The sequence below is a fragment of the Citrobacter sp. CK180 genome, from assembly GCF_030333655.1.
GTDB lineage: Bacteria > Pseudomonadota > Gammaproteobacteria > Enterobacterales > Enterobacteriaceae > Citrobacter_B > Citrobacter_B koseri.
This window is the reverse complement of the sequence record NZ_JAOWFM010000052.1, coordinates 325263-440605: the sequence shown is the minus strand read 5'-3', so window position 1 is coordinate 440605 and position 115343 is coordinate 325263. Positions and strand designations below refer to the sequence as shown.

Sequence of the window (115343 nt, the reverse complement as noted above, 5' to 3'; positions counted from 1 at the left end):
AATACATCTTCGACATCTTTTTCCATGATCCCACAATACGCCAAGGTTACAGCCTGGCTGCTGTGTCCATATAGTTTGGTTAACGTCGGGAGGCTAACCCCACGTTTCAGGGCGTGATAGCCCAGGTTCTTGCGTGGGCTGTGGGCTGCAATGTGCAAATTGAGCATATCCCCGGCTTCTTTAAATTTGGCTGAGACCGTCACACGGCTGATCGGTTTGCCCTTGGCCCGGTTGCTTTCCACCTCAAACAGGTAAACATGCCCTGGATTATCAACACGGCGCTGTCCTACAAGTTCAAGCGCTTTCGCAGTCAGCATAATAGAGCGAGTTTTCCCCGTCTTCTGTTCCTTCAGGTTTAACACGTTCCCTTCGATGTGATTAAAATCCGCATACTTAAGCTTGAGAGCGTCACCCACTCGCGCCGCTGTCTGATTCAGGAATACCCACAAATCACCGTAGATAGGGCTGCTGTTATGCTGGCGTAACAGTCTTTCCACTTCTGCGATCTGGTCTTTGTTTCTGACTGGCTCGACTCTCTTCATTGCGTCCCCCTTTGAATTTCAATATGTAAGTTAGAATGCAAATATTGATCATAATATGATCATTGTAAAGGATTTTTTATATGTGATTTAACCTGCCACTTCCCAGAGGGAAACGAAAGTTGGGGGCAATTTTCAGGTCTTAGTGTTGGGAAATATCAGCTCGCACTGACTGATCTGCTGAACCATTGGATATGCAGTTCAATAAAAATGAACCGTTATTTTAAAATATCGTAAGGTAGCTCCTTGCACACATAACAAAGGTGAATAGAACGTGCATAGATAGTGCATAATGGGGTGTTTTGACACGTAATTAGCTTTCATCCACAATACAATATATAAGAATCAAAGGCTTACTAAGTTACACTTTCACATTGTGTAAGTTAGATTGCTGGAACACAGACACCCGATGTTGAACAACAGGCCATACAACCAGCAGCACCAGGTGATATTCTCTTGGCCTAAGCGTCATTGCTCCGTACCTTTTCCACACTATTGTAAACTTCCCCACCAATAGCCCCGTAGCTCCACCATTACCCGTTGCCGGGTTAGCAACCTTGTTGCTAATCGCCATAGGCGATACCAGAAGCCCGTAACGGCGTCATCTCCACACAATTGTAAACTGACAGACCGATAGCACAGCGCCACGCTGAGAGGCTCTCACAGGCCTAGAAATGGACGGTTTTTCATTGTTTTTTTCGAAGAAAATTAATTTTTTCGGCTTGAGAGGGCGGATCGGTGATTGTGTTTAGCCACACCACGAGTGACAGATCTGCCGAGGCCGCGTCATTACTGGCTTCGTTGTATACCTTACACCATAACGGTTATCACATCCCACAAGCTAGCCAGTGACATCACGACGCATTTAAGGCGAAATGCCAGCGATTAAAGTTGAATTTTCCGGCATTTATTTACAGCTTGGCGAGGCGCACCATCCCCAAGGATGAACTGATTAAGAAGCGACCAACCCCTGCCAAAAACGTAGGGGGAGGGGTGACAAAAACGACCTACGATATAATAAAGAACTAGATAATAAAGATAAAAAACCTAAAACACGATCTTTATAAAAAAGCTAACGGCAAGGCCGCATAGCGGTGAGCGTTATCGTTCATCACTTGGTGACCGGATCGCGAGGTGTCGTCTGTCAGAGGGGATTTTAGCAAAGTTTGTACATGGCTTTTAGCAAAGTTTGTACATGAATCAAAAGTTTGTACATGAATCAAAAGTTTGTACATGAATCAATAACAAAGTAATAATCATTACAAAGTAACTTCAAAACCTAAAACCCACGTACAAAGTTAGTACATGAATCACTATAAAGAAGAAAATCAGAAGACAGATTGAACATGCGTTCAATTGTTGGTCGTGTTGATGTTATGTGAACGGCTCCGCCACTTCAGATATGTGTGTGGTAAGAAGCTCTCTTCGATGACGTAAACAGACCCGTCATCTCGTGACCTTCTAACCCTCCATAGCCCATCACAACAACCTCCGGTTGCTGTTCTGTGTGTCGGGTTACCCAATGGCTCTGCCAGCATGTGTGGAAGACAAGCGCAAGCGCGTCAGTCCAATGTGAACGACTGCGATGCAGTCAGGAGCTTTAAACGCGACGTAACTCCCCTCTGGGAGGGGCGGCGCCCCCCTCAGACTTCACAGGAGGCTCACAGAGCGCATCAGACACGCTACACGGCGTTTAAACGGTGGAGGTAACCCATAGGTACTGCCTACGGCCTAGAATCGCTTAGAACGAGTCATAGGCGATTTATGTAACCTTGAATTATTTACCATCTTAAATAAGAATGCAATACACATAATTACATTCAGCACAAATTGCTAATGACATTGTATGTTGCTTTATGGAATTATGCGGCCCAGCTCAAAAGGTTACTATCACACTTTTATTTATGATGCAACAAAAAACTTGACAAAAAGTGTGATTTATGACATAATATATTCATACCTTGAGAAAAGGAAACATTAAAACAACATAGGAGATTAGATGACAAAACCAGTCCTGTTCGACTTTTCGAACGCTACCGCCTCAGAGATTGTTTCTGCAATCGACAACAAAATCACTTCTTTAGTAAATCTTCGCAGTTTCAGAACCCGCGTTGGCGGTTCCAGGAAAGCAGACAAACTATACCCGGCAACTCGTGAAGCCATGAATATCATCAAAGGTCTGCGTCAGCAGGCTAAGAATGCAAAAATCATCCGGGATATCCTGAAGCCTTACAGCCATGAGTTGGCAAAAGGCCGTGATGTTATGGAAATCATTGAACCTGTGCTTTCTGCTTGGCGTGTCTATTACGCCTCCCACGGCATCGGTCTGATGAATGAGCAGATCCTTCTGCTTAAGATGATTGAGTCTGGCGGTGAACTCGAAGGCATTACCGGAAAACCCATTCCCGAACTGACCGCAACCGAATAACCATTCTCTTCTTTACTCCGTTGGCAGCAACGCCACCAAACGAAATCGCCGAAACACGGCTTCTTACTCCTGATCGCAAGGCCCTACGGGTGAACCTTTGGTTCATCTTGATTCTGTATTCCGGCATTTGAAGCCGGGGAATCAAGACCGGAACGCCACCGCGATAGCAGGATCGATAACTTTTATGCATTCGGAGGGAACTTGAAGCTGTCACTAGACGATGAAACATATGCAATTTTACGCGAAGAGTCGGATCGGTTGGGAATGCCAGTTCCCAGGATGATCCGGAACATGTGCCAGAACTTGGCGAAACACATTCAGAAACGCAACGAACTACCACAGACGAACCCACAGGGAGAACAACATGAGCCAGAACGAGACAGAAAACACTGAGAAATACGCTTTTTTCTATAAGCGCTTGCTGCATTCCACGCACATCGTGCGCCAGGACACAGGGGAAGAAATTGAAATCCCTGATTGCATTGAAACATTGCATGGTTACATGCGTGACCAGTACGAGAGCTATAAGGATCGCGGAAAGCCGTTTTTTGAATCGCAAGAGAGCATGGGCCGTAAGTTTAAAGGGCGTGATCGCCGCTGGATTGCTGCCAGGATTGAGGTTTTAAACAGACTCGGCTTGGTTAAATCTCAGGAGCAGGAGCGTGATTCCTACGGTCACAAACGTTTTCACCATACAGTGATCCCTTTAGAAGAAGTATCCGACAACCTCCTTTTCTACGGCCCTGAATCGATCAGTGGTGGGCCACTGGCTGAAGGAATGCTCATTCGCACATTAGAGAAGAAGAAGCCGCGCGGAACGCCTAAAAAGAAAAAAGCAGAACAGCCAAAAATCGAGGAGAGCGAAAATGGCGTACAGCAACAAAATCACGAACAACCTACTACTGTGGCTTCTGAGACTGCCGCGCCTGCTGCTGGAAAGCCAGACGGCGTACCTCCTGTGGATGCTCCTGTCGATGCTGATGTACCTGCCAATGATGATTCATCACTGAATGATCAGCCTGATAACGGCAGCAATGATAATGGCAGGCCTGCTTGGTTCCGTGCTCCGTTTAAAGGTAATGGTGACTTAGTTCCTGAGGCGAAAGCATGGGCGCGTTCACGAGGTGCAACGTCTGAAGAAGAGGAGAAGCATGAGATATGGAGAGCGCTGGAGATTATAAACCCGCTCTTTGATAGTCAATCCGAACCAGAACCACAACCATCTGCCCCTTCAACAGCCTCTGACGAAGAAGAAACAGAAGAAGAGGAAGAGTCAGAAGAATATCCGTTTTAACAATTGGAGGAACAATTGTGTGAACACGTTAGCGGTGAACTGACCGCAGATGATAAAACCAAACGTCTGATTGAATACGTTCAGGCACTTTCCCAGAAACAATCCCCAAAACTCTCGAAACGGCTAAAATCCGGTCTGGTCAAACGTGACCCTATCGTGCAATTACGCTACGCAAAATACCTGTTGGTGATTGGTTTGGGTGTTAACGAGGTTGCGCTCAGAACACGGTTACCTTTGAAAGCCGTTCAGGAGTTAGCTGTTTCGTACAATCCCCGGTTTCGGAAAATCAGCAATCGCCGCCAGTGCGATATGCAAAATATTGCTGTCGATATGTTACGTCGTGGAGACAGTCTGGAAAAAATCTGCCGATTCCTGGACCTACCGCTTTATACCGTAGTCCAATACCTGCGGAAATCTGGTGTGAAGGAGGAGGAAATAAACTCTCGAATACCGCCAGCAGATAACCCGCTATTTATCGAGTACCAGAAGACTGCTCAGCGCAAGGCGACGGCCAAATATAAACCGCTGTCGCTGCACTAATCCCGTTGCCGGGGAACCCTTGAACCTTGATTACATCTTTTACCTGCCCGTTGTCTGGCTGGCGCTTCGTCACGTCCTGATCGGCGGGCTAATCCTACTCTGGAGATACCATAAAATGACACTAAGCATCCGAGATCGGATTTTTGCCGCTATGCATGGCATGTCAGCAGAACAGTATGCATTGGAAAAGGCGCGGGACAATCTGAAGAGCGTCACCGATAACTTTCTGGATCAACATCCGGAGTTGCTCAAATCAGCCCCGGCTGAAACACCCAAGGATAAACGGGGCGAAGCCCTCTCGCCAATGCGAGACACCTTTGGTGCTGAACAACGGATTAAAAAATCGTTGGGTGCGGATAGCCGTCCGGTTGTCTCACATACCGCTGACCATATCGATCCTGAAATGCTGGCGAAAGCTAAAGCAGCGGCTGCTGCACTCGCAAAATCCGATCCTGGTCGTTACGGCAATATCATCAAGCAGCAGGGGGTGTAATGAGTAGTGGAGCAACCAACAAGATAGTGACGAGCACCGTCAATATTGTAAGCTGGGAAATTTCCCGCTCTAGTTACGAAGCAGCGAAGAAGAAAATTCTGTCACTTCAGCAGTTAACCACCAAACCCGCTAAAGCGCTGGAGCAAGCTCAGAAGCGAACCGCCCAGAGTGAAGGCAAAGCAGCACTAGCCGCAGCGAAAGCCCAGACTGCGAAACTTCGACAGGCTGAACAATTGTCAAAACAGCAACAGAAACAAGCTCAGATACAGGCCAAAATGGAGCGGGACGCAGTAGCCCACGCCAATAAAATGACATCACTTCAGGCTCGCCAGTTATCTCAGCAGGAGCAGAAACAAGCGGAGAATGCCCGTTTAGCCAATATATCCGCAAAAGTGCAGGCCGCAGCCAGATCACGAGCGATGACCTACAATCCCAACATGCTTGGAGTTCACTCCGATCCATCTCTGGTGGCACGTCAAAATGCAGCGATGAACCGTGGTCACGGCGCTGTTGCTGCTGACATCGCAGCCACCAAAAAGGCGATGGCCCTGGAGGAGAAGCGTCAGCATGAGAAAGAGGCCAGTCTGAAACGCCAGAGCACTGCATACGATACTCTGCGCCGTGCCAGTTTAACTATCAGTCATATCGAAGGCGCTAGCCTGGCTGACAAGATGAAAGCTGTGCAGGCAATCAAAGAGGCTACCAAGGGATACTCCGAGCAGCGTTATACCATCGCAGAAATGCGCCATGAACTTGCTAAAGCGACTCTGGAAACCAGGCGGCAGGCACGTATTAACCGCCAGATTGTTAAAGATAAAGCGAAAGCCAAGCGAGCAGGGCGCATCAATGCTCAACGTCTGACCAGTGAACGTAGCGAACGTGGTTATGGTGGCCTCGCTGCTACTGGTGTAATTGCAGGTGGTTCCCTGATTGGCTCAATGGGGGTTGCTCGTGTTGGTCAGACACTACAGGGCAGTGTTGAACGCAACCAACAGATGAAAACTCTACAGTCTCAAGGCATCTCACGCCTTGAATATGAAGCGGTGCGTGATGTTGTTGCAAATAAGACCGGCTTTAACATTTCCCCAGATAAAATGTTGGATTTCCAGGCTGACTATAGAGATAAAGTTGGTCAATTAACCGCCAATGGGATTTGGAAGACCGACAAGAGCGGCAAAGCGACGTTGTCCGGTGGTGGTGAACTAGGCGACCTTATCAATGCCATCGCTGGCAAATCCAATGCAGCGACGGCGAAGCGCGTTATTAAGGAGCTAGACAAGCTCGATTTTAACACCGCAATGGTTTACCTGGCTCAGTTGTCCCGTCAGTTCAAATTTTCTAGTAAGGAAACGGCTGCGTTTGCAGAAAGTATCAACGATGCGAGCAAGGTTTTACCCGCCTTTGTAGACGGTGGTGACGCTGTTCAGAAACGCATGGATGACCTCGCCCGTAATGGTTACGCCCTGTCAGACGCACAACAGGAACAGTTAAACCGTTTGGGTGCTCTCTCTGTTGAATATTCCAGGATCAATGATTCGTTGAGTGATATTTTTAGCTCAGGTTTTGCTGATGGGCTGGGAGAGGTTGGCAAGAACACTTCCAGCTTTAGCAAAGGTATGGCTGGCCTCGTTCCTATTATGGATAGTTTGGGGAAGGCTGTAGGTCAGGCGACTGCTGATATGTTGTTATTTGCCGGACGGGTGGGCCAACGTGTTAACGAGGGTGCGACACTGCCGGATGCAGTCTACAACACCGTTGTGGATGACTCTGCAAATAGCACCGCCGATTGGATTAAGCAGAAGACAGGTTTTGATCCTCGAAGCATCGGTCAAACGCTTAAGCAGATTTATCCGTGGCTGGATAGTTCAGCACCGAGCAATATTGGCTCAGGCACGGCGTATAACGATCCAGCGCTAGCGTTGAATGTTCCTGGTCTGAACTATCCAACACCTCAGCAACCAACGTTTACGGTTCCGACAATTGACAGCATGACGCTGCGACAGGTGATCCCAGTCACACTGACAGGGCAAGCGAACATTAATCAGCAGATGGATGTGTTTGTCCATGACGATAAGATCGCAGGGCTGGTTGATACCAAGATAAGGGAAAACAACCAGGCGCAGAATAACCTCATCCTTGGGATTGCAGACTAAAATCATCGTCCCGTCAAAAATGACGCAGTAAATTGGCCACACGAGAGAGGGCCGTTAAATTCGCCATGTTATTGTTTTTGTTGTTGCAAATGATAATCATTCGTGTTAAAATAATATACAAGGTGAATTACAACAGCCAAATGTTATTCCCTTCTATAAAGCAGGCTCTGTGACACCGTGGAGCCTCTTTTGTGATGTGTCGCTCCCAGCCTCTCACTGGACGTTTGCCAATGGGCGGTACATTACAAAAGATTCGCCTTAGGGCGTACAAAGTCTGGGCCTCTGGTCTGGATTTGCCATTAAATCCGGCTCTCCTCCGGTCATCAGCCTTGATGCAAACTGGCATTGAGCACGGCAGCGAAGATATGAGGTCTCCCGCTGCTGTGCTCCCTCATTCCTGCCCGCAATTAGTGGGTGAGCCAGAGGCTCATTACTTCAGGCAACTTTCCTACTGTCAGAAATCAATAACATCATCGTTATTTCTCCTACGTCCGGGCGGGTCATTCTCGCCCAGGATTTTTTCTGACAAATAACAAAGCATAAGTTTAAGCGTCTTAACTGGCGTTTTTCTTGCCTCTCGTCCGGCGGATTTGTCAGACGTTCAAAAACTATAAACGTATGGAGTTAATAATGATTGTAGCAACAGAAGATCGCTCATTCCGTGATGTTGTGATCTACCGTGATGATCCGGTGTTTTCACATAAGACCCGCATTTTCACTACGCTGACAGTTGATACTGTTCCTGGCACTTTACTAGCCAGTGATGGCACCGCTTATGAGTCAGGCAGTGGTCTGTTAATCGCACTAGATAGCCACAAGGCAGGATCAAATGTCCCTGTGATTGTGGTTGACCGTGGTTGTGTTCTGAACCGCGCCGGATTGATTGGCACCGATGCAACCGCAGTTGCGAATGCTATTACCCAAATTGAGGCCAGCGGCCTGAATCGTATCTCTGAATAAGGAGAATAAAAATGGATTTTAAATATAACGATTTTACTGGTGTTTTCACCAAACCCTTCGGAAATAATTTCCTGATTCAGGAATTAGGCATCTTCCAGGAAAAGCACAGCGATACACCAAAAATTGAAACAGACGACCTACGGGCGGGCAAGATCTCCGTTGCGGAGTCTGTGAATAGGTACGGCACGGAGCTAGTTGGCTCAGAACGTGATCTGAGCCTGAACCGCCTCCTGGAAATTCCACATTGGGTGCTATCTGGCGAGGTCGATGCGAGCATGTTCCAGGGTATTCGCCGCCCCGGTACGCAGCGCCAGCAGAATATGGACGAGCTGGTTAGTGATGAATCAATCCGCCAGTATATGAAGTTCCGCACCACAAAAGAGGATGTACTCGCCAGGGCACTGTTTACTGGTGTTGTTAACGCGCCGTACACACAGCAACAGGTTGTCGATTTCTCTGAAGAGTTTGGAGAAGATTATTCCAGTGCTGTGATCGATGTTGGTTCAACTGGTCCGCTGGAGTCGCTAGACACCGCCGCAACTGCACTACGTGTCAATCTGGGCGGCTGGGTTAAGGCTCTCAAAGGTATCGTGGTTCTGTGTGATCCGACTTTCTATAAGTCAGTGAAATACCACGCAGAAATCCGCACTTTAGTAGCCCACGGCGTTCTGCCTCAGTCCACCCTGTTTAATAGTGCTGTACGGGCAAACCTCCCGGCGTTTAGCGCTTTTGAACTGGACGGTCTGGTCTTCGTTAACGTTATCGGCTACGAAGATTATCTACCTGCTGGTAGCGCTGTAATGGTTCCGGTATTTGCTGACAACATTATTCCGTCAGACCATACCCCACTGGAAGTTGTCTCCGGTCCTGCCTCACGTAATGCGAAGATTACCGCAGCAGGTACACGCGCTGAGTTCTTCCAGTACAGCTTTGATGACCGCCTGGGTAACAAAACCGTTATGTCTGAGTTTGGCGTTCTGCCGCTCATCTACGACCTGTCGATGATTACCAAACTAACCACCTCAACGGGTGAGTAAGTAGCGATCAACAACGGATTTCGGGGAGCGATTTGCTCCCCGCCGCATTTATAGATGAAGAGGGGATACAATATGAGAATTACAATTTCAGGTGTTGGGGGAGTGCCTTTGGTTATCTCTCACGTTAAAACGCTGGATGATAACGAACTGATTAATGTCAGTGGCCTATGCAGGGCGCTAGGAGGTATTCCGCGCTCTTCATTTCTCGATAAGGTCGAGCGACTAGGGCTTGAGGGGGCTATCAAGCATTACCTCAACGAACAGAGACAACGAAAACTGAAAACATAAGAGCCGGGTCAATCCCGGCTTTTTTATAGCAATGTCTCAACCCTATGAAAAGGGGCTGATTTGAAAAGATACCCTTGCAGTCCCCAGATATCTTCACCTCGTAAAAGGTTTATGTATTGTCGGTCTTCTACACCTTCAATGACTATTTTGTTGCAATATTTCTTGATGTTACTGATTAGTATAGAAAATATGGGTTTTTGTATCTGTTCTCTGAAAAAGCAACGATCAAGCTTCACAACATCAAAACAGCCACTCACAAGGGCTGCAACATTCGCATTTCCCGCACCTAAATCATCCAGCCACAGGCTAAATCCTTCAGATTTCAGTCCACGAAGTACCGGGTTTTGTATGCCTTGTTCTAAGTTGGGGAAATGTTCAGTGATTTCCAGAGTAACAAACGGGAATGACTCCAGAGAGGATTGTAAAACCGCATCGTTAAGTAACAGCACAGCCATCGTGTGATCAATATTGACCGAACAGAATAGCCCATGCTTATCAAACCATTGCGCATGGTGATTAATCTGGCTGAACTGTTCATTCAGAAATGAACGCTTTAGTTCAGCAGACCAGCCAGCGATAACCCATTCAGGGCTGATCACGCGCGCGTTTTCATCTGTAAAGCGTGTCAGTAACTCTACACCAAGCATTTTTTCATCAAGATTGACTATTGGTTCTGCGACGAATTCGATGTTCATTTGAGCAATCCATGTGGTCATAACAGACTGATAATGCTCTTTTAAAAACAATCGATCAATAATAACGATCAATAACAAAATAATGATCGATAAAAACGATAAATGCATATATTTGATATATATGATAAATTTAATTTTGGGATTATTCTTGGGTTTGGTGAAGCCGAACAGGTTTCTTCATCACATACATAACTACGGGTTCGAAACAGCGAAAGATCACAACTAAACGAGGCTGGAGCAATCCGGCCTTTTTGTCGTTTGAATGTGGGATACAACTTGAGACACAAGCTGGGACACAGAGTATTTTTTAGGGTTGAGTCTTTGGCTTTCCGCTGGCATGATCCAGAACAGGGATTAACGGGACGTTAATCGCAAGTTTTTGATTTTGTTTTAAATGACTCGGGGTGCCCCTTTTCACGAAGGGCTGAGACATACCCGTATTACCTGATCTGGATAATGCCAGCGTAGGGAAGTCTGACACTGCTCGTGTCCCTTCTTCACGCGGGCAGGAGCTGAACCATGCAGCCTGACCTGCACAGCCGCGCGCTTGCGGCCCATACCTTACAACAATTTCGTATCCTTTCTCCGCTGACCCACTGTATGACGAACGACGTCGTGCAGAACTTTACCGCCAATACATTACTGGCATCAGGCGCCTCACCGGCGATGGTGATTGAGCCCGAAGAGGCGCGCCAGTTTGCTGCTATCGCCAGTGCGTTACTGATTAACGTCGGCACGCTGACCCGGTCGCGCGCGGAGGCCATGCGCGCTGCGACAGAGCAGGCCCATATAGCGAAAACCCCTTGGACGCTTGATCCCGTGGCGGTTGGCGCGCTCGATTATCGCCGCCGTTTCTGTCTGGAACTGCTGTCTCTTAAGCCCAGGGCAATACGCGGCAATGCCTCGGAGATCCTCGCCCTGGCTGGATTAGCGGCGGGCGGGCGTGGAGTGGATACCACCGATACGGCGGTATCGGCGTTACCGGCCGCTCAGGCGCTGGCGCGTCAGACGGGGGCCGTCGTTGCGGTAACGGGGGAGGTGGATTATGTCACCGACGGGCAGCGTACCGTCAGCGTTACCGGCGGCGATGTGCTGATGACGCGCGTTGTCGGGACGGGATGCGCCTTATCTGCGATTGTGGCGGCCAGTTGCGCGCTGCCGGGAAATACGCTGGACAATGTGGCGTCAGCCTGTAGCTGGATGAAACAGGCCGGGCAGATCGCTGCCGAACGCAGTCAGGGGCCCGGGAGCTTTATTCCGGCTTTTCTTGATGCGCTGTATCACCTTAATGCGGAGGAGCAGGTATGAAACGGATTAACGCGTTAACCATTGCAGGCACTGACCCAAGCGGCGGCGCCGGGATTCAGGCCGATTTGAAGACCTTTTCGGCGCTGGGCGCGTATGGTTGCTCCGTCATTACGGCGCTGGTGGCGCAAAATACCCGCGGCGTGCAGTCGGTGTACCGCATTGAGCCCGATTTTGTCGCAGCGCAGCTGGATTCTGTCTTCAGCGATGTGCGTATCGACACCACCAAAATCGGTATGCTGGCGGAAACGGATATTGTTGAAGCTGTTGCAGAGCGTTTGCAGCGTCACCAGGTGCAAAACGTGGTGCTGGATACGGTGATGCTGGCGAAAAGCGGCGATCCGCTGCTTTCTCCGTCGGCGGTGGAGACGTTGCGCAGCCGGTTATTGCCGCAGGTGTCGATTATCACGCCGAATCTGCCGGAGGCCGCGGCATTGCTGGATGCGCCGCACGCCCGCACGGAACAGGAAATGCTGGAACAAGGGCGTGCGCTACTGGCGCTGGGCTGTGGCGCCGTGCTGATGAAAGGTGGTCATCTGGATGATGCGCAAAGCCCGGACTGGCTCTTTACCCGTGAAGGGGAGCAGCGTTTTACCGCCCCACGGGTGATGACCAAAAATACCCACGGCACCGGGTGTACGCTGTCGGCGGCGTTGGCGGCGCTGCGCCCGCGCCATAGCAACTGGGCCGATACGGTACAGGAAGCAAAAACCTGGCTTTCGGCGGCGTTAGCCCAGGCGGATACGCTGGAGGTAGGCGAGGGGATTGGCCCGGTACATCATTTCCACGCGTGGTGGTAATGGTAGTATACTGATCCCAGACTTGTCGGCCTGGAAAAAGATAAATGGAACAAGCGCATACCCGGCTTATCGCGCAACTGAATGAACGAATTGCCGCGGTGGATAACACGCCGCTGTACAGGAAGTTTGCCGAGACGGTCAAAAATGCCGTTCGCAGCGGGATTCTTGAGCATGGCAACATTTTGCCCGGCGAGCGCGATCTCAGCCAGTTGACCGGCGTTTCGCGTATTACGGTGCGCAAGGCAATGCAGGCGCTGGAAGAAGAAGGCGTCGTAACCCGCGCCCGTGGCTACGGAACGCAGATTAACAACATCTTCGAATATTCCCTGAAAGAGGCGCGCGGCTTTTCGCAGCAGGTGGTATTGCGCGGTAAAAAGCCGGATACCCTGTGGGTCAACAAGCGGGTAGTGAAATGCCCGGATGAGGTGGCGCAGCAGCTGGCGATCGCCGCAGGCAGCGATGTGTTCTTGCTCAAACGTATCCGTTATGTGGATGAGGATGCGGTGTCCATTGAGGAGTCCTGGGTGCCTGCGCACCTGATTCATGATGCGGACGCCATCGGGATCTCGCTGTATGACTATTTCCGCAGCCAGCATATCTTCCCGCAACGTACACGTTCTCGCGTCAGCGCGCGCATGCCGGATGCGGAATTTCAGTCACATATTCAGATGGACAGCAAAGTGCCGGTGCTGGTGATCAAGCAGGTGGCGCTTGACCAGCAACAGCGGCCCATTGAATACAGCATCAGCTACTGTCGCAGCGATCTATACGTTTTTGTGTGCGAGGAGTAGCGCCTCGCGCGTTGGCGCGCAATCGCCGCCGCGATGGCCTACCACCCAGGAGGCGACCGCGTTCCCCAGCAGCACCGCGTCTGCAAGCGCCCAGCCGGATGCCAGCCCGGCCAGCATGCCTCCCGCGTGGCTGTCTCCTGCGCCAATGGTATCGACGACCGTTGTGGCAAATGCGGGCACGCAGCCGGATGATTGCTGGCTGAAATACCATGCTCCGTCTTTATCGTGGCGGACAATAACCGGTGAGGCAAACGCCGCAAGCCAGGCGGCGCCAAACGCGTTAGGTTCATGACTAAAGCCAAACCGTTCGGCAGCAATGTCTGCCTCCTGACGGTTCAGCGATACCAGCGGATGGCAGGCCATAATCCGCGTCATTAACGGGTCGGGAATGTCGCCGATTCGCGGCCCGAAGTCGATAAACGGCGTCACGCGCTCTAACCCTTCCAGCCAGCTCACCAGCAGTTCGCCGCATGGCGAGGCGAGTTGATAACCGGAAAAGTAGATCCAACTGTCGGGCGGAATTGTCAACTGCGCCAGCCAGTCGGCATTCCATTGGTTCTCAACGCCGCTGAACGACATAAACGTGCGTTCGCCATCCGGTTCTACCAGCGCCAGACACCAGCCGTTGTCTCCCTCTGCGTTGTCGATCAGGCTGTGTAACCCCTCTTTCGCCATGCGATGACGAATAATGTCTGACCATACGCCCTGACCGAGGGGCAGGGCATTACTGGCCTCAATCCCCAGACGCTTTAAGGCGACGGCGATATTGAGCGCGCAGCCGCCGACGTTGACGCCTTGCTGTTTAAGCTCAATATCGCAGCCACGCCAGGGCAGCGCGTAAGCATCGGCAATCACATCAATGACCGCAGCGCCCACGACCGTCACCGGCTGGCGGCGGGCTAAATCGGGCAGCAACGCCCGCAGGCGCGTTGTGTTCATACCGCCTCCCGCTGCTGGCGATAGCGCGCCAGCGCGGTGGCATAGCGCATGAAGTCCAGTTGGTTTACCGCGTCCAGCTCGTCTTTCAGCGCAGGCTCGATGGCCTCCACGCCGTGCAGCGCGCCACAAATCGCCGTTGCCATCGCCCCAATGGTGTCGGTGTCGCCGCCGAGATTGGCGCACAGAATGGCGCAGCGGTTAGGGTCGGTGTTGGCCAGCTCGACCATTGCGATGGCGCAGGGCACCGATTCAATGGTGCTGGTGCCCGCGCCAACCACCTGGTAAAGCTGCTCGCTGGCGGATTCAATGCCGTTCGCGTCACGGACGATCTTCAGTGCGATCTCCAGGCGAGCCGAGAGCGAGGCGCTAAAGGTCGTGATGCGTTTTTGCTGCGCATAGTGGGCGATAGCCGGTAGCGAATCGACAATATCAGACCAGCAATCACCTTCAATCGCGCGTGAGATAGCCCATGCCACAACGACCGCACCAGCAACAGCCAGGTCTGACTTATGCGTCGGGCTGGAGGCCAGGGCTACATCATCAATAAACGCATCCAGATCGCGTGGCGGAAGCAAGCACCCCAGTGGGGAAACGCGCATGGCCGCCCCGTTGGTCACGCCGTTGTTTTCCAGTTCAGCAACGGGCTTGCCGTCACGAATGGCGTTCAGCGCAATTTTCGACGTTGGGCCAAGAACGTTCTTATTAAAGGCGTCAAAGCGCAGCGCCCAGTCCAGAATGTTACGGCCAATCAGGTCCGGGTCGATCTGCCCGTCGCGCTCCAGCAGCGCATCCGCCAGACACAGCGCCATCGACGTATCGTCAGTAAATTCAGCGCGGTTAAAATAGCAGGCCGCGTTATTTTCCGCAGGGCCGGGCAGAAAGCGATCAATCCAGCCAAAATGCGCTTTTACGCGCGTTCTGGGCCATAGCTCCGACGGCATTCCCATCGCATCCCCTAACGCCTGCCCATAAAGGGCACCGAGAATACGTTCAGCTTTCATTTAACTTCCCCTTGTGTCAGCGCAATATCGCGATCGTCCACTTTAATCGCAGTGATCTCTTTGTCGGATTCGCGAAAGAAAATCATAAACAACACGGCAATCACGGCGATCATCACCGCCCCGAATGTCCACATGCCCGCCCAGTTGAAGGTGAGGCCGTTTACCGGCTCTTTATAGGCAAACATTTTTTCCATCATCACGCCGCCGAGACGGTAGCCCAGCAGGCTGCCAAACCCCTGACAGCAGAGGGTGATCAACCCCTGAGCGGCAGTACGCATATGCACAGGCGCTTTTTTATCGACATAGATATAGGCCGTAACATAGTAGAAGTCGTAACTGACGCCGTGCAGCAAAATGCCAAGAAACAGCAGGGCATAGGTGAAATATTCTTCCGCGCCGCCGTAAACAAAAAAGCCGTAGCGGATTGCCGCAGTGATAAGACCAAGCAGTAAGACCTTTTTAATGCCAAAGCGCTTCGTGAAGAAGGGTAACGCCAGCATAAAGAAGATTTCGGAGAACTGGCCCAGCGTCATCCAGCCGGTGGCGTTTTTCATGCCGACTTCCGTCAGATAGCCATTCGCGAAGATGTAGTAGAACGCCAGCGGCATCGCAAACAGGAACGAGCAGAAGAAAAAGACCAGGAAATTTTTATCGCGCAGCAGGATCAGCGCATCCAGCCCCAGCATAACTTTAATGTCCAGCTTGCCGGTGCTTTTTGGCGGCGTATCCGGCAGGAAGAACGCAAAAGCGCCCAGCAGGACGGAACTGCCTGCGGTGATCAACAGCGGAATATTGGTTGGCGAGATATCGTTATAGCCCAGCATTTGCGGTAAGAAGCCGCACGCCAGCCCGGATGCGATCCAGCCAATGGTGCCCATCACGCGAATGCGTGGGAAATCGCGCTCGACGTCCGGCACGTTGGCGAAGGCGATGCTGTTCGTCAGCGCAATAGTGGGCATATAGGTTAAGGAGTAGGCCAGCAGCAGCGGGAAGAACCCGGCGAATGTCGTTTGCTGCGCGGCGAAATACATCAGGACTGCGCCTGCGAACATCAGCACCGCCAGCACTTTTTGTGCGGAGAAAAAGCGGTCAGTCAGTGAGCCGACGAGAATCGGCGAGAGAATGGCGGCAATCGCGGTACATGCGTAAGACCAGCCGATTTCTCCGGCGCTAAAACCGCTTTTGTTCAGCCAAAGCCAGAGGGGGACGAACCAGGCGCCCCAGATAAACCACTCCACGAACATCATGAACGACAGTTTCACTGTAGTTTTCATCGTTAAATCCTTCATGACAGGTAAGGTACATGATGACAGTACCACTTAATAATACCTTTTAAATACCTTTGGGGCGTAAATTTGACTGCTGTAACACTTTTTCGTACCTGAAACGTGCCAGCAGATAGCGCTGAAAAATGCGCTATAGATGGAAAAAATGGCCGGTCGGTACCAGGCTTATTGCTGCCCGCAAAACGCGGGTCAGGACAATCCACATTCCGGTACTCAATCGGAACTTACGGGAGCATAGCTATGACTGATATTGCGCAGTTGCTTGGCAAAGACGCCGACAGCCTTTTACAGCATCGTTGTATGACCATTCCTTCTGACCAACTTTATTTACCCGGACATGACTACGTAGACCGCGTGATGGTTGATAACAATCGTCCGCCTGCCGTACTGCGTAACATGCAGACGTTGTATAATACCGGACGTCTGGCCGGAACGGGCTACCTCTCCATTCTGCCCGTCGATCAGGGCGTTGAACATTCTGCCGGGGCGTCGTTTGCCGCAAACCCGCTTTATTTTGATCCAAAGAATATCGTCGAACTGGCTATTGAAGCAGGCTGTAACTGCGTGGCCTCGACGTATGGAGTACTGGCATCGGTTTCACGCCGTTATGCGCACCGCATTCCGTTCCTCGTCAAACTGAACCACAACGAGACGTTGAGCTATCCAACGGAGTACGATCAAACGCTCTATGCCAGCGTTGAGCAAGCGTTCAATCTGGGCGCCGTGGCCGTTGGCGCGACCATTTACTTCGGTTCTGAGCAGTCGCGTCGTCAGATTGAAGAGATTTCCGCCGCTTTTGAACGTGCGCATGAGCTGGGGATGGTGACCGTCCTGTGGGCATACTTGCGTAACTCTGCATTTAAAAAAGACGGCGTGGATTACCACGTTTCCGCCGACCTGACCGGGCAGGCTAACCACCTGGCGGCGACGATTGGCGCAGATATCGTCAAACAAAAAATGGCGGAAAATAACGGCGGCTATAAGGCGGTGAATTTCGGTTACACCGACGATCGTGTTTACAGCAAGCTGACCAGCGATAACCCTATCGATCTGGTGCGTTACCAGTTAGCCAACTGCTATATGGGGCGCGCGGGGCTGATTAACTCCGGCGGCGCGGCGGGCGGTGAGACCGATCTCAGCGACGCTGTGCGTACTGCGGTTATCAACAAACGCGCGGGCGGCATGGGCCTGATTCTGGGGCGTAAAGCCTTCAAGAAAACAATGGCGGATGGCGTGAAACTGATTAACGCCGTGCAGGACGTCTACCTGGACAATAAAGTGACGATTGCCTGATGTCACGTACCCCTCCCCAGGTTTTCGGGGAGGGGTATTGGTTATCAGGACGGCGCAAAAATCACTCTCTGAGCATTTTCGCCATGTGTTGCAACTGCTTATAGGCCTCGTAACGACGATGATGCAATGGCTGATACGCTGTCTGTGGGTAATAACAGGTATCCACATGCGTAAACTGCTTCATGGCCTCGGCAACCGAGGGGGAAATATTTCCGGCGACGGCGCCAAGTATTGCGGAACCTAATAAAACGGGCTCGCTGCACTGGGTGGTTAATACCGGAAGTCCGCAGGTATCGGCTAATAGTTGCCGCACCAGAGGATGCTGACCCGCACCGCCGCTAATCACGATATTTTTATTCCGTACGCCGCAGGCATTCTGCGCATCAATAATTTGCCGCAAACCGTAACCGATACCGCACAGTCCCGCCACATACAACGCCAGTAAATTGTCCAGATCGCGTTCCATACCCAATCCGCAAATAACGGCGCGTGCGTGCGGGTCGGCAAACGGCGCGCGGTTGCCTAAAAACTCCGGTACAACATGAATACCCGCCACCAGCGTGACGGCGTCCGACGCCTGCGGCGCTTTTTCTGACACCCGATCGGCAAGATAAACCGGCAGCGGTAATCCTGCCTCCTGCGCCAGTTTCCGCGCGTCTTCGGCGGCGGGATGAAACGCCAATAGCTGATCGATAGCCGCGCCCGCGGCGCTTTGCCCTCCCTCAACAAGCCAGAGCCCTGGCACCATCGCGCTGTAATACGGCCCCCAGACGCCGGGAACGAAAACGGGATCGTTCGTTGAAGTCATGGTGCAGGATGAGGTGCCAAACACATATGCCATATTATTGAGGGCGCCGCCTTCAACGCCGACAGTCCCGATGCCGCCCGCATGGGCGTCAATCAGACCCACGGCGACCGGCGTGCCCGCAGGCAGGCCCATCTCCTGCGCCGCCTGCGCGGTTAAACCGTCGCCACAGGGCGTACCCGGTGGCACGATGCGCTGTCCGATGCGGGCAAACTCGTCATCAGCCAGTTCTGCCAGCCCGATCGTGCGGAAATAGTCCGGGTCCCAGCGGTTTTCATGAGCAAGCCAGGTCCATTTGCAGGTGACTGTACAGATGGAGCGGGCAAGGTCGCCGGTGGCGCGCCAGGTCAGGAAGTCTGCAAGGTCGAAAAATTGCCATGCGTTTTCGTACACCTCGCGGCGATTTTCCTTCAGCCATAAAATCTTAGGCGTTTCCATTTCCGGTGAGATTTTCCCGCCGACATAGTTCAGCACCGGATGTTGGCTGGCGTTAATGCGTTCAGCCTGTTCAGTCGCGCGATGGTCCATCCAGACGATGATGTTTTGCGCCGCATCGCCTTCGGCGCTCACGGGGAGCGGCGCGCCGTTTTTATCCAGAACCACCAGCGAGCAGGTGGCGTCGAAACCGATCCCCGCCACGCTTTCCGGCGCCGCGCCGGACTGCCTGAGCGCTTCCCGGATGCAGTGACAAACGGCCTGCCAGATCTCCTGGCTGGACTGCTCCACGCGGCTGCCGCTCCGGTGAGTGGTCGTGATTTTTTGCGTGACATGAGAGAGCAACGTGCCGCTCAGGTCGAAGATGCCTGCGCGGACGCTGCCTGAACCAACATCCACGCCGATAACGGTTTTCTGTAAGCTGTTCATGGCGCTTTTCCTCACAGATCAACGCTGTTGGGGAGGATAACCAGATCGCGAACAGTGACGTTTTTCGAACGAGTGACCATAAACAGCACCGATTCTGCGACTTCGATCGGCTGCATCAGGCTGCCATTTGCCAGCGCTTCTTCCATTTTCGCCTGCGGCCAGTCGTCCAGCAGCGCGGTCACTACCGGCCCCGGCAGCACCGCTCCGACGCGTACGCCATGTTCGGACACCTGACGGCGGGTTGTATGGACAAAGGCCTGAACGGCAAATTTGGAGGCCGTGTAAATAGGTTCCCAGATGACCGGTACAACGCCAGCGATAGAACTGGTGAAAATGATATCGCCGGATTTTTGCGCAATCATATGCGGCAATACGGCGCGGACGCAGCGAAATGCGGCATTGATGTTGAGGTTCAGTACGCGATCCCAGACGTCAGGATCGCCCTCGGCGACCGGCCCGCCAATGTAAGCGCCTGCGTTAGCATGGAAAATATCCAGCCCACCGGCCAGCTCGATAATGCCTGCCAGCAGGTTGTCGACCTGCCCGGTATTGAACAAGTCGATTTGCAGCGCAAACGCGTTATCGCCCAGTTCCGCGACGATTTTCTTCAGCTTCTCGCCTTCGCGGTCGATCAGGACCACTTTTGCTCCTGCGGCAAGCAGGGTTTTCGCGCACTCAAGGCCGATACCGGAGGCTGCGCCGGTAATGGCTGCAACCTTGCCGTTGAGGGAAGTATTCATGGAGGGGACAGAGTGATTCATTTTATAATCCTTTATGCATAGGTGATTTTTAAGGTGTATTTGCTTCTGCGCGAAGAACGGGGCGTTCTGACTGGCGTGTGAAGCATATTGCTCAATCGATGAAGCTGATCTAGCACTTGTTTATTTCCTCAGCAAGAGACATTCAAAATGAAGAGGCGATTTTGTGACGCGCGTTGAGAAAACGAAGAAAACAACCATCTACGACCTGGCTGAGTTAACCGGGGTTTCCGCCAGCGCGGTGAGCGCAATTTTGAATGGCAACTGGAAGAAGCGACGCATTAGCGCAAAGCTGGCGGAGAAGGTGACCCGGATTGCTGAAGAGCAGGGATATGCGGTGAACCGACAGGCCAGCCTGCTTCGCAGTAAGAAATCGAATGTCATCGGGATGATTGTCCCGAAATACGACAACCGCTACTTTGGCTCCATTGCTGAAAAGTTTGAAGAAATGGCGCGTGCCAGGGGGCTGCTGCCCATCATTACCTGTACGCGGCGTCAACCGGATCTGGAGGTTGAAGCGGCGAGGGCGATGCTCTCCTGGCAGGTGGACTGGGTTATCGCCACCGGGGCGACGCACCCGGATAAGATCGCGCAGATGTGTCATCAGGCGGGTGTGCCCACGCTGAACCTCGATCTGCCCGGAACGCTGGCGCCGTCGATTATTTCGGATAACTATGCGGGGGCTAAAGCGCTGACGGAAAGCATTCTCGCCAGCAGCCAAAAGCGGTATGGCGTTTTGGCTCCGCTGACGTTTGTGGGGGGGCGAATCACCGACAATAACACCGCCGAACGCTTGCGCGGCTTCCTCGACGCGCATAAAGCGCATGGATTGACGGTGCCGGAAACGCAGCAACTGGTTACGGGGTATTCTTCCGCAAGGGTGGAAGGGCTACTGAAATCGGTCTACCCGTCGCCTGATATTCCGCTGCCGGGGCTGTTTGTTAATTCGACAATTTCGCTCGAAGGGGTGGTGCGCTGGCTGGCGCAGAACGGGCAGACGGGAAGCCATCAGCCGCCAATGGGTTGTTTTGACTGGGACCCGTTTGTCTCTCTGCTGGGGCATGATATCGATATGGTGCGCCAGGATGTGCCAGCCATGCTGGACAAAGTGTTTGAGATTGTGGATTCCGGCGACACCACAATACGTCGTATTGAGATCCCGCCAGAATTGATCGCCAGCCAGAACATGGCGCGTTAGCGCGTCAGCAACCAGCGCGCGGTATGTTCATCGGTGACCAGGCCGTTGATCCAGCCGCCTTTCAGTGCGGCGAGGATAGCAGGGCGCTTATCTTCACCGCAGGCCGCCGCAATACGCGGACACTGGCTCTGGCGTATATCGTAGCTGGTGATGTAGCGGTTGATGAGGCTATCTACTACGTTGCCGTCTGCGTCAATAAAGCGGCCAAGTATTTCTCCTACGCCGCCGCGCGCGGTCAATTCGTCCAGTTGCGCCTCATTGATAAAACCGTCTTTGAAGATAGGACTCTGTTTCCCCAGCGCGCCGATGCCGACAAAAATGACCTCCGACGCTTCGGCGACGGCAGAGACGTTGCAAAACAGACGGCTGGTGCACCACATCTCGTATTCATCACAGGATTGCGCATAGCGTGGTGCGGGCCACTGGTAATATTTGCCCTGAATTTTACGTGCCAGCAACAGCGGGACGTCGTCGTAATAGTTACATTGTCCGTGTTCGTTCATGGCGCTGATCAACGCCACGCAGCGCGTATTGCGACTGTCGAAATCAATGCGTTTGATGGTTTTTTTCAGCGTCAACCCGGAACCAATGCCGACTACCGTCGGTTTGTCGCCCTGTAAGTAGCGGGCCATCAGTTGATAACAGCCAAAGGTTACGCTGTCGAGGGTGCTTTCGCTGCTGTAGGCGGGAACAATATTGCAGTTAATTAACTGATACTTTTCCTGCAAAAGCTGCGCGTAATCGAGGCAGTTCGCGACAGGATGGTGCAGACCAATCGAAACAATGCCTTCCTCTTTCGCCGCAGCGATAAGGCGTTGTACCACCGGTCTTGACGTCCCAAGCTGGCTGGCTATCTCACTTTGGTTTAAACCCGCAATGTAGTACATCCATGCGGCCCGGACTTTCTGATCCAGCCTGATGTCATCTTCTTTGCTCACGTTTCCCTACCTTAAGAGTGGCGTTGGGGGCGTTAATTTCCCTCAACCGATAAGGTCATTCTGGCGGGTGCTCAGGATTGAGGCAAGCTCTTTGCTCTTTTGTGGTCATTTGTAATTTTATAGAACAATTGCTCTTTTGTGATCTACGGCTCTTATTTAATACAAATGATCGACTAGAGTGCAGGCATAACCTCACTGGAGAGCAGAACAATGAACGATCAATACACATGGCTTCATATTGGCTTAGGTTCTTTTCACCGCGCCCATCAGGCGTGGTATCTGCATCGTCTGATCGCTTCCGGCGATACGCGCTGGCACATTGCCGCCGGCAATATTCGCAATGACGCCGAGCACGTTGTGCAGGCGCTGGCGGCGCAAAACGGTCGTTATATGCTGGAAACGGTCAGCCCGGAGGGCGAACGTGAGTACGAAGAGATCACGTCGATTCAGAAACTGCTGCCGTGGCAGGCGGATTTGCAGCCGCTGATTGCCGAAGGCGCCAGAGCGCAGACCAAAGTGATTGCTTTTACCGTGACGGAAGGGGGCTACTACCTGAACACCAGCCACAAGCTGGAAGTGAATAACCCCGATCTGGCGAGCGATCTCAACGGCGGCTGTAAAACGATTTACGGCGTCATTACCCGCATTCTGGAAGCGCGTATGGCCAATAACGCAGGGCCGCTGACGCTGCTCAACTGCGACAACGTGCGTCACAACGGTGAACGGTTCCACGATGGTCTGGTTGAGTTTTTACAGCTGACCGGCAAACAGGCGGTGATTGACTGGCTTAGCGCCAATGCGACCTGCCCGAATACGATGGTGGACCGCATCACGCCGCGTCCGGCAGCCGATCTTCCGGCGCGTATCAAAGCGCAGACGGGCATTGATGATGAAGCGCCGGTAATGGGCGAAACCTTTATCCAGTGGGTGGTTGAAGATCGTTTCCGCGATGTGCGCCCTGCGCTGGAAAATGTCGGTGTGGAGCTGGTGACGTCTGTTATCCCGTATGAAGAGGCAAAAATCCGCATCCTCAACTCATCACATAGCTGCATTGCGTGGGCGGGTACGTTAATCGGCCAGCAGTATATTCATGAAAGCACCCTGACGGACTTTATCTACCAGATTGCCGACCGCTACGTGACGGAAGACGTGATCCCTTGCCTGGGAGATAACGGCATCGATCTCCCGACCTATCGTGATGTGGTGCTTAAGCGTTTTACCAACCCGCATATTCAGGATACCAACCAGCGCGTTGCCGCCGACGGATTCTCGAAAATCCCGGCGATGATTGCGCCGACGCTGCGCGAGTGCTATCAGCGCGGTGCGCGGCCGAACGCTACCGCTATGCTGCCCGCACTGTTTTACGTCTTTATGGAGCAGTGGCACAAGGGCACGCTGCCTTATGAATACCAGGACGGCATTCTGGATGCGCCAGCGGTACATGCCATGTTTGAATCCGCCGATCCGATCGCGGCGTATGCCAGTGATAAAGCGCTGTTTGGCGACCTGACGGAACGTGATGATTTCGCCGCGCTGCTGCGCGAGAAAATCGCCGCTGTTCACACGCTGATTAACTGAGAGGTGGCTATGTATCTGGGTATCGATCTCGGCACATCTGAAGTGAAGGCGCTGGTCATTGATGAAAACAATGACATTGTCGCCACCCATAGCGCGCCGCTGACGATTCAGCGGCCCCATCAACACTGGTCAGAGCAATCACCGGAAGCCTGGTGGGACGCGACGGAGTATCTGATGTCCACCCTGCGGGAGAAATGTGGTCATCACTGGCAGGCGATTAAGGCGATCGGTCTTTCCGGTCAGATGCATGGCGCGGTACTGCTTGATGCCGCCGGGAATACGATCCGCCCGGCGATTTTGTGGAATGACACCCGTAGCGCCCAGGAGTGTGCGGAGCTGGAAGAAATTGCCCCAGAGCTGCATCAGGTTGCCGGTAATCTGGCGATGCCGGGGTTTACCGCGCCGAAATTGCTGTGGGTGCGTCGCCATGAACCGCAGAATTTTGCCCGCATCGAAACGGTGCTGCTGCCGAAGGATTATCTGCGTTTCAAAATGACGGGTAAAAAAGTCTCCGACATGTCCGATTCAGCAGGGACGCTGTGGCTTGACGTCGAGAAGCGCGACTGGTCGGATGCGCTGCTGGAGAAATGCGGGCTGACGCGGGCCAATATGCCGGAGCTGGTGGAAGGCTGCGATATTTCTGCCACGCTCGATCCCGTCGTCGCGCAACGCTGGGGGTTAACCCCTTCGGTGGTGGTCGCCGGGGGCGGTGGAGACAACGCGGTCAGCGCTATTGGCGTTGGCGCGGTATCGCCCGGCGATGCGTTTATTTCACTGGGGACGTCCGGCGTGCTGTTTGTGGTGACGGACGCGTACCGTCCCGCGCCGCAATCCGCAGTACATGCTTTTTGCCACGTCCTGCCGAATTTGTGGCACCAGATGAGCGTAATGCTCAGCGCCGCCAGCTGTCTGCAATGGTTCTGCCGCCTGGTAGGGACAACGGAAACGGAACTGCTGGAAGAAATCGCGCAGTTAAGCGATGCGGAAAAAGCCAGCGCGCCGATGTTCCTGCCGTACCTTTCCGGCGAACGCACGCCGCATAACGATCCTGACGCCCGGGGCATGTTCTGGGGGCTGACGCACTCCAGCCAGCGCGCGCTGATGGGTTATGCGGTGCTGGAAGGCGTCAGTTTCGGCATCGCTGACGGGCTCCGTGTTTTGCAGGAGAGCGGTACAAATATCGAACAATGTTCGCTGGTGGGCGGCGGCGCCCGAAGTCCGTTCTGGGCGCAACTGCTGGCAGATATTCTGGATATGCCCGTGGTGACGCACAAAGGCGGAGAAACCGGCGGCGCGCTGGGCGCGGCGCGACTGGCGTGCCTTGCGGCAGGTAAACCGTTGGCGTCCGTTTGCGAAAAACCGGAAGTCTACAAAACCTGGTATGGCGATCCGGTTCGCCACACGGCGCTGATGCAGCGTTATCAGCAGTTTAACGCACTGTACCGAAACGACCTGAACTATCGAAATCAATAATTTCTATAACAAAAGCCCTCCGGTGAATGTACCGGAGTGGCTCCCTGCACCCTAAAACGAGGTCAATATGTCGTTAACTAACAAACAATGGCTGGGATTACCCTTAAGTCTGGTCTGGGGGTATATCGCCATCGCCGTATTCATGACTGGTGATGGTTTCGAGCTGGCATTTTTGTCGCACTACATCAAAGCGCTGGGCTTTACCCCGGCGGAAGCCTCCTTCGCCTTTACGCTATATGGTCTGGCGGCGGCGCTGTCGGCCTGGGTATCCGGCGTAGTGGCGGAGATCATCACGCCGCAAAAAACCATGATGATCGGCTTTGTGCTGTGGTGCGTATTCCACGTATTGTTCCTCGTTTTTGGGCTGGGTCAGTCCAACTACGCCTTAATTCTGCTGTTTTACGGTATTCGCGGTCTGGCGTATCCGCTGTTCCTTTATGCGTTTATCGTCGCCATTGTGCATAACGTCCGCAGCGACAGCACCAGCGCCGCGCTGGGCTGGTTCTGGGCGGTCTACTCTATTGGGATTGGCGTTTTCGGCAGTTATATCCCGAGTTTTACCATTCCGCATATTGGCGAAATGGGCACCCTGTGGCTGGCGCTGGCGTTCTGTCTGACCGGCGGTGTTATCGCGCTGGTTTCGCTGCGTAAAATTGAAACGCCGCGCCATATGCAAAACCTCACCACCCGTGAAAAGTTCAGCGAACTGGGGCGTGCGGTCACGCTGCTTTACACCAACCGTAGCATTATGTTGTCCAGCATCGTGCGTATTATCAATACGTTATCGCTGTTCGGTTTTGCGGTGGTCATGCCGATGATGTTTGTGGATGAACTGGGCTTCACCACCTCTGAATGGCTACAGGTATGGGCGGCGTTCTTCTTCACAACCATCTTCTCCAACGTCTTTTGGGGCGTACTGGCAGAGAAAATGGGCTGGATGAAGGTTGTACGCTGGTTTGGCTGTATCGGGATGGCGCTCTCCAGCCTCGCGTTTTATTACATTCCGCAGCACTTTGGCCATAACTTCGCGATGGCGCTGGTTCCGGCAATCGCGCTGGGGATCTTCGTTGCCGCGTTTGTGCCGATGGCCGCCGTCTTTCCTGCGCTTGAGCCAAAACACAAAGGGGCCGCGATTTCGGTCTACAACCTGTCGGCTGGGCTTTCCAACTTCCTCGCCCCGGCGATCGCCGTGGTGTTGTTACCGCACTTCAGCACCATTGGCGTCGTGATTGCGTATACGTTGCTCTATATTGTGGCGTTTATTCTGTGTCCGTTTATTCGTGTTGAACAACCCGGATTCACGCGTCAGGAGGCATGTGAAGGCGAAACGGTCGGTATTTCTTAATGATGTCGGGCCCGGCTGCGCTGCCGGGTCTTTTTAAGGCGGCAAATGATGAAGAGTAAAGCGGTAATTTTCGACATGGATGGCGTCATCATTGACTCCGAAGGGCTGTGGCGTCAGGCGCAAAAAGACGCGCTGGCAGGCTGGGGAGTGACGGTTAATGACGAGGAGTGTGAAACGTTAACCAAAGGGAAGCGACTGGATGAGATTGCCCGCGTCTGGTGCGAATACTGCCCGTTGCAGACAGACCCCGGGGTGCTGGAGTCGGCCATTCGCAAACGCATTACCGGACTTATTGCAACGGAAGGCGAAGCGATGGACGGCGTCTACGCGGTATTGCATCATTTTCGCCACGGGGGGTATCGGATTGCGCTGGCTACGTCATCATCCCATCAGGTTATTGAGGCTGTTCTCTCTAAACTTAATCTCCGGGGGCATTTTGACGTCATTTGCAGCGCCGACGATGAACGCTACGGCAAACCGCACCCGGCGGTGTATCTCTCCGCGCTGAAAAAGCTGAGCCTGCCCGCCGCAGAGTGTCTGGTGATTGAAGACAGCCTGAGCGGTTTTCGCGCCGCGCAGGCCGCCGGAATTGATACCATCGTGGTGTCTGACGGCTGCCAGCACCCCTGCTTTAGCGAGGCCATCGGGCGCTACACGTCAATGCCGCAACTCCTGGAGACGCTGGCCCCGCCGGTTCGGGCCGCAGGGTAAATGACCCGTTTGTGAGCGCAGAGGTTCCGGGATGTCGCCGGTCTGATTATCCCTCTCTGCGCTTACTTTCTTTTTTTATTAGCGCAGTAACGGGCAGTCTGGCGGCAAACGGCAATGCAGCGCGTTGGGAAGTATTTCAATATGAAATTCCTGACCACTGAGCGGCTCGCCATCAAGGTTAAAAGTGATCTCATGCGGAGCCTGAATATCAAACCAGGCGGATGCACCATCGACAATGTTGGGGTTCTCTTCCGGCTGCGTCAATGTAGAAAACAGCGCCGGAAGCAGCTCCTCACCGGTGAAGATCCGCAGTTGCAGCAGCCCGTCATTAATGAGTGCGCCAGGGCAGAGCTGTTGTCCGCCACCGGCCTGACGACCATTACCAATGCCAATCACCAGCGCATCGCCCTGCCAGTGAAAATTCTCGCCGCGAATCTCACAGCGATCGGGCTTGAGGGTGTCCATGCGCATCAGCCCATGAATAAAGTAAGAGACGCCGCCCAGCGCGGCCTTGAGTTTTTCCGGCGTTTCGGTGGTGATGCGCGTCCCGAACCCCCCTGTCGCCATATTGATAAAGCAGGTTTTATCGTTGACCTGAGCGATATCGATCGCAACCGCGTTACCGGCAATCGCCAGTTTTAAGGCTTTATCCAGCGCTTCCGGGATGCCGGCGCTGGTGGCGAAGTCATTGGCCGTGCCCAGAGGCAAAATGCCAAGCGCGGGAACGTTGCCGCCCTGACACTGAATCAGCGCGGCGGAAACTTCATTGATGGTGCCGTCGCCGCCGCCCGCAATAACTGTCTCAACGCCAAGCTGTCGGGCTTCATTAACATAACGCTGGGCATCGCCTTTTTCCCAGGTGACCCGGACGTGAATCTCCACGCCCTCATCGCGAAGTAGCCCTATCGCGTCGCGCAGGGGCTGATTATCAGCGCCTTTGCCATTTAAAATCAGTAAGCTGGCGGGAAACGTAGCCATCCTTTGTTTGCCTCTGTCGTTAACCTGTTGAAAGTGTATAGCAGAAAAGGCGCGGAAAGGTCAGAACAGGCTGAAAATGAATCAGGAGCGTAAAGGAAAGGATAAAGACTCAGCCAAAAAAGCCCCGGTTTTCGGGGCTTTTTTGGCTATTCGAGGATGAGTTGCTCGGGAGCGCAGTTATACAGTTTTGCTAATCTTTCGATGTTATCTTTACGTGGGCGTTCTGACTTCTCAAACTCTGAGACAGTCGCCTGTTTGATGCCCAGGGCTTCCGCAACCTGTTTTTGCGTCATCCCTCTGTAAATGCGCCATGCCGCTTGCATGGTGCAATTTCGCTCAGAAAGAATGCTGATCACTTCGTTGGGGTAACGAACATTATCAGATGCGCCTGATTCGTCTTGTACAGTGTCATACAGTTCATCAAGATCTCTGTCGCTAACTAACTTTTCGAAGAGGTCAATTGGCACAACAGCAGAGACTCTGCGGCCTCGACTGTCTGTAATAAATTGGATAGCGGCCATAAGATTACCTTTTTTACATTTACATGCTAATAGTTGTTGTCGGTTAATTAACAAATTGTTTACAGAGGGAAACGGGCGGGTTTCCCCGCCGTCTGTCAGTAGGTTGATGAGCTACGGCGTAATATGCGCTGAATTTCAACGATCAGCGGTTCTCCGTTTACAAATACGAAGAGAACTCGATAGCTTTTCACCCTTAATCTGTACTGCCCGTCTTGATCCGTGAGTTTTTTGATATCCAGAGAGCTAATGTCTGGGTATAACTGCATGGCGTTTACTTTCTCACGTACCGCTTTTTGATCATCAGCAGGTAGCTTTCGCAGATCCTTAACGGCTCTACCCGTCCAGAGTATCTGGGTCATAAAACATCCCCTGTAAAACAAATTGTTAAAGAGCACACCCTACATGGCAGGCCTTAAATATAGGGTTTTAACCCTATATTGTCAAATTTGACCTCTATTTTTATAGGGGGACGGCGCAGAGTGAACAAGGCGTGTGTCGCCAAAAACACATGGATGTGAAACGAGAATGGAACAACTAAGATGTGGATGCTGGAGGGAATGGCTCTTTTCCAGTGTGCAACGATGAGATAAAAAATAAGCCTGCGTAAGGGAGATTACGCAGGCTAAGGAGGTGGTTCCTGGTACAGCTAGCATTTATGGGTTATGTTTTTCAGCGCCTCGGATAATACCCGTAATGAACGAGGCGGTATGTGATCGATTTCTAAGAATCTTCCCATAATGAAAAAATAACGTGGATTAACTACTTAGCGTGTGGGTTCCGTGTGGATTCGCCGGAAAAATTACGCATTAACAACGCATAATTCAGATCCATATCCTGCGGCACCGGCATCCAGACGGTGTAGCCATCGCCAGGCGCCACCGGCATTGCTTCACCTTTGGCGTTTTCCATATGTTCCAGAGTGAAGTTGACGTTCCCCTGCGGCGTCATCAGCTCCAGGCTGTCGCCGATGGAGAATTTGTTCTTCACGGCAACGGCGGCAAGGGCGCCTTTACGCTCGCCGGTGAACTCACCCACGAACTGCTGACGTTCAGAAACAGAGTAACCGTACTCGTAATTCTGGTAGTCATCATGCGTGTGGCGGCGCAGAAAGCCTTCGGTGTAACCGCGATGCGCCAGGCCTTCCAGCGTTTCCAGCAGTTGCGGATCAAACGGCTTGCCCGCAGCGGCATCGTCGATCGCTTTGCGATAAACCTGAGCGGTACGCGCACAGTAGTAGAAGGATTTGGTACGGCCTTCGATTTTCAGTGAGTGCACGCCCATTTTGGTCAGGCGTTCAACGTGAGCAATGGCGCGCAGATCTTTCGAGTTCATGATGTAGGTGCCGTGTTCATCTTCGAACGCGGTCATGTATTCGCCCGGACGCTGAGCTTCTTCGATCATAAACACTTTGTCGGTCGGTGCGCCGATACCCAGCGTCGGCTCGACGTTCTGTACCGGAATCGGTTCGTATTTATGGACGATGTTGCCCACGACGTCTTCTTTCCCTTCCTGCACGTTATATTCCCAACGGCAGGCGTTGGTGCAGGTTCCCTGGTTCGGATCGCGCTTGTTGATGTAGCCAGAGAGCAGGCAACGACCGGAGTAGGCCATGCACAGCGCGCCGTGTACGAAGATTTCGATCTCCATTTCCGGCACCTGTTGACGAATCTCTTCAATCTCTTCCAGTGACAGTTCGCGGGAAAGAATAACGCGGGTCAGCCCCATCTGGTTCCAGAATTTCACCGTTGCCCAGTTTACGGCGTTGGCCTGCACCGAAAGGTGAATCGGCATCTCCGGGAAGTTTTCACGTACCAGCATGATAAGCCCGGGATCGGACATGATCAGCGCATCCGGCCCCATTTCCACAACCGGTTTAAGATCGCGAATAAAGGTTTTCAGTTTCGCGTTATGCGGCGCAATGTTCACGACCACATAGAATTTTTTGCCAAGCGCGTGGGCTTCGTTAATGCCGAGCTGCAAATTCTCGTGGTTAAATTCGTTGTTGCGCACGCGCAGGGAGTAACGCGGTTGGCCCGCATACACGGCATCTGCGCCATAAGCGAAAGCGTAACGCATATTTTTCAGCGTTCCCGCCGGGGAAAGGAGTTCCGGTTTAAACATAATTTTCTCGTTCTGATGACAGGTCAGATCCGCTTCACTGAATGAGGCGGTTAGGGGAGTGCCCCTACGTTAAGGGCGGGCATTGTAGCGCTGTGGGGGAGGCAGGTAAAGAAAAACGCCGGATGGCGGCGTAGCGCCTTCTCTGGCCGACAACACTCTTATTTGTCGGCCGGATCAGCGGAGCGTCATCCGGCTATTGCAGGCGTGACTTATGCAATCCGGCAGGTATCCGCTTCCCAGCGATACCCGACGCCGTATACCGCACGGATGAACGACTGTTCGGCATCCAGTGATTCCAGCTTGCGGCGCAGGTTTTTGATGTGGCTGTCAATGGTGCGGTCCGTCACCACGCGATAATCATCGTAGAGATGATTAAGCAGTTGCTCGCGGGAGAAAACTTTCCCCGGCTCGTGAGACAGCGTTTTCAACAGGCGAAACTCTGCGGGGGTCAGGTCGAGCATCTTGCCGCGCCAGGATGCCTGAAAACGGCCTTCATCGACAATCAGCGGGCTTTGCGCGTCCAGCTGTTGCAGCTCACGCTGCGGCTTGCAGCGGCGCAAAATCGTTTTCACGCGGGCGACCACCTCACGGGGGCTGTAAGGTTTGCAGATGTAATCATCGGCGCCAATCTCCAGCCCAAGCAGGCGGTCGATCTCTTCAATCTTTGCCGTGACCATCACGATGGGCACGTCAGAAAAACGGCGAATTTCCCGGCACAGCGTCAGGCCGTCCGTACCTGGCAACATTAAGTCCAGCAGGATCAGGTCTGGCGGCGTTTGATGCACATACTGCAATACCTGATCGCCATGACTGATTAGCGAGGGGGCATAGCTTGCGGCGCGCAGATAGTCGATCAGCAGTTGTCCCAGCTTGGGTTCATCTTCCACGATTAAAATACGTGGCGTGTTTTCATCAATGGGTAACTCAGTCATACATCCCTCTGTAAATCGCGTTCCAGCGGTAACTCTACTGTAATGCTAAGCCCGCCAAAAGGCGAATGGGACGCCCGAATACGACCATTATGCGCTTGTACGATATTGTCGCAAATCGCCAGTCCCAGACCGGACCCGCCGCTGGCGCGGTTGCGGGAGCCTTCCGTGCGGTAGAAACGTTCAAACAGTTTTTGTAACTGCTCATCGCGAACGCCGGGCGCGGAATCGGCGAACGTTAACAGCAGCATGTTGTCGCGCTGCTCGGCGGAAATGTGCAGGCTGCCGCCGCTGTCGGTGTAGCGCAGACTATTTTCCAGCAGATTATTGAATAACTGCATCAGACGATCCGGATCGCCGAATACCATCACGCTGTCAGGAAGGGAAAAGTGTAACGTCAGCCCACGGCTGGCGAAGCGCTCGCGAAACGCGCCGCCCGCCACCTCCAGCAGGGGAATCAGGTCCACCGATGTTTTCTGGTACGCCAGCGCGCCTTCATCGGACATAGAAAGCTGATGCAGATCGTCAACCAGCTTGGTGAGCGTGCCGACTTCAGCCTGGAGCGAGGCCACTGATTCGGGCGTAAACTGGCGGACTCCGTCCTGGATAGCCTCCAGCTCACCGCGCAATACCGCCAGCGGCGTGCGCAGTTCGTGGGAGATATCCGCCATAAAATCGCGGCGCATTTGCTGATTTTTTTCCAGCGTGCTGGCGAGCTGGTTAAAATCCTGCGCCAGTTTACCCAGTTCATCCGCGCTGGTCGGCGTTACGCGCGTCGTGAAGTCGCCTGCGGCCAGTTTGTGCGTGCCTTCCACCAGCCGCTTAACGGGCGCCAGCAACCCGCGCGCCAGCGGAAACGTCGCCAGCGCCGCCAGCAGAGTCGACAACGCCACGATCAGCCAGCTGGTACGGCGCTGTTGCTTATCAAAATTAATATCGGTATTGCGCGTCAGTCGCTCAACGGGAGAGGCAATCACCGCGCCAACCTCCACACCGTTTACGTGAATAGCCCGGCGGGTGCCGTCACGCGGGACTGGCGCTCGCGGGCCGACCAGCACATTGGCGTGTTGATCGACGACCCAAAATTGGGTTCGCCAGCCATGCGGCGGCATCCCGGGGCCGGGTTTGTTATCGTCGTTGTCATGCTCAAAAGAGCGCAGGATCTGGAAAACGAAGCGATCGTTATTGCGTAAAAAACGCCAGTTGCCGTGCAGCGAGTACTGCTCGCCCAGCGCGTCGCCGAGCATCTGCAACCGCTGTTCGTTGCCATGTTTGATGTAGTCGATAAACCCACGCTCAAAGCTGATGCGTACGGCCCAGTGCATGCTGATCAGCAAGACAATGCAGGTGGCGAAAATCGCCAGAAACAATTTGCCGGTAATACCGGGCCGCCAGAACTTCATTGCGTGCTCCTTTTTCGTCGTGAAATGACGGCGTTTTTATGCGTGTCGTTCGGCACCCGGGCGAAGATGAGTACGGGCAGCGCGATAATCAGGGCCATGCACAGCCAGGTATACATAAACACCGTGTGGCTCGCGCCGCTGTCGGCCGCGATATGTTGTTGACCAAACATGCCCAGCAGCAGCCCGGCGATGGTCACGCCAATACTCATCGACAACTGCATGATCATGGACAGCAAGCTGTTGCCGCTGCTGGCGAGTTCATCGGGCAGATCTTTGAGCGTTAAGGTGTTCATGGATGAAAAACGGGTGGAGTTGACCATGCCTTGCAGGAACAGCACAAAGGGCAGGGCGTAATACCAGCCAAGCATCGCGACGCTCATAAACAGCAGGTTGACCAGCGACAGACCGAGGGTGGTGGCGACCAGTACGCGACGATAGCCAAAGCGGTTTACCACCTGTACGACGATACGCTTCATTCCCATGCTGCCGAGTACCATCGGGATCATCATCAACCCGGCATGAAACGGCGAAAACCCCAGACCAATCTGCAAAAAGACCGGCGTCATGAAGGGCAGCATGCCGCTCCCGACGCGCCCGGCGAAGCTACCAGACAGGCCCAGCGAGAAGGTGTGGGTGCGAAACAGCGCCAGACTAAATAGCGCGCGCGGATTGTTTTTGGCGTGTTTCAGGTAGAGCACAATCGCCAGGATGCCGCACAACACCAGTGCGCCCAGTGAGAGAGGCGAGAGCCCCGTGCCTTTGCTGCCGTCCAGCGCCAGCGTCAGTACCGCCATGCCGACGGCCAGCAGGAGGAACCCTGAAAGATCGAAGCGCCGGGTTTGCATGGTGTAGTTCGGCATCAGCATGAGCGTCGCAATCGCCCCGACAATGCCGACCGGAATGTTAATCAGGAAAATCCAGTGCCAGGAGGCGTACTCGACCAGAATACCGCCCAGCGCCGGGCCGAGCAGCGGCCCGACCTGACCGGGCAGAGTGACGAAGGTCATTGCCGCCATATATTGTTCGCGCGGAACGATCTTCATGACCGTCAGTCTGCCGACCGGCACCATCATGGCGCCGCCCACGCCCTGTAAAACCCGCGCCAGCACCAGTTCATTCAGCGTGCTGGACCAGGCGCAAAATAGCGATCCCAACGTAAACAGCACAATGGCGGTAAAGAAGATATTACGCACGCCGACTTTATCTGCCAGCCAGCCGCTGGCAGGCAGCATTACCGCCACGGTCAGTACATAGGAAACCACGACCATGTGCATATGCAGCGGGCTTTCCCCCAGACTGAGCGCCATAGAGGGAAGCGCGGTGTTGACGATTGTGGTATCCAGCGATTGCATAAAAAAGCCGAATGCCACAATCCAGAGTTGCCAGCGTGTGCTGTCAGGAAGTTCTGTCATGGCTCTGTTATGGGTTCCGGTTGGCTATTATTACGTGAAAAACGCAGCCGCAGACGGTCGAAAAAGAGATAGACCACCGGGGTGGTATAGAGCGTCAGCAGCTGGCTCATCACCAGTCCGCCCACGATCGTAATCCCTAATGGTTGACGTAACTCTGAACCATCGCCCCCGGAGATAACCAGCGGCAGCGCGCCAAACAGCGCCGCCAGCGTGGTCATCATGATTGGGCGAAAACGCAGCAGGCAGGCCTGGAAAATCGCCTGTTCCGGCGTCAGGTTGCCGTTTCTCTGCGCCTCAAGCGCAAAATCGACCATCATGATGGCGTTTTTCTTCACAATGCCAATTAATAGCATGATCCCGATGAGCGCGATTAGGCTGAACGGGGCATTGAACAGCTCCAGCGCCAGTAGCGCCCCCACGCCTGCGGAGGGGAGGGTAGAGAGGATGGTCAGCGGATGAACATAACTTTCATACAATATCCCCAACACAATATAGACCGTCGCGATCGCCGCCAGGATCAGAATCACCTGCGAATTCATCGTCTCCTGGAAAACCTGTGCCGTTCCGGCGAAACTGCCGCGCACCGTTGACGGTACGCCAAGCTGTGTCATCGCCCGGTTGATGGCTTCCGTCGCTTCGGACAGCGACGTGCCCGTAGTCAGGTTAAACGCGATAGTCGAGGCGGCGGACAACCCCTGGTGATTCACTGACAGCGGCGCATTGGCGGGCTGCCATTTTGCAAAATAAGAGAGCGGAATCGCCTTCCCGTCGCTGTTAATGACGAACATCTTCTCCAGCGCGCTGATGTCCTGGGTATAGCGTGAGTCAACCTCCATCACAACCTTATACTGGTTCATCGGCTGATAGATGGTGGAAATTTGCCGTTGACCGAAGGCATTATTCAGCAGACTGTTGGCGGCCTGCACGTCGATCCCCAGCCGGGACATGGTTTCGCGGTCGTAAATCAGGTTCATCTCCGCGCCGTTATCTTGCTGGTCGGAGTTAACGTCCGCCAGTTGGGGGAGCGCCGCCAGCGCTTTACGGATTTTCGGCTCCCATTCCCGCAGCGCGCTTAAATCATCAGACAGCAGGGCATACTGGTAGCTGGCGTTAGCCTGCCGCCCGCCGACGCGGATATCCTGTACCGCCATCAGAAACAGGTTTGCGCCCGGCTCTTTTGCCAGCGCAACCCGCAGCCGGTCGATAACCTGCTGCGCCGTTTCATGGCGCTCGCCGCGTGATTTCAGCGTAATAAACATCATCCCGCTGTTGACCCGTGAACCGCCGGTGAACCCGGTCACGTTGTCGACCGCCGGATCGTCGCGAATGATCTTCATAAAGTCCTGAAGTTTGCCGCGCATCGCCTGAAACGAAATACTCTGGTCAGCCTGAATGCCGCCCATCAGTACGCCCGTATCCTGTTCGGGGAAGAAGGTTTTGGGGATGGAAATATAGAGCCAGATATTCAGCGCAATGGTGCCCAACAAGACGACGCCCACCAGCCGCGTATGGTTTAGCACCCATTTCAGCGATGTGCCGTACCCCTGTTGCAGGCCAGTCAGCAGACGGCCAAAGCCGCGGCTTCGCGTCTGCTCGCGAGGCTTGCTGGACTTCAGCATCCAGCCGCACATCATGGGGGTTAGCGTGAGCGAGACGAGCAGCGAGATGCCGATCGCCACCGAAAGGGTGACGGCAAACTCGCGTAATAATCTTCCGGGCAATCCCCCCATCAGCAAGAGCGGCAGGAATACCGCCACCAGGGAGAGGCTCATGGAGAGCACCGTAAAGCCAACTTCGCGCGTTCCCTGAAGCGCCGCCTGCAAGGGCTTCATGCCGGCTTCAAGATGGCGGGAGATATTTTCCAGCACCACAATGGCGTCATCGACGACAAAACCGGTGGCGATAGTCAGCGCCATCAGCGACAGGTTGTTCAGGCTAAAACCGCACAGGTACATTGCGGCGAAGGTGCCAATCAGCGACACAGGAACCGCAACGGCAGGAATCAACGTTGCGCGCCCGGAGCGCAGGAATAAAAAGACCACCAGAATGACCAGCGCGACGGAAATAACCAGCGTCTGCTCCACTTCCTCCAGCGAGGCGCGAATCGTCGGGGAACGATCCTGAGCGATTTGCAGGTCAATTGAGGCGGGAATCAGCGTTTGTAATTCCGGGAGCTTCTCGCGAATGCTGTCTACTGTCTGGATGATATTGGCTTCCGGCAGCTTGCGAATCATCAGCAAAATCGCCGGTTTGGCGTTGGTCATCCCGGCGTTACGCACATCCTGCACCGAGTCAGTTACCGTGGCGACATCGCCCAGACGCACGGCGGCGCCGTTATTGTAGTGGATAATCAACGGCTGGTATTCCGTCGCCGTTTTCAGTTCATCATTTGTCTGAACCTGCCAGCGATGAGTCTTGTCGTCGATCGCGCCCTGCGGCTTACGCACGTTGGCATTGCTGATGGCGCTGCGCACGTCATCCAGCGATACGCCCTGATTAAACAACGCCTGCGGGTTAAGCCCCACGCGCACGGCGGGCAGCGAACTGCCGCCGACATCCACATCGCCGACGCCGTCAATTTGCGCGATTGTCTGCGCCAGCTGCGTTGAGGCGAAGTCATACAACTCTCCCTGCGACCAGGTGTCCGATGTGAGCGTCAGAATCATAATCGGCGCGTCGGACGGGTTGGCTTTACGGTAGGTCGGGCGGCTGGGCATCCCGCTGGGCAGCAGACTCTGTGCGGCATTAATTGCCGCCTGCACGTCACGCGCCGCGCCGTTGATATCACGGTCAAAGTTAAACTGAAGAATAATTCGCGTGCTGCCCAGCGAGCTGCTGGAGGTCATCTCACTGACCCCCGCGATGCGTCCGAGCGAACGCTCCAGCGGCGTGGCGACCGACGACGCCATGGTTTCCGGCGAAGCACCCGGAAGCGATGCGCTCACCATAATGACCGGAAAATCCACCTGCGGCAGCGGGGCGACCGGCAATAACCGGAAACCCAGCACGCCGCAGAGCGTAATGGCGATGGAGATTAAAATGGTCGCCACCGGGCGGTAAATGAAAAGGGCGAAAAATTTCATTTACGCCTCCTCTTCCTGGCGGGGGAAGCGGCTTTTCACATACAGCGACAGGCGGTCAAACAGCAGATAGATGACGGGCGTGGTGAACAGGGTTAAGACCTGGCTGACCAGCAGGCCGCCTACCATGCCAATCCCTAACGGGCGGCGTAATTCCGCGCCTGTGCCGGTACTTAACATCAATGGCAGCGCGCCTAACAGTGCCGCCAGCGTGGTCATCAGAATCGGGCGAAAACGCAGCAGACAGGCCTGGAAAATCGCATCACGCGGCGCCATTCCCTGCTCGCGCTCGGCGGCCAGGGCGAAGTCGATCATCATGATGGCGTTCTTCTTCACAATACCGATCAACAAAATGATCCCGATGATGGCAATCACGTCCAGTTCACTACCGGCAATCATGAGCGCCAGCAGCGCCCCGACGCCTGCCGTCGGCAGGGTGGAGAGGATCGTGATTGGGTGGATAAAGCTTTCGTACAGCACGCCAAGCACGATATACATCGCCACCACTGCCGCCACGATCAGCCAGACGGTGCTGCCGAGCGCGGCCTGGAAGGCCAGCGTGCTGCCCTGGAACTGGGTGGTGATATCGACTGGCAGGTTGACCGTTTTCTCCGTGTCCAGAATGGCCTGTACCGCATCGCCGAGCGAATAATTATCCGGCACGTTAAACGAGAAGGTCGTTACCGGGAACTGATCCAGGTGATTAATGGAAAGCGGCGCGAAACGCTGCTCGATTTTGGCGATAGCGCTAAGCGGCACAATCCCGCCGTCGCTGCTGGTCAGACGGATGGTGTCCATTGCCGCCAGCCCCGGCGTGGTGTCGGTGTTATGTTCCAGCACGACGCGATATTGATTCGCCTGGGTGTAGATGGTCGAAATCAGGCGCTGGCCAAAGGCGTTATACAGGGCGTTATCGACATCCGCCATGCTGATGCCAAGACGGCTGGCGCTGTCGCGGTCAACGTTCACATACGCCACCAGACCTTTGTCCTGCCAGTCGCTGCTGACGTCAGAAAGCTGCGGAAGCTGCTGGAGTTTTTCCATCAGCTGCGGCACCCAGGTGCTGAGCGCATCCAGTGAGGTGGCCTGTAGCGTAAACTGGTACTGCGTGCGGCTCACCTGAGTATCAATGGTGAGATCCTGCGTTGGCTGGAGGTAGAGATCGACACCGGGCACTTTCGCCACGGCGTGTTGCAGGCGGGCGATGACTTTCTGCACCCGATCGTCACGTTCATTCAGCGGCTTAAGGTTAATTTGCAGACGCGCGCTGTTCAGCGCCGGGTTGGTACCATCAACGCCGACAAAGGCGGTCAGGCTTTCTACCGCCGGGTCTTTTAAAATCACATCAGACACCTGGCGCTGGCGCTGGGCCATACTGGCGAACGAGCTGGATTGTGGAGCCTGCAATGTGCCTTGAATAATGCCGTTATCCTGCACCGGGAAGAACCCTTTCGGGATAAAGACCCACAGCATGATGCTGAGAAGCAGGGTGCCAAGCGCCACGCTCAGCGTCAGCCACGGATGGTTGAGCACTTTTGCCAGCCACTGACCGTATTTCTCAATGACGCGATCAAACATTTTTTCCGCCGCGCGGGAGAAGCGGTTTTGCTTGCGCAGCGACGCCTGGCTGAGCATCCGGGCGCACATCATGGGCGTCAGGGTCAGCGACACGACGGCGGAGATCAGGATCGCTACCGCCAGCGTGACCGCAAATTCGCGGAACAAACGCCCGACGATATCGCCCATGAATAACAGCGGGATCAGTACCGCAATCAGCGAGAAGGTTAATGAAATAATGGTAAAGCCGATTTCGCCAGCGCCTTTGAGCGCCGCCGCCAGCGGTTTTTCCCCTTTCTCGATGTAACGCGAAATGTTCTCAATCACCACAATCGCGTCGTCCACGACGAAGCCGGTGGCGATGGTCAGCGCCATTAGCGTCAGGTTATTGATCGAGAAATCGAGAAAGACCATTACCGCAAAAGTGCCGATCAGCGATAACGGCACGGCGACGCCCGGAATGATTGTGGCGGGGACATTACGCAGGAACAGGTAGATGATCATCACCACCAGCGCAATCGCCAGCATCAGCTCGAACTGGGTGTCGGTAACGGAAGCGCGAATGTTGGTGGTGCGATCCGACAGCACGGTGACATTGACCGATTTCGGCAGACTTTCCGTAAGCTGCGGCAGCATCTGACGAATGCTGTCCGCCGTGGAGATAATGTTGGCGCCAGGCTGGCGCTGCACATTCATCACAATGGCCTGTTCTTTATTGGCCCACGCGCCGAGCCAGCTGTTTTCCGCGCCTTGTTCGACCGTTGCCACATCGCCCAGACGTACCGGCGCGCCGTTCTGCCAGGCGATGATTAACTGGCGATACTCATCGACAGACTGCATCTGATCGTTAGCAGAGAGCGTGACCGCGCGAGTTGGGCCATCAAGGCTCCCTTTCGCCGAGTTGACGTTAGCGCTGGTGATGGCGGCGCGAACCGTTTCGCTGGTAAGCCCCAGCGCGGCAATCGCCTGCGCATTCAGCTTCACACGCACGGCCGGGCGTTGGCCGCCGGACAGCGTGACCAGCCCTACGCCGGAAACCTGGGAAATTTTCTGCGCCACCCGGGTTTCCACCATATCTTCCACCTGCGTCATGGGCATGGCGGTTGAGGTGACGGCCAGCGTCATGATCGGTGGATCTGCCGGGTTAACTTTGCTGTATACCGGCGGGTTAGGCAGATCGCTCGGCAGCAGGTTGGTGGCCGCGTTAATGGCGGCCTGTACTTCCTGCTCGGCGACATCCAGCGGCAGAGTCAGCTGGAACTGCAACGTCACAACCGATGCGCCGCCGGAACTTTGTGACGACATCTGTTTCAGGCCGGACATTTGCCCGAACTGGCGTTCAAGCGGCGCGGTGACGGCGGAGGTCATCACATCCGGGCTGGCGCCGGGGTAGAGCGTTACCACCTGAATGGTGGGGTAGTCCACCTCCGGCAATGCGGCGACGGGCAGGAAGCGGTAACCGATAATCCCGGCGAGTAAAATCGCCACCATCAGCAGCGTGGTCGCGACAGGGCGCATAATAAACAGGCGCGACGGGCCGCCTGTGCTGCTAGGAGGTAACACCTGCATCAGGAGCGCACTCCTTTCTTACCGTATTCCCGATTCGTGGCTTTATCTTCTTTCGCCGCAGGCGCTTGCGCTTCCACCACTTCGACTTTCGCCCCATCCGTCAGACGATCGATCCCGTCCGTCACGACGCGATCGCCTGCCGACAGCCCGGCGCTGATTACCACGTTCTGACTGTCCTGAATACCCGGTTTAACCAGATGCTTGCTGACTTTGTTCTCATCATTTAGCACCCAGACAAAGTGGCCTTCGTTACCCATTTGCACGGCCGCTGTCGGTATCACCACCGCGTTTTGCTGCGTGTCGACCAGCATGCGGGCGTTAACAAACTGGTTAGGGAACAGCGCGTCATCCTGGTTGTTAAAACGGGCTTTGATTTTGATGGTGCCGGTCGTGGCGTCGATTTGGTTGTCCAGGCTGAGCAGTACGCCATCGCTTAATTTCTGTGAGTTAGTGCGATCCCAGGCTTCAACGGTCAATGTTTTGCCCGTTTTTTGCGCCTGTACGACGGTGGCGATATCGCTTTCCGGCAAGGTAAAAATAAGATCGATTGGGTGTGTCTGGGTGATAACGACAATGCCTGTGGTATCGCCGCTGGAGATTTGATTACCGACATCCACCTGTTTTAACCCCACGCGACCCTCTACCGGTGCGGTGATGCGGCTCCAGTCAAGCTGCAACTGCGCGCTGGCGACGCTGGCTTCATCGGCCTTAATGGTGCCTTCTGTTTCGCTGACCAGCGCCTGTTGCGCGTCCAGCTCCTGGCGGGAGACAAGGTTGGTTTTCACCAGCTGTTGATAGCGCGCTAAATCGCGACGGGCATTCGCCAGCGTGGCTTTGTCTTTCGCGAGCTGCCCCTGCGCTTGCGCTAAGGCGACTTTAAACTGGCTGGGATCGATTTCCGCCAGCAGATCGCCCGCTTTGACCTGTTGTCCTTCCTGGAAGTGCAGCGCCATCAGTTGACCATCCACGCGGCTGCGTACCGTGACGGTATTGGCGGCAGCGATCGTGCCCAGCCCGGTCAGATAGCGTGGTACGGCTTGTTCCGTTGCGGTGGCCGCTTGAACCGGCGCCAGCGGGCCAGAACGCATGCCGCGACGTCCTGCGCCAGCCTGACGTTGCGCATGTTCGTTAGCGCCCGGCGCATTCCCCTGGGTTTCGCTGCGACTATGCCAGAACCCGTACACGGCAATGGCCGTCACAACGACCACGATTGCTATCACCCAGCGGGATTTTTTACTGCCTTTCATCGTTATAAGTTTCTCATCCTGAAACGTTTCGCGGAATGATACTAGTTTAGTCATCCATAACGGGAGAAAAATGGAGGAATTATGAAACACTGTCTGGATTCGTCTGAATGACGTCGGCCTTTGCGAGGCGGTTAACGAAATACGACGTCCGCCCAGCGCGCAAGACCGGCGGTGACGGAACCGAAGTCATCGCCGCCAGCAATCGGAATGCCCGGCAACTGCTCCGCCAACGCGTTTTTGATCAGCGGTGAGCGTGCGCTGCCGCCGGTCAGATAGATGACATCCGGTTTTTCCTGCGCATTGTCCAGCGCCAGCTGTACCTGCTCCAGTATACGCGCCAGCGGCTGGCTCAGCGCGGCTTCCAGCCCCTGCTGACTGACAGACGTCGCCAGCTCATCGCTGATAAACGGCAGCGTGGTGAGGATATCGGGCTGCCCGGACAGGGCGATTTTGCTCTCCTCCGCGCTGCGTACCAGACGATAACTGAGGCGCTGACGCCAGACTTTAAGCAGCAGCGCGACTTTATCCGCATCGCGGGCGTCCCGAACCAGCTCGTTGAGCAGGCGACCGTTGGCGCTGCTGTAGAAATCGCTTTGTGCGGGAACATCATTGATCGCGACAGCGTTCCACCACGGCAGAACCGGCAATGCGATGCCTTTTTCGGTTTCGCCGCCCATGCCCAGCAACGGCATCAGGTGTTTAAACGCCAGCGCGATGTCCAGGTCGTTACCGCCCACGCGACAGCCGCTGTGCCCGAGCAGGCTGGAGGCGCGGTCAGCGCGCTGATGCCACTGCGGCCCCATCAGCAGCAATGAACAGTCGGTCGTCCCACCGCCAATATCCACCACCAGTACGCGCTTCTCTTCCTGCAACGTGGCTTCATAATCCAGACCCGCCGCAACCGGTTCAAACTGGAAGACGACATCCTGAAAACCGGCGCGTTTTGCCGCGCGTTCCAGAATGCCTTGCGCCTGGCGGTTGGCCTCATCGCCACCCAGCCCCTGAAAGTTAATCGGTCGACCAATCACCGCCTGCGTGATGCTTTCCGGCAACTGCGTTTGCGCCATATGACGGATGTGCAACATCATCGCGCAGACCAGATCCTCAAACAGCGCAACCTGCTGCGGTTTTAGGCCGTTAGCGCCGAGGAAGGATTTTGGCGATTTAACGAAGTAAACCTCTTCCGGGTCGTCAATGTAGTGGCTCAGCGAAGCCAGCCCGAACTGCACGCTGCCTGCGCTGACCTCAATATCTTCTTCACGGTTGTAGCGCATTGCGCGCCGCAACAGCGCCTGCGTTTCGTCATCCGTCGCCGGAACCGCGTGATGGCGGTACAGCCACTCGCTGACGGATTCACGCGTCGGGGCGCAAAGCATTGAGGGCAACAGCGTGCTGTTATTTTCCATTTTTAGCAGCTGCGGTTGCCCGTCGCGCATGACGGCAACGGAACAGTTTGCCGTGCCGTAGTCAAAACCAATAAACACCTTAATAATCCCCATGCCAGTGAAGAAGGGGCGTGACTTTAACGAAATGTTGTAATCCCGACAACTGGAATATGAAAGCAAGGCGCGGCGTTTGAATAGCGTTTATGCTGAAGGAGAATAAAAACAGGAGTCGCAATGTATATCCTAAGCTGGCAGCCGCCTTATGACTGGTCCTGGATGTTGGGTTTTCTCGCCGCGCGTGCGGTGAGCGGCGTCGAAACGGTTGAGCCCGCGCGTTACGTTCGCAGTCTGGCGACGGGAGAACATCGGGGACTGATCGCCGTTGTACCGGAGCACCAGACGCATACGCTGCGCGTAACCCTGAGCGCGGGCTTGTTGCCCGTCGCCGAAGAATGTCTGGCAAAAATTGAACGCCTGTTCGATCTGCGCTGTAACCCCGATCAGATTGCCGACGCGCTCGGCAGTCTGGGGGCTGCGCGACCGGGATTGCGTCTGCCCGGCTCGGTGGATGCCTTCGAACAGGGCGTAAGGGCGATACTCGGGCAACTGGTCAGCGTGGCGATGGCGGCAAAGCTGACGGCGAAAGTCGCCCGTCGTTATGGCGATGTGCTTGCCGACGCGCCGGAGTATGTCTGTTTCCCCACGCCGCAAACGCTGGCGGCGGCGGACCCATTCGCGCTTAAAGCACTGGGGATGCCGCTTAAACGCGCAGAAGCGCTGATCCATCTGGCGCGTGCGACGCTGGATGGAACGTTAGAGACGTCCGCGCCGCCGGATATTGCGCTGGGGGTGAAAAACCTGCAAACCTTTCCTGGGATTGGGCGCTGGACGGCCAACTACTTCGCGCTGCGCGGCTGGCAGGCGAAAGATATCTTTTTGCCGGATGATTATCTGATTAAACAGCGGTTTTCGGGAATGACGCCCGCGCAAATCCGCCGTTATGCGGAGCGCTGGAAACCCTGGCGCTCCTACGCGTTGCTGCATATCTGGTATACGGATGGCTGGCAGCCGTCAGTTGATGGCGAAATAACTGGTGTTCAGTAACAGATCCAGCGGCTGGGCATCGGCAATGACGTCGCCGTAAATCAGATCGATGCCAATACCGGAAAGCGCATCCATGATCAGCGGCATTTGTACCGGGCCGGCAATGGTTCTGACGCCCAGCCGCTGCGCATGGCTCTGAATAATCGATACCAGCATTTCATCCATTAAATTACCGTGAAGGCTGGCGCAGAGTTCGCTATCAAGCAACAGGTAGTCAGCCATGTGGGCGCTTAAGCAATCGAAAAGCGCCAGGTCACGGTTGACCTGGCTGAGAACAATGCGACAGCCCGCCTGACGCAGTATCTGTATCGCGGGTATGGCCTTATCGGACTCTTGCATCAGGACATTTGCCGGGATAACCAGATGCAATAAGCGCGGCGGAAGTGGGCTGCGCTCCAGCTGTTCGAGCAGCTCATCAATGAATGTTGCGCGACTGAGTCCGGCGGCGGAAAGCGGCAGGGCGATGCTCACCCCCTTACTGGCGACGGTGGATGCCGCGTGCTGGAAAAATGTCTGAAACACGCGACGATCGAGAGCGTGGCTGAGTTCGGGATCGGTTAGCCCTGCGCGGAATGCCTGCTCCTCCATGATTTCGCCGTCGCTGGCCCACAGCCGCAGCGAGATCAGCCAAAAACCGCACGTTTCAGGGATGCGCGGCGACGCAACCCCGCAGGCGATCATCAATAGAGGGTTATCTTTGATTATGCGCCATTGTTCATCCTGAGACGTAACTTCCCGCTCGCTGTGCGCCTGTTCCTGCTGCGCTTCGTACACGGTGACACATCCCCGACCGTTGTTTTTAGAGGCGTAGCAGGCGATATCCGCCTGGGACATCACGTCTGCCGCCCGGCGATTGGCGTTATTGATTAGCGTGATCCCGGCGCTGGCGCCAATGGGGTGTTCACGGTCTTCCCACGTAAAGCGGTATTCATTAATCGCGTTGACGATCCGCGTAGAAATAAAGCGCGCGCTGTCGATATTGCAATCCGGCAGCAGGAGGCCAAATTCGTCCCCGCCCAGGCGGGCCAGCATATCGCTGGAACGCAGCATACTGAGCATTAAGGCGGCCAGTTCGCGAAGCAGCGCATCGCCTGCGGCATGCCCGGCGCTGTCGTTAACGGCTTTAAAGCGGTCAAGATCAATAAAGACCAGCGCATGATGCTGGCGCGTATCGCGTACCGTAAGCAGGATTTCTTTCAAATGGCCTTCAAAACTGACCCGGTTAGCCAGGTGGGTGAGGGCGTCATGAGAGGCGCTGTAGCTGAGCTGGCGCAGCATTTTCCGCGATTCCGTGACGTCCTGAATGACCAGTACGGAGCCGATATTCCCGCCGTCCAGCGTACTGAGCGGCGTAATGCTGTAATGAATGTCGTAGCGACCGCCGTTGCGACAGTGAAGCACCACATCCTGCTCAATGGCGGAACGCGACATATCCGCGCTATAGATATTTTCCATCAGCGGGCCGTTATCGCCAAAAGTGATGCGCAATACCGTCAGCAGCGGGACGCCGATCGCATGCTCCTGCTGCCAGCCGCTCATCTTTTCGGCGACAGGGTTCATAAAGGTTACGTTCATATCGACGTCAATACAGACAACCGCTTCCCCGATGGAGTCCAGCGTAATGTGCAGGCGTTCTTTTTCCTGATACAGCGCCTCGTTAAGCTGTTTGACTTCGGTCATGTCCATGTTGATGCCAAGCAGACGTTCCACGTCGCCGTCTTTATCCAGCACCCGGTTCGCCAGGGCGCGGATATGCCGGATGCCATCTTTTACGCCAATCCTGAATTCGAGCTTAAAGGGGAGACGCGCCGCCAGAGACTCGCGGATGATCTTTTCCGTCGGTGCGCGGTCTTCCGGCAACAGGCAGTCGTGCCAGAGTTGCCAGGTGGGTTTGATATGCGGCGGAACCTCATACAGCTCAAACATGCGCTTATCCCAACTGATCACGTCAGGCCGCAGTTCCCATTCCCAGATGCCGATACCGCCCGCTTCGTTCGCCAGCGTAATCCGCTCCATCAAGCGCTTGTTTACCCGTTCGGTATGTTTCAGGTCGTTGATATCTTCAATTTGCGCAATGAAATAGAGCGGGGTGTTGTCGCTATGGCGAACCAGTGAAACGGCCAGTAATGCCCAGACCACATCGCCGTCGCGGGTGTAATAGCGTTTCTCCATGGAATAGCTGTTGATATCGCCGCGCACCAGCATATTCAGCTGTTCAAGGTCGTTATGCAGATCCTCAGGCCAGGTGAGCTGTTGAAAGGTGAGGGCGCGCAGTTCATCCTGGCTGTAGCCAAGAAACTGACACAATGCCTTGTTGGCCTGTAGCCATTGGCCTTCGGTGCCCACTAACGCCATGCCGATCGCGGAATATTCCATCGCGTTACGAAAGCGTAATTCGCTTTCCGTGATATTTTTTTGTTCCGCCCGAAACGCGTACATCACCATTGTCATGATGTTGACGGGCAGCAGGATCATTAAAAGCGGCAGCCAGGGAACGTTCATCATGGCGTATGTTTTGGGCGTTGACAGCAGCGCCGGGTCGGATGCCAGCATCAGCGACGTCATCATGACGGTGGCGAGGAAGATCAGAAACGCTTCCATACGCGGCAGACGTATCGCGCTCCACATCAGCAGAACGATAATGCAGGTGAAAGGCCACGGAACGTACAGCATAGAGAGCCAGCTTAGCCCCAGCGTTATTGTCAGCGTAAGCAGCGTTTCAAGCAGTAAACGGGGATCGCGATGGCGAAGCAGGTAGCGCGGTTTAAACAGCAAGCCTAATGGCACCAGCGCCAGCGCGCCGATAGACTCGGACAGAATCCAAATCAAAAATGTTTTTACTGGCGTCCCTTCGGGCATCAGCAGCCAGAGCAGCGCGCCTCCCAGTAACGGTGGAATCACCGCGCTGCCCGTCGCCAGGCGGAGCCAGTCATTCAGATTTTGTAAGGGGTTATACCAGGGCAGTAGCTTACGTAACAGGATTGCGCCGACCACCGCTTCAATAATATTGATCGCCGTCCAGCCAAAATTCAGCGAACCGGCAGGAGAAAAAACGAGTGACGCACTTATGCTGCCGAGGGAACAGACCAGTGCGATCCCCGGCCACATCCGTCCGGCGTGGCGATAAAAACCGACCATCATGATTGACGTCGGGAACCACAGCGGCGCCAGCGGCGTATCGAAACGCGACAGTTCCAGCGAGAAGAGTGTAAAGATAAAGGTGAGCAGACCTAAACTGACGAGACGCAGTAGAGGGTGAGGCAAGGTAACTAAAACATGTTGGGTTTGTTTACTCATTACCACGTTATCCGAATAGCCCTTGCCGTCGCGGAGGGCCCGGACGCGTCAGTTTTCATTCAGGATCATGCTAGTACAAACAATTTACGATTTATACGTCAGCGGCTCATAATTTGACATCTCCGGGGGATTAATTCCGGCATAAACGAATAAATCCGGCAGCTGCTTTAAAAATAAGCATTTTAATTTGCGACAAGGAGAGATGGACGGCAATTTAGCGTTCTGTTATCTCGACTGGTATCGTGCCGCTGAAATCCCTATAATTGCCGCGTTTGACGCTTCGGCGTCGCCCTCCCTAACATCCAGGTTAATCAGGTCGCTAAATTTATGACTGTTCAGTCTCATCAATGCGTCATTATCGGTATTGCTGGCGCATCGGCTTCCGGCAAGAGTCTTATTGCCAGTACCCTTTATCGCGAATTGCGTGAACAAGTGGGTGATGAACATATCGGCGTTATTCCCGAAGACAGCTATTACAAAGATCAAAGCCATCTGTCGATGGAAGAGCGTGTAAAAACCAACTACGACCATCCTAATGCGATGGATCACAGTTTGCTGTTCCAGCATCTGCAAGCGCTCAAGCGCGGTTCGGCGATTGAATTGCCCGTATACAGCTATGTTGAACATACCCGCATGCAGGAAACCGTTCGCGTCGAGCCCAAAAAAGTCATTATTCTTGAAGGGATTTTGCTGCTGACGGACGCGCGTTTGCGTGAAGAGATGAACTTCTCCATTTTTGTCGATACCCCGCTGGATATCTGCCTGATGCGCCGTATTAAGCGCGACGTCAACGAGCGTGGGCGTTCAATGGATTCGGTGATGGCGCAGTACCAGAAAACCGTACGCCCGATGTTCCTGCAATTTATTGAACCTTCCAAGCAATACGCCGATATTATCGTACCGCGCGGCGGTAAGAACCGCATCGCGATTGATATTCTGAAAGCGAAAATCAGTCAGTTCTTTGAATAAGCCCAGCGAATTGTGTACCGTTCAGTGATAACCTGGTTCGCCCTTGACGCGTTGAACGTTAAGGGCCTGATGCACGAAAGGAGAAAGTGCCATGCGTTTGTGTGACCGAGATATTGAAGCCTGGCTGGATGAAGGCCGCTTGTCGATCAACCCGCGTCCTCCTGTTGAGCGTATCAATGGCGCGACGGTGGATGTGCGCCTTGGCAATAAATTTCGTACATTTCGTGGCCACACGGCTGCGTTTATTGATTTAAGCGGCCCGAAGGATGAGGTCAGCGCTGCGCTGGATCGCGTGATGAGCGATGAAATCGTGCTGGATGAAGGCGACGCGTTTTATCTTCATCCGGGCGAGCTGGCGCTGGCCGTGACCTTTGAGTCCGTCACGCTGCCGCCGGATCTCGTGGGGTGGCTGGATGGCCGTTCCTCGCTGGCGCGTCTTGGGCTGATGGTGCACGTTACCGCGCACCGTATCGATCCCGGCTGGTCCGGTTGCATCGTTCTGGAGTTCTACAACTCCGGGAAATTACCGCTGGCCCTGCGTCCGGGAATGCTGATTGGCGCCCTGAGCTTTGAGCCGCTCTCCGGCCCTGCCGCACGCCCTTATAACCGTCGCCAGGATGCGAAATACCGCGATCAGCAAGGCGCTGTTGCCAGCCGGATTGACAAAGACTGAGTCTGCTCCACTGAGGATAGCATGAGACGATTTCTGACGACGCTGATGATTCTCCTGGTCGTGCTGGTGGCCGGTTTCTCGGCGTTGGTGATGTTGGTGAATCCGAATGATTTCCGCGCGTATATGGTGCAGCAGGTCGCTGCGCGTAGCGGATATCAACTGCAACTGGATGGCCCTCTGCGCTGGCACGTATGGCCTCAACTCAGCATCCTTTCTGGACGGATGGCGTTGACAGCGGAAGGCGCCAGCGAACCCCTGGTTCGGGCCGACAATATGCGTCTGGACGTTGCGCTGTGGCCGCTTCTTAGTCATCAGTTGAAGGTTGAACAGGTGATGCTCAAAGGCGCGGTCATCCAGTTGACGCCGCAGACGGAAGCGGCGCGCCGGGAAGACGCGCCTGTTGCGCCAAAAGACAATACGCTGCCGGATGTCCCGGAAGACCGTGGTTGGTCTTTTGATATCAGCAGCTTACGCGTTGCTGACAGCGTGCTGGTGTTCCAGCATGAAGACGACGAGCAAATTACGGTTCGCGATATTCGCCTGCAAATGGAGCAGGATGAACAGCATCGCGGGACGTTTGATTTTTCCGGGCGGGTGAACCGCGATCAGCGCGATCTCTCGCTCTCCTTCAACGGAACGGTCGATGCGTCTGACTATCCGCACAACTTAACGGCCGGTATCGAGCAGCTCAACTGGCAGTTGCAGGGAGCCGATTTACCGAAACAGGGTATTCAGGGCCAGGGGCAATTACAGGCGCAGTGGCAGGAAGGGCAAAAAAGGCTCTCCTTCAGTCAGCTCAGTTTAACCGCCAACGACAGCACCCTGACCGGACAGGCTCAGGTGACGCTGAGCGATGAGCCGGAATGGGCGATCGATCTGCAATTTGGCAAGCTGAATCTGGATAACCTTCTTCCGCGAAATGACGTGGCAAGCGCATCCAAAAACGTGGCGCAAACGGGGCAGCAGTCGACGCGGCCGCGTCCGGTTATCGCGTCCCGCGTTGATGAACCCGCTTATCAGGGGCTAAAAGGGTTTTCTGCGGCCCTCTCTCTGCGGGCGGATAACGCGCAGTGGCGTGGTATGGCGTTTACCGACGTGTCGGCGAAAATGACGAATCAGGCCGGTTTGCTGAATATCGTCGAGTTGCAGGGGAAACTCGACGGCGGTGAGATTTCTCTGCCCGGTACGCTGGACGCGAGAGCGGCAAATCCGCGCGCCGTGTTCCAGCCGCGCCTTGAAGATGTGGAAATTGGCACGATTCTGAACGCGTTTGACTATCCCATCGCGCTGACTGGCAAAATGTCGCTGGCGGGCGATTTTTCCGGCGCGGATATTGACGCCCAGGCGTTTCGTCATGGCTGGCAAGGGCAGGCGCATGTTGAAATGCGCGACACGCGTATGGAAGGGATGAACTTCCAGCAACTGGTGCAGCAGGCGGTAACGCGTAGCGGTGGCGATGTGCAGCAATCGCAGCAGAATTTTGATAACGCGACCCGTCTGGATCGCTTTGTCACCGACCTGGCGCTGGATAACGGTAAGCTCACGCTGGGCAGCATGGAAGGGCAGTCTGCAATACTGGCGGTTTCCGGTAATGGCGCGTTGAATCTTGTTGAGCAGACCTGCGACACGCAGTTTAACGTGCGCGTGCTGGGCGGCTGGACAGGTGAAAGCAAGCTGATTGATTTCCTGAAAGAGACGCCGGTTCCGCTGCGCGTATACGGTAAGTGGCAGGCGCTGAATTACAATCTCCAGGTTGACCAGATTCTGCGTAAGCATTTGCAGGATGAAGCAAAACGTCGTCTGAGCGACTGGGCGGATCGTAATAAAGAGACCCGCAACGGTAAAGACGTGAAGAAGCTGCTGGATAAGCTGTAAGCGAATCTGAATGCCGGCTGTGAAAACAGACAGCATGTGTAGGCCGGGTAAGGCGTCAGCCGCCACCCGGCAACACCCTACGCCTGATGGCGCTGCGCTTATCAGGCCTACAACGACACAACCGTAGGCCGGGTAAGGCGTCAGTCGCCACCCGGCATGTCGTTCAGCCTTACACCTCGTAATCTAATTCGTCATCGCTACGTAACGGAATAATCTGCACTTTCTGTACGCGGTGACTCTCAACCTGCAAGGTTTTCAACAGGTAATCTCCCACCTGAACCTCTTCTCCGGTTTTCGGCACGCGTTGCAGGTATTCCATCAACAACCCCGCGATGGTGTGGTACTCGCGTTTCTCATCCAGCGGCAGCGGAACGTACTGCACCAGATCTTCCAGCGGCATATGGCCGTTGGCGGTCCAGGAGCCGTCCGGGTTTTTCTGAATATCGTGACGGGCGTCGATCTCTTCCACTTCGTTCGGCAGATTACCGGCGATGGTTTCCATGACGTCGCTCAGGGTCACGATCCCTTCAACGGAACCAAACTCATCCACGACAAAAGCAAAATGCGTACGGGCGTTACGGAACTGCTCCAGCGCCGGAAGCAGCGGCAGCGCTTCAGGAAACACCAGCGGTTGACGGATCAACGCCCGCAGATCGAGCGGATCGCCGCGCAGCGATTGCTGTAGCAGGTCGATGACATGCACCACGCCAAGCAACTCTTCCTGTTCGTCCTCTCCGGTCACTACCAGACGCGTATGCTGGTTTTTTTCCAGCAGGGCGCGAATTTCCTCTTCAGGCGCGTCGAGATCGATGTGCTCAATATCATGGCGCGAGGTCATGATACTGCTGACGGTGCGCTGGTTGAGGTTCAGCACCCGCTCAATCATCTGCCGCTCTTGCGGGTTGAAAATCTGGCTGTCGTCATGATCCGCCAGCATAGCGGAGGTGTCAGCATCCAGCTCGGCATCCTCCTTTTTCCCGCTGAGCAAACGCATCACCGCTTCGGTGGTGCGCTGGCGCAACGTATGGTTGGCGGATAAGAAGCGACGACGGTTGAAGATCGCCAGTTGGTTCAGCGCTTCAATCATCACCGAGAAGCCGATCGCGGCGTACAGATAACCTTTCGGAATATGGAAGCCAAACCCTTCCGCTACCAGGCTGAAGCCGATCATCAGCAGGAAGCTGAGGCAGAGAATCACGATGGTTGGGTGGCTGTTCACAAACCGGGTCAGGGATTTACTGGCCAGCAGCATCAGGCTGATGGCGATAATCACCGCCGCCATCATCACCGCAAGGTGTTCGACCATCCCCACGGCGGTAATGACCGAGTCGAGGGAGAAGATGGCGTCCAGCACTACAATTTGCGCCACCACGCCCCAGAATTTCGCCCCTTTGCGTTGGGTAGGGTTATCGCTGTCTTTCCCCTCCAGCCGCTCGTTGAGCTCCATCGTGGCTTTAAAGAGCAGGAAGAAACCGCCAAACAGCATAATCAGATCCCGGGCGCTGAAGCTCAGGTCGCGTATGCTGAAGAGAGGCTTCGTCAGCGTGACCAGCCACGAGATAGACGCCAGCAACAGCAGGCGCATGATCATCGCTAACAGCAGCCCGGTAATGCGCGCACGATCGCGCTGCGCAGGCGGCAGTTTTTCAGCGAGGATGGCAATAAAGACCAGGTTATCAATGCCGAGGACTAACTCGATGACGATAAGCGTGACGAGTCCGGCCCAGATTGATGGATCGGCAATCCATTCCATAGTGAGAATAATACCTTTCGTTATATGACAGTTGTCACAATTCGATCATGGATAAAGCTGGCGCAAAATGCAATGACATAACGTCATTTCTCTTTCTTTTATATCAGGCTTTTATGCTGAAAACGTGGCGAAAAAATAACCATAAAGTTTCCATATGGTACGGTTTTTTTAATGTGGACATATTTCGGAAATATCGCAGGTTGGGCGTTAAATATAGAATTTGTCAACATCAATAAAATCCTAAAATTATAATTTCGCCACGCTTAATATTAATCTTAAAAAGGGTGAAGTACAGGCTTGTTACCTTGCCTGCTATTACGTTAACTGCAACAATTCTTGCAGCATTAATGGTGGGCAACAAAAATATCCTGTCGCCGTCAAGCAGGCCATTACTGAGTAACTTTCTTATTTCCTGTGATGTTTCTCTGTCGCGAAGAAGAGGAAATAAAGAGGATTATAAAAACCTAAATTAATCAGTGTATTGGTAGCTAAAAAGCCAAGGGCGGTAGCGTGTCTGATAACCTGGTGACAAGTCTGAATTATTCTGTCAATAGCCTACGGATGAATCCAAATTTTTTAGGACTGATGCCAGTTAAATTTCTTTTCAATTAACTGCAATGTAAATGTGTACAGGCGAAGTCGCTATTTAAATTGCACGGGATAATTACTCTGCCAAAGTGATAAATAATCAATGATGAAATCCAAAATGAAATTGATGCCATTATTGGTGTCGGTAACCTTGATAAGTGGTTGCACAGTACTTCCGGGCAGCAATATGTCTACGATGGGTAAAGACGTGATCAAACAGCAAGACGCTGATTTTGATCTCGACCGTATGGTGAATGTCTATCCGTTGACGCCGCGCCTGGTGGAGCAATTACGACCACGTCCAAATGTGGCGCAGCCCAATATGTCACTGGACCAGGAGATCTCAAGCTACCAGTACCGCGTCGGCCCAGGCGATGTTTTGAATGTGACGGTCTGGGATCACCCGGAACTGACCACGCCCGCCGGGCAGTACCGCAGCTCCAGTGATACCGGCAACTGGGTTCAACCCGATGGCACCATGTTTTATCCCTACATCGGCAAAGTGACTGTGGTGGGCAAAACGCTGGGTGAAATTCGCAGTGATATTACCGGGCGCTTAGCGAAGTACATTGCTGACCCGCAGGTGGACGTTAATATCGCCGCTTTCCGCTCGCAGAAGGCGTATGTCTCCGGGCAGGTGAATAAATCCGGCCAGCAGGCGATCACCAACGTGCCGCTCACCGTTCTTGATGCCATCAACGCCGCAGGCGGTCTGACCGAAAACGCCGACTGGCGCAACGTCGTGCTGACGCACAATGGCCAGGAGCAGAGAATTTCTTTGCAGGCGCTGATGCAAAACGGCGATCTCAGCCAGAACCGGTTGCTCTACCCTGGAGACATCCTGTTTGTACCGCGTAATGACGATCTGAAAGTCTTCGTAATGGGTGAAGTGAAGAAACAGAGCACCCTCAAAATGGACTTCAGCGGTATGACGCTCACCGAAGCATTGGGTACGGCGGAAGGTATCGACCTGACCACCTCCAATGCCAGCGGCATCTTCGTGATTCGACCGCTGAAAGGCGAGGGCGGACGCAATGGCAAGATCGCCAATATTTATCAGCTTGATATGTCTGATGCCACTTCTCTGGTGATGGCGACGGAGTTCCGACTGCAACCTTACGATGTGGTGTACGTCACGACCGCACCGGTTGCGCGCTGGAACCGTCTGATCAATCAGTTGCTGCCGACCATCAGCGGTGTCCGTTATATGACGGATACGGCCAGCGACATTCATAACTGGTAAACGTCATGTTTAACAAAATCTTAGTTGTTTGCGTGGGGAACATTTGCCGTTCCCCAACGGCAGAGCGCTTGCTGAAAAGTTATCACCCGTCGTTAACGGTGGAGTCCGCCGGGCTGGGCGCACTGGTGGGAAGGGGCGCCGACCGGTCGGCGGTCAGCGTGGCGGCGGCGCATAACCTCTCTCTTGAAGGTCATTGCGCCCGCCAGATCTCCGGGCGTATGTGCCGGGATTATGACCTGATTCTGGCGATGGAAAAACGCCATATCGCCAGACTGTGTGAGATGGCGCCAGAGATGCGCGGGAAAGTGATGTTGTTCGGCCACTGGGACAGCGAGCGTGAAATACCCGACCCGTATCGCAAAAGTCGCGAGGCGTTTGAAGCGGTGTACACATTACTTGAAAGGTCTGCTCGCCAATGGGCGCAGGCATTGAACGCAGAGCAGGTATAACAATGACAGAAAAAGTAAAACAGCTTGCCGCTCCGGTAACGGGCAGTGATGAAATCGATATCGGTCGCCTGGTGGGAACCGTCATTGAAGCGCGCTGGTGGGTGCTTGGCATTACGGCAGTATTTGCGCTGTGCGCCGTGATTTACACGCTATTCGCCACGCCGATTTACAGCGCCGACGCGCTGGTGCAAATCGAGCAAAATACCGGTAACTCGCTGGTGCAGGATATTGGCTCTGCGCTGGCCAATAAACCGCCGGCATCAGAAGCGGAAATTCAGCTGATTCAGTCGCGTCTGGTTCTGGGGAAAACCGTTGACGATCTCGACCTGGATATCTCCGTCACCAAAAACACCTTCCCGCTGTTTGGCGCAGGCTGGGAGCGCCTGATGGGGCGGCAGAATGAGACGGTGAAAGTGACAACGTTCACCCGTCCAAAAGAGATGGGCGAGCAGGTTTTCACGCTTAACGTGCTGAGTGACAAAACCTACGAACTGACCAGCGACGGCGGCTTTAGCGCGCGCGGTCAGGCCGGGCAACTGCTGAGTAAAGATGGCGTGACGATGATGGTGAGCGCTATCCATGCCCGCCCGGACAGTGAATTTACCGTCACTAAATTCTCCACGCTTGGGATGATCAACAATCTGCAAAACAACCTGACCGTGACGGAAAACGGCAAAGATACCGGCGTATTGAGCCTGGCCTTTACCGGTGAAGACAAGGATCAGATCCGCGATATTCTCAACAGCATCACCCGCAACTATCTCGAACAGAACGTTGAGCGGAAATCTGCGGAAGCGGCGAAAAGCCTGGCGTTCCTGGCGAAACAGTTGCCGGAAGTGCGCAGTCGCCTGGACGTCGCGGAAAACAAACTCAACGCCTTCCGTCAGGATAAAGACTCCGTGGACTTACCGCTGGAGGCCAAGGCGGTGCTGGATTCGATGGTGAATATCGACGCCCAGCTTAACGAACTGACCTTCAAAGAGGCGGAAATCTCCAAGCTGTTTACTAAAGCGCATCCGGCTTACCGTACGCTGCTGGAAAAACGTAAAGCGCTGGAAGATGAAAAAGCCAAACTGAACGGGCGCGTGACGGCAATGCCGAAAACGCAGCAGGAAATTGTGCGTCTGACGCGCGACGTCGAATCCGGTCAGCAGGTTTATATGCAACTGCTGAACAAGCAGCAGGAGCTGAAGATCACCGAGGCCAGCACCGTCGGGGATGTGCGTATTGTTGACCCGGCGATTGCCCAGCCGGGCGTGCTGAAGCCGAAAAAAGCGCTGATTATTCTTGGCAGCATTATTCTTGGCCTGATGCTCTCTATCGTCGGCGTGTTGCTGCGTTCGCTGTTTAACCGTGGGATTGAAAGTCCGCAGGTGCTCGAAGAACACGGCATCAGCGTCTATGCCAGCATTCCGCTGTCGGAGTGGCAGAAAGCGCGCGATAACGTCAAAACGATTAAGGGCGTTAAGCGCTACAAACAGAGCCAGTTGCTGGCGGTGGGGAATCCAACCGATCTGGCGATTGAGGCGGTGCGTAGCCTGCGTACCAGTCTGCATTTCGCCATGATGCAGGCGCAAAACAATGTGCTGATGTTGACCGGGGTCAGCCCGTCTATCGGCAAAACCTTTGTCTGCGCCAACCTGGCGGCGGTCATCAGCCAGACCAACAAACGCGTGCTGCTGATCGACTGCGATATGCGTAAAGGCTATACCCACGAGCTGCTGGGCACCAACAACGTGAATGGTCTGTCAGACATTCTGGTGGGCAAAGGGGATATCGCCTCCTGCGCCAAACCCACCTCCATCCCGCATTTCGATCTGGTGCCGCGCGGACAGGTGCCGCCTAACCCGTCGGAACTGCTGATGAGCGAGCGCTTTGGCGAACTGATTGCCTGGGCCAGCGCGCGCTATGACCTGGTCTTAATCGATACGCCGCCGATTCTGGCGGTGACCGATGCGGCGATCGTCGGACGGCATGTCGGCACCACGCTGATGGTGGCGCGTTACGCTGTTAACACATTAAAAGAGGTGGAAACCAGCCTGAGCCGCTTTGAGCAGAACGGCATTCCGGTAAAAGGCGTAATCCTCAACTCCATCTTCCGACGGGCGACCGGTTATCAGGATTACGGTTACTACGAGTACGAATACAAGTCGGATTCAAAATAATAAGTCGCCTGATGACGCTGCGCTTATCAGGCCTACAGGGCCGACAAAATTGCTGGTGACTGTAGGCCGGATAAGGTGTTTACGCCGCCATCCGACACTATCCGGGGAATGAGAATGACAATAGACAACCCACTGATTTCGATCTACATGCCAACCTGGAATCGGCAGCAACTGGCGATTCGCGCGATTAAATCGGTGCTGCGCCAGGACTATACCCACTGGGAAATGATCATTGTGGATGACTGCTCCTCATCGTATGAGCAGTTGCAGCAGTTTGTTGAAGGGTTAAACGACCCGCGCGTGCGCTACACCCACAATGCGATCAATTCCGGCGCCTGCGCGGTGCGTAATCAGGCCATTATGCAGGCGAAAGGGCAGTACATCACCGGGATCGATGATGATGATGAATGGACGCCGAACCGTCTGAGCGTGTTCCTTGAACATAAGCATCAGCTGGTAACGCACGCGTTTTTATACGCCAATGACTATGTCTGTGAAGGCGAGGTTTACTCGCAGCCGGCCAGTCTGCCGCTGTACCCGAAATCGCCGTACTCACGCCGTCTTTTTTATAAACGCAATATCATTGGCAATCAGGTCTTTACCTGGGCCTGGCGTTTTAAAGAGTGCCTGTTTGATACCGAACTGAAAGCCGCGCAGGACTACGATATTTTCCTGCGCATGGTGGTTGAGTACGGCGAACCGTGGAAAGTGGAAGAGGCGACGCAGATTCTGCACATCAATCACGGTGAAATGCAGATCACCTCCTCGCCGAAAAAGTTCTCCGGCTACTTCCATTTCTACCGCAAGCATAAAGACAAATTCGACCGCGCCAGCAAAAAGTATCAGCTGTTTACGCTGTACCAGATCCGCAATAAGCGAATGACCTGGCGCACGTTGCTGACGCTGTTTTCTGTGCGTAACGGCAAACGCCTGGCTGACGGACTGCGGGGGCGTTAAGGATGCTGGAGGATCTACGCGCAAACAGCTGGAGTCTGCGCCCGTGCTGCATGGTGCTGGCCTACCGCGTCGCCCATTTTTGTTCCGTCTGGCGCAAAAAAAATGTGCTGAATAACCTGTGGGCCGCGCCGGTGCTGGTGCTGTACCGCCTGATGACCGAATGCCTGTTTGGTTACGAAATTCAGGCCGCCGCAACCATCGGCCGACGCTTCACCATCCATCACGGTTATGCCGTCGTGATCAATAAGCATGTCGTCGCGGGCGACGACTTCACCGTGCGTCATGGCGTCACCATCGGCAACCGGGGTGGCGACAGCCTGGCGTGCCCGGTCATTGGTAACGGCGTTGAGCTGGGCGCTAACGTCATTTTGCTGGGGGATATCACCATCGGCAATAACGTGACTATCGGGGCGGGCAGCGTGGTGCTCGACACGGTTCCCGATAACGCGCTGGTAGTGGGAGAGAAGGCGCGAGTGAAGGTAATTAAATGAATATTCTGCAATTTAATGTTCGACTGGCGGAAGGCGGCGCGGCGGGCGTGGCATTAGACCTGCACCTGCGCGCGCTACAAAAAGGCCTGACCTCGCACTTTGTCTATGGCTACGGCAAAGGCGGGAAGAAAAGCGTCAGCCACAGCAACTACCCGCATGTGATTAAACAGACGCCGCGTCTGACATCGGTCGCCAATATCGCGCTGTTTCGTCTGTTTAACCGCGACCTTGTTGGCAATCTCGATAACCTGTACCGCAAAGTGACCCGGACACCCGGCCCGCTGGTGCTGCATTTTCATGTGCTGCACAGCTACTGGCTGAATCTGGCAGAGGTTGTCGCTTTCTGCGAGAAGGTGAAAAACCACAAGCCGGACGTGAGGCTGGTCTGGACGTTGCACGATCACTGGAGCGTGACCGGACGCTGTGCCTTTACCGACGGTTGTGAAGGCTGGAAAAGCGGCTGTCAGAAATGCCCGACGCTGACCAATTATCCGCCGGTAAAAGTGGACAGAGCGCACCAGCTGGTGGTGGGCAAGCGGCAGCTGTTTCAGCAGATGCTCTCGCTGGGCTGTCAGTTTATCTCTCCCAGCCAGCATGTGGCGGAGGCGTTTAACAGCCTGTACGGGGCAGGGCGTTGTCGCATTATCAATAATGGCATTGATGTGGCGACCGAAGCGATTCTGTCCGAACTGTCGCCGGTGAGCGAGCGCCAGGGCAAACCGAAAATTGCCGTGGTGGCGCACGATCTGCGCTATGACGGCAAAACAAACCAGCAACTGGTGCGCGACATGATGGCGGCAGGCAACAACATTGAGCTGCACACCTTCGGTAAGTTTTCCCCCTTCGACGGTGAGAACGTGGTGAATCACGGCTTTGAAACCGATAAACGCAAGCTGATGAGCGCCCTTAACCAGATGGATGCGCTGGTGTTCAGCTCCCGGGTCGATAATTACCCGCTGATTTTGTGTGAAGCGTTATCTATCGGCGTGCCGGTGATCGCCACGCACAGCGACGCGGCGCAGGAGGTGTTGGCAAAATCGGGCGGGCGAACGTTCAGTGAAGACGAGGTGCTTAACCTGGTGCAGATGAGCAAATCTGACATTGCCCAGGCCGTATTTGGCGCCTCGCTGGAGGCCTTTTGCGAGCGTAGCCGCACCGCATACAGCGGACAACAGATGCTGGAGGAGTATGTCTCGTTCTATCAGAATCTGTAGTTACCTGCTGCTGCCGCTGATCTACCTGCTGGTCAACGTCAAAATTGCCCAACTGGGCGAAAGCTTCCCCATCACCATCGTCACCTTTTTACCCGTTTTGCTGTTGTTGTTCATTGAGCGCATCAGCATTAAAAAATTGATGATTGCGCTGGGCGTGGGGGCAGGGCTGACGGCGTTTAACTACCTGTTCGGTCAGTCGCTGGATGCCAGCAAATATGTCACCTCGACGATGCTGTTTGTTTACATCGTCATCATTATCGGCATGGTGTGGAGTATTCGCTTTAAAACCGTTTCCCCGCATAACTACCGCAAGATATTACGTTTTTTCTATATGGTGGTGGCGTTTGTGGTGGCGCTGGCGGCAGTTGAGATGGCGCAGATCATTCTTACCGGCGGCAGCAGCTTAATGGAAGGAATTTCGAAATATCTTATTTACAGTAATAGCTATGTGCTGAATTTTATTAAATTTGGCGGTAAGCGAACCACTGCGCTCTATTTTGAACCGGCGTTTTTTGCTCTGGCGTTAATCTCAATTTGGCTCAGCATCAAACAGTTTGGTATCAAAACCCCTAAGACCGATGCTATGATTCTGGCAGGGATAATATTATCAGGATCATTTTCAGGGGTAATGACCTTTATCCTGTTTTACTTACTGGAGTGGGCATTTCAGTATCTGAATAAGGATGCGATAAGGAAAAAATTGCCGCTGGCGATTATTTCGTTGGGCGTATTTTTAGTCGGTGTGGTTTTTGCATTTCCTTATATCGCTGAACGTCTTGGAGATTTAGGAACGGAAGGCTCATCATCGTATTATCGTATCGTTGGGCCATTAGTGATGGTCGGTTATTCGTTAACCCATATTGATGGCGTAGTCAGATTTGGCTCACTTTATGAATATGTCGCATCATTCGGAATTTTTAACGGTGCGGATGTCGGGAAAACAATAGACAATGGCCTGTATCTGCTGATTATTTATTTCTCATGGTTCGCGGTGTTATTGACCGCATGGTACATGTGGAAAATCTTAAAAATGACGCTGAATGCGTTTGGCGATAATCAGAATTTTCGGGTGCAGCTTTATCTCTTTACGCCGGTATCGTTGTTTTTTACCGGTTCGATATTTAGCCCGGAATATGCATTTTTAATCGTTTGTCCTTTTATTTTGCGCAAAGCGCTAAATATTACGAATTCATGACGAGGTGGTTTTATGTTACTTAGCGTCGTTACTGTCGCCTTTCGTAATTACGACGGCGTGGTAAACACCTGGCGCTCGCTGCGCAACCTGGCGCGCGATCCCAGCCTGACCTTTGAATGGATTGTCGTGGACGGCGGTTCGGATGACGGCACCGCCCAGTTTCTGGAAAAACTCAACGGTGAGTTTAACTTACGCTTCGTGAGTGAAAAAGATCGCGGCATTTACGACGCGATGAACAAAGGCATTGCGATGGCGCAAGGGCGCTATACTCTTTTCCTCAATTCCGGCGATGTGTTTCATGAAGATGTCACCGATTTTGTCCGTCAACTGGGGCGAAAAAATGATGACGCGATGTACATTGGTGACGCGTTGCTGGATTTTGGTGAAGGAAATAAAACCCGACGAAGCGCCAAACATGGCTGGTATATCTACCACAGCTTACCCGCCAGCCATCAGGCTATTTTCTTCCCGACCGCAGGGCTGAAAAAACATCCATACGATCTGCAATATAAGGTGTCATCTGATTACGCGCTGGCAGCCAGTCTTTATAAATCAGGCTATCCTTTCCGTCGAATCAAAGGGTTGGTGTCTGAATTTTCTATGGGCGGCGTGTCAACCTCAAATAATCTGGAATTATGCCGGGATGCAAAAAACGTGCAGCGTAAAATATTACGCGTACCCGGATTCTGGGCGGAATTATCTTATTTACTACGTCTGAAAACGACAGGCAAAGCAAAAGCCTTATATAACAAAGCCTGAATATAAGGAAAAATGATGCAGGATTTAAGCGGCTTCTCGGTGCCGAAAGGGTTCCGGGGCGGCAATGCAATAAAAGTGCAATTATGGTGGGCGGTGCAGGCGACGTTATTTAGCTGGTCGCCGCAGGTGATGTATCGCTGGCGCGCATTTTTATTACGGATGTTTGGCGCAAAAATAGGAAAAAACGCAGTCATCCGACCTTCTGTAAAAATTACGTATCCGTGGAAATTGACGTTAGGTGATTACGCCTGGGTCGGCGATGACGCCGTTTTATATACGCTGGGTGACATTACGATTGGCGCACACTCTGTTATTTCGCAGAAAAGCTATTTATGTACCGGCAGTCATGATTATGCCAGCGCCCATTTTGATATTAACGCCACGCCAATTGTGATTGGCGAGAAATGCTGGCTGGCGACGGATGTCTTTGTCGCTCCCGGCGTAACGATAGGCGACGGCACCGTCGTTGGTGCGCGAAGCAGTGTTTTTAAATCGCTACCGGCAAACACAATCTGCCGTGGCAATCCCGCAGTGGTAACGCGCGAGCGCGTTGAGAAAGTTACTCCCTAACGGGACTATTTGAGGAAAATAAAATGTCAAAAGTCGCTCTCATTACTGGCGTAACCGGGCAGGATGGTTCTTACTTGGCGGAACTTCTGCTGGAGAAAGGTTACGAGGTTCATGGTATCAAGCGTCGCGCGTCTTCGTTCAATACCGAACGCGTGGATCATATCTATCAGGACCCGCATGCCAGCAACCCGAAATTCCACCTGCACTACGGTGATCTGACCGACTCATCCAACCTGACCCGCATTTTGCAGGAAGTGCAGCCGGATGAAGTCTACAACCTGGGGGCAATGAGCCACGTTGCGGTTTCGTTTGAGTCCCCGGAATACACCGCCGACGTAGATGCGCTGGGTACGCTGCGTCTGCTGGAGGCGATCCGCTTCCTGGGCCTGGAAAAGAAAACCCGTTTCTATCAGGCCTCCACCTCTGAGCTGTACGGTCTGGTGCAGGAAATTCCGCAAAAAGAGACCACTCCGTTCTATCCGCGCTCTCCGTATGCCGTCGCCAAACTGTACGCCTACTGGATCACCGTTAACTACCGCGAATCCTACGGCATCTACGCCTGTAACGGCATTCTGTTCAACCATGAATCTCCACGTCGCGGCGAAACCTTCGTGACCCGCAAAATCACCCGCGCGATTGCCAATATCGCTCAGGGGCTGGAGTCCTGCCTGTTCCTCGGCAACATGGATTCCCTGCGTGACTGGGGTCATGCCAAAGACTACGTCAAGATGCAGTGGATGATGCTGCAACAAGAGACGCCGGAAGATTTCGTGATCGCGACCGGCGTGCAGTACTCCGTGCGCCAGTTTGTCGAAATGGCGGCGGCACAGCTGGGGATCAAACTGCGCTTTGAAGGGGAAGGCGTGGAAGAGAAAGGGATTGTCGTTTCTGTCACCGGTCATGACGCGCCGGGCGTGAAGCCGGGTGATGTGATTATTGCCGTTGACCCGCGCTACTTCCGTCCTGCGGAAGTGGAAACCCTGCTGGGCGACCCGTCAAAAGCGCACGAGAAGCTGGGCTGGAAACCGGAGATCACACTCCAGGAGATGGTGTCTGAAATGGTTGCGAAAGACCTGGAAGCGGCGAAGAAACATTCCTTGCTGAAATCTCATGGCTACGAGGTTGCCATCGCGCTGGAGTCCTGAGGATGATGAAACAACGTATTTTTGTGGCGGGCCATCGCGGGATGGTGGGTTCCGCCATCGTAAGACAGCTGGCGCAGCGCGAGGATGTGGAGCTGGTGCTCCGCACCCGCGACGAGCTGAATTTGCTGGATAGCCGGGCGGTACAGGCATTCTTCGCTGAAGAACGCATTGACCAGGTTTATCTGGCGGCGGCGAAGGTGGGCGGTATTGTCGCCAACAATACGTACCCGGCCGATTTCATCTACGAGAACATGATGATTGAGAGCAACATCATTCACGCCGCGCATCTGCACAACGTGAACAAGCTGTTGTTCCTCGGTTCCTCCTGTATCTACCCCAAACTGGCGAAACAGCCGATGGCGGAAAGCGAACTGCTGCAAGGGTCGCTTGAACCAACCAACGAGCCGTATGCCATCGCAAAAATTGCCGGGATCAAACTGTGCGAGTCCTGGAATCGCCAGTTTGACCGCGATTACCGCTCGGTTATGCCGACCAACCTGTACGGGCCGCATGACAACTTCCACCCGAGTAATTCGCACGTCATTCCCGCGCTGCTGCGTCGCTTCCATGAAGCGACCGAACAGAACGCGCCGGATGTAGTGGTATGGGGCAGCGGGACACCGATGCGTGAGTTCCTGCATGTGGATGATATGGCTGCTGCCAGCATCCATGTGATGGAGCTGGATCGCGAAGTGTGGCAGGAGAACACGCAGCCGATGCTCTCGCACATCAACGTCGGTACTGGTGTGGATTGCACCATTCGGGAGCTGGCGCAAACGATCGCTCAGGTCGTGGGCTACAAAGGGCGGGTGGTGTTTGACGCCACGAAACCGGACGGCGCGCCGCGCAAACTGCTCGACGTAACGCGTCTGCATCAGCTTGGCTGGTATCACGAGGTGTCGCTGGAGGCCGGGCTTGCCAGCACTTACCAGTGGTTCCTTGAGAACCAGCACCGGTTCCGGGGGTAAACATGTTTTTACGTCAGGAAGATTTCGCTACCGTCGTGCGCTCTACGCCGCTGATCTCCATTGATTTGATCGTGGAGAATGAGCGCGGCGAATTTCTGCTGGGCAAGCGCACCAATCGCCCTGCGCAGGGTTACTGGTTCGTACCGGGCGGGCGCGTGCAGAAGGATGAGACGCTGGAAAAAGCGTTTGAGCGTCTCACTCAGGCGGAACTGGGGCTGCGTTTACCGCTGTCCGCAGGCGCGTTTTATGGCGTCTGGCAGCACTTCTATGACGATAACTTCTCCGGCGAAGACTTTACCACTCATTACGTTGTGCTTGGTTTTCGCCTGAAGGTGAATCAGGCGGATCTGCATCTGCCTGATGAACAACATGAAGATTATCGCTGGCAGACGCCTGAGCGGCTTCTGGCAAGCGCCAGCGTTCACGACAACAGTCGGGCGTACTTCCTCGCGGATCGTCAGTCCGGGACGCCTGGATGTTACACGAAATCATTCAGCCTGAATCAAGGCGGCAGGGGTGAGCAGATGCAGCCAACGCAGAGTCAGGTTGAAGGATGAAGCGTATGAGAATCCTTGTGTACGGCATCAACTACTCGCCGGAGCTAACCGGCATCGGTAAATACACCGGCGAGATGGTGGAGTGGATGGCGCGTGAAGGGCATGAAGTTCGGGTGATCACCGCGCCGCCTTATTACCCGCAGTGGAAAGTGGGCGAGCAGTATTCCTCCTGGCGTTATCGCCGGGAAGAGGGGGCGGCCACCGTCTGGCGCTGCCCGTTATATGTTCCGACGCAGCCATCGACGCTGAAACGCTTGCTGCACCTGGGCAGTTTCGCCCTGAGCAGTTTCTTCCCGCTGATGGCGCAGCGACGCTGGAAGCCGGATCGGATTATCGGCGTGGTGCCGACGCTGTTTTGCACGCCGGGTATGCGTTTGCTGGCGAAACTCTCCGGCGCGCGCACGTTGCTGCACATTCAGGACTACGAGGTGGATGCGATGCTCGGTCTGGGGCTGGCCGGGCAAAGCAAGAGCGGTAAGGTTGCCCGACTGGCCGCCGCGTTCGAGCGCAGCGGTCTGCACAACGTCGATAACGTCTCCACCATCTCCCGCTCAATGATGAATAAAGCGCAGGAAAAAGGGGTCGCGGCAGACAAGGTGATTTTCTTCCCTAACTGGTCGGAAGTGGCGCGTTTTCGCGACGTGACCGCTAGCGATGCGGCCCGTTTACGCCAGACGTTGGGGTTGCCGGATGATAAAAAAATCATTCTGTACTCCGGCAATATTGGTGAAAAACAAGGGCTTGAGAACGTGATCGACGCTGCTGAGCGTCTTACCGATCGCCCCTGGTTGTTTGTCATTGTCGGGCAGGGCGGCGGCAAAGCGCGGCTGGAAAAAATGACCCGTGAGCGCGGCCTGGATAACGTCAAATTTTATCCGCTTCAGCCTTATGAAGCCTTACCTGCGCTGCTGAAGATGGGCGATTGCCATCTGGTGGTGCAAAAGCGCGGCGCGGCGGATGCCGTTTTGCCGTCGAAACTGACCAATATTCTGGCGGTGGGCGGCAATGCGGTGATTACCGCTGAACCGGAAACCGAACTCGGCCAGCTTTGTCGCGACTATCCCGGCATTGCCGTTTGCGTGGAACCGGAGTCGGTCGACGCGCTGGTGACGGGGATTACCCAGGCGCTTGCCATGCCTGAGAACAACACGGTGGCATGCGAATATGCCGAACGCACGCTCGATAAAGAGAACGTGTTACGTCAATTTATTACAGATATTCGGGGATAAATCATGGGTCAACGTAAACTTTATCCGGTCGTGATGGCGGGTGGCTCGGGTAGCCGTTTATGGCCGCTTTCTCGTGTACTTTATCCAAAACAGTTTCTCTGCCTGAAGGGCGATCTCACCATGCTGCAAACGACCATTTGTCGTCTGAACGGCGTGGAGTGCGAAAGCCCGGTGGTGATCTGCAATGAGCAGCACCGCTTTATTGTCGCCGAACAGTTGCGCCAGCTAAACAAACTGACGGAGAACATTATTCTCGAACCTGCCGGGCGCAATACCGCGCCAGCGATTGCGCTGGCGGCGCTGGCGGCGAAACGCCACAGCCCGGAAGGCGATCCGCTGATGCTGGTACTGGCGGCCGATCACGTCATTGCTGATGAAGGGGCGTTTCGCGACGCGGTGCGTAACGCCATTCCGTATGCCGAAGCGGGCAAACTGGTCACGTTCGGCATCGTGCCGGATCTGCCGGAAACCGGCTATGGCTACATTCGTCGCGGCGATGTCTCTCCCGGCGAGCAAGACGCGGTCGCTTTTGACGTCGCGCAGTTTGTCGAAAAACCCAATCTTGAAACCGCGCAGGCCTACGTGGCGAGCGGCGACTACTACTGGAACAGCGGGATGTTCCTGTTCCGCGCCGGGCGTTATCTGGAAGAACTGAAAAAATACCGTCCCGATATTCTGGACGCCTGCGAAAACGCGATGAGCATCGTTGACCCCGACCTCGATTTTATCCGCGTGGATGAAGAGGCGTTCCTCGCCTGCCCGGAAGAGTCGGTGGACTACGCGGTGATGGAGCGCACGGCGGATGCGGTGGTTATGCCGATGGATGCCGGCTGGAGCGACGTGGGTTCCTGGTCTTCACTGTGGGAAATCAGCGCGCACACCGCCGAGGGAAACGTGCATCACGGCGACGTTATTAGCCATAAAACGGAAAACAGCTACGTTTATGCGGAGTCGGGCCTGGTGACGACCGTCGGGGTGAAAGACCTGGTGGTTGTACAGACCAAAGATGCGGTGCTGATTGCCGATCGCAATGCGGTGCAGGATGTGAAAAAAGTGGTGGAGCAGATTAAAGCTGACGGGCGTCATGAGCACCATATCCACCGTGAAGTCTACCGGCCGTGGGGCAAATACGACTCCATCGACGCTGGCGACCGTTATCAGGTGAAACGTATTACCGTTAAACCCGGCGAGGGGCTCTCCGTGCAGATGCATCACCATCGGGCGGAGCACTGGGTGGTGGTTGCAGGGACGGCAAAAGTCACCATCAACGGCGAAATCAAACTGCTCGGTGAAAACGAGTCTGTCTACATACCTCTGGGGGCGACCCACTGCCTGGAGAATCCGGGAAAAATTCCGCTCGACCTGATTGAAGTCCGCTCCGGTTCGTACCTTGAAGAGGACGACGTGGTGCGCTTCGCCGATCGCTACGGGCGGGTGTAAGCCTGGTAAGTTGCCGGATGGCGCGTTGCTTATCCGGCCTACAGGTCCGTAGTCCCGGTAAGCGCAGCGCCACCGGGCAATAAAACAAAAATTGAAAAAGGCTCTTACGAGAGTCAGGGCCAACTGTTGCCTGAAGAAGGGTAAAAAACATGACGAAATTAACCTGTTTTAAAGCCTACGATATTCGCGGCAGGCTGGGCGAAGAGTTGAATGAGGATATCGCGTGGCGTATTGGCCGCGCTTACGGCGAGTTCCTGCAACCGAAAACCATTGTGCTGGGCGGCGATGTGCGCCTGACAAGCGAGTCGCTGAAACTGGCGCTGGCGAAAGGGTTGCAGGATGCGGGCGTTGACGTACTGGATATTGGCCTTTCCGGCACGGAAGAGATCTATTTTGCGACCTTCCATCTGGGCGTCGATGGCGGTATTGAAGTGACCGCCAGCCATAACCCGATGGACTACAACGGTATGAAACTGGTGCGCGAGGGCGCGCGCCCCATCAGCGGCGACACCGGCCTGCGCGACGTGCAGCGTCTGGCGGAAGCCAATGATTTTCCACCGGTCAACGAAGCCAGACGCGGCAGCTATAAGCAGATCAATCTGCGTGACGCCTACATCGACCACCTGTTCGGCTACATCAACGTCAACAATCTCACGCCATTGAAGCTGGTCATCAACTCCGGCAACGGCGCGGCAGGCCCGGTGGTGGATGCTATTGAAGCCCGCTTTAAGGCGCAGGGCGTGCCGGTTGACTTCATCAAAATCCACAACACGCCGGACGGCAACTTCCCGAACGGCATCCCTAATCCGCTGCTGCCGGAGTGTCGCGATGACACCCGCAACGCCGTTATTGAACACGGCGCAGATATGGGCATTGCCTTCGACGGGGATTTCGACCGCTGCTTCCTGTTTGATGAGAAAGGGCAGTTCATTGAGGGCTACTACATTGTCGGCCTGCTGGCGGAGGCATTTCTGGAGAAACACCCTGGGGCGAAGATCATCCATGACCCGCGTTTGTCCTGGAACACTGTTGATGTGGTGACGGCGGCGGGCGGCACGCCGGTGATGTCGAAAACCGGCCATGCCTTTATTAAAGAACGTATGCGCCATGAAGATGCTATCTACGGCGGCGAAATGAGCGCCCATCACTATTTCCGTGATTTTGCGTACTGCGACAGCGGGATGATCCCGTGGCTGCTGGTGGCGGAGCTGGTATGTCTGAAAGGGCAGTCGCTGGGGGAACTGGTGCGTGACCGGATGGCGGCGTTCCCGGCCAGCGGTGAAATCAACAGCAAACTTGCAGAGCCTGCGGCCGCCATCAGCCGGGTGGAAGCACACTTTGCGCGTGAAGCGCTGACGGTGGACAGAACTGACGGCATCAGCATGTCGTTTGCCGACTGGCGCTTCAACCTGCGTTCTTCCAATACCGAACCGGTGGTGCGGCTGAACGTGGAATCACGCGGCGACATTCCGCTGATGGAAGCGCGAACGCGAACCCTGCTGACGTTGCTGAATCAGTAATGTCGGTTCTTCCCTTACCCGGCGACGGGTAAGGGGCTAATAACAGGAACAACGATGACAAATCTAAAAAAGCGCGAGCGAGCCAAAACCAATGCATCGTTAATCTCTATGGTGCAACGCTTTTCGGATATCACCATCATGTTTGGCGGGTTATGGGTTGTCTGCAAGCTGAGCGGATTGCCTTTCCTGTATATGCATCTGTTGGTGGCGCTGATCACGCTGGTGGTTTTTCAGATGCTGGGCGGCATAACTGATTTTTACCGTTCCTGGCGCGGCGTGAAGATTTCGACGGAACTGGCGCTACTGCTGCAAAACTGGACGCTGAGTCTGGTCTTCAGCGCGGGCCTGATTGCCTTCAATAACGACTTCGATAACCGTCTTACCGTCTGGCTGGCGTGGTATGCGCTCTCCAGCGTAGGTCTGGTGGTCTGCCGCTCGTTCATTCGCTACGGAGCCGGATGGCTGCGTAACCGTGGGTACAACACGCGCCGGGTGGCGGTGGCGGGGGATCTTCCTGCCGGTCAGTCGCTGCTGGACAGCTTCCGCAAGGAGCCGTGGTTGGGTTTTGAAGTGGTCGGCGTTTACTACGATCCGAAACCGGGCGGCGTCTCTTCTGACTGGGCCGGAAATCTGCAACAGCTGGTCGAGGATGCCAAAGCCTCACGTATTCATAACGTCTATATCGCCATGTCGATGAGTGACGGGGCGCAGGTAAAAAAACTGGTGCGCGCTCTGGCGGACACCACCTGCTCAGTCATCCTCATCCCGGATGTTTTTACCTTCAATATTCTGCACTCGCGCATTGAAGAGGTAAGCGGCGTGCCGGTCGTGCCGCTGTATGACACGCCGCTGTCAGGGATCAATCGTCTGCTGAAACGCGCGGAAGATATCGTGCTGGCGTCGCTGATTCTGCTGCTGATCTCTCCGGTGCTGTGTTGCATTGCGCTGGCGGTCAAATTCAGTTCGCCAGGGCCGATCATTTTCCGTCAGACTCGTTATGGCATGGACGGTAAGCCGATCAAAGTGTGGAAATTCCGCTCCATGAAGGTGATGGAAAACGACAAAGTGGTGACGCAGGCGACGCAAAACGACCCGCGTGTAACCCGCGTGGGGAATTTTCTGCGCCGTACCTCGCTTGATGAACTGCCGCAGTTTATCAACGTTCTGACCGGCGGTATGTCTATCGTTGGGCCGCGCCCGCACGCGGTGGCGCATAACGAGCAGTATCGCCAGCTTATCGAAGGCTACATGCTGCGCCATAAAGTCAAACCCGGCATTACGGGGTGGGCGCAGATCAACGGCTGGCGCGGCGAGACCGACACGCTGGAGAAAATGGAAAAGCGCGTGGAGTTTGATCTGGAGTACATCCGTGAGTGGAGCGTGTGGTTTGACATCAAGATTGTTTTTCTGACGGTGTTCAAAGGCTTTGTGAATAAAGCGGCGTACTGAGGAACGATCATGAGCTTACGAGAAAAAACCATCAGTGGGGCGAAGTGGTCGGCGATCGCTACGGTTATCATCATCGGGCTGGGACTGATTCAGATGACCGTGCTGGCGCGGATTATTGATAATCACCAGTTTGGTCTGCTGACCGTGTCGCTGGTGATTATCGCTCTCGCCGATACGCTGTCGGACTTCGGTATTGCCAACTCCATTATCCAGCGTAAAACGATAAGCCACCTCGAACTCACCACCCTGTACTGGCTGAACGTTGGCTTAGGGCTGGCGGTGTGCGTCGTGGTGTTTTTGCTTAGCGACGTGATCGGCAACGTGCTGCATAACCCCGATCTGGCGCCGCTGATTAAAACCCTGTCGCTGGCGTTTGTGGTGATCCCTCACGGGCAGCAATTTCGCGCGTTGATGCAAAAGGAGCTGGAATTTAACAAAATAGGCATGATCGAGACCAGCTCGGTGCTGGCAGGGTTCACCTTTACCGTGGCCAGCGCCCATTTCTGGCCGCTGGCAATGACGGCGATCCTCGGCTATCTGGTCAACAGCGCCGTCCGTACGCTGCTGTTCGGCTATTTTGGCCGGAAGATCTACCGCCCCGGCCTGCATTTTTCGCTGGCGTCTGTTTCGTCGAACCTGCGCTTTGGCGCATGGCTGACGGCGGACAGCATCATCAATTACGTCAATACTAACCTGTCGACGCTGGTGCTGGCGCGTATTCTCGGCGCGAGCGTCGCCGGGGGATACAACCTTGCTTATAACGTGGCGGTGGTTCCGCCAATGAAGCTTAACCCGATCATTACCCGCGTATTGTTCCCGGCGTTCGCCAAAATTCAGGATGATACGGAGAAGCTGCGCGTCAACTTCTACAAGCTGCTGTCGGTCGTGGGGATTATTAATTTTCCCGCGTTGCTCGGTCTGATGGTGGTATCGAATAATTTTGTACCGCTGGTTTTTGGCGAGAAGTGGAACAGCATCATTCCGGTGCTGCAACTGCTGTGCGTGGTGGGGCTGTTGCGCTCTGTCGGCAACCCGATTGGTTCGTTGCTGATGGCGAAAGCGCGCGTCGATATCAGCTTCAAATTCAATGTGTTCAAAACCTTTCTGTTCATTCCGGCAATTATCGTTGGCGGCCATCTGGCGGGGGCGACAGGCGTGACGCTGGGCTTCCTGCTGGTGCAGATCATCAATACCGTTCTGAGCTATTTCGTCATGATTAAACCGGTGCTGGGGTCGAGCTACCGCCAGTACATCCTTAGCCTGTGGCTACCGTTTTATCTCTCTTTACCTACCCTGGCGGTGAGCTATGGGTTGGGGATTGCGCTGAATGGACATCTGCCGCTGAGCGTACTGCTGGCAACGCAAATCGTGGCGGGCGCGCTGGCCTTCGCCGTGATGATTGTGCTTTCGCGCCATCCGCTGGTGGTGGAGATGAAGCGCCAGTTTTGCCGTAGCGAAAAAATGAAAACACTGCTTCGCGCAGGATAACTTTTGCCGGATGGCGACGTTTACGCGTCGTATCCGGCCTATGAATTGATTTTGCTGTAGGCCGGATAAGGCGACAGCCGCCATCCGGCAACGATTTTAAGGGGCAAATATGAAATTACTGATCCTGGGCAACCACACCTGCGGCAACCGTGGCGACAGCGCAATTTTGCGCGGCCTGCTGGATGCCATTAACCGTCTTGAGCCTGACGCAGAAGTGGATGTGATGAGTCGCTATCCGGTGAGCTCATCCTGGTTATTGAATCGCCCGGTGATGGGCGATCCGCTCTATTCGCAGATGAAGCAGCACAATAACGCGGCGGGCGTGATGGGGCGCGTGAAAAAAGTGCTGCGTCGCCGCTATCAGCATCAGGTACTGCTCTCCCGCGTCACCGATACCGGCAAGCTGCGCAATATTGCCATTGCGCAAGGGTTTACCGACTTCGTGCGTCTGTTATCCGGTTATGACGCCATTATCCAGGTCGGGGGCTCGTTTTTCGTCGATCTGTACGGTGTGCCGCAGTTTGAACATGCGTTGTGTACTTTTATGGCGAAGAAGCCGCTGTATATGATTGGTCACAGCGTCGGCCCCTTCCAGGACGAGCAGTTCAACACGCTGGCGAATTACGTCTTTGGTCATTGTGATGCGTTGATTCTGCGTGAATCAGTCAGTCTGGAGCTGATGAAGCGTAGCGATATCACCACGACGAAAGTTGAAGCGGGGGTCGATACCGCCTGGCTGGTTGATCATCACAATGATGATTTTGAACCGGCTTATGCCGTTCAGCACTGGTTAGCCCTTGCCGGAAAGCAAAAGACGGTTGCGATTACGCTGCGTGAACTGGCGCCATTCGATAAGCGTCTGGGAACCACCCAACAGGCTTACGAGAAGGCGTTTGCTGGCGTGGTGAACCGTATCCTTGAGGAAGGCTATCAGGTGATTGCGCTGTCAACCTGTACCGGTATCGACAGCTATAACAAAGACGATCGCATGGTGGCGTTAAACCTGCGCCAGCACGTCAGCGATCCGGATCGTTACCATGTGGTAATGGACGAACTCAACGATCTTGAAATGGGTAAAATCCTCGGCGCCTGTGAGCTGACCGTGGGCACGCGCCTGCATTCCGCCATTATTTCCATGAATTTCGCGACCCCTGCGATTGCCATTAATTATGAGCACAAATCTGCCGGAATTATGCAACAGCTGGGATTGCCTGAAATGGCGATCGACATTCGTCATTTGCTGGACGGCAGCCTGGAAGCGATGGTGGCCGATACGCTGGGGCAGTTGCCCGCGCTCAACGCGCGACTGGCGGACGCCGTAAACCGCGAGCGTGAACAGGGCTTTCGCATGGTGCAGTCAGTATTAACCCGTATCGGGGAGGGGAAATGAAGGTCAGCTTCTTTTTACTGAAGTTCCCACTGTCGTCAGAGACCTTCGTGCTGAACCAGATCACCGCGTTTATCGATATGGGGTTTGAGGTGGAAATTGTCGCGTTGCATAAAGGCGACCTTGAGAACACGCATGCGGCGTATGACACCTACCGCCTGGGTGAAAAAACGCACTGGCTGCTGGATGAGCCGGAAGGCAAGCTGGCGAAGCTGCGCTATCGCGCCATTGCGTCTTTGCGTGGCGGTACGCGCGCATCGACCTGGAAGGCGCTGAATGTTTCACGTTACGGTGATGAAGCGCGCAACCTGATTCTGTCCGCAATCTGCGGGCTGACGCCAAAAATGTTCCAGGCGGATGTTTTTATCGCCCATTTTGGCCCGGCGGGCGTAACGGCGGCGAAGTTGCGGGAACTTGGCGTGATCAAAGGCAAAATCTCCACCGTTTTTCACGGTATTGATGTATCGCACCGCGATGTGCTCAATCACTACACGCCTGAATATCAACGCCTGTTCCAGCGTGGCGATCTCATGCTGCCCATCAGTGAATTATGGGCAGGACGCCTTAAAACGATGGGGTGCCCGCCCGAGAAAATTGCGGTCTCGCGGATGGGCGTCGATATGACGCGCTTTACTCACCGTCCGGTAAAAGCGCCGGGTACGCCGCTGGAGATTATCTCCGTGGCGCGATTAACCGAGAAGAAAGGACTGCACGTAGCGATTGAGGCCTGCCGACAGCTCAAAGCGCAGGGGGTGGCGTTCCGTTATCGCATCCTGGGCATGGGGCCGTGGGAGAGACGCCTGCGCACATTGATTGAACAGTACCAGCTTGATGATGTGATTGAGATGCCCGGCTTTAAGCCCAGCCATGAAGTGAAAAAGATGCTGGATGACGCGGATGTGTTTCTGCTGCCGTCCATCACCGGTACGGATGGCGATATGGAAGGTATTCCGGTGGCGCTGATGGAAGCGATGGCAGTCGGGCTGCCGGTGGTTTCAACCGTTCACAGTGGAATTCCTGAACTGGTGGATGCCGGTAAGTCGGGCTGGCTGGTGCCTGAAAATGATGCTGAGGCGTTGGCGGAGCAACTGGCGGCATTCAGTCGTATCGACACCGAGTCGTTGCGGCCTGTGGTACAACGCGCCCGTGAAAAAGTTGAGGCTGATTTTAATCAGCAGGTAATTAATCAACAGTTAGCCAGCCTGCTGCAAACGATGTAAACCGAGGTTGTATGCCAGAGAATAAACTCTCCCGTCGCACCTTCCTGACGGCAGGCTCTGCGCTTGCCGCACTTCCTGTCCTCCATTCCCCCTTTGCCCGCGCGCTTGAACCCCGGCAAACCGTCAATATTCAGGATTATAACCCCCGAGACTGGATAGCCTCGTTTAAACAGGCGTTTAGCGAAGCGCAGACGGTCGTTGTTCCTGCGGGGCTGGTCTGCGAGAACGTCAATACCGGCATCTTTATCCCGGCAGGAAAAACGCTGCATGTGCGTGGGCGCTTAAGCGGCAATGGTCGCGGTCGGTTTGTGTTGCAGGATGGCTGCCAGGTAACAGGGGAGCAGGGCGGCGGCCTGCACAACATCACCCTGGATGTGCGCGGTTCAGATTGCACCATCAGGGGGATTGCCATGAGCGGGTTCGGCCCCGTTACCCAGATCTACATTGGCGGCAAAAAGCCGCGAGTGATGCGTAATCTCACCATTGATGATATTACGGTCAGTCATGCAAATTACGCCATTCTGCGCCAGGGATTCCACAACCAGGTGGACGGCGCGCGCATCACCAACGGCCGATTCAGCGATCTGCAAGGGGATGCTATCGAATGGAACGTGGCGATTAACGATCGTAACATTCTGATCTCTGACCATGTTATAGAACGCATCGACTGCACCAACGGGAAAATCAATTGGGGGATTGGCATCGGGCTGGCGGGCAGCACCTACGATAATGCCTACCCGGAAGAGCAAACCGTAAAGAACTTTGTCGTGGCCAATATTACCGGATCGGATTGCCGACAACTGGTTCATGTGGAGAACGGAAAACACTTTATCATTCGTAATGTAAAAGCGCGGAATATCACGCCTGATTTCAGTAAGAAAGCGGGCATTGATAATGCGACGGTAGCAATTTATGGGTGTGATAATTTCGTGATTGATAATATCGATATGGTGAATTGTGCGGGGATGCTTATTGGTTATGGCGTCGTCAAAGGCAAATATTTATCCATTCCGCAAAATTTCAAATTAAATGATATTCATCTTGATAACACTCGCCTGGACTATAAACTGCGCGGCATTCAGATCTCTTCAGGGAATGCGACCTCCTTTGTGGCGATCACCAATCTGGAGATGAAGCGCGCTACGCTTGAACTACACAACCAGCCTCAGCATCTTTTCCTGCGTAATATCAAGGTAATGCAGGAGTCTGCGACAGGGCCCGCGCTGAAGATGCACTTTGATCTGCGTAAAGATATACGCGGCAAGTTTATGGCGAAACAGGACACTTTGCTGTCGCTGGCGAACGTTCATGCAGTCAATGAGAAGGGGCAGAGCTCTGTCGATATCGACAGGATTAACCACAAGGTGGTGAATGTGGAAGCGGTCAATTTCAGGTTGCCGGAGCGGGGGAGGTAGTTTTGCGACCATTCCTGGCGAAAGTTACTCATACTTAAGATTATGGCTACTGCAATCTGCGGATAAGCGGCGTACCATCACATCCAACGCCATAATGTAATTCATGCTGGCTAAAACATGCTAAAGAGCTATAATTCAGCAACCATTTTATAGGTGGATGAAATAATGATTAATTTGAAAGCAGTTATTCCGGTAGCTGGTCTGGGTATGCACATGTTGCCTGCCACCAAGGCAATCCCCAAAGAGATGCTGCCGATTGTTGACAAACCGATGGTACAGTACATTGTTGACGAAATTGTTGCTGCTGGGATCAAAGAAATCGTTCTGGTTACTCACGCTTCCAAAAATGCGGTAGAGAACCACTTCGACACCTCCTACGAATTAGAGTCACTTCTGGAGCAACGCGTGAAACGTCAGTTGCTGGCGGAAGTGCAGTCCATTTGCCCACCAGGCGTGACGATTATGAACGTTCGCCAGGCTCAACCGCTGGGTCTGGGGCATTCCATTTTATGCGCGCGTCCTGTGATTGGCGACAACCCGTTTGTGGTGGTGCTGCCTGATATCATCATTGATGACGCGACGGCCGATCCGCTTCGCTATAATCTTGCGGCAATGGTAGCGCGTTTCAACGAAACGGGGCGCAGCCAGGTGCTGGCAAAACGCATGAAAGGCGACCTTTCAGAGTATTCCGTTATCCAGACCAAAGAACCTCTGGATAATGAGGGGAAAGTCAGCCGTATTGTTGAGTTTATTGAAAAGCCGGATCAACCGCAGACGCTGGACTCAGATCTGATGGCGGTAGGTCGCTATGTGTTGTCGGCAGATATCTGGGCAGAACTGGAAAGAACAGAGCCTGGCGCCTGGGGCCGTATCCAGTTGACGGATGCAATTGCAGAACTGGCGAAAAAACAGTCTGTTGACGCCATGCTGATGACAGGCGATAGCTACGACTGCGGTAAGAAAATGGGCTATATGCAAGCGTTTGTGAAGTACGGGCTGCGCAACCTGAAGGAAGGAGCGAAGTTTCGGAAGGGAATTGAGGCGTTGCTTAACGAGCAGTACTAATTCATCGCCTGCGGTGGTGAGAGGACTAATCATAACGGCAGTAAACGTTCTGAAAACCTGAGGGAAAATCAGAATGTTGCTGTCGTTTTTGTTTATGTAAGTTATTAAATAATAATGAGTTAACTACCAAATTTAAGTTATGATTTTGATGCATTTTCCCTTGTTTCTCACTGCGTTTGGTAAGACAATTAGCGTTTGAATTTGGGAGCATTCTGCTTAAGCAGAATGGGCTCGTAATATCTTTGCTAAACGCGTAGTGGACTGGTAGCTGTAAAGCCAGGGGCGGTAGCGTGCCTGAAAAATATGGGCATCTCTGTTCATTAAGAGGTAAAAGCGCTTCAAGGGGCGATAGCTTGGCCCACCACTACAATAATTCTGGTCAATTTATATGCTATGAGATAAATATGTTTGTGTTTTTTGTTGGGCCTTCTTCAGGTAAAATAACAGGTCAATCCGTAGCTTTTAATCTCATCTATAAAAATTATAAGGGTAAGAAATCCCTCGTTGATTATCTTGATTTCTCCGGAAGTAAATGCAAGGTTTTTTTACATTACTTTCTGTCTATGTTTATGTTTGTCGCATTGAATTTAATGTATCTGCTAAGCGTTAAAGTTGTGTATATCACAACAAGTCGAACTTATTTAGGATTTTTTCGCGATTCATTTTTTATTTTGGTTGGTTGGTTATTTAGAGCAAAAATAGTTAACCATTTACATGGTTCTGATTTTCTCTATTTCAGAAATAAACAGCCTCGATTTATTCAGTCAATTATTGACTTTGTATATAATAAAATCGATATTTCAATCGTGCTGACAGAGGCAATGAAAGAGCAATATAAAGCATATGAAAAAATGCGCTTGCTGGTTGTCTCGAATTGTTACTCTGGTCTGACTGAATTCGGTAATAAAAACATTCTTCAGAAAAATGAGATTCAATTCGTTTATCTGTCAAACTTAATGTACTCGAAAGGTGTATTGCATCTGATCAGAGCTGTAAAGCAGGCGCACGAGGCCGGTGTCCCCGTGAAGCTCATTCTTGCCGGAGCGATATGTTCTGATGAATATTATTCCGAGAATGAATTAAGCAGTCTGATTGATGCAGAGATCTCAACGGTTAATTACATTAAGTATGTGGGCGTTGTAAAAGGGAAGCAAAAAAACGATCTTCTTTTGAATACTGATATTTTTGTATTACCCACTTTTTACCGCTCTGAAGCTCAGCCCATTTCTATCATCGAAGCGATGTATTATGGCTGCGCAATTATCACTACCAACCATAATTACCTGAAAGACTTTGTAAATAATGAGCATGGAATAATTGTGGAAAAAGAGAGCCAACAAGCTCTGTCTGATGCTATTAACCTTATTCATGAAAATAAAACGCGCTTCATTGATGTTTCTGAAAGCAACATGAAGTTAGCTAGAACATTTTATTCTCCTGAGAACTACATTCAAAGAATAACAGATATTATTACCGAGGAATAAATGAAAACAGCATTGATTACAGGCGTGACCGGACAGGATGGTTCATATCTGGCTGAGTTCTTGTTGGAAAAAGGTTACGAAGTTCATGGGATTAAACGTCGTTCTTCCTCATTCAACACTGAGCGAGTTGACCACCTATACCAAGATCAGCACGCAGAAAACCCTAAATTTATTTTACATTATGGGGATTTAACTGATACCTCAAACTTGGTTCGCTTAATTCAGAAAATCAAACCTGATGAGGTCTATAATTTAGGTGCGCAGTCTCACGTTGCTGTGTCATTTGAATCGCCGGAGTATACAGCGGATGTTGATGCGCTCGGCACGTTACGCCTGCTGGAAGCTATTCGTATCTCAGGGCTGGATAAAAAAACCAGATTTTACCAAGCTTCCACCTCGGAATTGTATGGCTTAGTGCAGGAAATTCCTCAGCGCGAGTCTACGCCTTTCTATCCGCGTTCTCCTTATGCGGTCGCTAAGCTTTATGCGTACTGGATTACGGTAAATTATCGTGAATCCTATGGCATGTATGCCTGTAATGGTATCCTGTTTAACCATGAGTCTCCCCGTCGCGGAGAAACGTTTGTCACGCGTAAAATCACACGCGCAATTGCAAACATCTCTCAGGGAATTGAAAACTGTCTATATTTAGGAAATATGGATTCACTGCGCGATTGGGGACACGCTAAAGATTATGTCCGCATGCAGTGGATGATGCTGCAGCAGGAAAAGCCGGAAGATTTTGTCATTGCCACAGGCAAACAAATATCAGTACGTGACTTTGTGAGGATGTCTGCAAAAGAGGTCGGGCTCGAAATCGAGTTTACAGGCACTGGCGTGGATGAAATTGGCACTGTCGTGAAGAAGCTTAACGATTGTGCGACCGGAGTTAATGTCGGCGATGTGATCGTTCGGGTCGATCCGCGCTATTTCCGTCCGGCAGAAGTTGAAACGCTGCTCGGAGAACCGGAGAAGGCGAAACGAGTATTAGGTTGGGTTCCTGAAATTACCGTCGAAGAGATGTGCGCTGAAATGATTGCGAATGATTTATCAAAAGCGAAGCAGCATGCATTGCTCAAAACGCATGGGTACGATGTTTCTGTCTCAATGGAGCGTTAACCTAATGTCTAAAAAAAGAGTTTATGTTGCCGGACATCGCGGTATGGTGGGATCGGCAATTTGCCGCGTTCTGGAAGGGCGAGATGACGTTGAACTGGTCGTCAGAGCTCATGCTGAACTTGATTTAACCTCTCAGGAAGAGGTTAAGAAATTTTTTGCTGCAGAACAAATCGATCAGGTTTATCTGGCGGCTGCTAAGGTGGGAGGCATACATGCCAATAACACCTATCCCGCTGAATTTATCTACCAGAATCTTATGATCGAATGCAATATTATCCATTCTGCTCATGAGTCTGGGATCCAAAAGCTTCTTTTCCTCGGATCCAGTTGCATCTATCCGAAGCTGGCGGAACAACCGATGAAGGAAACAGCGCTGCTTACCGGCACGCTGGAGCCTACCAATGAGCCGTATGCCATCGCCAAAATCGCCGGTATCAAGCTATGCGAATCCTATAATCGCCAGTATGGACGTGACTATCGCAGCGTGATGCCGACGAATCTGTATGGTATTAATGATAATTTTCATCCTGAGAATTCACATGTTATCCCAGCGCTGATGAGGCGCTTCCATGAAGCTAGGGTTGAAAATCAGTCTGAGGTGGTTGTCTGGGGCACGGGAACGCCGAAGCGCGAGTTTTTATATGTAGATGATATGGCTGAAGCTTCTGTTCACGTAATGGAACTGGATGAGAAAATCTATCAGGAAAATACTCAATCCATGGTTTCGCATATTAACGTCGGCACTGGTGAAGACTGTACTATCCGTGAAATGGCTGAAACGATGGCGACCGTAGTCGGATATACGGGAAAAATCGTTTTTGACGCATCAAAGCCGGATGGAACACCCAGAAAATTAATGGACGTTAACCGCCTCAGGAACTTAGGCTGGCAGTATCGGTATAATCTGCAGGATGGTCTGCAGCTTACTTATAACTGGTATTTGTCTAATCTGAATACGACTAGGGGGTGAGTTTAAGATGAAACTGGAGTTGGCGTTATTTAAAACCATTATTGAAAACACCCCCCTGATCTCTGTCGATCTCGTAATTATCAATAAGCAGGGACAGGTGCTTTTGGGCCAGCGCCAGAATCGACCTGCTAAAGACTTTTGGTTTGTTCCCGGTGGGCGTATATATAAAGATGAGACTTTCAGGAACGCTTTTTCTAGGTTAACCGCGGAGGAGCTTAATCTTGATGTTTCATTAGAACAGGGTTTATTTCTTGGGGTATTTGAGCATTTTTATAATGATAATATCACGGGAACTGATTTTTCGACCCACTACGTGGTTCATGGTTACCAGCTAAATATCGAAGTTGACGAACAGCATCAATTCCCTGATTCACAACACAGAGTTTTTAAATGGTTCGAGCCTGAAGAGCTCTTCGCCAGTAACGATGTCCATCAGTATACTAAGAATTATTTCCTGCCAAGGTAAAAGATATGTTACTTCCAGTCATCATGGCCGGTGGCTCCGGGACTCGGCTATGGCCGCTGTCACGTACGCTTTATCCAAAACAATTCCTCTCACTAAATGGCTGCCTGACAATGTTACAAGAGACGTTGCGTCGTCTTGATAATGTTGAACATACACCTGCGTTGATCATTTGTAATGAATCTCATCGGTTCATCGTAGCGGAGCAATTACGCAAAGAGGGGTTGTCACACAGCGGGATCATGCTTGAACCAGATGGTCGTAACACTGCCCCAGCAGTTGCGCTGGCCGCTTTACAAGCGCTTTCAAAAGATGAAGATCCAACCCTCCTGGTGCTTGCAGCGGATCATGAAATTCGTGATGAAGAGAGCTTTATTCGAAGTCTTGAGGCCGCACAGCAATTTGCCAGTGAAGGCAAGCTTGTGACATTTGGTGTTGTGCCCACCTCTGCCGAAACGGGATATGGCTATATTAAAACGGGCGATAAACTAAAAGGCGAAGGGTATCAGGTTGCTGCCTTTGTTGAAAAACCCAATGCGGAAGTGGCTAACCGCTACTTCACTGACGGAGGATATCTCTGGAATAGTGGAATGTTCATGTTTAAAGCTTCAGTCTTTATAAATGAGCTGCAAAAGTTTCGCCCGGATATTCTGGCTTCCTGTAAACAGTCTTTAGCTTCGGCGACACAGGATCTTGATTTTATTCGGCTTGATAACGCTTCATTTAAAAGCTGTCCTGAAGAATCGATAGACTATGCGGTGATGGAAAAAACGTCAGAAGCGATCGTTGTTCCGCTGGATGCTAAATGGAGCGACGTCGGCTCCTGGTCTGCCCTGTGGGATATCAGCCAGAAAGACGAGTACGGAAACACAATCCGCGGTGACATCATTGTCGAAGACTCATCTAATAGCTATCTCTATTCTCAACATCGCCTGATCGGCGTGGTGGGTGTTGAGGATATGGTTGTTGTTGAAACAAAAGATGCGATTCTGGTTGCTCATAAAGATAAAGTGCAGCAGGTCAAAAAAATTGTTTCCCGGCTCAAAGAAACTAACCGGTCAGAATATTTACAGCATCGGGAAATTTTCCGCCCCTGGGGCAGCCATGATACTATAGCCGAAGGTCAGCGTTATCAGGTTAAACATGTCATCGTATTGCCTGGACAGATTACAGCTAAACAGATTCATTATCACAGAACAGAGCATTGGGTAGTCGTATCTGGAACAGCTAAAGTTCATCTCGAAGAAAAAACATACTTGGTTTCAGAAAACGAATCCACTTACATTCCCGTTGGCACCCCACATGCAATCGAAAATCCTGGCAAGATTCCATTGGAAATAATTGAAGTACGTTCCGGAGTTTATCTTGAAGAGGATGATGTCGTGCGAGTATCTTCCTCAGGAGTTGGTTATTAATGCGAGTATCAATTATCACAGCCACTTATAATAGTGAGAAAACTCTCGCTGATACATTATTTTCATTAGAAAATCAGACATATCAAAATATTGAGTACATTATTGTTGATGGTGCTTCAAAAGATAACACTTTAGATCTTGTCCGTGAGAAATGTAGTAGGGTAAGTAAAATTATCAGCGAGTCGGACAAAGGTATCTATGATGCTCTAAATAAGGGTATCAATGCCGCAACGGGTGATATTATTGGTTTTTTACACTCCGATGATATGCTCGCCTATGATAATGTAATCGAAGATATCGTAAATGCCTTTAAGTCGAGTGGTAGTGATGCAGTATATGGTGATCTTGAATACGTCGGTCAGGAAGACACCGGCAAGCGAATTCGCCTGTGGAAAAGTGGAATATTCAGCCGTAACAAAATGAAGCTGGGTTGGATGCCGCCACATCCGTCTTTTTATATGAAACGTTCATGTTATCAAGAGTATGGAGGTTTTTCGTTAAGTTATCGCATATCTGCTGATTACGATTCTTTATTACGTTATATCTATACCAAGCGTGTTACTGTTTCATATCTGCCAAAAATACTGGTCAAAATGCGCGTAGGTGGAATAAGCAACCGTTCGTTAAGTACTATGTTTTGTAAATCAAAGGAAGATATAAAGATTATGAAGAGTAACGGTATTGTATGGCCGCTTGCGCTCGCATTTAAAAATCTTTCGAAACTTCCGCAGTTTATCAAGAAGTAAATCTTATGCTCAATACACAAGAAGTTATCAAAAACAGTGGGGTTACCTTTGGTACAAGTGGTGCCAGAGGCCTGGTAGTTGATTTTACGCCTGATCTGTGTGCCGCATTTGTTCACGCTTTTTTGCAAATATTAACTAAGCGATATGATGTTAAAAAAGTAGCGTTAGCCATTGATAATCGTCCAAGTAGCTACCTGATTGCCCAAGCTTGTGCTGCGGCTATTATCGGACAGGGACATGAAGTGGAATTCCAGGGAACAATACCGACACCTGCGCTTGCCTATTATACTGCAATAAACGCTATTCCTGGCATAATGGTTACAGGCAGTCATATTCCTTTTGACAGGAACGGTCTCAAGTTTTACAGACCGGATGGCGAAATTTCCAAAAGCGATGAATCCGCAATTTTATCCGAAGTATACCATTTTCCTGAATCGCAGTGGTTGCCAAATCTGATTGAGCAGAAAGATGCTGCCGATTTATATGTGAAACGATATACTTCACTGTTTGACAGCAGTCTTTTGGCGGGCAAGATGATTGGTATCTACGAGCATTCGAGCGCGGGCAGAGATATTTATCCACTTATTTTCAAGCAATTAGGTGCAGAAATTATCTCATTAGGGCGTAGCGATGAGTTTGTGCCTATTGATACCGAGGCCGTCAGTGATAAAGATCGGGCGCTGGCGCAAAAATGGGTGCACGAGTATCAGCTTGATGCTATTTTTTCTACTGATGGAGATGGTGATCGTCCCCTTATCTCCGATGAAAATGGTGAATGGCTAAGAGGTGATATCCTTGGCCTTTTGGCTTCACTTCAACTGAATATTCAGGCTTTAGCTGTTCCGCTTAGTTGCAATACGGCTATTGAATTAACTTCTCAGTTCAGGAAAGTAGAACGTACACGGATTGGATCTCCGTATGTTATTTCAGCTTTTGCTGACTTAAAGGATTATCAGTCTGTTGCCGGTTTTGAGGCCAATGGCGGTTTCCTTTTGGCTTCTGATATCAATGTGAACAGCTCAGTTTTAAGAGCTTTGCCTACCAGAGACGCAGTTTTACCTGCTTTGATGTTGCTGGTTAGAGCTAAAAAAGAAAAAATATCTGACATTGTCAAAAGTTTGCCCGCACGCTTTACATGGTCCGACAGAATACAGAACTTTCCTGCAGAAAAAAACGTGGCGCTTTTTGATAAAATTAAGACTGATCCCGATGGGTTTATATCAGATAGTGGTTTCGCTTCTTTATCAGTTAAGGATATCAATCTGTTGGATGGCATACGCTTGACATTAAACAATGATGATATCTTACATCTAAGAGCATCAGGAAATGCCCCTGAACTCCGCTGTTATGCTGAGTCTACTAGCGAAATGAAGGCGAAGCAGTACGTAAATATTACAATAAGTAATATTGAGACGTCTAAGTAGTCGCTGTTGATAGACGTGATTTGCGATATTAGATGGCCATGACTGCCTTCTCTTTTTATTGAAATATGATAAGCTAATCAAAATAGCATGGGTTCTATGAAAAAATTCTATTTTATTTTTTTATTATTCACGATTTCTGTTAATTTATTATCTTATTTATTTCCTCAGTCCTTTGTCGTGCTGGATGATGGTTATTATATTTTCTGCCTGATATCATATATTATTCTTGTTTTTCTAAGCTCTTATGACAAAAAAGAAATCACTACACTACTGGTTTTTCAGGCACCGTTTGGTTTATTTATTCTTGGCCGATTTATTGGCCATTATCTCGATCCCGGACTTAAAATTGAGTCAATAGATTTTTTCTATAACATAAATCTGAGTAGTGAAGAAGTAATTAAGTACCTTTCAGTCTATATGCTGTTTTTCGATATGGTATTTTTAGGCTATTTGATACCGCCATTTAGAGTGGGAAATGCACTGTTCAAACTTGAAATTAACAAAGATATTATCAGCTATTTCTCATATTTGATTATCGTAATAACTGTTATTGGCATTTTTCTTGTTCTGAAAGACCTTTATGCCACCGTTAGCCAGTACGGATACGCAGCGTTATATATTGTAAAGAAAGAAAATGCCAATGATTCTTCCAGCATTTTCATTACGCTGCTACTGGTTACGATTGGTTTGGTTGCTAAAGAGAATTGCCGGAGGCCTTTAAATATCCTGATGATTGTCTTATTTTGCTATAGCTTTGCGCTTTTGTTCATGGGGGCGCGTGGCCCAATGATGACATACATAATATTATGGCTCTGGCTGTACAAGAAAAATATCAATATTGTTAAGCTGGGGATTGCTGCTTTAATTATACTGGCGAGCGTGCAGTATATGAGCGCAATGATGAGAACGACAAGTTCGCAATATAATATGCTGGCGAAAATTCTCTATGATATGGGGACAACATTTATTGTTCTGCCGTTTGGTTCGTATATTTCAGACTGGCCTGGTGTAGCGTTAGTTCAAAATTTCATTCCCATGGCATCACGGTTAGCTTCATTCTTCATCGACTTCAATCCCTATGATGCTAACCTCGCAAATTACCTTGGTTTTTATCTGAATCCAGAATTGTACTGGAAAGGGGTTGGTCTGGGGTGGACTGTCGTACTGGACTTTTCCATATATGCGCAGGGGAGTATTATTCTGCTCGCTCTCTTTGCAATAATATTTGGTATTGTGCTGCGTAACTTGGATGGCTTCTCTTCAAGTAACAGTATCAAGTATGGATTGGCTACGACGATTATCTTACCGTTAGGTTTCCTGTATCGATCCGGATTATTTTCTGTCGTCCCCCTTGCTGTATATTTTTTAATGATGCTTCTTATTCTTTCTTTCGTTTCGACTCTGATTAGGCGGATTAACTTTGGCAATTAAGAATTTTATTTATCAGTTCTCTGATAAAATATTCAGGATTGTGTATATTTTCTTAATGACATATATTGCTGCTAAAGTTTTAGGAAACATAGGCTTTGGTGAGTTTTCGTTATTAGCTACTACCATTACGATAGCTTTAGGGGTCGGTACTTTCGGTTTCGAACATACTCTGGTTAAGAAAATAACAGAAAATGTTGAAAGCGAGCAACAGTATGAATGGTTGTTTGCTGGTATATCGGTACGCTTGGCAGTAGCTATTTTTTTGCTAATTTGTGGTCACTTTGTAATAAATAATAAAACATTCTACATAATTTTTTGTATCGTTTGTATTTTAAATGTGTTGAATACCTATGAATATTACCTAATATCCCATATGCGTGGTGAAGTGATATTCTGGGGAAGGATCTGTTCTTACGCAATAACGATAATTTTCCTGTTTTTTGTTTACTTCTCCGATCATAGCCGTTGGGTGTATTTTGTGTTCGTGTTAGAGCCGATTATATATGGCTCGTGGTGCTATCTAAATATGCATCGCGGCAGACGACAGGCATATTCATTAGCAAGAGCTATTTTTGATGTTAAGAAAATACGCGAGTTATTCACCACTAGCTTCCCATTCATGCTTTCTTCCTTTGCAATAATAATCTATATGAGGATGGATGTTTATTTTATCGACTATTTCCTCGGTAAGGGTGCTGTGGGGCAGTATAGCTTGGCTGTAAGATTTGCTGAAGCAGCAAACTTTTTGCCTATCGTCATTGCTAACTCGGTGTATCCATGGCTGGTCAGAAATCAAAATAAAATAAACTACCGAAAATTTTTCGATGGCCTATTTTTGGCATCTATGGTTGTCCTGATACCAGCAAGCATTGGAGGTACGCTGGTTATAAAATATTTCTTTGGTGCCGAATATCAACAATCAATTCCTCTATTTATCATTTTGATGCTCCAGGTTATTCCCGTCTTTATCGGGATTGGCCGGGCCAAGGTACTGGTTTTGGAGAATCTGCAGAGATATATTCCCTTCTTCGTCTTTTCTGGGGTTGCGCTAAATGCTTTATTGAATCTAGCGCTCATACCTCTTATGGGTACTAAAGGTGCGGCAATTGCGACTGTGATAAGTCAATTCTCGACTACTTTACTTATTCCGTTATTTATACCTCGCGTGCGGGATATTTCCCTGTTAATGCTTAAAAGTATTATTACCTGTGGTTTTTCTCTACTGCATTCGGTTTATCAAAGGTGTAAGAATAATGATAGTTAATATTTTTGGTGATGTGTATTTTAAATCACAAGACATTGTTTTAACTGACTCAGTGGAAAAATTATTAAAAGCCGCTGACAGAAATATCGTTAACTTCGAGGCTCCTGTTGTTGATAATAATGAGCAGCCCAGAGAAAAAGTTGGGGCAGTTTTAAAACACGATCTCGCGGTTGTCGAAAAATTAAAAAGAATGTCGATTACAGATGTTTGTATCGCTAACAACCATTATTACGATTATGGCATTCGGGCAGCTGAAAATAGCAGTGAGATTCTTAAAGACCATGGTTTTGTGATCCATGGTGAGTATGGCAAAGACTATCAGAAAATCATTTCTGATGATGGAACTATCAAAGTAGCCATATTCAACGTTGCAGAATCAGAATATGGCGTGAGCGTTAATGATAAACCCGGGTTTACTTCAGTTTTAGATACTTCGCTCTACAATCAATTGGCGAAAGCGTTAAATAATGGCTTTAAAGTCATTCTGATCGTGCATGCCGGCCTTGAAAATGAACTTTCTCCTTTGCTTTCGTGGTCAGAAATCTACCGAAAATTCATTGATTTTGGTGTTTGTGCAGTTGTCGCCCATCATCCCCATGTTCCTCAGCGATACGAATATTATAAGGATGGCGTGATCTATTATAGTCTTGGGAATTTTGTTTTTCAGGGCGGCGGAAGTCATGAGTATAGTAATGTAGGCCAGTGCGTTTCCTTTAAGTTTGACTCGGCAGGGTTCGAAGCTAGTGTGTATTATACGCGATATGATAATAGCACATTAGATATCTATGATAGGGCTGATGAGCTTGATGATTTACTGAACCACAAAGTTGCAAAATATCATAAGGTTACTGAGGAAGAATATAATAAGTATTGCAAGATTGACTATAAAAGATTTATAAGCGCGATGGTATATAAAACGCCGTTGGTGCGACTGCCATTTTTTAAGAATCGTTCAAAAAGGCAATTTGATTTTCATCTGCATAACCTGAGATTTGAAACCCACCGATTTGTGCAACTGGAGTATCTGGAGGATAAATTAAAATGATTGGAGTTGTAGGTATAACAATATATCCTGTCAGTAGTAAATTATCATCTTTATGGGAAAAGACAATTAAGGAGAATATAAAATCAGCTTTTCCTGTAGAATTCATTGAATTTAGCCATAATAATTTTATTATCCAACTTTGCGTTAACGATAAATATCAGTGTGATACCAAAGCTGAAGAGATTTTTATCGGTAAAGTAAATGAGTCACATATCTTCTCTGTAGACGATCACGGGCTTGGTATTGCTCTTGAGGCCGATCAGATAACAGTAAAAAATGACTGGCTGGCATCGTTGCCGTTGTTCTATAATGAAGAAACAAAAGTAGTTTCCACTTTTTACAATGCGGTTATTGATTCAATCTCGTTTGATAAAACGGGGTGTAACGCCTATTTCCGCTACGGCTACAGCTTTCAAGGCAGCACGCCATTTGAAAACATCAAATTTTTGACACCCAATAGTACTATCAGGCTTGGGGTTGAACGGTTCGAAATAATCAAAAACCCTCGTTTTTCTGATGATATAACCCGTCTTACCAAAAATAAGTCTACGGCTAATGAAATAATTTCTGAGATAAAAGATTATCTAGATAGCAAAATTGATAAACGAGAGAAAATTGTTCTTCCCCTTTCCGGTGGTCTGGACTCACGATTACTGGCAGGTGTTGTCAGTAAAGAAAACGTGTATGCTTTTACCTACAGCGGCAACAGTAAAAATTATGAGTCAGTGAATGCATCCATTGTCGCTGAAAGACTTTCAATGCCTTGGCAGCGGATTCCCTTAACAAATTTCTATGGATTAATGGGGCAATGGGTAGATCTCTATGGCGCAAGTGAACATGCTCATGGTATGTATCATATTGATTTCTATAGAAAAATATGTAGTGATAGTGCCTATGATATGTTGCTAAGCGGTATATTTGCGGACATCTGGGCTGGTAATAACCCGGTAGAAATAAAATCAGTAGCTGATATTCAGCAATTGGGTTATTCACATGGTTTGAATCTGTCTCAGGATATTTTCGGGAAACTGAAAGAGTTTGATGATGACGCTGTTCTGGAAAACCAATATCTTACTGAGCTCAGAAACGAAGGGTTATTAACATTTGATGCCTTAAATCGTATTCAAATGAAAATAATTTTGATAAGTTATTTAATGACCTTACCACGTTTTTTTGGATTAAACACCGTAACGCCGTTCCTGAATAAGGAAATAGCCGTCAAAATGCTTTCTTTGCCAGAAGACGAAAGACGTAATCGTAAATGGCAAAAGGAGATACTTAGAGATTTAGGTCTGGAGATTAAAGAGACGTGGAACCCATTAAAAAGTAATTATGTAAATAACCTCGATCTACTGGCTTATAAAAGAAGTGATTTTACTAATATTAAAGTCATCATGCGTTCCACCGATCTGAGTTGTTTGTTTAAAGATTCGGTAAGTTATAATCACTTATTTGATGATGTTGGTGAACTTTCTTTTTGGCAAGAAGCTAATATGTATCTTAACTCCACTCGTGGTGTTAATCGCATCATGAAAAAACTCAATATGAGTTCGCACAAATTAAAAAATCTAAGAGATTTGCAGGTTTTATTCCCACTGGCATATATCAGAAATAAGTGGGACGCAGCATGAAAAAAGTTATCTTCGTTCAGCCGGCTATTCCTAAATATCGCATTCCGTTTTTTCACCGTTTAGAAAAAATTTATGATGTTGAAATTTTTTCTAACAAAGTCGACTTTCTGGGCGTGAAATCGGTTGATGATTTTGCAAATGTCAAATGGGGAAGAGGATTTTCGGTAATTTTCAATAAACTGTTCTGGCATCGCAGGTTGCCCTTGATTAGAGGGATAAACAAGGGTGATATCGTTGTTGTCAACGGCAACCCTCGAATTTTGAACTACATGCTTCTGCTGCTGCTGTGTAAAATTCGTGGCATCAAAACGATCTGGTGGGGACACGGATGGTCTGCTGGCTCGTATGGATTTTTCGCCTCATTACGTATTAAGATGATGCGTATAGCTAATGTTGTTTTAGTCTATACCGAATATGAAAGAGAACAGTTGGGTAGAGAAAACTGTTATGCTTTGAATAACGGTCTTGATTCAGACGTCATACGCCAGGCGATCGCAGGCAGCAATATGGTTCATCACTTCAGCGATCATACTCGCTTGCTTTTTGTCGGCCGGATAACCCAAAAGGCCAATCTTGCTTTCGTTATTGAGGCAATGCAGCATTTAGCGCCCAAAGTTACGCTCTCAGTCATAGGTGATGGCACGCTTAAAAAAGAGCTGATGCACTTAGCGCAATCGAAAGGTGTTGCTCAAAGAATCATATGGTATGGCGCAATGTTTAGTGAGGATGATATCGCACGCGTTATGCTTCAAGCTGATGTTTTTGTTTACCCCGGCTCTGTAGGTTTGAGTTTAATCCATGCGTTTAATTATGGATTGCCAACGGTTGTGCATAATTCACGAGAGATGCATATGCCTGAGTATGCTGCTTTCAGAAACGGGTTCAATGGTTTCGGGTATGCTGAAAATGACATTGAATCTTTTTGCCACGCGATCAATAACTATGCCGGGCTTCCGGTAGAGCAGAAGGTGATTCTCAGAGATAATGCTTTCGAAACGGTGCGAAAAACATTCAATGTGGAAGATATGGTTTTACGCTTCACGGCTACCGTGAAAAATTTTGATAAAAAATAATATTTGCGGTCTTGTATGCTTGCAGTTTTATAAAAAATCAGTTGTCAAACATATTCTTCTAGAATAGCGCTATACCGCAATAAATACTATTGACCGTTACCGTTCCTGAGTTAACATCTAAGTCACATTCACACCGCACACAAGTCGCGCGGTGACCACACCTGACAGGAGTATGTAATGTCCAAGCAACAGATCGGCGTCGTCGGTATGGCAGTGATGGGGCGCAACCTGGCGCTCAACATCGAGAGCCGTGGTTATACCGTCTCCGTTTTCAACCGCTCCCGTGAAAAGACCGAAGAAGTGATTGCCGAGAACCCAGGCAAAAAACTGGTGCCTTACTACACGGTAAAAGAGTTTGTTGAATCCCTTGAAACGCCTCGTCGTATCCTGTTAATGGTGAAAGCAGGGGCGGGCACTGATGCTGCTATCGATTCCCTGAAGCCGTATCTGGATAAAGGCGACATCATCATTGATGGTGGTAACACGTTCTTCCAGGACACTATCCGTCGTAATCGCGAACTTTCTGCTGAAGGCTTTAACTTCATTGGTACCGGTGTTTCCGGTGGTGAAGAAGGGGCGCTGAAAGGCCCATCTATCATGCCTGGCGGTCAGAAAGAAGCCTACGAACTGGTTGCGCCGATTTTGACTAAAATTGCCGCAGTTGCAGAAGATGGCGAACCTTGCGTGACCTATATTGGTGCCGATGGTGCCGGTCACTATGTGAAAATGGTTCACAACGGTATCGAATACGGTGACATGCAGCTGATCGCAGAAGCCTATTCTTTGCTGAAAGGTGGCCTGAATATGTCTAACGAAGAGCTGGCAGAGACTTTCACTGAGTGGAACAAAGGCGAGCTGAACAGCTACCTGATCGATATCACCAAAGACATCTTCACCAAAAAGGATGAAGAGGGTAAATATCTGGTTGATGTGATTCTGGATGAAGCGGCAAACAAAGGCACCGGCAAATGGACCAGCCAGAGTTCTCTGGATCTGGGCGAGCCGCTGTCGCTGATCACGGAATCCGTTTTTGCACGTTATATCTCTTCTCTGAAAGAGCAGCGTGTTGCAGCGTCTAAAGTGTTGTCGGGACCTAAAGCGCAGCTTGCGGGTGACAAAGCGGAATTTATCGAGAAAGTCCGTCGCGCGCTCTACCTCGGTAAGATCGTCTCTTACGCACAAGGGTTCTCCCAGCTGCGTGCCGCTTCTGACGAATATAACTGGGATCTGAACTACGGCGAAATTGCGAAGATCTTCCGTGCCGGTTGCATTATTCGTGCACAGTTCTTGCAGAAAATCACCGACGCATATGCAGAAAATGCGGGTATCGCTAACCTGCTGCTGGCACCGTACTTCAAGAAAATCGCGGACGATTATCAGCAAGCGCTGCGTGATGTGGTTGCGTATGCCGTGCAGAATGGTATCCCGGTTCCGACGTTCTCTGCCGCTGTTGCCTACTACGACAGCTATCGCGCAGCCGTTCTTCCTGCGAACCTGATCCAGGCGCAGCGTGACTACTTTGGGGCGCATACGTATAAGCGTACTGATAAAGAAGGCGTGTTCCACACAGAGTGGCTGGATTAATCTGATTTAGCAGTCGATAAAAATAAGGCCCGGAGTGTTCCTCCGGGCTTTTTTATTGCGTGAAACGGTATGTGGCAGGGAATAAAGCACAAGGCGCTCAGAGAATGAAGATATAATATGGGTTTTCTGTCCGATGGGACTCCTTGACAGCTTATCAACATCAGGGGTAAAAAGCCCAACAGTTGTTTAGGTTGTAGGGGGTAGCTGTAACCCCTCAAACGTTTAACCAGAAGAAGTCAGAGCTAATGAAAATAACTATCTCAGGAACAGGTTATGTAGGTCTTTCGAACGGTATCCTGATTGCACAGAACCATGAAGTGGTTGCGCTGGACATTGTGCAGGCTAAAGTGGATATGCTTAACAAGAAGCAATCGCCGATTGTCGATAAAGAAATTGAAGAGTATCTGGAAACAAAAGATCTCAACTTTCGTGCAACGACAGATAAGCATGATGCGTACAAGAATGCCGATTACGTTATCATTGCAACACCAACTGATTATGATCCTAAAACTAACTACTTTAATACCTCCAGTGTTGAAGCCGTTATCCGTGATGTGACTGAAATCAATCCTCAGGCAGTGATGATTATCAAATCTACTATTCCGGTAGGTTTTACCCAGTCTATTAAAGAGCGTCTGGGAGTGGATAACGTTATTTTTTCCCCCGAGTTCCTGCGCGAAGGTAAAGCACTTTATGATAATTTGCATCCTTCGCGGATTGTGATTGGTGAACGCTCTGAGCGTGCGGAGCGATTCGCTGCTTTGCTACAGGAAGGCGCCATAAAACAGGATATTCCAACCCTGTTTACCGATTCGACGGAAGCAGAGGCGATTAAGCTTTTTGCTAATACTTATCTTGCGATGCGCGTTGCTTACTTTAATGAACTTGATAGCTATGCGGAAAGTTTAGGACTGAATACCCGACAAATTATTGAAGGTGTGTGTCTGGATCCTCGTATTGGCAATCATTACAACAATCCTTCATTCGGTTACGGCGGTTATTGTCTGCCGAAAGATACGAAGCAACTTCTGGCGAATTATCAGTCAGTGCCAAACAATATTATCTCCGCGATCGTGGATGCGAACCGGACGCGTAAAGATTTTATTGCAGATGCCATCCTGTCCAGAAAACCCAAAGTGGTGGGCATCTATCGTCTGATTATGAAGAGCGGTTCTGATAATTTCCGTGCGTCTTCAATTCAGGGGATTATGAAGCGTATCAAAGCTAAAGGTGTGGAAGTTATTATTTACGAACCGGTTATGAAGGAAGCGTCGTTCTTTAATTCCCGCCTTGAACGTGATTTGAATACGTTTAAACAGCAGTCCGACGTGATTATCTCCAACCGCATGGCGTCTGAACTGCTGGATGTTCAGGACAAAGTTTATACACGCGATCTCTTTGGCAGTGATTAACCTTCTGTTATTGGGGCTACAATAGCCCCTGATTGGCTATCAAAGTGTTTGAAATAATCCGTAAATTTTATCAATAATCCTATAGCATTAACGATGTTTATGACTACACTGTCTCCAGCTTAAGCATTTTCTTAGTTAGGGTACTGATGACAGTGAACAATAACAATGCTACCGGGCGCAGTAATGACCCGGAACAGATTGATTTGATTGATTTAGTGATGCAATTGTGGCGCGGAAAAATGACAATCTTTGTGTGTGTCATTGTCGCAATTCTATTGGCTGTTGGTTACATCCTGGTAGCGAAAGAGAAATGGACCTCTACCGCCATCATCACCCAGCCTGATGTAGGGCAAATTGCTGCCTACAACAACGCGCTGAATGTGCTGTACGGTGATAATGCGCCCAAGGTAACTGATGTTCAGACGAATTTTATTGGCCGATTTAGCACGTCCTTTTCGGCATTAGCAGAAACGCTGGATAATCAGGAAAAACCGGAAAAACTGACAATAGAGCAGTCAGTAAAAGGGCAGCAGTTACCACTGGCCGTCTCTTACGTCGGAGAGTCTGCGGAAGGGGCGCAACGCCAGTTAGCAGAGTATATCCAGCAGGTAGATGAGAGCGTTGCGAAAGAACTGGACGCGGATCTGAAAGATAATATCAAGTTGCAGACAACTACGCTTGAGGACTCGTTAAAAACGCAGGAAGTGGTCGCGCAGGAGCAAAAAGATTTGCGTATCAAGCAAATTCAGGAAGCATTGCGTTATGCGGAACAGGCGAATGTGATAAAGCCACAAATTCAGCAAACTCAGGATGTTACCCAGGACAGTATGTTCCTTCTTGGTAGTGATGCGCTGAAATCAATGATCGAACACGAGGCCACGCGTCCGCTGGTTTTCTCTGGGGCCTACTATCAGACCAAGCAAAATCTGCTGGATATCGGAAATCTGAAAATCGAAACCGCATCCATTCACGCCTACCGTTACGTCATGAAGCCGACGCTACCGATTCGTCGTGACAGTCCGAAAAAGGCAATTACGCTGGTTCTGGCGGTATTGCTGGGCGGGATGATTGGTGCGGGTGTGGTGCTGGGACGTAATGCGTTACGTAACTATAAGCCGAAAGCGCAGTAATTTATTGGTATCCTGGATGGCGCTACGCTTATCCGACCTACAAAAAACCGGGCATTGCCCGGTTTTTTCGTATCTGAAGCTATTGATGACGCTTACGTAAATTCTCAATGACGGTCGTTAAATCGAGGTCCTGGTCCTGTAGCAGCACCAGCAGGTGGTACATCAGGTCGGAGGCTTCATTGGTCAGCTCAAAACGGTCATGTACCGTTGCGGCCAGCGCGGTCTCGACACCTTCTTCACCCACTTTCTGCGCGATACGCTTGGTGCCGCTGGCGTAAAGCTTTGCCGTGTAAGAGCTTGCCGGGTCGGCAGTTTTACGCTCGGCTAACAGTTGCTCAAGCTGATACAGGAATAACCACTGATGGCTGGCATCCCCAAAGCAGCTGCTGGTGCCTTTGTGGCAGGTTGGTCCAATTGGATTGGCCAGCACCAGCAGTGTGTCGTTATCACAATCCGGCGCAATGCGGACTACCTTCAGGAAGTGGCCGGATGTTTCGCCTTTGGTCCACAAACGCTGTTTGGTTCGTGAAAAGAAAGTGACGTTGCCGCTTTCGATTGTTTTATCCAGCGCTTCAGGGGTCATGTAACCCAGCATCAACACTTCACCGGATACCGCATGTTGCACGACAACCGGCATCAATCCGTCGGTTTTTTCCCAGTCGAGTTCGCGGCGCTGTTGCTCTGTTAACATATCCTGATCTCCACGCCCTGTGCTTCCAGGTACGCTTTTAATTCACCAATATTAATAATCTGTTTGTGGAAGACGGAGGCAGCAAGCGCCCCGTCGACATCGGTATCGCGGAAGGCTTCAAGGAAGTGCTCCATCGTGCCCGCGCCGCCGGAGGCAATCAGCGGTACATGACAGACGTCACGGACTTTTTTCAGTTGCTCCAGATCGTAACCGTTACGCACGCCGTCCTGATTCATCATGTTAAGCACGATTTCACCGGCTCCACGTTTTTGTACTTCCTGCACCCAGTCGAGAGTTTCCCACTGCGTCACGCGGGTACGGCTTTCATCGCCGGTATACTGGTTGACGTGATACTTGCCGGTTTCGGCATCAAACCAGGTATCAATGCCCACGACAATGCACTGTACGCCAAAACGGTCAGCAAGACGGGTGATCAGCGTTGGATCGGCCAGCGCAGGGGAGTTGATGGAAATTTTATCGGCGCCGAAAGAGAGGATTTTAGCGGCGTCATCAATAGACCTGATGCCACCCGCGACACAGAATGGAATGTCGATCACTTCCGCGACGCGCGACACCCAGCTCTTATCAACCACGCGCCCGTCACTGGAAGCGGTAATATCATAGAACACCAGCTCGTCTGCGCCTTCATCGGCATAGCGTTTTGCCAGCGGGACGATATCGCCGATGATTTCATGATTGCGGAATTGTACGCCTTTTACTACCTGACCATCGCGTACGTCCAGGCAAGGGATTATACGTTTTGCCAGCATTGGATGGCCTCCTTAACGGTGAATTTACCTTCCAGTAGGGCGCGGCCGACAATCACGCCGCGAACGCCCGTGCCGCGCAGAGCGGCCACGTCTTCAATCCCGCCAATTCCGCCGGAAGACTGAAAGGCGACCTGCGGATATTTCGCGCACACTTCGTCATACAGTGAGACGTTGGAACCCGCCAGCGTGCCGTCACGGGAGATATCGGTGCACAGTACATGCTTCAGGCCAACCGGCAGATAAGTCTCGACCAGCTCCTCCAGCGAAACGCCGGAGTTCTCCTGCCAGCCGCTGACGGCAACCTGTTTGTTGCCCCGATCATCAATACGCACATCCAGCGCCAGCACCAGCGCGTCAGCGCCAAAGCGCTCAAACCAGCCTTTGACCACCTCGGGAGATTTGACCGCCGTAGAGCCGACCACCACGCGGGCAACGCCTGCGTCCAGCAGCGCCGTAACATCGTCTTCAGTACGCACGCCGCCGCCAACCTGCACGGGCACGTTCACACCCGCGACCAGCGTTTTAATCAGCGGGATCTGCCGTCTGGCCGGATCTTTCGCCCCGGTCAAATCGACCAGATGCAGCACTTCGGCGCCCTGGGCGGCATAATCCCGCAGGCGGGGAAGGGGATCGTTACCGTAATCACGCTGCCGGGCGTAGTCGCCCTGATGGAGACGCACTACGGTGCCATCGATCAAATCTAATGCCGGAATAATCATCACATCTCCAGGAAGTTTTTCAGCAACTGCGCGCCAGCGGCGCCGGAGCGTTCCGGGTGGAACTGCACGCCGAAGAAATTGTCTTTTTGCACTGCCGCAGTGAAGGGTTCGCCGTAGTTGCATTGAGCAATGGTCCACGGATTTACGGGCATAGCGTAGCTGTGAACAAAGTAGAACCAGGCGCCATCTTCAATGCCCTGGAAAAGACGATTACCCGCCTGCGGGTAAACGCGGTTCCAGCCCATATGCGGGAGCGGCAGGCCAAAATCGGTCATCTTCGGGACGTCCTGGTCAATAATGCCCAGAAGGTCGACGCCGTTTGTCTCTTCACTGTGGCGCCCGAGGATCTGCATGCCTAAACAAATTCCCAGAACGGGCTGAGTACAAGCCTTAATCAATTCGACAAGCTCACGCTCGTGCAACTGATCCATCGCCGCCTGGGCGGTTCCCACGCCGGGCAGGAAGAGTTTGTCAGCTTTTAAGACGACCTCCGGGTCGCGGCTGACCTGCGGATCATAACCGTGGCGCGCCACGGCGGATTTCACCGAGTTCAGGTTGGCGCAGCCGGTATCAAGGATGACGACGTTCATCACAGCACTCCTTTAGAAGAAGGCAGCGTGTCGCCTTCTACCCGAATGGCCTGGCGCAACGTGCGGCCAAACGCTTTAAACAGGCTTTCTACACGGTGGTGATCGTTTTTACCTTTGGTCTTCAGGTGCAGCGTCACGCCCATGGTGTAGGAGAGCGAGCGGAAGAAGTGTTCAACCATCTCGGTGCTCAGATCGCCCACGCGCTGATAGGTAAACTCGGCTTTATATTCCAGGTGCGGGCGCCCGGAGATATCCAGTGCGCAACGCGCCAGGCATTCGTCCATCGGCAGCACAAAACCAAAGCGGTTGATGCCGCGCTTATCGCCCAACGCCAGCTTTAGCGCCTCGCCCAGCGCCAGACCGGTATCTTCTACCGTATGGTGATCGTCAATATAGAGGTCGCCCTTGACCGCGATCTCCATACGGAAACCGCCATGCGTGGCGATCTGATCGAGCATATGGTCAAAGAAGCCCACGCCAGTATTGATCTTGCTGCCGCCTTCGCGATCCAGCCACACCTTGACGTCAATCTGCGTTTCTTTGGTATTGCGTTCAACGTGGGCATAGCGGTCGCGTTTTGTCAGCTGTTCGCCAATCATCGTCCAGTTCAGGGTTTCACGGTTATAACGTAACCCGTTAATGCCCATGTTTTCGGCCAACTGGATGTCGGTAGCGCGATCGCCAATCACGTAGCTGTTGGCGCTATCCATCGCCTGTTCAGCCAGATAACGTTCAACCAGCTTTACCTTCGGCTTACGGCAGTCGCACTCATCCGCTGGCAGGTGCGGGCAGATAAGCACTTCATCAAACAGTACGCCCTGGGAGGTGAAAACCTGCATCATCAGGTCGTGCGGGCCGTCGAAGTCTGCCTGCGGGAAGCTCTGCGTTCCCAACCCGTCCTGGTTGGTGATCATCACCAGCTTAAAGCCGGCTTTTTGCAGCTTCAGCAGAACCGGCACCACGTCCGGTTCAAAGGCGAGTTTGTCAAAACGATCCACCTGAAAATCACTCGGTGGTTCGGCAATCAGGGTTCCATCACGGTCAATAAAAAGATACTTCTGGCTCATACTTGCTCCGCACGTAAGGCGTCAATGACGCGCTGGCTTTCTTCGCGGGTTCCAACAGTGATACGCAGACAGCCGCTTAAAGAAGGTTGTTTATTCTGATCACGTAAGATAATGCCCTGATCCCACAGAGATTTAAACACGCTACTTGACGCGGTAAAACGTGCCAGAATGTAGTTGGTTTCTGAATCGAACACCTGTTCTACGCAGGCAATCTCTTTCAGCGCATTAACCAGATACTGACGTTCCAGCAGAATCTGCGCCACACGTTCGCGCATCGCGTTGACGCCTTGCGGCGTCAACGCCTGAGCGGCAATATCGGCGACCGGCGTAGAGAGCGGGTAGGGGGCGATGACTTTCAGCAGCAGGTTGATGACCTCTTCATTCGCCAGCGTAAATCCGCAGCGCAGACCGGCGAGCGCAAAGGCTTTGGAGAGCGTGCGTAACACCACCAGATGCGGGTATTCAGAGAGCCAGCCAGCCAGCGTCGCCTGTGGGCAGAATTCAATATAGGCTTCATCCGCCACCACAATGGCGTTGCCGCGCGTCATTTCCAGCAGAGTACGTAAATCCTGTGGATTGATAAGCTGCCCGGTCGGGTTGTTGGGGCTGCATACAAACACCACTTTAACGCCGTCGAGTTTATCGGCGATGCCCCGCAGATCCAGCTGCCAGTTTTCCAGCGTCGGAACCGTCCGGCATTCAACGCCAATAGTTTCCGCGCTGACGCTGTACATGCCGTACGTTGGCGGACAATAGAGAATCGCATCTTTCCCCGGTTCGCAGAATGCGCGAATCAGCAGTTCAATACCTTCGTCTGCGCCACGGCTGACCAGCACCTGCCCGGGGTTCACTCCGGCGTACTGCGCATAATTTTCAATAACCGCTTTTGGCTGGCATTCCGGGTAGCGGTTGAGCGTTTGCTGAGTCAGCTGAAACTCCACTGCCGTCGGGAACTCATTGGCATTCAGCCAGACATCGCCATTACCGCCCAGACGGCGAGCGGACTGGTACGGCGTCAGGTTGCGAACGTTTTCCCGGGCTAAGTCGGTGACGCTGCGGGTATTTTCAGTGCTCATGCTTGCTCCTTAAGGGCGTTAACGCGCAGGGTGACAGCATTTTTGTGGGCGGTCAGCCGTTCTGCCGCAGCCAGCGTTTCAATGGTGGATGCCAGTGCGGAGAAACCCGCCTGCGACAATTCCTGAACGGTCATGCGTTTCTGGAAATCCGCCAGACCGAGGCTGGAGCAGGTGGCGGTATAACCATAGGTCGGCAGTACATGATTGGTGCCGGAAGCATAGTCGCCTGCGGATTCCGGTGACCAGTCACCGAGAAAAACGGAACCCGCGCTGGTAATATCCTCCACCAGATCGCGCGCCTTACGGGTCTGAATGATCAGGTGTTCCGGCCCATACTGGTTCGAGATGGCGACGCACTGGGCTAAATCTTTCGTCACGATCAGACGGCTGGCGCTTAATGCCTGACGCGCCGTTTCCGCACGCGGTAACTCTGCTAACTGGCGTTCGACGGCCTCCGCGACGTTCTGCGCAATACCGGCATCCGGGGTCAGCAGAATGACCTGAGAATCCGGGCCGTGTTCCGCCTGAGAGAGCAGGTCAGACGCCACGAAATCCGGCGTGGCGCCGCTGTCGGCGATCACCAGCACTTCAGAAGGGCCGGCAGGCATATCAATTGCCGCGCCGTCGAGACGCTGGCTGACCTGGCGTTTCGCCTCGGTGACAAACGCGTTGCCGGGGCCAAAAATTTTGTCCACTTTTGGCACGGACTCGCTGCCGAATGCCAGAGCGGCAATGGCCTGGGCGCCGCCGACGTTGAAGACTTCCTGCACGCCGCACAGCTGCGCAGCGTAAAGGATTTCATCCGCAATAGGCGGTGGCGAGCACAGCACCACTTTTTTGCATCCGGCAATACGCGCGGGCGTGGCGAGCATTAATACGGTGGAGAAGAGCGGGGCAGAGCCGCCCGGGATATACAGGCCGACAGATGCGACAGGGCGCGTCACCTGCTGACAGCGAACGCCGGGCTGGGTTTCAACATCTACCGCCGGTAGTTTTTGCTCATTGTGGAAGGTTTCGATGTTTTTTACCGCTACCGCCATCGCCTGTTTGAGATCGTCGCTCAGACGCGCGCTGGCTGCGGCAATCTCTTCGGCGGACACTTTCAGCGCTGCGACGTTCGTTTTATCAAACTTCGCGCTGTATTCGCGCAGGGCATCATCACCGCGTGATTTCACATTATCCAGGATCTCTGCGACGGTACGGGTAATGCTGTCGGAGGCGGAAATAGCCGGACGCATCAGCAATGCACGCTGCTGTTCAGTATTGCAGCTATTCCAGTCGATGATTGTATTAAAGCTCATGGCCGTCACTCCATCATCTTTTCAATTGGTAGCACCAGAATAGAGCTGGCGCCGAGCGCTTTCAGTTTTTCCATCGTTTCCCAGAACAGGGTTTCGCTGCTGACCATGTGCATGGCGACGCGCTGCTGATCGCCCGCCAGCGGCAGAATGGTCGGACGCTCTGCGCCCGGCAGCAGCGCGATGACTTCTTCCAGACGTTCGCTTGGCGCATGCATCATGATGTATTTGGATTCACGCGCCTGAATAACGCCCTGAATACGGGTCAGCAGTTTGTCGATAAGCTGTTGTTTGGCTTCGGCCATTTCGCCGTCACGCTGGATCAGGCAGGCTTTGGAGCGGTAAATCACCTCGACTTCACGCAGACCGTTGGCTTCCAGCGTCGCCCCGGTAGACACCAGATCGCAGATGGCATCGGCCAGACCCGCACGCGGAGCGACTTCAACAGAACCGTTTAACAGACAGGATTTAAACGACACGCCTTTCTGATCCAGATAACGCTTAAGCAGGTGCGGGTAAGAGGTGGCGATGCGCTTACCGTCAAGGGAAGCCGGGCCGTCCCAGGCTTCATCGACGGCGGTGGCCAGCGAGAGGCGGCAGCCGCCGAAGTCGAGACGGCGCAGGGTGTAGTAGCGCGGGTCTTCGCCCTGCGCGCGGCGGCTCAACAGCTCTTCTTCCAGAACGTTTTCCCCGATGATCCCCAGATCGACCACGCCATCCATGACCAGGCCGGGAATATCGTCATCACGCACACGCAGAATATCAATCGGCATATTCTCCGCCATCGCAATCAGACGCTGGGTGTGCAGGTTGATTTTAATACCGCAGCGGGCCAGTAATTCGCGTGAATCATCGCTTAAACGGCCTGATTTCTGAATAGCTATGCGTAAACGGGTGTTATCTAACATTCTTTTTTCCTCTTTATCCTGTCTGAACCGGTCTGAATCGCGCACCAAAAAAAAGCCCCCGGAAGAATGATCTTCCGGGGGCTTTCTCATGCGTTCATGCACCACTGGAAGATCTGAATGTCTTCCAGCACACATCGCCTGAAAGACTAGTCAGGATGATGGTGATGATGGTGGTGTTTAAATTGAACGCGTGTCATAAAATTCTCGATGAATGCTTATTCATTTGATGCCTTTTAACCTAAACCACTTTAGCGCCGGAAAGCAAGGGCTTTTTTTCATCATTAATTCATTTCATATTGAAGGTATGAATTGTCAGTCCCGGCGGGCTGGCGTAGCCTTAGATAAGATGGCGTTAAAGTCAGGAGAGAACGCATGAAAAAGGTCGCAATTGTCGGTTTAGGATGGTTAGGAATGCCGCTGGCGATGTCGCTGACGGCAAGAGGCTGGCAGGTTACTGGCACGAAAACCACGCAGGATGGCGTGGAAGCGGCCCGCATGAGCGGCATTGAGAGCTATCCGCTGCGCCTGGAACCTGAGCTGGTTTGCGAAACGGACGATCTTGATGCACTGATGGATGTGGATGCTCTGGTCATTACGCTGCCCGCTCGCCGTAGCGGGCCGGGGGAAGATTTTTACCGCCAGGCAATACAGGAGGTGGTCGACAGCGCGCTGGCGTATCACGTTCCGCGTATCATTTTTACCAGTTCCACGTCAGTGTACGGCGATGTGCACGGCATTGTGAAAGAGAATACGCCGCGTAATCCCGTCACGGCGAGTGGGCGCATCCTGAAGGAACTCGAAGACTGGCTGCACAATCTGCCCGGCACCTCCGTCGATATTCTGCGTCTGTCCGGGTTGGTAGGGCCAGGACGACATCCGGGGCGTTTCTTTGCCGGTAAAACCGCGCCTGACGGTCAGCAAGGTGTGAATCTGGTCCACCTGGAAGATGTGATTGCCGCTATTACTCTGCTGTTACAGGCACCTAAAGGGGGACACATCTATAATATATGTGCGCCTTCGCATCCGGCGCGTAATGTGTTTTATCCGCAGATGGCGCGTTTGCTGGGTATGGAACCGCCGCATTTTCTGGAAAGCCAGAGTAACGATAAAGGTAAGATTATTGATGGCAGCCGGATTTGTAATGAACTCGGGTTTGAATACCAGTATCCCGACCCGCTGGTGATGCCGATGGAGTGACGCGCCAGCAGACTACCGCCAGACACCGCAAGGGGGCGAGTATGAAACCACTGCTGGACGTTCTGATGATTCTCGATGCGTTAGAGAAAGAGGGGAGCTTTGCGGCGGCGTCGGCAAAATTGTTTAAGACGCCGTCAGCGCTCAGCTATACCGTTCATAAACTGGAAAGCGATCTGAATATCCAACTGTTGGATCGCAGCGGGCATCGGGCTAAATTTACCCGCACCGGCCAGATGCTGCTGGAAAAAGGCCGGGAAGTTCTGCATACCGTGCGCGAACTGGAAAAGCAGGCCATCAAACTTCACGAAGGCTGGGAGAACGAACTGGTCATCGGTGTGGACGATACGTTTCCTTTTTCTCTCCTTACTCCCCTCATTGAATCCTTCTACCAACATCACAGCGTAACGCGCCTGAAATTCATAAATGGCGTACTGGGCGGTTCCTGGGAGGCGCTGACGCAGGGGCGGGCGGATATCATCGTTGGCGCGATGCACGATCCGCCCTACGCCAGTGGTTTCGGTTTTGCGCGTCTGGGAGAGCTTGAGCAGGTTTTTGCGATTGCCCCGCATCATCCACTGGTGCAGGAAGAAGAGCCGTTGAGTCGGCGCACAATAAAACGGTTCCGCGCGATTGTGGTCGGCGATGAGACGCATCCGGCATGTTCGGCAAGCGCGCAATTGCTTGATGATCAGGAAGCCATAACGGTTTTTGATTTTAAAACCAAACTGGAACTGCAAATCAGCGGCCTGGGATGTGGGTATTTACCGCGCTATCTGGCGCAACGCTTTCTGGACAGCGGTGCGCTTATTGAGAAGAACGTGGCGGCGCAGATCGTGTCGGAGCCGGTGTGGATGGGCTGGAACGAACAGACGGCCGGACTGGCCAGCGCGTGGTGGCGAGATAAAATTTTAGCAAATAGTGCTATTGCTGGCGTCTATACAATGGGGGATGCTGGGAAATCAAACAGTTAATAAAAAATATTTTTTGACGGGGCTCTCATTCTCTTGTCATTTCGCCTTAATTTAGTGCACAATGCGCCGCTTGCAAAAAATGACATTAACCGACGTTTTAATACGCGTCGGTTATTTTTTTGCATCAAACCAATCATTCAATAAAAGAGGCCGGGCTTCGTACCGGATAGATACTTACTAAAAACCGACAGTTGTTGTCGCTGAGGAATCCAGAAAATGGGGCAATTTTTTGCTTACGCGACGGCATTCGCCGTAAAGGGGAATGACCATGTCGCATAACGTTACTCCAAACACCTCTCGCGTGGAATTGCGTAAGACGCTTACGTTGATTCCGGTTGTAATGATGGGTCTTGCCTATATGCAGCCGATGACGCTGTTCGATACATTTGGTATCGTCTCAGGCCTCACTGACGGTCACGTCGCGACGGCGTATGCCTTTGCGCTGATCGCGATTCTTTTTACTGCGTTGAGCTACGGTAAACTGGTGCGTCGTTTCCCGTCCGCTGGCTCCGCGTATACTTACGCCCAGAAATCCATCAGCCCGACCGTAGGCTTTATGGTGGGCTGGTCATCGCTGCTGGACTACCTGTTCATGCCGATGATCAACATTCTGCTGGCGAAAATTTATTTTGAAGCGCTGGTGCCGACAGTGCCGTCGTGGATCTTTGTGGTGGCGCTGGTGGCCTTTATGACCATCTCTAACCTGCGCAGCATTAAGACCGTCGCTAACTTCAACACCCTGATTGTTATTCTGCAAATGGGGATTGTAGCGGTGATCGTCGGCCTGATTATCTACGGCGTGTCTCACGGCGAAGGTGCGGGTACGCTGGTAAGCTCCCGTCCATTCTGGTCTGAAGGCGCGCACGTTGTGCCGATGATTACCGGTGCGACAATCCTGTGCTTCTCGTTCCTCGGCTTTGACGGAATCTCTTCTCTGTCTGAAGAGACCAAAGACGCGGAGCGCGTTATTCCGCGCGCGATTTTCCTGACGGCGCTGATTGGCGGCCTGATCTTTATCGCGGCGTCTTACTTCCTGCAACTGTACTTCCCGGATATTTCGCGCTTTAAAGACCCGGATGCATCACAGCCTGAAATCATGCTGTACGTTGCGGGTAAAACCTTCCAGTGGGGCGTGCTGATTTTCTCCAGCGTGACCGTACTGGCATCCGGTATGGCGGCACACGCGGGCGTTTCCCGTCTGATGTACGTCATGGGTCGTGACGGCGTGTTCCCGACGCGTTTCTTCGGCTACGTTCATCCGAAATGGCGTACTCCGGCGTGGAACGTGCTGCTGGTTGGCGCGATCGCACTGCTGGCGATTAACTTCGATCTGGTTACGGCGACGGCGCTGATCAACTTCGGTGCGCTGGTGGCGTTTACCTTTGTGAACCTCTCCGTGATTTCCCAGTTCTGGATCCGTGAGAAGCGCAACAAGACGCTGAAAGACCACTTCAACTATCTGGTTCTGCCGGTGTGCGGCGCGCTGACTGTTGGCGCACTGTGGATCAACCTGGAAGAAAGCTCAATGACTCTGGGTCTGATCTGGGCGGGTATTGGCCTGGTGTATCTGGCTTGCGTGACCAAAAGCTTCCGCAATCCGGTACCGCAGTACGAAGATATCGCACAGTAATGAAATGACCTTTCACAGGTAAAAAACCGGAGACATGTTCTCCGGTTTTTTTATGCAAAAATCTGTAGGCCGGATAAGGTCATCGGCCGTCCTTCGGCACAACGCCAACGCCTGATGGCGCTTCGCTTATCAGGCCTACACTCCTCACTGTATGCAGGCCGGATAAGGCGTTTACGCTTCGCTTATCAGGCCTACACTCCTCACTGTTTGTAGGCCGGATAAGGCGTTTACGCCGCCATCCGGCAAAAGCGACGCGTGGCTCCTCAGACAATCTCTTCTGCGTACTGCCAGAGTGATTTCAGCAATGCCAGTTTTTCTTTATCGTCAGCATATTGCTGATACAGCATCTGTAACTCTTCCGCATATCGTTGCAAAAACTCTGGCGTAAACACCTGACGACGATGCTCCAGCCAGCGTTGTTGTTCGGTTTCATCCAGCGTCCCAGGGAAGTTACGGGCGCGATAGTTGAACAGCAGTTTTTCAATCCGCTTATCGACAAACGTAATATCCAGCGCGGGCAAATTGCGCGGTTCGGTGTCCAGCACGATTTTCATGGCGGCACGATCGGCGTCGCTGAAAAAGCCATTGTATAGCTGCGCATCGACGTTCTCAGACGGCGTAAACGGCTCGGCCTCAGCGAAGATTGCCACAACCTTATCGCGTACCTGCGGATTATCGCGCAGCACTTTCAGGTTATCGAGACAGTGCTGACGGTTAATCCCCAGGCGATCGGCATCCTCCGGGCGGAGCGTATTAGCCTGAGCCAGTACCGGGCATTTATTGATGTGTACCAGTTTTACCGGAACTGCGGCGTTATCGCCGAGGTCGGCTTTAGCGGTATATAACCGCTCGCGCAGGGTATCGCTGTCCAGCTCCAGTAATGGCGACATATCGCCCGCCAGATCCACCATAATGACCGCGTTGCGGTTTTCTGGATGCCAGGCCAGCGGCGCAACCCAACTGGTGTTGCCGCGCCAGGCGCCAAACATACCGGAGATATGCACTAGCGGTTTCATTTGCGGCACATCGATCAACGCCGCCAGTTTATGTTTGTTGCGATGCGTGTAAAGGTAGTCAAACAGACGCGGCTGGCGCGACTTCACCAGTTGCGCCATAGCGATGGTGGCGTACACGTCTGCCATTGCATCGTGCGCGTTGGCATGTTCGATCCCGTTGGCTTTGGTCAAGTGCTCAAGGCGGAAGCTGGGCAATCCGTCGTCATTTTCCGGCCAGTTTATGCCTTCCGGGCGCAGGGCATAGCAGGCGCGCATCACATCCACCAAATCCCAGCGCGAGTTGTCGTGCTGCCAGCTCCAGGCATAGGGATCGTAGAAGTTGCGATACAAAATGTTTCGCGTGACTTCATCATCAAAACGGACATTGTTGTAGCCGATGACACAGGTTTTTGGCACGGTGAACAGCGAATGAATACGTCTGGCAAAGTCGGCTTCGTTCTCTCCTTTGTCGCGCGCTTCCTGCGGCGTAATCCCGGTGATGAGCACAGCGCCTGGCTGAGGCAGGTAATCATCGGCGGGCTTGCAGTAAAAGACTTCAGGTTCGCCAATAATATTAAAGTCGCTATCCGTGCGGATGGCGGCAAACTGTGCGGGTCTGTCCAGCGCCGGGTGAGTCCCGAAGGTTTCGTAGTCATGGAACAGGAAGGTAGGGTGCTGCTTGCCGTCATTCATTGTTCAGTTCTATCCGTTACGGTGTGTTTGCGCGGTTCTGCGCAGCAGGGTATCAAATCCTGGCGGTGTTATCAGCTTCTGAGTCGTTATTGGGAGCGTTAAGGTTACGCTGCCCGGCACTGCATAGAAAAACGTGCGTTATGTCACATTTTCTTGCAATTTATCCCTGTTTGTTTATCAGAACTTCCGTAAAAAGAACGGCAAATTATGACTTTCCTGAGGAAATAGTGTTGAAACGCCGTTTGTTTATTGCCGCTTCACTTCTCGCGATGAATCTTTCTTCCGCTCTGGCTGCCAATGTGCCAGATTTTTCTCCCCAGCCTCCGGCCATTCAGGCAGGGTCATGGGTACTTATGGATTACACCACGGGTCAAATTCTGACCGCAGGTAATGAACATCAGCGGCGTAACCCGGCCAGCCTGACCAAGCTGATGACTGGCTATGTTGTCGATCGCGCTATCGACAGCCATCGTATTAGCCCGGACGATATCGTAACCGTTGGACGTGATGCCTGGGCCAAAGACAACCCGGTGTTTGTGGGATCTTCATTAATGTTTCTGAAACAAGGGGAGCGCGTTTCGGTTCGGGATCTCAGCCGGGGGCTGATTGTTGACTCTGGAAACGATGCCTGCGTTGCGCTGGCGGATTACATCGCCGGAGGGCAACCGCAGTTCGTCGCCATGATGAATCACTACGTTGAAACCCTGAAATTGCAGGATACCCATTTTGAAACGGTACACGGACTGGATGCGCCAGGCCAGCACAGCTCAGCCTATGATCTGGCGATATTGTCCCGCGCCATTATTCACGGTGAGCCTGAGTTTTATCATATGTACAGTGAAAAGAGCCTGACATGGAACGGTATTACCCAGCAGAACCGTAACGGACTGCTGTGGGATAAAACCATGAATATCGACGGGCTGAAAACCGGCCATACCTCCGGCGCGGGTTTTAACCTGATTGCCTCCGCCGTGGACGGGCAGCGTCGTCTTATCGCCGTTGTGATGGGCGCGGAAAGCGCGAAAGGGCGCGAAGATCAGGCACGTAAGTTGTTGCAATGGGGGCAGCAAAATTTCGATACGGTACAAATTTTACGCAGTGGCAAACAGGTTGGCACGGAACGTATCTGGTACGGCGATAAAGAAAATATTGCTCTGGGCACCGAGCAGGATTTCTGGATGGCGCTGCCGAAAACTGAAATTCCGCATATTAAGGCCCGGTATGCCCTTGATAAAAAAGAACTTGAAGCCCCTATTGCCGCACATCAGCGGGTCGGTGAAATTGAGCTATACGATCGGGATAAGCTGGTGGCGCACTGGCCTCTGGTGACGCTGGAGTCTGTTGGCAAAGGCGGCGTTTTTTCCCGACTGAGCGATTACTTCCACCATAAGGCGTAACCCCCCTTTTCTGACACGGCAGACTGGTAAGAGTGCGAGTCTGCTCACATACTCATCATGATTTCCTTGTGACCTTTATATGCAAAATCTTATGCTGTGTTTATATACAGTATAAGATTTGCCGGAGGGGACATCGCTTCCTTATCCGGCGCTGACTTCAATGCATTATGGAACACCGTCGACCTGATACGCGCAGCGCCATCGGGTCGACGGTGTGCTATCAGTCTCAGTGAAACTATCGGAGGCAGTATGGACTACGAAATCAGGCAGGCAGAGAAGCGTAATATCGCCGGTTTTCACATGGTCGGCCCGTGGGAAAAAACGGTGAAGCAAGGTTTTGAACAACTCATGATGTGGGTTGACGGGAATCAGGTTGTTCCGCTCGAATGGATCGCGGTTTACTACGATAATCCAGATGAGGTTCCGGCGGAAAAACTCCGCTGCGATACGGTGGTGTCTGTCCCGGATAATTTCACCATTCCGAAAAATAGCGAAGGCGTCATCCTGACGGAGATCGCCGGCGGGCAGTATGCGACAGCGGTGGCGCGCGTTGAGAATCATGATTTCGCGACGCCCTGGTATCAGTTTTTCAATAGCCTGTTACAGGACAATCACTACCAGATAGCGGCTAAACCGTGTTTTGAGGTCTATCTTAACAATGGAACGGAAGACGGGTACTGGGACATTGAAATGTATGTACCCGTACAGTCGAAATAGCCCTGTGTAAATTGTACGCAGTACCCGGCGGATAGGCGTCGTGACGGGGCAGTTTACGTGCGAGTCCTGTCCGCTATAGTGATATTTTCGCTGCAAAAGCGGGTACAATTCGTTTTTTGGTCATTTCCAGACGGAGTGCGTGAGTGCGGGCCGATAAATCGCTGAGTCCCTTTGAAATTCGTTTATATCGCCATTATCGTGTTGTACACGGCATTCGCATTGCGCTGGCGTTTATTCTCACTTTCCTGCTGGTTCGACTGTTCAACATCCCGGAAGGCACCTGGCCGCTGATCACACTGGTCGTCATTATGGGGCCGATCTCCTTTTGGGGGAACGTGGTTCCCCGTGCGTTTGAGCGCATCGGCGGCACGATTCTGGGATCGGTATTAGGTCTTGTAGCGTTACGTCTGGAGCTTTTTTCCCTCCCGCTGATGTTGATCTGGTGCGCTGCGGCAATGTTCTTGTGCGGTTGGCTGGCGTTAGGGAAAAAGCCGTATCAGGCTCTGTTGATCGGCATCACGCTCGCCGTGGTGGTAGGCGCGCCGGCAGGCGACATGAACACGGCATTGTGGCGCGGCGGGGATGTTATTTTAGGTTCGCTGCTGGCGATGCTGTTTACCGGCATCTGGCCGCAACGCGCGTTTTTACACTGGCGTATTCAGATGGCGCATTGTGTGACGGCGTACAATCGGGTCTATCAGGCCGCGTTGTCGCCAAATTTGTTAGAGCGTCCCCGGCTGGAGAAGCATTTACAGAAACTGCTGAGCGACGTCGTCAAAATGCGTGGGCTGATTACGCCAGCCAGTAAAGAAACCCGCATTCAAAAGTCGATATTCGAAGCGATTCAAACCGTGAACCGCAATCTGGTCTGTATGCTTGAGCTGCAAATTAATGCGCACTGGGCATCTCGTGCCAGCCATTTTGTGATGCTGAATGCGCATACGCTGCGCGAAACGCAGCAAATGACGCAGCAAACGTTGCTCACCATCGCCCATGCGCTGTTCGAAGGCAACCCACAACCGGTACTGGCAAACACGGAAAAACTCAATGAGATTGTCGCGGAACTGCGCCAGTTGATAAACGAGCATCATGGCAATACCGTGGCTGAAACGCCTATTCATGGCTATGTTTGGCTAAGTATGGAGACGGTGCGGCAACTGGAGCTGCTCTCCCATTTGATCTGCCGGGCATTGCGCAAATAAAAAGCAGATGACGCTCGTGATTCGGCTGCTGCTTCGATTCAGCACCGATTAAGGGTATGATACTGAAAAAGGATAAAACCATTGTCATCTGCAACGGCTAAAAGTAATGTTTACCCTAACGTATAGCGGTTGCTTAAACGAATCCGAATCTCACATTATCAGGGGTGTAAAAATGGAAACCAACAAGCCTTCTTTCCAGGACGTACTGGAATTTGTTCGTCTGTTCCGCCGTAAGAACAAACTGCAACGTGAAATCCAGGACGTTGAGAAAAAGATCCGTGACAACCAGAAGCGTGTTCTGCTGCTGGACAACCTGAGCGATTACATCAAGCCAGGTATGAGCGTTGAAGCGATCCAGGGCATCATCGCCAGCATGAAGAGCGACTATGAGGATCGCGTTGATGATTACATCATCAAAAACGCAGAAATTTCTAAAGAACGCCGCGACATTTCTAAAAAGCTGAAAGCGATGGGCGAAATGAAAAACGGCGACGCAAAAGCAGAGTAACAGCCTGTGGCAGTGGGGAACGCCGCGTGTTCCTCACTGTAATTCGACCCCGCCAGTGACCATCTTCAGCAAATGCTGATCGGGCCAGTGTTCCGTCAGTTTTCGTTGTGCGAGTTCCCACTTAATATGGTCAACGTCATGGCGCTGCCTGTCCAGCATCAGCCCGACAACGCTTCCGCTGTGCGCCACATTCAGACCGTATAAATCACATGCTTCCACCAGCGCCAACAGGGCATCAAAGCCTGGCTTTGGTAACAGTTGTTGGCTGGCGATAGCGCTGAGCGTGGCGGCTTCCCCCATCCGACGAGGGTTTTGCGTTATGCAGGCTTCCTGCACTCTCTCCCATGCCTGCTGCAACATCGCCGCCCCCGCATGCAGACGTTCCAGTCGGGGGATGCGGTGATAATCCGCCGTGCGCAACGTTATTGGGCTTTCGAGGACTAAAAGATCAAGCTGTGGCTGCGCTTCACAAGCCATTTGCGTAGAGGCGTCATTGTGATCGAAAAGCGTCAGTTGACGGAAAATGGTGCTGTCGGTGGGTTCAAGCGAAACACACAGATGTGCAAGCGTGGGTTCATCCAGCGTATGCCCCAGATGGTGTGCGGTCGCGACCGCCGTTGCCGCGATATCTGCGGTACTGCTGGCCATCCCTTTGGCGACGGGAATGGTGGAATGCACTGCGATCCGAATTTCCTGGCTCCACTGCGCAGGGTAGCGCCAGTATTCCAGTAGCCGATTGACCATTGCGCGTGAAAGGGGGCGCTCATCCGTAAGGGGAGCGCCCGAGCTTACTTCCACTGTGCTGTACCATTCGACAGGGCAGGAGACCAGTTTCTCACTGCCCAGAATCCAGCCCTGGATAAGTTCTCCGCATGACGCGGGGCATTGCGCAACAGCCACGTTTTCACCTTTCTGGTCAGCAATCCTCGGCGCATAGTGTCACGGCGATTGCGCTATTACCATGATTTTCCGCAAGTTGCAGTCGGGCAAAATCAGGCGGAAACGCCAAATGTGACCTTGTCACTTAACGCAATCCGCATCACATCTTGCGCGATCATAAGCTCTTCATTGGTATTAATGACCGCCACTTTCACCACTGCGTTTTCTGCCTGAATAAACGTAGCGTTGCGCAGGTTTTTTTCCTCATCAATACTCAGCCCCAGGAAATGCAGATTATGACAGACTGCCGCTCTGGCACGGGCGGAGTTTTCGCCGATTCCACCGGTAAAAATGAGCGCATCCAGACCGCCCATTTGCATGATATAACTGCCGATTGTCGCGCGAATGCGCTCAGCGAATAGCGTAAGCGCAAGCGCCGCCCGGCGATTTCCGCCATCGGCGGCCTGCTCAACGTCGCGGTAATCATGCGAAACGCCGGAAATGCCCAGCAGCCCCGACTCATTGTTTAATAAATAATTAAGCTGCTGGGGCGTCTTCCCTTCACGTTCTGCAATCCAGGGCAGAATGGAGGGATCGATGTCTCCGCTACGGGTTCCCATCATCACGCCTGATTGCGGCGTAAATCCCATTGATGTATTGACGGATTGCCCCCCTTTGATAGCGCAAATGCTGCTGCCATTACCCAGATGGCAGCAAATAACGCGTAAGGCGCTGAGCGGGACGCCCAGTCTTTCAGCTAATGCCGTGCTGACATATTTATGGCTGGTACCGTGAAAACCATAGCGGCGAATACCCAGCTCGGCGTAATAACGCCAGGGCAAGGGGTAAATATAGGCCGACTCGTCCAGCGTCTGATGAAAGGCGGTATCGAATACGGCCACAGAAGGCGTTGAGGGTAACAACTGGCGAAAAATATGAATACCGAGCGCGTTAACCGGGTTATGCAACGGGGCCAGTTCGGCAAGGCGCTCAATTTGAGCGAGCGTTTCATCGGTCACGCGCGCTGAATCCTTAAAGAACTCTCCGCCGTGCGCCACGCGGTGACCCACGCCGTCAATATCCTGTAAGGTATTAATGATGTGATGACTGAGGAGCTTATCCAGCAGCAGGGTAACGGCTTCGCGGTGATCGGCGATGGGGGCCGTTTCCTGCCATTTTTGCGCGGATGTTTTCATTGTGACTCTGGCGTTCGCCATTCCGATACGTTCGATTAATCCCTGGCAGATCATTTCGCCCTGCGGCATTGCCAGCAACTGGAATTTTAGCGACGAGCTACCGGCGTTAATCGCCATTATTTTGTGAGACATAAGGGTTCCTTAGGGAAGGTGCGAACAAGTCCCTGATATGAGATCATGTTTGTCATCTGGAGCCATGGAACAGGGTTCATCATGAGTCATCAACTTACCTTCGCCGACAGTGAATTCAGCAGTAAGCGCCGTCAGACCAGAAAAGAGATTTTCTTGTCCCGCATGGAGCAGATTCTGCCATGGCAAAACATGGTGGAAGTCATCGAGCCGTTTTACCCCAAGGCTGGTAATGGCCGGCGACCTTATCCGCTGGAAACCATGCTACGCATTCACTGCATGCAGCATTGGTACAACCTGAGCGATGGCGCGATGGAAGATGCTCTGTACGAAATCGCCTCCATGCGTCTGTTTGCCCGGTTATCCCTGGATAGCGCCTTGCCGGACCGCACCACCATCATGAATTTCCGCCACCTGCTGGAGCAGCATCAACTGGCCCGCCAATTGTTCAAGACCATCAATCGCTGGCTGGCCGAAGCAGGCGTCATGATGACTCAAGGCACCTTGGTCGATGCCACCATCATTGAGGCACCCAGCTCGACCAAGAACAAAGAGCAGCAACGCGATCCGGAGATGCATCAGACCAAGAAAGGCAATCAGTGGCACTTTGGCATGAAGGC

96 protein-coding genes, 3 pseudogenes, 1 riboswitch and 1 other annotated feature (1 of these 101 only partly in view) are annotated in these 115343 nt (G+C 52.3%); of the genes and pseudogenes, 66 read left to right on the top strand and 33 right to left on the bottom strand.

Annotation, left to right across the window (positions count from 1 at the left end; all coding sequences use genetic code 11):
• On the bottom strand, positions 1-542 hold the 5' portion of the coding sequence (locus tag OGV50_RS15695; protein WP_286488626.1) for a tyrosine-type recombinase/integrase. 19 nt of this gene lie to the left of the window's left edge; 542 of the gene's 561 nt are visible here — the first part of the coding sequence; the start codon lies at positions 540-542; the stop codon falls past the left edge of the window.
• Positions 543-2538: 1996 nt separating this feature from the next.
• Here OGV50_RS15695 and OGV50_RS15690 point away from each other — a divergent pair.
• From OGV50_RS15690 to OGV50_RS15655, 8 genes are all read left to right on the top strand, one after another.
• The gene (locus OGV50_RS15690; protein ID WP_286488625.1) at positions 2539-2967 is read left to right on the top strand and encodes a hypothetical protein; all 429 of its coding nucleotides are present in this window, start codon (positions 2539-2541) and stop codon (positions 2965-2967) included.
• Between the two features lie 364 nt (positions 2968-3331).
• Positions 3332-4261 (top strand): DUF6945 domain-containing protein, encoded by a 930-nt coding sequence (locus OGV50_RS15685; RefSeq protein WP_286488624.1) that lies wholly within the window; start codon positions 3332-3334, stop codon positions 4259-4261.
• 15 nt (positions 4262-4276) lie between these two features.
• Positions 4277-4801, top strand: a complete 525-nt coding sequence (locus OGV50_RS15680; protein ID WP_286488623.1) for a hypothetical protein — start codon at positions 4277-4279, stop codon at positions 4799-4801.
• Between the two features lie 19 nt (positions 4802-4820).
• Positions 4821-5294, top strand: a complete 474-nt coding sequence (locus OGV50_RS15675) for a hypothetical protein (protein WP_286488622.1) — start codon at positions 4821-4823, stop codon at positions 5292-5294.
• Positions 5294-7447, top strand: coding sequence for a chemotaxis protein (locus tag OGV50_RS15670; protein WP_286488621.1), 2154 nt, complete (start codon positions 5294-5296; stop codon positions 7445-7447). Before OGV50_RS15675 ends, OGV50_RS15670 begins: the two co-directional genes overlap by 1 nt.
• 630 nt (positions 7448-8077) lie before the next feature.
• Positions 8078-8407, top strand: a complete 330-nt coding sequence (locus tag OGV50_RS15665; protein ID WP_286488620.1) for a hypothetical protein — start codon at positions 8078-8080, stop codon at positions 8405-8407.
• A gap of 11 nt (positions 8408-8418) precedes the next feature.
• On the top strand, positions 8419-9444 hold the full coding sequence (locus OGV50_RS15660) for a major capsid protein (RefSeq protein ID WP_286488619.1): 1026 nt from the start codon (positions 8419-8421) through the stop codon (positions 9442-9444).
• Positions 9445-9516: 72 nt separating this feature from the next.
• Positions 9517-9732: a hypothetical protein gene (locus OGV50_RS15655; RefSeq protein ID WP_286488618.1), complete on the top strand. Its 216-nt coding sequence runs from the start codon at positions 9517-9519 to the stop codon at positions 9730-9732.
• A gap of 23 nt (positions 9733-9755) precedes the next feature.
• On the opposite strand, the gene OGV50_RS15650 is transcribed toward OGV50_RS15655, so the two are convergent.
• On the bottom strand, positions 9756-10427 hold the full coding sequence (locus OGV50_RS15650; protein WP_286488617.1) for an EAL domain-containing protein: 672 nt from the start codon (positions 10425-10427) through the stop codon (positions 9756-9758).
• Positions 10428-10817: 390 nt separating this feature from the next.
• Positions 10818-10915, top strand: a riboswitch (TPP riboswitch).
• Between the two features lie 31 nt (positions 10916-10946).
• Here OGV50_RS15650 and thiM point away from each other — a divergent pair.
• From thiM to OGV50_RS15635, 3 genes are read left to right on the top strand one after another with little or no spacing between them, the layout of a single operon-like run.
• On the top strand, positions 10947-11735 hold the full coding sequence (gene thiM, locus OGV50_RS15645; protein WP_200090821.1) for a hydroxyethylthiazole kinase: 789 nt from the start codon (positions 10947-10949) through the stop codon (positions 11733-11735).
• Positions 11732-12532, top strand: coding sequence for a bifunctional hydroxymethylpyrimidine kinase/phosphomethylpyrimidine kinase (gene thiD / locus OGV50_RS15640; protein ID WP_047462552.1), 801 nt, complete (start codon positions 11732-11734; stop codon positions 12530-12532). The genes thiM and thiD overlap by 4 nt, the downstream gene beginning before the upstream one ends.
• A gap of 44 nt (positions 12533-12576) precedes the next feature.
• Positions 12577-13323, top strand: a complete 747-nt coding sequence (locus tag OGV50_RS15635; RefSeq protein WP_012131660.1) for a GntR family transcriptional regulator — start codon at positions 12577-12579, stop codon at positions 13321-13323.
• On the opposite strand, the gene OGV50_RS15630 is transcribed toward OGV50_RS15635, so the two are convergent.
• Genes OGV50_RS15630 through OGV50_RS15620 form a run of 3 tightly spaced genes read right to left on the bottom strand, consistent with a single transcriptional unit; the run spans position 13297 to position 16537 of the window.
• Positions 13297-14262, bottom strand: coding sequence for a PfkB family carbohydrate kinase (locus tag OGV50_RS15630; protein ID WP_115614695.1), 966 nt, complete (start codon positions 14260-14262; stop codon positions 13297-13299). The genes OGV50_RS15635 and OGV50_RS15630 overlap by 27 nt on opposite strands.
• Complete coding sequence (locus OGV50_RS15625; RefSeq protein ID WP_047462557.1) at positions 14259-15263, bottom strand: ADP-ribosylglycohydrolase family protein; 1005 nt, start codon at positions 15261-15263, stop codon at positions 14259-14261. The genes OGV50_RS15630 and OGV50_RS15625 overlap by 4 nt, the downstream gene beginning before the upstream one ends.
• Entirely contained in the window at positions 15260-16537 is a 1278-nt protein-coding gene (locus OGV50_RS15620) for a nucleoside permease (RefSeq protein ID WP_047462559.1), read from the bottom strand. Before OGV50_RS15620 ends, OGV50_RS15625 begins: the two co-directional genes overlap by 4 nt.
• Before the next feature lie 252 nt (positions 16538-16789).
• Here OGV50_RS15620 and fbaB point away from each other — a divergent pair, with 252 nt between their 5' ends.
• Positions 16790-17842 (top strand): class I fructose-bisphosphate aldolase, encoded by a 1053-nt coding sequence (fbaB, locus tag OGV50_RS15615; RefSeq protein ID WP_012131665.1) that lies wholly within the window; start codon positions 16790-16792, stop codon positions 17840-17842.
• Positions 17843-17903: 61 nt separating this feature from the next.
• Here fbaB and OGV50_RS15610 read toward each other — a convergent pair whose 3' ends face one another.
• Both OGV50_RS15610 and OGV50_RS15605 read right to left on the bottom strand, forming a co-directional pair.
• Positions 17904-19511, bottom strand: coding sequence for an FGGY family pentulose kinase (locus tag OGV50_RS15610; RefSeq protein ID WP_115181410.1), 1608 nt, complete (start codon positions 19509-19511; stop codon positions 17904-17906).
• A gap of 11 nt (positions 19512-19522) precedes the next feature.
• Complete coding sequence (locus OGV50_RS15605; protein ID WP_024130189.1) at positions 19523-20272, bottom strand: SDR family oxidoreductase; 750 nt, start codon at positions 20270-20272, stop codon at positions 19523-19525.
• A gap of 163 nt (positions 20273-20435) precedes the next feature.
• Between OGV50_RS15605 and OGV50_RS15600 the strand changes: the two genes are divergently transcribed.
• Positions 20436-21467: a LacI family DNA-binding transcriptional regulator gene (locus tag OGV50_RS15600; protein ID WP_199976157.1), complete on the top strand. Its 1032-nt coding sequence runs from the start codon at positions 20436-20438 to the stop codon at positions 21465-21467.
• On the opposite strand, the gene OGV50_RS15595 is transcribed toward OGV50_RS15600, so the two are convergent.
• Positions 21464-22405 (bottom strand): sugar-binding transcriptional regulator, encoded by a 942-nt coding sequence (locus OGV50_RS15595; RefSeq protein ID WP_200090819.1) that lies wholly within the window; start codon positions 22403-22405, stop codon positions 21464-21466. The two genes, OGV50_RS15600 and OGV50_RS15595, sit on opposite strands and share 4 nt — an antisense overlap.
• Positions 22406-22615: 210 nt before the next feature.
• Between OGV50_RS15595 and dalD the strand changes: the two genes are divergently transcribed.
• The 4 genes from dalD (at position 22616) to OGV50_RS15575 (ending at position 27512) form a co-directional block, all read left to right on the top strand.
• Positions 22616-23983, top strand: coding sequence for a D-arabinitol 4-dehydrogenase (dalD, locus tag OGV50_RS15590; protein ID WP_200090818.1), 1368 nt, complete (start codon positions 22616-22618; stop codon positions 23981-23983).
• Between the two features lie 9 nt (positions 23984-23992).
• Entirely contained in the window at positions 23993-25456 is a 1464-nt protein-coding gene (gene xylB / locus OGV50_RS15585; RefSeq protein WP_012131671.1) for a xylulokinase, read from the top strand.
• 67 nt (positions 25457-25523) lie between these two features.
• Positions 25524-26801, top strand: coding sequence for an RbtT/DalT/CsbX family MFS transporter (locus OGV50_RS15580; RefSeq protein WP_012131672.1), 1278 nt, complete (start codon positions 25524-25526; stop codon positions 26799-26801).
• Positions 26802-26849: 48 nt separating this feature from the next.
• Positions 26850-27512 (top strand): HAD family hydrolase, encoded by a 663-nt coding sequence (locus OGV50_RS15575; protein ID WP_114848204.1) that lies wholly within the window; start codon positions 26850-26852, stop codon positions 27510-27512.
• A gap of 78 nt (positions 27513-27590) precedes the next feature.
• Here the strand turns inward: OGV50_RS15575 and yegS are convergent, their stop codons facing one another.
• From yegS to yegD, 11 genes are all read right to left on the bottom strand, one after another.
• Positions 27591-28490, bottom strand: coding sequence for a lipid kinase YegS (gene yegS, locus OGV50_RS15570; protein ID WP_200090817.1), 900 nt, complete (start codon positions 28488-28490; stop codon positions 27591-27593).
• A 146-nt stretch (positions 28491-28636) separates the two neighbouring features.
• Positions 28637-29011 (bottom strand): helix-turn-helix domain-containing protein, encoded by a 375-nt coding sequence (locus tag OGV50_RS15565; RefSeq protein ID WP_012131676.1) that lies wholly within the window; start codon positions 29009-29011, stop codon positions 28637-28639.
• A 95-nt stretch (positions 29012-29106) separates the two neighbouring features.
• Positions 29107-29370, bottom strand: coding sequence for a type II toxin-antitoxin system RelE family toxin (locus OGV50_RS15560; RefSeq protein WP_012131677.1), 264 nt, complete (start codon positions 29368-29370; stop codon positions 29107-29109).
• 400 nt (positions 29371-29770) lie between these two features.
• Positions 29771-31132 carry a prephenate-dependent tRNA uridine(34) hydroxylase TrhP gene (gene trhP / locus OGV50_RS15555; protein ID WP_012131678.1) on the bottom strand — a complete coding sequence of 454 codons (1362 nt, stop codon included), beginning with the start codon at positions 31130-31132 and terminating at the stop codon, positions 29771-29773.
• Between the two features lie 209 nt (positions 31133-31341).
• Entirely contained in the window at positions 31342-32064 is a 723-nt protein-coding gene (baeR, locus tag OGV50_RS15550; RefSeq protein ID WP_200026692.1) for an envelope stress response regulator BaeR, read from the bottom strand.
• Positions 32061-33464, bottom strand: coding sequence for an envelope stress sensor histidine kinase BaeS (baeS, locus tag OGV50_RS15545; protein ID WP_047462573.1), 1404 nt, complete (start codon positions 33462-33464; stop codon positions 32061-32063). Before baeS ends, baeR begins: the two co-directional genes overlap by 4 nt.
• Positions 33461-34876, bottom strand: coding sequence for an MFS transporter (locus OGV50_RS15540; RefSeq protein WP_286488616.1), 1416 nt, complete (start codon positions 34874-34876; stop codon positions 33461-33463). Before OGV50_RS15540 ends, baeS begins: the two co-directional genes overlap by 4 nt.
• Positions 34873-37959 carry a multidrug efflux RND transporter permease subunit MdtC gene (gene mdtC / locus OGV50_RS15535; RefSeq protein WP_200090815.1) on the bottom strand — a complete coding sequence of 1029 codons (3087 nt, stop codon included), beginning with the start codon at positions 37957-37959 and terminating at the stop codon, positions 34873-34875. Before mdtC ends, OGV50_RS15540 begins: the two co-directional genes overlap by 4 nt.
• A complete protein-coding gene (mdtB, locus tag OGV50_RS15530; RefSeq protein WP_012131683.1) occupies positions 37960-41082 on the bottom strand; it encodes a multidrug efflux RND transporter permease subunit MdtB in 3123 nt (1040 codons plus the stop codon).
• On the bottom strand, positions 41082-42329 hold the full coding sequence (locus tag OGV50_RS15525; protein ID WP_275165871.1) for an MdtA/MuxA family multidrug efflux RND transporter periplasmic adaptor subunit: 1248 nt from the start codon (positions 42327-42329) through the stop codon (positions 41082-41084). The genes mdtB and OGV50_RS15525 overlap by 1 nt, the downstream gene beginning before the upstream one ends.
• 131 nt (positions 42330-42460) lie before the next feature.
• The gene (gene yegD, locus OGV50_RS15520; RefSeq protein WP_286488615.1) at positions 42461-43813 is read right to left on the bottom strand and encodes a molecular chaperone; all 1353 of its coding nucleotides are present in this window, start codon (positions 43811-43813) and stop codon (positions 42461-42463) included.
• A 135-nt stretch (positions 43814-43948) separates the two neighbouring features.
• Between yegD and alkA the strand changes: the two genes are divergently transcribed.
• Positions 43949-44818, top strand: a complete 870-nt coding sequence (alkA, locus tag OGV50_RS15515) for a DNA-3-methyladenine glycosylase 2 (RefSeq protein ID WP_104868465.1) — start codon at positions 43949-43951, stop codon at positions 44816-44818.
• Here alkA and OGV50_RS15510 read toward each other — a convergent pair.
• A complete protein-coding gene (locus tag OGV50_RS15510) occupies positions 44786-48115 on the bottom strand; it encodes a diguanylate cyclase (protein WP_286488614.1) in 3330 nt (1109 codons plus the stop codon). The genes alkA and OGV50_RS15510 overlap by 33 nt on opposite strands.
• Positions 48116-48442: 327 nt before the next feature.
• Between OGV50_RS15510 and udk the strand changes: the two genes are divergently transcribed.
• From udk to asmA, 3 genes are all read left to right on the top strand, one after another.
• Entirely contained in the window at positions 48443-49084 is a 642-nt protein-coding gene (gene udk, locus OGV50_RS15505; RefSeq protein WP_024130192.1) for a uridine kinase, read from the top strand.
• A 91-nt stretch (positions 49085-49175) separates the two neighbouring features.
• Positions 49176-49757, top strand: coding sequence for a dCTP deaminase (gene dcd / locus OGV50_RS15500; protein WP_012131692.1), 582 nt, complete (start codon positions 49176-49178; stop codon positions 49755-49757).
• Positions 49758-49778: 21 nt separating this feature from the next.
• Entirely contained in the window at positions 49779-51632 is a 1854-nt protein-coding gene (gene asmA, locus OGV50_RS15495; RefSeq protein WP_134769245.1) for an outer membrane assembly protein AsmA, read from the top strand.
• A gap of 169 nt (positions 51633-51801) precedes the next feature.
• On the opposite strand, the gene OGV50_RS15490 is transcribed toward asmA, so the two are convergent.
• A complete protein-coding gene (locus OGV50_RS15490; protein ID WP_286488613.1) occupies positions 51802-53385 on the bottom strand; it encodes a TerC family protein in 1584 nt (527 codons plus the stop codon).
• 691 nt (positions 53386-54076) lie between these two features.
• On the opposite strand from OGV50_RS15490, the gene OGV50_RS15485 reads away from it, so the two are divergent.
• The 36 genes and pseudogenes from OGV50_RS15485 to wzzB all read left to right on the top strand — a co-directional run bounded on the left by OGV50_RS15485 (position 54077) and on the right by wzzB (position 96090).
• Positions 54077-55216, top strand: a complete 1140-nt coding sequence (locus OGV50_RS15485; protein WP_012131699.1) for a polysaccharide export protein — start codon at positions 54077-54079, stop codon at positions 55214-55216.
• Between the two features lie 5 nt (positions 55217-55221).
• Positions 55222-55665 (top strand): low molecular weight protein-tyrosine-phosphatase Wzb, encoded by a 444-nt coding sequence (wzb, locus tag OGV50_RS15480; protein ID WP_012131700.1) that lies wholly within the window; start codon positions 55222-55224, stop codon positions 55663-55665.
• Positions 55666-55667: 2 nt separating this feature from the next.
• A complete protein-coding gene (gene wzc, locus OGV50_RS15475) occupies positions 55668-57830 on the top strand; it encodes a tyrosine-protein kinase Wzc (RefSeq protein ID WP_071258913.1) in 2163 nt (720 codons plus the stop codon).
• Between the two features lie 114 nt (positions 57831-57944).
• Positions 57945-58787, top strand: a complete 843-nt coding sequence (gene wcaA / locus OGV50_RS15470) for a colanic acid biosynthesis glycosyltransferase WcaA (RefSeq protein ID WP_024130193.1) — start codon at positions 57945-57947, stop codon at positions 58785-58787.
• 2 nt (positions 58788-58789) lie between these two features.
• Positions 58790-59278 (top strand): colanic acid biosynthesis acetyltransferase WcaB, encoded by a 489-nt coding sequence (wcaB, locus tag OGV50_RS15465; RefSeq protein WP_049011279.1) that lies wholly within the window; start codon positions 58790-58792, stop codon positions 59276-59278.
• Positions 59275-60492, top strand: coding sequence for a colanic acid biosynthesis glycosyltransferase WcaC (gene wcaC, locus OGV50_RS15460; protein WP_286488612.1), 1218 nt, complete (start codon positions 59275-59277; stop codon positions 60490-60492). The genes wcaB and wcaC overlap by 4 nt, the downstream gene beginning before the upstream one ends.
• Positions 60467-61687, top strand: a complete 1221-nt coding sequence (wcaD, locus tag OGV50_RS15455; RefSeq protein ID WP_012131705.1) for a colanic acid polymerase WcaD — start codon at positions 60467-60469, stop codon at positions 61685-61687. The genes wcaC and wcaD overlap by 26 nt, the downstream gene beginning before the upstream one ends.
• Positions 61688-61699: 12 nt before the next feature.
• Positions 61700-62446: a colanic acid biosynthesis glycosyltransferase WcaE gene (gene wcaE / locus OGV50_RS15450; RefSeq protein WP_012131706.1), complete on the top strand. Its 747-nt coding sequence runs from the start codon at positions 61700-61702 to the stop codon at positions 62444-62446.
• A 15-nt stretch (positions 62447-62461) separates the two neighbouring features.
• Positions 62462-63016, top strand: a complete 555-nt coding sequence (gene wcaF / locus OGV50_RS15445) for a colanic acid biosynthesis acetyltransferase WcaF (protein WP_047462599.1) — start codon at positions 62462-62464, stop codon at positions 63014-63016.
• Positions 63017-63039: 23 nt separating this feature from the next.
• Positions 63040-64161 (top strand): GDP-mannose 4,6-dehydratase, encoded by a 1122-nt coding sequence (gene gmd / locus OGV50_RS15440; RefSeq protein WP_012131708.1) that lies wholly within the window; start codon positions 63040-63042, stop codon positions 64159-64161.
• Positions 64162-64163: 2 nt separating this feature from the next.
• Entirely contained in the window at positions 64164-65129 is a 966-nt protein-coding gene (gene fcl / locus OGV50_RS15435; RefSeq protein WP_047462602.1) for a GDP-L-fucose synthase, read from the top strand.
• Between the two features lie 2 nt (positions 65130-65131).
• Positions 65132-65605, top strand: a pseudogene (locus OGV50_RS15430) (GDP-mannose mannosyl hydrolase); the annotation flags it as partial.
• A gap of 86 nt (positions 65606-65691) precedes the next feature.
• The gene (gene wcaI / locus OGV50_RS15425) at positions 65692-66915 is read left to right on the top strand and encodes a colanic acid biosynthesis fucosyltransferase WcaI (RefSeq protein ID WP_200090807.1); all 1224 of its coding nucleotides are present in this window, start codon (positions 65692-65694) and stop codon (positions 66913-66915) included.
• Between the two features lie 3 nt (positions 66916-66918).
• A complete protein-coding gene (gene cpsB, locus OGV50_RS15420; RefSeq protein WP_012131712.1) occupies positions 66919-68355 on the top strand; it encodes a mannose-1-phosphate guanyltransferase in 1437 nt (478 codons plus the stop codon).
• A gap of 149 nt (positions 68356-68504) precedes the next feature.
• Complete coding sequence (gene cpsG, locus OGV50_RS15415; RefSeq protein WP_012131713.1) at positions 68505-69875, top strand: colanic acid biosynthesis phosphomannomutase CpsG; 1371 nt, start codon at positions 68505-68507, stop codon at positions 69873-69875.
• A 54-nt stretch (positions 69876-69929) separates the two neighbouring features.
• On the top strand, positions 69930-71324 hold the full coding sequence (gene wcaJ, locus OGV50_RS15410; RefSeq protein WP_047462612.1) for an undecaprenyl-phosphate glucose phosphotransferase: 1395 nt from the start codon (positions 69930-69932) through the stop codon (positions 71322-71324).
• A gap of 9 nt (positions 71325-71333) precedes the next feature.
• Positions 71334-72812 (top strand): colanic acid undecaprenyl disphosphate flippase WzxC, encoded by a 1479-nt coding sequence (gene wzxC / locus OGV50_RS15405; RefSeq protein WP_200090806.1) that lies wholly within the window; start codon positions 71334-71336, stop codon positions 72810-72812.
• Between the two features lie 109 nt (positions 72813-72921).
• Positions 72922-74202, top strand: a complete 1281-nt coding sequence (gene wcaK / locus OGV50_RS15400; RefSeq protein WP_200090805.1) for a colanic acid biosynthesis pyruvyl transferase WcaK — start codon at positions 72922-72924, stop codon at positions 74200-74202.
• Entirely contained in the window at positions 74199-75419 is a 1221-nt protein-coding gene (gene wcaL, locus OGV50_RS15395) for a colanic acid biosynthesis glycosyltransferase WcaL (protein WP_047462621.1), read from the top strand. The genes wcaK and wcaL overlap by 4 nt, the downstream gene beginning before the upstream one ends.
• An 11-nt stretch (positions 75420-75430) precedes the next feature.
• Complete coding sequence (wcaM, locus tag OGV50_RS15390; protein WP_200090804.1) at positions 75431-76834, top strand: colanic acid biosynthesis protein WcaM; 1404 nt, start codon at positions 75431-75433, stop codon at positions 76832-76834.
• Between the two features lie 165 nt (positions 76835-76999).
• Positions 77000-77899: a UTP--glucose-1-phosphate uridylyltransferase GalF gene (gene galF, locus OGV50_RS15385; protein WP_115614707.1), complete on the top strand. Its 900-nt coding sequence runs from the start codon at positions 77000-77002 to the stop codon at positions 77897-77899.
• 290 nt (positions 77900-78189) lie between these two features.
• Positions 78190-79383, top strand: coding sequence for a glycosyltransferase family 4 protein (locus OGV50_RS15380; RefSeq protein WP_147294127.1), 1194 nt, complete (start codon positions 78190-78192; stop codon positions 79381-79383).
• Positions 79384-80502, top strand: coding sequence for a GDP-mannose 4,6-dehydratase (gmd, locus tag OGV50_RS15375; RefSeq protein ID WP_115614709.1), 1119 nt, complete (start codon positions 79384-79386; stop codon positions 80500-80502).
• A 4-nt stretch (positions 80503-80506) separates the two neighbouring features.
• Positions 80507-81472: a GDP-L-fucose synthase gene (gene fcl, locus OGV50_RS15370; RefSeq protein WP_200003431.1), complete on the top strand. Its 966-nt coding sequence runs from the start codon at positions 80507-80509 to the stop codon at positions 81470-81472.
• A gap of 7 nt (positions 81473-81479) precedes the next feature.
• Positions 81480-81938 (top strand): GDP-mannose mannosyl hydrolase, encoded by a 459-nt coding sequence (locus OGV50_RS15365; protein ID WP_115614711.1) that lies wholly within the window; start codon positions 81480-81482, stop codon positions 81936-81938.
• A 5-nt stretch (positions 81939-81943) separates the two neighbouring features.
• Entirely contained in the window at positions 81944-83350 is a 1407-nt protein-coding gene (locus OGV50_RS15360) for a mannose-1-phosphate guanylyltransferase/mannose-6-phosphate isomerase (protein WP_115614712.1), read from the top strand.
• A complete protein-coding gene (locus OGV50_RS15355; protein ID WP_286488611.1) occupies positions 83350-84096 on the top strand; it encodes a glycosyltransferase family 2 protein in 747 nt (248 codons plus the stop codon). Before OGV50_RS15360 ends, OGV50_RS15355 begins: the two co-directional genes overlap by 1 nt.
• Positions 84097-84101: 5 nt before the next feature.
• Entirely contained in the window at positions 84102-85520 is a 1419-nt protein-coding gene (locus OGV50_RS15350; RefSeq protein WP_115614714.1) for a phosphomannomutase, read from the top strand.
• Between the two features lie 96 nt (positions 85521-85616).
• Positions 85617-86951, top strand: coding sequence for an O-antigen polysaccharide polymerase Wzy (gene wzy, locus OGV50_RS15345; protein WP_200090803.1), 1335 nt, complete (start codon positions 85617-85619; stop codon positions 86949-86951).
• On the top strand, positions 86941-88215 hold the full coding sequence (locus OGV50_RS15340; protein ID WP_115614716.1) for an oligosaccharide flippase family protein: 1275 nt from the start codon (positions 86941-86943) through the stop codon (positions 88213-88215). Before wzy ends, OGV50_RS15340 begins: the two co-directional genes overlap by 11 nt.
• Entirely contained in the window at positions 88205-89260 is a 1056-nt protein-coding gene (locus OGV50_RS15335; protein WP_115614717.1) for a CapA family protein, read from the top strand. Before OGV50_RS15340 ends, OGV50_RS15335 begins: the two co-directional genes overlap by 11 nt.
• The gene (locus tag OGV50_RS15330; RefSeq protein ID WP_115614718.1) at positions 89257-90891 is read left to right on the top strand and encodes an asparagine synthase-related protein; all 1635 of its coding nucleotides are present in this window, start codon (positions 89257-89259) and stop codon (positions 90889-90891) included. The genes OGV50_RS15335 and OGV50_RS15330 overlap by 4 nt, the downstream gene beginning before the upstream one ends.
• Positions 90888-91964 carry a glycosyltransferase family 4 protein gene (locus OGV50_RS15325; RefSeq protein ID WP_115614719.1) on the top strand — a complete coding sequence of 359 codons (1077 nt, stop codon included), beginning with the start codon at positions 90888-90890 and terminating at the stop codon, positions 91962-91964. The genes OGV50_RS15330 and OGV50_RS15325 overlap by 4 nt, the downstream gene beginning before the upstream one ends.
• Before the next feature lie 177 nt (positions 91965-92141).
• A complete protein-coding gene (gnd, locus tag OGV50_RS15320) occupies positions 92142-93548 on the top strand; it encodes an NADP-dependent phosphogluconate dehydrogenase (protein WP_200090801.1) in 1407 nt (468 codons plus the stop codon).
• 245 nt (positions 93549-93793) lie between these two features.
• Positions 93794-94960, top strand: coding sequence for a UDP-glucose 6-dehydrogenase (gene ugd, locus OGV50_RS15315; RefSeq protein WP_200090800.1), 1167 nt, complete (start codon positions 93794-93796; stop codon positions 94958-94960).
• A 146-nt stretch (positions 94961-95106) separates the two neighbouring features.
• Positions 95107-96090, top strand: coding sequence for an LPS O-antigen chain length determinant protein WzzB (gene wzzB / locus OGV50_RS15310; RefSeq protein WP_058669373.1), 984 nt, complete (start codon positions 95107-95109; stop codon positions 96088-96090).
• A gap of 79 nt (positions 96091-96169) precedes the next feature.
• Here wzzB and hisIE read toward each other — a convergent pair whose 3' ends face one another.
• The 9 genes from hisIE to hisL form a co-directional block, all read right to left on the bottom strand.
• Complete coding sequence (hisIE, locus tag OGV50_RS15305; RefSeq protein ID WP_047462646.1) at positions 96170-96781, bottom strand: bifunctional phosphoribosyl-AMP cyclohydrolase/phosphoribosyl-ATP diphosphatase HisIE; 612 nt, start codon at positions 96779-96781, stop codon at positions 96170-96172.
• Positions 96775-97551 carry an imidazole glycerol phosphate synthase subunit HisF gene (hisF, locus tag OGV50_RS15300; protein ID WP_012131735.1) on the bottom strand — a complete coding sequence of 259 codons (777 nt, stop codon included), beginning with the start codon at positions 97549-97551 and terminating at the stop codon, positions 96775-96777. The genes hisIE and hisF overlap by 7 nt, the downstream gene beginning before the upstream one ends.
• Complete coding sequence (gene hisA / locus OGV50_RS15295; protein ID WP_200090799.1) at positions 97533-98270, bottom strand: 1-(5-phosphoribosyl)-5-[(5-phosphoribosylamino)methylideneamino]imidazole-4-carboxamide isomerase; 738 nt, start codon at positions 98268-98270, stop codon at positions 97533-97535. The genes hisF and hisA overlap by 19 nt, the downstream gene beginning before the upstream one ends.
• The gene (gene hisH / locus OGV50_RS15290; protein WP_134769253.1) at positions 98270-98860 is read right to left on the bottom strand and encodes an imidazole glycerol phosphate synthase subunit HisH; all 591 of its coding nucleotides are present in this window, start codon (positions 98858-98860) and stop codon (positions 98270-98272) included. The genes hisA and hisH overlap by 1 nt, the downstream gene beginning before the upstream one ends.
• On the bottom strand, positions 98860-99927 hold the full coding sequence (hisB, locus tag OGV50_RS15285; RefSeq protein WP_047462654.1) for a bifunctional histidinol-phosphatase/imidazoleglycerol-phosphate dehydratase HisB: 1068 nt from the start codon (positions 99925-99927) through the stop codon (positions 98860-98862). Before hisB ends, hisH begins: the two co-directional genes overlap by 1 nt.
• The gene (gene hisC / locus OGV50_RS15280; protein ID WP_058669369.1) at positions 99924-101003 is read right to left on the bottom strand and encodes a histidinol-phosphate transaminase; all 1080 of its coding nucleotides are present in this window, start codon (positions 101001-101003) and stop codon (positions 99924-99926) included. The genes hisB and hisC overlap by 4 nt, the downstream gene beginning before the upstream one ends.
• A complete protein-coding gene (gene hisD / locus OGV50_RS15275; RefSeq protein ID WP_200090798.1) occupies positions 101000-102304 on the bottom strand; it encodes a histidinol dehydrogenase in 1305 nt (434 codons plus the stop codon). The genes hisC and hisD overlap by 4 nt, the downstream gene beginning before the upstream one ends.
• A gap of 5 nt (positions 102305-102309) precedes the next feature.
• A complete protein-coding gene (hisG, locus tag OGV50_RS15270) occupies positions 102310-103209 on the bottom strand; it encodes an ATP phosphoribosyltransferase (protein ID WP_024130200.1) in 900 nt (299 codons plus the stop codon).
• 46 nt (positions 103210-103255) lie between these two features.
• Positions 103256-103380, bottom strand: a sequence feature (His leader region).
• Positions 103356-103406 carry a his operon leader peptide gene (hisL, locus tag OGV50_RS15265; protein WP_001364200.1) on the bottom strand — a complete coding sequence of 17 codons (51 nt, stop codon included), beginning with the start codon at positions 103404-103406 and terminating at the stop codon, positions 103356-103358. Its footprint overlaps the feature before it by 25 nt.
• A gap of 175 nt (positions 103407-103581) precedes the next feature.
• Here hisL and OGV50_RS15260 point away from each other — a divergent pair, with 175 nt between their 5' ends.
• From OGV50_RS15260 to OGV50_RS15245, 4 genes and pseudogenes are all read left to right on the top strand, one after another.
• Positions 103582-104406 carry an SDR family oxidoreductase gene (locus OGV50_RS15260; protein ID WP_012131743.1) on the top strand — a complete coding sequence of 275 codons (825 nt, stop codon included), beginning with the start codon at positions 103582-103584 and terminating at the stop codon, positions 104404-104406.
• Between the two features lie 41 nt (positions 104407-104447).
• Positions 104448-105432, top strand: a pseudogene (locus OGV50_RS15255) (LysR family transcriptional regulator).
• A 161-nt stretch (positions 105433-105593) separates the two neighbouring features.
• Complete coding sequence (gene yoeI, locus OGV50_RS15250; RefSeq protein ID WP_099433339.1) at positions 105594-105656, top strand: membrane protein YoeI; 63 nt, start codon at positions 105594-105596, stop codon at positions 105654-105656.
• Complete coding sequence (locus tag OGV50_RS15245) at positions 105646-107007, top strand: APC family permease (RefSeq protein ID WP_024130202.1); 1362 nt, start codon at positions 105646-105648, stop codon at positions 107005-107007. The genes yoeI and OGV50_RS15245 overlap by 11 nt, the downstream gene beginning before the upstream one ends.
• A 263-nt stretch (positions 107008-107270) precedes the next feature.
• Here the strand turns inward: OGV50_RS15245 and sbcB are convergent, their stop codons facing one another.
• On the bottom strand, positions 107271-108695 hold the full coding sequence (gene sbcB / locus OGV50_RS15240) for an exodeoxyribonuclease I (RefSeq protein ID WP_200090797.1): 1425 nt from the start codon (positions 108693-108695) through the stop codon (positions 107271-107273).
• 224 nt (positions 108696-108919) lie between these two features.
• Between sbcB and dacD the strand changes: the two genes are divergently transcribed.
• The 4 genes from dacD (at position 108920) to OGV50_RS15220 (ending at position 112519) form a co-directional block, all read left to right on the top strand.
• A complete protein-coding gene (gene dacD, locus OGV50_RS15235; protein ID WP_115591166.1) occupies positions 108920-110092 on the top strand; it encodes a serine-type D-Ala-D-Ala carboxypeptidase DacD in 1173 nt (390 codons plus the stop codon).
• A gap of 249 nt (positions 110093-110341) precedes the next feature.
• On the top strand, positions 110342-110809 hold the full coding sequence (sbmC, locus tag OGV50_RS15230; protein ID WP_012131750.1) for a DNA gyrase inhibitor SbmC: 468 nt from the start codon (positions 110342-110344) through the stop codon (positions 110807-110809).
• Between the two features lie 143 nt (positions 110810-110952).
• The gene (locus OGV50_RS15225) at positions 110953-112011 is read left to right on the top strand and encodes an FUSC family protein (protein ID WP_200090796.1); all 1059 of its coding nucleotides are present in this window, start codon (positions 110953-110955) and stop codon (positions 112009-112011) included.
• A 172-nt stretch (positions 112012-112183) separates the two neighbouring features.
• Entirely contained in the window at positions 112184-112519 is a 336-nt protein-coding gene (locus tag OGV50_RS15220; protein WP_024130204.1) for a DUF496 family protein, read from the top strand.
• A 33-nt stretch (positions 112520-112552) separates the two neighbouring features.
• Here OGV50_RS15220 and OGV50_RS15215 read toward each other — a convergent pair whose 3' ends face one another.
• Positions 112553-113419 (bottom strand): GHMP family kinase ATP-binding protein, encoded by an 867-nt coding sequence (locus tag OGV50_RS15215; RefSeq protein ID WP_200090795.1) that lies wholly within the window; start codon positions 113417-113419, stop codon positions 112553-112555.
• Positions 113420-113511: 92 nt separating this feature from the next.
• Positions 113512-114726: an acetate/propionate family kinase gene (locus tag OGV50_RS15210; RefSeq protein ID WP_058669361.1), complete on the bottom strand. Its 1215-nt coding sequence runs from the start codon at positions 114724-114726 to the stop codon at positions 113512-113514.
• Between the two features lie 81 nt (positions 114727-114807).
• On the opposite strand from OGV50_RS15210, the pseudogene OGV50_RS15205 reads away from it, so the two are divergent.
• Positions 114808-115343 (top strand): annotated as a pseudogene (locus tag OGV50_RS15205) (IS5-like element IS5B family transposase); the annotation flags it as partial.

Bases quoted from the DNA above. Each gene is read 5' to 3' on its own strand.
- gmd (WP_012131708.1), top strand. From the start codon at position 63,040: ATGTCAAAAGTCGCTCTCATTACTGGCGTAACCGGGCAGGATGGTTCT.
- baeR (WP_200026692.1), bottom strand. From the start codon at position 32,064: ATGACTGAGTTACCCATTGATGAAAACACGCCACGTATTTTAATCGTG.
- OGV50_RS15650 (WP_286488617.1), bottom strand. From the start codon at position 10,427: ATGAACATCGAATTCGTCGCAGAACCAATAGTCAATCTTGATGAAAAA.
- hisG (WP_024130200.1), bottom strand. From the start codon at position 103,209: ATGTTAGATAACACCCGTTTACGCATAGCTATTCAGAAATCAGGCCGT.
- gnd (WP_200090801.1), top strand. From the start codon at position 92,142: ATGTCCAAGCAACAGATCGGCGTCGTCGGTATGGCAGTGATGGGGCGC.
- OGV50_RS15220 (WP_024130204.1), top strand. From the start codon at position 112,184: ATGGAAACCAACAAGCCTTCTTTCCAGGACGTACTGGAATTTGTTCGT.
- OGV50_RS15685 (WP_286488624.1), top strand. From the start codon at position 3,332: ATGAGCCAGAACGAGACAGAAAACACTGAGAAATACGCTTTTTTCTAT.
- OGV50_RS15580 (WP_012131672.1), top strand. From the start codon at position 25,524: ATGTCGTTAACTAACAAACAATGGCTGGGATTACCCTTAAGTCTGGTC.
- OGV50_RS15665 (WP_286488620.1), top strand. From the start codon at position 8,078: ATGATTGTAGCAACAGAAGATCGCTCATTCCGTGATGTTGTGATCTAC.
- OGV50_RS15565 (WP_012131676.1), bottom strand. From the start codon at position 29,011: ATGGCCGCTATCCAATTTATTACAGACAGTCGAGGCCGCAGAGTCTCT.
- hisA (WP_200090799.1), bottom strand. From the start codon at position 98,270: ATGATTATTCCGGCATTAGATTTGATCGATGGCACCGTAGTGCGTCTC.
- hisB (WP_047462654.1), bottom strand. From the start codon at position 99,927: ATGAGCCAGAAGTATCTTTTTATTGACCGTGATGGAACCCTGATTGCC.
- fcl (WP_200003431.1), top strand. From the start codon at position 80,507: ATGTCTAAAAAAAGAGTTTATGTTGCCGGACATCGCGGTATGGTGGGA.
- OGV50_RS15510 (WP_286488614.1), bottom strand. From the start codon at position 48,115: ATGAGTAAACAAACCCAACATGTTTTAGTTACCTTGCCTCACCCTCTA.
- OGV50_RS15610 (WP_115181410.1), bottom strand. From the start codon at position 19,511: ATGAACAGCTTACAGAAAACCGTTATCGGCGTGGATGTTGGTTCAGGC.
- wzxC (WP_200090806.1), top strand. From the start codon at position 71,334: ATGAGCTTACGAGAAAAAACCATCAGTGGGGCGAAGTGGTCGGCGATC.
- hisD (WP_200090798.1), bottom strand. From the start codon at position 102,304: ATGAGCTTTAATACAATCATCGACTGGAATAGCTGCAATACTGAACAG.
- thiM (WP_200090821.1), top strand. From the start codon at position 10,947: ATGCAGCCTGACCTGCACAGCCGCGCGCTTGCGGCCCATACCTTACAA.
- fcl (WP_047462602.1), top strand. From the start codon at position 64,164: ATGATGAAACAACGTATTTTTGTGGCGGGCCATCGCGGGATGGTGGGT.
- OGV50_RS15330 (WP_115614718.1), top strand. From the start codon at position 89,257: ATGATTGGAGTTGTAGGTATAACAATATATCCTGTCAGTAGTAAATTA.
- thiD (WP_047462552.1), top strand. From the start codon at position 11,732: ATGAAACGGATTAACGCGTTAACCATTGCAGGCACTGACCCAAGCGGC.
- OGV50_RS15630 (WP_115614695.1), bottom strand. From the start codon at position 14,262: ATGAACACAACGCGCCTGCGGGCGTTGCTGCCCGATTTAGCCCGCCGC.
- wcaM (WP_200090804.1), top strand. From the start codon at position 75,431: ATGCCAGAGAATAAACTCTCCCGTCGCACCTTCCTGACGGCAGGCTCT.
- OGV50_RS15605 (WP_024130189.1), bottom strand. From the start codon at position 20,272: ATGAATCACTCTGTCCCCTCCATGAATACTTCCCTCAACGGCAAGGTT.
- wzc (WP_071258913.1), top strand. From the start codon at position 55,668: ATGACAGAAAAAGTAAAACAGCTTGCCGCTCCGGTAACGGGCAGTGAT.
- wzy (WP_200090803.1), top strand. From the start codon at position 85,617: ATGAAAAAATTCTATTTTATTTTTTTATTATTCACGATTTCTGTTAAT.
- OGV50_RS15525 (WP_275165871.1), bottom strand. From the start codon at position 42,329: ATGAAAGGCAGTAAAAAATCCCGCTGGGTGATAGCAATCGTGGTCGTT.
- galF (WP_115614707.1), top strand. From the start codon at position 77,000: ATGATTAATTTGAAAGCAGTTATTCCGGTAGCTGGTCTGGGTATGCAC.
- wcaA (WP_024130193.1), top strand. From the start codon at position 57,945: ATGACAATAGACAACCCACTGATTTCGATCTACATGCCAACCTGGAAT.
- dalD (WP_200090818.1), top strand. From the start codon at position 22,616: ATGAACGATCAATACACATGGCTTCATATTGGCTTAGGTTCTTTTCAC.
- trhP (WP_012131678.1), bottom strand. From the start codon at position 31,132: ATGTTTAAACCGGAACTCCTTTCCCCGGCGGGAACGCTGAAAAATATG.
- OGV50_RS15210 (WP_058669361.1), bottom strand. From the start codon at position 114,726: ATGTCTCACAAAATAATGGCGATTAACGCCGGTAGCTCGTCGCTAAAA.
- mdtB (WP_012131683.1), bottom strand. From the start codon at position 41,082: ATGCAGGTGTTACCTCCTAGCAGCACAGGCGGCCCGTCGCGCCTGTTT.
- xylB (WP_012131671.1), top strand. From the start codon at position 23,993: ATGTATCTGGGTATCGATCTCGGCACATCTGAAGTGAAGGCGCTGGTC.
- wcaI (WP_200090807.1), top strand. From the start codon at position 65,692: ATGAGAATCCTTGTGTACGGCATCAACTACTCGCCGGAGCTAACCGGC.
- OGV50_RS15620 (WP_047462559.1), bottom strand. From the start codon at position 16,537: ATGAAAACTACAGTGAAACTGTCGTTCATGATGTTCGTGGAGTGGTTT.
- OGV50_RS15350 (WP_115614714.1), top strand. From the start codon at position 84,102: ATGCTCAATACACAAGAAGTTATCAAAAACAGTGGGGTTACCTTTGGT.
- OGV50_RS15360 (WP_115614712.1), top strand. From the start codon at position 81,944: ATGTTACTTCCAGTCATCATGGCCGGTGGCTCCGGGACTCGGCTATGG.
- OGV50_RS15540 (WP_286488616.1), bottom strand. From the start codon at position 34,876: ATGACAGAACTTCCTGACAGCACACGCTGGCAACTCTGGATTGTGGCA.
- OGV50_RS15490 (WP_286488613.1), bottom strand. From the start codon at position 53,385: ATGGAATGGATTGCCGATCCATCAATCTGGGCCGGACTCGTCACGCTT.
- OGV50_RS15670 (WP_286488621.1), top strand. From the start codon at position 5,294: ATGAGTAGTGGAGCAACCAACAAGATAGTGACGAGCACCGTCAATATT.
- OGV50_RS15655 (WP_286488618.1), top strand. From the start codon at position 9,517: ATGAGAATTACAATTTCAGGTGTTGGGGGAGTGCCTTTGGTTATCTCT.
- OGV50_RS15365 (WP_115614711.1), top strand. From the start codon at position 81,480: ATGAAACTGGAGTTGGCGTTATTTAAAACCATTATTGAAAACACCCCC.
- cpsG (WP_012131713.1), top strand. From the start codon at position 68,505: ATGACGAAATTAACCTGTTTTAAAGCCTACGATATTCGCGGCAGGCTG.
- cpsB (WP_012131712.1), top strand. From the start codon at position 66,919: ATGGGTCAACGTAAACTTTATCCGGTCGTGATGGCGGGTGGCTCGGGT.
- OGV50_RS15625 (WP_047462557.1), bottom strand. From the start codon at position 15,263: ATGAAAGCTGAACGTATTCTCGGTGCCCTTTATGGGCAGGCGTTAGGG.
- fbaB (WP_012131665.1), top strand. From the start codon at position 16,790: ATGACTGATATTGCGCAGTTGCTTGGCAAAGACGCCGACAGCCTTTTA.
- wcaC (WP_286488612.1), top strand. From the start codon at position 59,275: ATGAATATTCTGCAATTTAATGTTCGACTGGCGGAAGGCGGCGCGGCG.
- alkA (WP_104868465.1), top strand. From the start codon at position 43,949: ATGTATATCCTAAGCTGGCAGCCGCCTTATGACTGGTCCTGGATGTTG.
- wcaD (WP_012131705.1), top strand. From the start codon at position 60,467: ATGTCTCGTTCTATCAGAATCTGTAGTTACCTGCTGCTGCCGCTGATC.
- OGV50_RS15335 (WP_115614717.1), top strand. From the start codon at position 88,205: ATGATAGTTAATATTTTTGGTGATGTGTATTTTAAATCACAAGACATT.
- sbmC (WP_012131750.1), top strand. From the start codon at position 110,342: ATGGACTACGAAATCAGGCAGGCAGAGAAGCGTAATATCGCCGGTTTT.
- OGV50_RS15325 (WP_115614719.1), top strand. From the start codon at position 90,888: ATGAAAAAAGTTATCTTCGTTCAGCCGGCTATTCCTAAATATCGCATT.
- wcaF (WP_047462599.1), top strand. From the start codon at position 62,462: ATGCAGGATTTAAGCGGCTTCTCGGTGCCGAAAGGGTTCCGGGGCGGC.
- OGV50_RS15690 (WP_286488625.1), top strand. From the start codon at position 2,539: ATGACAAAACCAGTCCTGTTCGACTTTTCGAACGCTACCGCCTCAGAG.
- gmd (WP_115614709.1), top strand. From the start codon at position 79,384: ATGAAAACAGCATTGATTACAGGCGTGACCGGACAGGATGGTTCATAT.
- asmA (WP_134769245.1), top strand. From the start codon at position 49,779: ATGAGACGATTTCTGACGACGCTGATGATTCTCCTGGTCGTGCTGGTG.
- hisIE (WP_047462646.1), bottom strand. From the start codon at position 96,781: ATGTTAACAGAGCAACAGCGCCGCGAACTCGACTGGGAAAAAACCGAC.
- udk (WP_024130192.1), top strand. From the start codon at position 48,443: ATGACTGTTCAGTCTCATCAATGCGTCATTATCGGTATTGCTGGCGCA.
- OGV50_RS15245 (WP_024130202.1), top strand. From the start codon at position 105,646: ATGTCGCATAACGTTACTCCAAACACCTCTCGCGTGGAATTGCGTAAG.
- OGV50_RS15575 (WP_114848204.1), top strand. From the start codon at position 26,850: ATGAAGAGTAAAGCGGTAATTTTCGACATGGATGGCGTCATCATTGAC.
- hisH (WP_134769253.1), bottom strand. From the start codon at position 98,860: ATGAACGTCGTCATCCTTGATACCGGCTGCGCCAACCTGAACTCGGTG.
- yegS (WP_200090817.1), bottom strand. From the start codon at position 28,490: ATGGCTACGTTTCCCGCCAGCTTACTGATTTTAAATGGCAAAGGCGCT.
- wcaB (WP_049011279.1), top strand. From the start codon at position 58,790: ATGCTGGAGGATCTACGCGCAAACAGCTGGAGTCTGCGCCCGTGCTGC.
- dcd (WP_012131692.1), top strand. From the start codon at position 49,176: ATGCGTTTGTGTGACCGAGATATTGAAGCCTGGCTGGATGAAGGCCGC.
- wzb (WP_012131700.1), top strand. From the start codon at position 55,222: ATGTTTAACAAAATCTTAGTTGTTTGCGTGGGGAACATTTGCCGTTCC.
- wcaJ (WP_047462612.1), top strand. From the start codon at position 69,930: ATGACAAATCTAAAAAAGCGCGAGCGAGCCAAAACCAATGCATCGTTA.
- wcaL (WP_047462621.1), top strand. From the start codon at position 74,199: ATGAAGGTCAGCTTCTTTTTACTGAAGTTCCCACTGTCGTCAGAGACC.
- OGV50_RS15485 (WP_012131699.1), top strand. From the start codon at position 54,077: ATGATGAAATCCAAAATGAAATTGATGCCATTATTGGTGTCGGTAACC.
- wcaE (WP_012131706.1), top strand. From the start codon at position 61,700: ATGTTACTTAGCGTCGTTACTGTCGCCTTTCGTAATTACGACGGCGTG.
- hisC (WP_058669369.1), bottom strand. From the start codon at position 101,003: ATGAGCACTGAAAATACCCGCAGCGTCACCGACTTAGCCCGGGAAAAC.
- OGV50_RS15660 (WP_286488619.1), top strand. From the start codon at position 8,419: ATGGATTTTAAATATAACGATTTTACTGGTGTTTTCACCAAACCCTTC.
- sbcB (WP_200090797.1), bottom strand. From the start codon at position 108,695: ATGAATGACGGCAAGCAGCACCCTACCTTCCTGTTCCATGACTACGAA.
- OGV50_RS15355 (WP_286488611.1), top strand. From the start codon at position 83,350: ATGCGAGTATCAATTATCACAGCCACTTATAATAGTGAGAAAACTCTC.
- OGV50_RS15560 (WP_012131677.1), bottom strand. From the start codon at position 29,370: ATGACCCAGATACTCTGGACGGGTAGAGCCGTTAAGGATCTGCGAAAG.
- wcaK (WP_200090805.1), top strand. From the start codon at position 72,922: ATGAAATTACTGATCCTGGGCAACCACACCTGCGGCAACCGTGGCGAC.
- mdtC (WP_200090815.1), bottom strand. From the start codon at position 37,959: ATGAAATTTTTCGCCCTTTTCATTTACCGCCCGGTGGCGACCATTTTA.
- ugd (WP_200090800.1), top strand. From the start codon at position 93,794: ATGAAAATAACTATCTCAGGAACAGGTTATGTAGGTCTTTCGAACGGT.
- baeS (WP_047462573.1), bottom strand. From the start codon at position 33,464: ATGAAGTTCTGGCGGCCCGGTATTACCGGCAAATTGTTTCTGGCGATT.
- OGV50_RS15635 (WP_012131660.1), top strand. From the start codon at position 12,577: ATGGAACAAGCGCATACCCGGCTTATCGCGCAACTGAATGAACGAATT.
- hisF (WP_012131735.1), bottom strand. From the start codon at position 97,551: ATGCTGGCAAAACGTATAATCCCTTGCCTGGACGTACGCGATGGTCAG.
- wzzB (WP_058669373.1), top strand. From the start codon at position 95,107: ATGACAGTGAACAATAACAATGCTACCGGGCGCAGTAATGACCCGGAA.
- OGV50_RS15260 (WP_012131743.1), top strand. From the start codon at position 103,582: ATGAAAAAGGTCGCAATTGTCGGTTTAGGATGGTTAGGAATGCCGCTG.